At 72.8% G+C, this 115,343-nt stretch carries 95 protein-coding genes and 1 tRNA gene; 48 read left to right on the top strand and 48 right to left on the bottom strand.

Features of this window, described 5'->3' with window-relative positions; translation table 11 throughout:
• From ACQPZO_RS04780 to ACQPZO_RS04790, 3 genes are all read left to right on the top strand, one after another.
• Positions 1–1,170, top strand: coding sequence for a CU044_5270 family protein (locus tag ACQPZO_RS04780; protein WP_433347378.1), 1,170 nt, complete (start codon positions 1–3; stop codon positions 1,168–1,170).
• Between the two features lie 148 nt (positions 1,171–1,318).
• Positions 1,319–2,641, top strand: coding sequence for a hypothetical protein (locus tag ACQPZO_RS04785; RefSeq protein ID WP_433347380.1), 1,323 nt, complete (start codon positions 1,319–1,321; stop codon positions 2,639–2,641).
• An 8-nt stretch (positions 2,642–2,649) separates the two neighbouring features.
• On the top strand, positions 2,650–3,591 hold the full coding sequence (locus ACQPZO_RS04790) for an exopolyphosphatase (protein ID WP_433350800.1): 942 nt from the start codon (positions 2,650–2,652) through the stop codon (positions 3,589–3,591).
• A gap of 1,073 nt (positions 3,592–4,664) precedes the next feature.
• On the opposite strand, the gene ACQPZO_RS04795 is transcribed toward ACQPZO_RS04790, so the two are convergent.
• From ACQPZO_RS04795 to ACQPZO_RS04805, 3 genes are read right to left on the bottom strand one after another with little or no spacing between them, the layout of a single operon-like run.
• Positions 4,665–5,477 (bottom strand): ABC transporter permease, encoded by an 813-nt coding sequence (locus ACQPZO_RS04795; protein WP_433350802.1) that lies wholly within the window; start codon positions 5,475–5,477, stop codon positions 4,665–4,667.
• 47 nt (positions 5,478–5,524) lie between these two features.
• On the bottom strand, positions 5,525–6,514 hold the full coding sequence (locus ACQPZO_RS04800) for an ATP-binding cassette domain-containing protein (protein WP_433347382.1): 990 nt from the start codon (positions 6,512–6,514) through the stop codon (positions 5,525–5,527).
• A 30-nt stretch (positions 6,515–6,544) separates the two neighbouring features.
• Positions 6,545–9,670 carry a BTAD domain-containing putative transcriptional regulator gene (locus ACQPZO_RS04805; protein WP_433347384.1) on the bottom strand — a complete coding sequence of 1,042 codons (3,126 nt, stop codon included), beginning with the start codon at positions 9,668–9,670 and terminating at the stop codon, positions 6,545–6,547.
• A 147-nt stretch (positions 9,671–9,817) separates the two neighbouring features.
• Between ACQPZO_RS04805 and ACQPZO_RS04810 the strand changes: the two genes are divergently transcribed.
• The 12 genes from ACQPZO_RS04810 to ACQPZO_RS04865 all read left to right on the top strand — a co-directional run bounded on the left by ACQPZO_RS04810 (position 9,818) and on the right by ACQPZO_RS04865 (position 20,037).
• The gene (locus ACQPZO_RS04810) at positions 9,818–9,985 is read left to right on the top strand and encodes a hypothetical protein (RefSeq protein ID WP_433347385.1); all 168 of its coding nucleotides are present in this window, start codon (positions 9,818–9,820) and stop codon (positions 9,983–9,985) included.
• Between the two features lie 391 nt (positions 9,986–10,376).
• Entirely contained in the window at positions 10,377–10,709 is a 333-nt protein-coding gene (locus ACQPZO_RS04815) for a PadR family transcriptional regulator (protein WP_396669400.1), read from the top strand.
• Positions 10,706–11,746: an HAAS signaling domain-containing protein gene (locus ACQPZO_RS04820; protein WP_433347387.1), complete on the top strand. Its 1,041-nt coding sequence runs from the start codon at positions 10,706–10,708 to the stop codon at positions 11,744–11,746. Before ACQPZO_RS04815 ends, ACQPZO_RS04820 begins: the two co-directional genes overlap by 4 nt.
• 181 nt (positions 11,747–11,927) lie before the next feature.
• Complete coding sequence (locus ACQPZO_RS04825) at positions 11,928–12,584, top strand: LppU/SCO3897 family protein (RefSeq protein WP_433347389.1); 657 nt, start codon at positions 11,928–11,930, stop codon at positions 12,582–12,584.
• A gap of 268 nt (positions 12,585–12,852) precedes the next feature.
• Entirely contained in the window at positions 12,853–13,539 is a 687-nt protein-coding gene (locus tag ACQPZO_RS04830) for a dienelactone hydrolase family protein (protein WP_433347391.1), read from the top strand.
• Positions 13,540–13,558: 19 nt separating this feature from the next.
• Positions 13,559–14,272 (top strand): uracil-DNA glycosylase, encoded by a 714-nt coding sequence (locus ACQPZO_RS04835; protein WP_433350804.1) that lies wholly within the window; start codon positions 13,559–13,561, stop codon positions 14,270–14,272.
• Between the two features lie 18 nt (positions 14,273–14,290).
• A complete protein-coding gene (locus tag ACQPZO_RS04840; protein WP_433347393.1) occupies positions 14,291–15,049 on the top strand; it encodes a DUF4129 domain-containing protein in 759 nt (252 codons plus the stop codon).
• On the top strand, positions 15,046–15,627 hold the full coding sequence (locus tag ACQPZO_RS04845; protein ID WP_433347395.1) for a hypothetical protein: 582 nt from the start codon (positions 15,046–15,048) through the stop codon (positions 15,625–15,627). Before ACQPZO_RS04840 ends, ACQPZO_RS04845 begins: the two co-directional genes overlap by 4 nt.
• Positions 15,627–16,634 carry an AAA family ATPase gene (locus ACQPZO_RS04850; RefSeq protein WP_433347397.1) on the top strand — a complete coding sequence of 336 codons (1,008 nt, stop codon included), beginning with the start codon at positions 15,627–15,629 and terminating at the stop codon, positions 16,632–16,634. Before ACQPZO_RS04845 ends, ACQPZO_RS04850 begins: the two co-directional genes overlap by 1 nt.
• Positions 16,631–18,007 (top strand): DUF58 domain-containing protein, encoded by a 1,377-nt coding sequence (locus ACQPZO_RS04855; protein WP_433350805.1) that lies wholly within the window; start codon positions 16,631–16,633, stop codon positions 18,005–18,007. Before ACQPZO_RS04850 ends, ACQPZO_RS04855 begins: the two co-directional genes overlap by 4 nt.
• Positions 18,008–18,035: 28 nt before the next feature.
• Positions 18,036–18,605 (top strand): hypothetical protein, encoded by a 570-nt coding sequence (locus tag ACQPZO_RS04860; protein ID WP_433347399.1) that lies wholly within the window; start codon positions 18,036–18,038, stop codon positions 18,603–18,605.
• A 103-nt stretch (positions 18,606–18,708) separates the two neighbouring features.
• Positions 18,709–20,037, top strand: coding sequence for an NAD(P)/FAD-dependent oxidoreductase (locus ACQPZO_RS04865; protein ID WP_433347401.1), 1,329 nt, complete (start codon positions 18,709–18,711; stop codon positions 20,035–20,037).
• A gap of 56 nt (positions 20,038–20,093) precedes the next feature.
• Here ACQPZO_RS04865 and ACQPZO_RS04870 read toward each other — a convergent pair whose 3' ends face one another.
• On the bottom strand, positions 20,094–21,986 hold the full coding sequence (locus ACQPZO_RS04870; protein WP_433347403.1) for a hypothetical protein: 1,893 nt from the start codon (positions 21,984–21,986) through the stop codon (positions 20,094–20,096).
• A gap of 100 nt (positions 21,987–22,086) precedes the next feature.
• Here ACQPZO_RS04870 and ACQPZO_RS04875 point away from each other — a divergent pair.
• From ACQPZO_RS04875 to ACQPZO_RS04890, 4 genes are all read left to right on the top strand, one after another.
• Positions 22,087–22,167 (top strand) — tRNA-Leu (locus tag ACQPZO_RS04875).
• Between the two features lie 120 nt (positions 22,168–22,287).
• Positions 22,288–23,106, top strand: a complete 819-nt coding sequence (locus ACQPZO_RS04880) for a Bax inhibitor-1/YccA family protein (protein ID WP_433347405.1) — start codon at positions 22,288–22,290, stop codon at positions 23,104–23,106.
• A 160-nt stretch (positions 23,107–23,266) separates the two neighbouring features.
• On the top strand, positions 23,267–24,025 hold the full coding sequence (locus ACQPZO_RS04885; RefSeq protein WP_433347407.1) for a Bax inhibitor-1/YccA family protein: 759 nt from the start codon (positions 23,267–23,269) through the stop codon (positions 24,023–24,025).
• Positions 24,026–24,060: 35 nt separating this feature from the next.
• Positions 24,061–24,381: a hypothetical protein gene (locus ACQPZO_RS04890; RefSeq protein ID WP_433347409.1), complete on the top strand. Its 321-nt coding sequence runs from the start codon at positions 24,061–24,063 to the stop codon at positions 24,379–24,381.
• A gap of 66 nt (positions 24,382–24,447) precedes the next feature.
• Here the strand turns inward: ACQPZO_RS04890 and ACQPZO_RS04895 are convergent, their stop codons facing one another.
• From ACQPZO_RS04895 to ACQPZO_RS04905, 3 genes are all read right to left on the bottom strand, one after another.
• Entirely contained in the window at positions 24,448–25,710 is a 1,263-nt protein-coding gene (locus tag ACQPZO_RS04895; protein ID WP_433347410.1) for an acetyl-CoA C-acetyltransferase, read from the bottom strand.
• 110 nt (positions 25,711–25,820) lie between these two features.
• Positions 25,821–26,651 carry an SGNH/GDSL hydrolase family protein gene (locus tag ACQPZO_RS04900; RefSeq protein WP_433347412.1) on the bottom strand — a complete coding sequence of 277 codons (831 nt, stop codon included), beginning with the start codon at positions 26,649–26,651 and terminating at the stop codon, positions 25,821–25,823.
• A complete protein-coding gene (locus ACQPZO_RS04905) occupies positions 26,648–27,700 on the bottom strand; it encodes an SGNH/GDSL hydrolase family protein (RefSeq protein ID WP_433347414.1) in 1,053 nt (350 codons plus the stop codon). Before ACQPZO_RS04905 ends, ACQPZO_RS04900 begins: the two co-directional genes overlap by 4 nt.
• Before the next feature lie 130 nt (positions 27,701–27,830).
• On the opposite strand from ACQPZO_RS04905, the gene ACQPZO_RS04910 reads away from it, so the two are divergent.
• Positions 27,831–28,187 carry a YkvA family protein gene (locus tag ACQPZO_RS04910; protein WP_433347416.1) on the top strand — a complete coding sequence of 119 codons (357 nt, stop codon included), beginning with the start codon at positions 27,831–27,833 and terminating at the stop codon, positions 28,185–28,187.
• A 75-nt stretch (positions 28,188–28,262) separates the two neighbouring features.
• Positions 28,263–29,633 (top strand): cystathionine beta-synthase, encoded by a 1,371-nt coding sequence (locus tag ACQPZO_RS04915; protein ID WP_433347418.1) that lies wholly within the window; start codon positions 28,263–28,265, stop codon positions 29,631–29,633.
• Positions 29,634–30,327: 694 nt separating this feature from the next.
• On the opposite strand, the gene ACQPZO_RS04920 is transcribed toward ACQPZO_RS04915, so the two are convergent.
• The 6 genes from ACQPZO_RS04920 to ACQPZO_RS04945 all read right to left on the bottom strand — a co-directional run bounded on the left by ACQPZO_RS04920 (position 30,328) and on the right by ACQPZO_RS04945 (position 37,679).
• The gene (locus ACQPZO_RS04920) at positions 30,328–30,576 is read right to left on the bottom strand and encodes a hypothetical protein (RefSeq protein ID WP_433347419.1); all 249 of its coding nucleotides are present in this window, start codon (positions 30,574–30,576) and stop codon (positions 30,328–30,330) included.
• Positions 30,577–31,077: 501 nt separating this feature from the next.
• Complete coding sequence (locus ACQPZO_RS04925; protein ID WP_433347421.1) at positions 31,078–31,587, bottom strand: N-acetyltransferase family protein; 510 nt, start codon at positions 31,585–31,587, stop codon at positions 31,078–31,080.
• A complete protein-coding gene (locus ACQPZO_RS04930; RefSeq protein ID WP_433347423.1) occupies positions 31,584–32,513 on the bottom strand; it encodes a ribonuclease Z in 930 nt (309 codons plus the stop codon). The genes ACQPZO_RS04925 and ACQPZO_RS04930 overlap by 4 nt, the downstream gene beginning before the upstream one ends.
• Positions 32,514–32,872: 359 nt before the next feature.
• Positions 32,873–34,060 carry an osmoprotectant NAGGN system M42 family peptidase gene (locus tag ACQPZO_RS04935; protein WP_433347425.1) on the bottom strand — a complete coding sequence of 396 codons (1,188 nt, stop codon included), beginning with the start codon at positions 34,058–34,060 and terminating at the stop codon, positions 32,873–32,875.
• On the bottom strand, positions 34,057–35,892 hold the full coding sequence (gene ngg, locus ACQPZO_RS04940; RefSeq protein WP_433347427.1) for an N-acetylglutaminylglutamine synthetase: 1,836 nt from the start codon (positions 35,890–35,892) through the stop codon (positions 34,057–34,059). Before ngg ends, ACQPZO_RS04935 begins: the two co-directional genes overlap by 4 nt.
• Before the next feature lie 2 nt (positions 35,893–35,894).
• Positions 35,895–37,679: an N-acetylglutaminylglutamine amidotransferase gene (locus ACQPZO_RS04945; RefSeq protein ID WP_433347429.1), complete on the bottom strand. Its 1,785-nt coding sequence runs from the start codon at positions 37,677–37,679 to the stop codon at positions 35,895–35,897.
• A gap of 302 nt (positions 37,680–37,981) precedes the next feature.
• Between ACQPZO_RS04945 and ACQPZO_RS04950 the strand changes: the two genes are divergently transcribed.
• Positions 37,982–39,658, top strand: a complete 1,677-nt coding sequence (locus tag ACQPZO_RS04950) for a PKD domain-containing protein (RefSeq protein WP_433347431.1) — start codon at positions 37,982–37,984, stop codon at positions 39,656–39,658.
• 37 nt (positions 39,659–39,695) lie between these two features.
• On the opposite strand, the gene msrA is transcribed toward ACQPZO_RS04950, so the two are convergent.
• Positions 39,696–40,355, bottom strand: coding sequence for a peptide-methionine (S)-S-oxide reductase MsrA (msrA, locus tag ACQPZO_RS04955; RefSeq protein ID WP_433347433.1), 660 nt, complete (start codon positions 40,353–40,355; stop codon positions 39,696–39,698).
• Positions 40,356–40,833: 478 nt separating this feature from the next.
• Entirely contained in the window at positions 40,834–41,244 is a 411-nt protein-coding gene (locus ACQPZO_RS04960; RefSeq protein WP_433347435.1) for an HIT family protein, read from the bottom strand.
• Positions 41,245–41,369: 125 nt separating this feature from the next.
• On the opposite strand from ACQPZO_RS04960, the gene ACQPZO_RS04965 reads away from it, so the two are divergent.
• The 3 genes from ACQPZO_RS04965 (at position 41,370) to ilvA (ending at position 45,309) form a co-directional block, all read left to right on the top strand.
• Positions 41,370–42,512 carry a cystathionine gamma-synthase gene (locus tag ACQPZO_RS04965; RefSeq protein ID WP_433347437.1) on the top strand — a complete coding sequence of 381 codons (1,143 nt, stop codon included), beginning with the start codon at positions 41,370–41,372 and terminating at the stop codon, positions 42,510–42,512.
• 16 nt (positions 42,513–42,528) lie between these two features.
• Complete coding sequence (locus tag ACQPZO_RS04970) at positions 42,529–43,941, top strand: amidase (protein ID WP_405113626.1); 1,413 nt, start codon at positions 42,529–42,531, stop codon at positions 43,939–43,941.
• Between the two features lie 147 nt (positions 43,942–44,088).
• Complete coding sequence (gene ilvA, locus ACQPZO_RS04975) at positions 44,089–45,309, top strand: threonine ammonia-lyase (protein ID WP_433347440.1); 1,221 nt, start codon at positions 44,089–44,091, stop codon at positions 45,307–45,309.
• 53 nt (positions 45,310–45,362) lie between these two features.
• On the opposite strand, the gene greA is transcribed toward ilvA, so the two are convergent.
• Positions 45,363–45,863, bottom strand: a complete 501-nt coding sequence (greA, locus tag ACQPZO_RS04980) for a transcription elongation factor GreA (protein ID WP_433347442.1) — start codon at positions 45,861–45,863, stop codon at positions 45,363–45,365.
• A 140-nt stretch (positions 45,864–46,003) separates the two neighbouring features.
• The gene (locus tag ACQPZO_RS04985) at positions 46,004–46,438 is read right to left on the bottom strand and encodes a DUF4307 domain-containing protein (protein WP_433350807.1); all 435 of its coding nucleotides are present in this window, start codon (positions 46,436–46,438) and stop codon (positions 46,004–46,006) included.
• A gap of 214 nt (positions 46,439–46,652) precedes the next feature.
• Between ACQPZO_RS04985 and mca the strand changes: the two genes are divergently transcribed.
• From mca to ACQPZO_RS05005, 4 genes are all read left to right on the top strand, one after another.
• Positions 46,653–47,534 (top strand): mycothiol conjugate amidase Mca, encoded by an 882-nt coding sequence (gene mca / locus ACQPZO_RS04990; protein ID WP_433347444.1) that lies wholly within the window; start codon positions 46,653–46,655, stop codon positions 47,532–47,534.
• Between the two features lie 48 nt (positions 47,535–47,582).
• Positions 47,583–47,864, top strand: a complete 282-nt coding sequence (locus ACQPZO_RS04995; protein WP_433347446.1) for a hypothetical protein — start codon at positions 47,583–47,585, stop codon at positions 47,862–47,864.
• A gap of 229 nt (positions 47,865–48,093) precedes the next feature.
• On the top strand, positions 48,094–50,583 hold the full coding sequence (locus tag ACQPZO_RS05000; protein ID WP_433350809.1) for a putative bifunctional diguanylate cyclase/phosphodiesterase: 2,490 nt from the start codon (positions 48,094–48,096) through the stop codon (positions 50,581–50,583).
• 122 nt (positions 50,584–50,705) lie between these two features.
• Positions 50,706–52,037 (top strand): hypothetical protein, encoded by a 1,332-nt coding sequence (locus ACQPZO_RS05005; RefSeq protein ID WP_433347448.1) that lies wholly within the window; start codon positions 50,706–50,708, stop codon positions 52,035–52,037.
• Positions 52,038–52,079: 42 nt separating this feature from the next.
• Here the strand turns inward: ACQPZO_RS05005 and ACQPZO_RS05010 are convergent, their stop codons facing one another.
• Positions 52,080–53,111, bottom strand: coding sequence for a phosphatidylinositol-specific phospholipase C domain-containing protein (locus tag ACQPZO_RS05010; RefSeq protein ID WP_433347450.1), 1,032 nt, complete (start codon positions 53,109–53,111; stop codon positions 52,080–52,082).
• Between the two features lie 158 nt (positions 53,112–53,269).
• Here ACQPZO_RS05010 and ACQPZO_RS05015 point away from each other — a divergent pair, with 158 nt between their 5' ends.
• The 3 genes from ACQPZO_RS05015 to purE all read left to right on the top strand — a co-directional run bounded on the left by ACQPZO_RS05015 (position 53,270) and on the right by purE (position 57,071).
• Positions 53,270–55,309, top strand: a complete 2,040-nt coding sequence (locus ACQPZO_RS05015) for a thioredoxin domain-containing protein (RefSeq protein WP_433347452.1) — start codon at positions 53,270–53,272, stop codon at positions 55,307–55,309.
• Positions 55,310–55,378: 69 nt separating this feature from the next.
• Positions 55,379–56,539, top strand: coding sequence for a 5-(carboxyamino)imidazole ribonucleotide synthase (locus tag ACQPZO_RS05020; RefSeq protein WP_433347454.1), 1,161 nt, complete (start codon positions 55,379–55,381; stop codon positions 56,537–56,539).
• A 40-nt stretch (positions 56,540–56,579) separates the two neighbouring features.
• On the top strand, positions 56,580–57,071 hold the full coding sequence (gene purE / locus ACQPZO_RS05025; RefSeq protein WP_387019994.1) for a 5-(carboxyamino)imidazole ribonucleotide mutase: 492 nt from the start codon (positions 56,580–56,582) through the stop codon (positions 57,069–57,071).
• 64 nt (positions 57,072–57,135) lie between these two features.
• On the opposite strand, the gene ACQPZO_RS05030 is transcribed toward purE, so the two are convergent.
• From ACQPZO_RS05030 to ACQPZO_RS05045, 4 genes are all read right to left on the bottom strand, one after another.
• Positions 57,136–57,660, bottom strand: a complete 525-nt coding sequence (locus ACQPZO_RS05030) for an RICIN domain-containing protein (protein WP_433347455.1) — start codon at positions 57,658–57,660, stop codon at positions 57,136–57,138.
• 155 nt (positions 57,661–57,815) lie between these two features.
• Positions 57,816–58,313 carry an RICIN domain-containing protein gene (locus tag ACQPZO_RS05035; RefSeq protein WP_433347457.1) on the bottom strand — a complete coding sequence of 166 codons (498 nt, stop codon included), beginning with the start codon at positions 58,311–58,313 and terminating at the stop codon, positions 57,816–57,818.
• Between the two features lie 354 nt (positions 58,314–58,667).
• Positions 58,668–63,587, bottom strand: coding sequence for an SCO7613 C-terminal domain-containing membrane protein (locus tag ACQPZO_RS05040; protein ID WP_433347459.1), 4,920 nt, complete (start codon positions 63,585–63,587; stop codon positions 58,668–58,670).
• A gap of 162 nt (positions 63,588–63,749) precedes the next feature.
• Positions 63,750–65,174, bottom strand: coding sequence for a UDP-glucose dehydrogenase family protein (locus tag ACQPZO_RS05045; protein ID WP_433347461.1), 1,425 nt, complete (start codon positions 65,172–65,174; stop codon positions 63,750–63,752).
• 245 nt (positions 65,175–65,419) lie between these two features.
• On the opposite strand from ACQPZO_RS05045, the gene ACQPZO_RS05050 reads away from it, so the two are divergent.
• Entirely contained in the window at positions 65,420–66,589 is a 1,170-nt protein-coding gene (locus tag ACQPZO_RS05050) for an acyl-CoA dehydrogenase family protein (RefSeq protein WP_433347463.1), read from the top strand.
• 53 nt (positions 66,590–66,642) lie between these two features.
• On the opposite strand, the gene nshR is transcribed toward ACQPZO_RS05050, so the two are convergent.
• Positions 66,643–67,446, bottom strand: coding sequence for an NshR/TsnR family 23S rRNA methyltransferase (nshR, locus tag ACQPZO_RS05055; RefSeq protein ID WP_433350811.1), 804 nt, complete (start codon positions 67,444–67,446; stop codon positions 66,643–66,645).
• Positions 67,447–67,970: 524 nt separating this feature from the next.
• On the opposite strand from nshR, the gene ACQPZO_RS05060 reads away from it, so the two are divergent.
• Positions 67,971–68,774 (top strand): AfsR/SARP family transcriptional regulator, encoded by an 804-nt coding sequence (locus tag ACQPZO_RS05060; RefSeq protein ID WP_433347465.1) that lies wholly within the window; start codon positions 67,971–67,973, stop codon positions 68,772–68,774.
• Between the two features lie 15 nt (positions 68,775–68,789).
• Here ACQPZO_RS05060 and ACQPZO_RS05065 read toward each other — a convergent pair whose 3' ends face one another.
• Genes ACQPZO_RS05065 through nocL form a run of 12 tightly spaced genes read right to left on the bottom strand, consistent with a single transcriptional unit; the run spans position 68,790 to position 84,641 of the window.
• On the bottom strand, positions 68,790–70,013 hold the full coding sequence (locus tag ACQPZO_RS05065; RefSeq protein ID WP_433347467.1) for a cytochrome P450: 1,224 nt from the start codon (positions 70,011–70,013) through the stop codon (positions 68,790–68,792).
• Positions 70,003–71,172 (bottom strand): cytochrome P450, encoded by a 1,170-nt coding sequence (locus ACQPZO_RS05070; protein WP_433347469.1) that lies wholly within the window; start codon positions 71,170–71,172, stop codon positions 70,003–70,005. The genes ACQPZO_RS05065 and ACQPZO_RS05070 overlap by 11 nt, the downstream gene beginning before the upstream one ends.
• The gene (locus ACQPZO_RS05075) at positions 71,169–72,401 is read right to left on the bottom strand and encodes a cytochrome P450 family protein (protein WP_433347471.1); all 1,233 of its coding nucleotides are present in this window, start codon (positions 72,399–72,401) and stop codon (positions 71,169–71,171) included. The genes ACQPZO_RS05070 and ACQPZO_RS05075 overlap by 4 nt, the downstream gene beginning before the upstream one ends.
• Before the next feature lie 19 nt (positions 72,402–72,420).
• On the bottom strand, positions 72,421–73,431 hold the full coding sequence (locus tag ACQPZO_RS05080) for a lantibiotic dehydratase C-terminal domain-containing protein (RefSeq protein ID WP_433347473.1): 1,011 nt from the start codon (positions 73,429–73,431) through the stop codon (positions 72,421–72,423).
• Positions 73,421–76,033, bottom strand: coding sequence for a lantibiotic dehydratase (locus ACQPZO_RS05085; protein ID WP_433347475.1), 2,613 nt, complete (start codon positions 76,031–76,033; stop codon positions 73,421–73,423). Before ACQPZO_RS05085 ends, ACQPZO_RS05080 begins: the two co-directional genes overlap by 11 nt.
• Positions 76,030–77,508: a nitroreductase family protein gene (locus ACQPZO_RS05090; protein WP_433347477.1), complete on the bottom strand. Its 1,479-nt coding sequence runs from the start codon at positions 77,506–77,508 to the stop codon at positions 76,030–76,032. Before ACQPZO_RS05090 ends, ACQPZO_RS05085 begins: the two co-directional genes overlap by 4 nt.
• Complete coding sequence (locus tag ACQPZO_RS05095; protein WP_433347479.1) at positions 77,486–79,399, bottom strand: TOMM precursor leader peptide-binding protein; 1,914 nt, start codon at positions 79,397–79,399, stop codon at positions 77,486–77,488. Before ACQPZO_RS05095 ends, ACQPZO_RS05090 begins: the two co-directional genes overlap by 23 nt.
• Positions 79,396–81,303 carry a hypothetical protein gene (locus tag ACQPZO_RS05100; protein WP_433347481.1) on the bottom strand — a complete coding sequence of 636 codons (1,908 nt, stop codon included), beginning with the start codon at positions 81,301–81,303 and terminating at the stop codon, positions 79,396–79,398. The genes ACQPZO_RS05095 and ACQPZO_RS05100 overlap by 4 nt, the downstream gene beginning before the upstream one ends.
• Positions 81,300–82,583 carry an AMP-binding protein gene (locus tag ACQPZO_RS05105; RefSeq protein ID WP_433347483.1) on the bottom strand — a complete coding sequence of 428 codons (1,284 nt, stop codon included), beginning with the start codon at positions 82,581–82,583 and terminating at the stop codon, positions 81,300–81,302. The genes ACQPZO_RS05100 and ACQPZO_RS05105 overlap by 4 nt, the downstream gene beginning before the upstream one ends.
• Positions 82,553–82,747 carry a hypothetical protein gene (locus ACQPZO_RS05110; protein ID WP_396669456.1) on the bottom strand — a complete coding sequence of 65 codons (195 nt, stop codon included), beginning with the start codon at positions 82,745–82,747 and terminating at the stop codon, positions 82,553–82,555. The genes ACQPZO_RS05105 and ACQPZO_RS05110 overlap by 31 nt, the downstream gene beginning before the upstream one ends.
• Positions 82,744–83,454: an alpha/beta fold hydrolase gene (locus ACQPZO_RS05115; RefSeq protein WP_433347485.1), complete on the bottom strand. Its 711-nt coding sequence runs from the start codon at positions 83,452–83,454 to the stop codon at positions 82,744–82,746. Before ACQPZO_RS05115 ends, ACQPZO_RS05110 begins: the two co-directional genes overlap by 4 nt.
• Positions 83,451–84,641, bottom strand: a complete 1,191-nt coding sequence (nocL, locus tag ACQPZO_RS05120; RefSeq protein WP_433347487.1) for a 3-methyl-2-indolic acid synthase — start codon at positions 84,639–84,641, stop codon at positions 83,451–83,453. The genes ACQPZO_RS05115 and nocL overlap by 4 nt, the downstream gene beginning before the upstream one ends.
• 395 nt (positions 84,642–85,036) lie before the next feature.
• Between nocL and ACQPZO_RS05125 the strand changes: the two genes are divergently transcribed.
• The 3 genes from ACQPZO_RS05125 (at position 85,037) to ACQPZO_RS05135 (ending at position 87,693) form a co-directional block, all read left to right on the top strand.
• A complete protein-coding gene (locus tag ACQPZO_RS05125) occupies positions 85,037–85,186 on the top strand; it encodes a thiocillin/thiostrepton family thiazolyl peptide (RefSeq protein ID WP_117665676.1) in 150 nt (49 codons plus the stop codon).
• A gap of 162 nt (positions 85,187–85,348) precedes the next feature.
• Positions 85,349–86,587 carry a coproporphyrinogen-III oxidase family protein gene (locus tag ACQPZO_RS05130; protein WP_433347490.1) on the top strand — a complete coding sequence of 413 codons (1,239 nt, stop codon included), beginning with the start codon at positions 85,349–85,351 and terminating at the stop codon, positions 86,585–86,587.
• Positions 86,584–87,693, top strand: a complete 1,110-nt coding sequence (locus ACQPZO_RS05135; RefSeq protein ID WP_433347492.1) for a hypothetical protein — start codon at positions 86,584–86,586, stop codon at positions 87,691–87,693. Before ACQPZO_RS05130 ends, ACQPZO_RS05135 begins: the two co-directional genes overlap by 4 nt.
• 54 nt (positions 87,694–87,747) lie before the next feature.
• On the opposite strand, the gene ACQPZO_RS05140 is transcribed toward ACQPZO_RS05135, so the two are convergent.
• The gene (locus tag ACQPZO_RS05140; protein WP_433347494.1) at positions 87,748–88,191 is read right to left on the bottom strand and encodes a hypothetical protein; all 444 of its coding nucleotides are present in this window, start codon (positions 88,189–88,191) and stop codon (positions 87,748–87,750) included.
• Positions 88,192–88,832: 641 nt separating this feature from the next.
• On the opposite strand from ACQPZO_RS05140, the gene ACQPZO_RS05145 reads away from it, so the two are divergent.
• Complete coding sequence (locus tag ACQPZO_RS05145) at positions 88,833–89,999, top strand: cytochrome P450 (RefSeq protein WP_433347496.1); 1,167 nt, start codon at positions 88,833–88,835, stop codon at positions 89,997–89,999.
• Between the two features lie 85 nt (positions 90,000–90,084).
• Here the strand turns inward: ACQPZO_RS05145 and ACQPZO_RS05150 are convergent, their stop codons facing one another.
• From ACQPZO_RS05150 to ACQPZO_RS05170, 5 genes are all read right to left on the bottom strand, one after another.
• Entirely contained in the window at positions 90,085–90,921 is an 837-nt protein-coding gene (locus ACQPZO_RS05150; protein WP_433347498.1) for a TylF/MycF/NovP-related O-methyltransferase, read from the bottom strand.
• 37 nt (positions 90,922–90,958) lie between these two features.
• Positions 90,959–91,906 carry an NAD-dependent epimerase/dehydratase family protein gene (locus ACQPZO_RS05155; protein WP_433347500.1) on the bottom strand — a complete coding sequence of 316 codons (948 nt, stop codon included), beginning with the start codon at positions 91,904–91,906 and terminating at the stop codon, positions 90,959–90,961.
• Positions 91,903–93,153: a glycosyltransferase gene (locus ACQPZO_RS05160; RefSeq protein ID WP_433347502.1), complete on the bottom strand. Its 1,251-nt coding sequence runs from the start codon at positions 93,151–93,153 to the stop codon at positions 91,903–91,905. The genes ACQPZO_RS05155 and ACQPZO_RS05160 overlap by 4 nt, the downstream gene beginning before the upstream one ends.
• A 13-nt stretch (positions 93,154–93,166) precedes the next feature.
• A complete protein-coding gene (locus ACQPZO_RS05165) occupies positions 93,167–93,994 on the bottom strand; it encodes a class I SAM-dependent methyltransferase (RefSeq protein ID WP_433347504.1) in 828 nt (275 codons plus the stop codon).
• A 428-nt stretch (positions 93,995–94,422) separates the two neighbouring features.
• The gene (locus tag ACQPZO_RS05170; protein WP_433347506.1) at positions 94,423–95,082 is read right to left on the bottom strand and encodes a hypothetical protein; all 660 of its coding nucleotides are present in this window, start codon (positions 95,080–95,082) and stop codon (positions 94,423–94,425) included.
• 23 nt (positions 95,083–95,105) lie between these two features.
• On the opposite strand from ACQPZO_RS05170, the gene ACQPZO_RS05175 reads away from it, so the two are divergent.
• Together ACQPZO_RS05175 and ACQPZO_RS05180 are read left to right on the top strand one after the other, a co-directional pair.
• Positions 95,106–95,624 carry an acyl-CoA thioesterase gene (locus tag ACQPZO_RS05175; RefSeq protein WP_433347508.1) on the top strand — a complete coding sequence of 173 codons (519 nt, stop codon included), beginning with the start codon at positions 95,106–95,108 and terminating at the stop codon, positions 95,622–95,624.
• Positions 95,625–95,820: 196 nt separating this feature from the next.
• The gene (locus tag ACQPZO_RS05180; protein WP_433347510.1) at positions 95,821–97,866 is read left to right on the top strand and encodes an acetoacetate--CoA ligase; all 2,046 of its coding nucleotides are present in this window, start codon (positions 95,821–95,823) and stop codon (positions 97,864–97,866) included.
• Positions 97,867–97,919: 53 nt separating this feature from the next.
• On the opposite strand, the gene ACQPZO_RS05185 is transcribed toward ACQPZO_RS05180, so the two are convergent.
• Positions 97,920–98,609 (bottom strand): TIGR03089 family protein, encoded by a 690-nt coding sequence (locus ACQPZO_RS05185; protein WP_433347512.1) that lies wholly within the window; start codon positions 98,607–98,609, stop codon positions 97,920–97,922.
• Between the two features lie 151 nt (positions 98,610–98,760).
• Between ACQPZO_RS05185 and ACQPZO_RS05190 the strand changes: the two genes are divergently transcribed.
• Both ACQPZO_RS05190 and ACQPZO_RS05195 read left to right on the top strand, forming a co-directional pair.
• Entirely contained in the window at positions 98,761–99,906 is a 1,146-nt protein-coding gene (locus ACQPZO_RS05190) for a glycosyltransferase family 4 protein (RefSeq protein ID WP_433347514.1), read from the top strand.
• Between the two features lie 52 nt (positions 99,907–99,958).
• The gene (locus ACQPZO_RS05195) at positions 99,959–101,050 is read left to right on the top strand and encodes a mannose-1-phosphate guanylyltransferase (RefSeq protein WP_433347516.1); all 1,092 of its coding nucleotides are present in this window, start codon (positions 99,959–99,961) and stop codon (positions 101,048–101,050) included.
• Positions 101,051–101,106: 56 nt separating this feature from the next.
• Here the strand turns inward: ACQPZO_RS05195 and ACQPZO_RS05200 are convergent, their stop codons facing one another.
• Positions 101,107–101,694 carry an NUDIX hydrolase gene (locus ACQPZO_RS05200; RefSeq protein WP_433347518.1) on the bottom strand — a complete coding sequence of 196 codons (588 nt, stop codon included), beginning with the start codon at positions 101,692–101,694 and terminating at the stop codon, positions 101,107–101,109.
• 70 nt (positions 101,695–101,764) lie between these two features.
• Here ACQPZO_RS05200 and ACQPZO_RS05205 point away from each other — a divergent pair, with 70 nt between their 5' ends.
• On the top strand, positions 101,765–102,799 hold the full coding sequence (locus ACQPZO_RS05205) for a hypothetical protein (RefSeq protein WP_433347520.1): 1,035 nt from the start codon (positions 101,765–101,767) through the stop codon (positions 102,797–102,799).
• Positions 102,800–103,082: 283 nt separating this feature from the next.
• Positions 103,083–104,078 (top strand): helix-turn-helix domain-containing protein, encoded by a 996-nt coding sequence (locus ACQPZO_RS05210; RefSeq protein WP_433347522.1) that lies wholly within the window; start codon positions 103,083–103,085, stop codon positions 104,076–104,078.
• 59 nt (positions 104,079–104,137) lie between these two features.
• Here ACQPZO_RS05210 and ACQPZO_RS05215 read toward each other — a convergent pair whose 3' ends face one another.
• Together ACQPZO_RS05215 and cofD are read right to left on the bottom strand one after the other, a co-directional pair.
• Positions 104,138–105,223, bottom strand: a complete 1,086-nt coding sequence (locus tag ACQPZO_RS05215) for a coenzyme F420-0:L-glutamate ligase (RefSeq protein ID WP_433347524.1) — start codon at positions 105,221–105,223, stop codon at positions 104,138–104,140.
• Positions 105,220–106,170, bottom strand: coding sequence for a 2-phospho-L-lactate transferase (gene cofD / locus ACQPZO_RS05220; protein WP_433347526.1), 951 nt, complete (start codon positions 106,168–106,170; stop codon positions 105,220–105,222). Before cofD ends, ACQPZO_RS05215 begins: the two co-directional genes overlap by 4 nt.
• 100 nt (positions 106,171–106,270) lie before the next feature.
• Between cofD and ACQPZO_RS05225 the strand changes: the two genes are divergently transcribed.
• The 3 genes from ACQPZO_RS05225 to ACQPZO_RS05235 all read left to right on the top strand — a co-directional run bounded on the left by ACQPZO_RS05225 (position 106,271) and on the right by ACQPZO_RS05235 (position 111,016).
• Positions 106,271–107,320: a hypothetical protein gene (locus ACQPZO_RS05225; RefSeq protein ID WP_433347528.1), complete on the top strand. Its 1,050-nt coding sequence runs from the start codon at positions 106,271–106,273 to the stop codon at positions 107,318–107,320.
• Positions 107,321–107,508: 188 nt separating this feature from the next.
• On the top strand, positions 107,509–110,124 hold the full coding sequence (locus tag ACQPZO_RS05230) for a bifunctional FO biosynthesis protein CofGH (protein WP_433347530.1): 2,616 nt from the start codon (positions 107,509–107,511) through the stop codon (positions 110,122–110,124).
• 634 nt (positions 110,125–110,758) lie between these two features.
• Complete coding sequence (locus tag ACQPZO_RS05235; RefSeq protein WP_007074725.1) at positions 110,759–111,016, top strand: WhiB family transcriptional regulator; 258 nt, start codon at positions 110,759–110,761, stop codon at positions 111,014–111,016.
• Between the two features lie 100 nt (positions 111,017–111,116).
• Here ACQPZO_RS05235 and ACQPZO_RS05240 read toward each other — a convergent pair whose 3' ends face one another.
• Positions 111,117–111,566 (bottom strand): metallopeptidase family protein, encoded by a 450-nt coding sequence (locus ACQPZO_RS05240; protein WP_387020101.1) that lies wholly within the window; start codon positions 111,564–111,566, stop codon positions 111,117–111,119.
• 176 nt (positions 111,567–111,742) lie between these two features.
• On the opposite strand from ACQPZO_RS05240, the gene ACQPZO_RS05245 reads away from it, so the two are divergent.
• The gene (locus ACQPZO_RS05245) at positions 111,743–112,117 is read left to right on the top strand and encodes a DUF3499 domain-containing protein (protein WP_161687239.1); all 375 of its coding nucleotides are present in this window, start codon (positions 111,743–111,745) and stop codon (positions 112,115–112,117) included.
• An 11-nt stretch (positions 112,118–112,128) separates the two neighbouring features.
• On the opposite strand, the gene ACQPZO_RS05250 is transcribed toward ACQPZO_RS05245, so the two are convergent.
• Positions 112,129–113,505 carry an NAD(P)/FAD-dependent oxidoreductase gene (locus tag ACQPZO_RS05250; RefSeq protein ID WP_433347533.1) on the bottom strand — a complete coding sequence of 459 codons (1,377 nt, stop codon included), beginning with the start codon at positions 113,503–113,505 and terminating at the stop codon, positions 112,129–112,131.
• 13 nt (positions 113,506–113,518) lie between these two features.
• Entirely contained in the window at positions 113,519–114,865 is a 1,347-nt protein-coding gene (locus tag ACQPZO_RS05255) for an aspartate aminotransferase family protein (RefSeq protein WP_433347535.1), read from the bottom strand.
• Positions 114,866–115,343: the final 478 nt, after the last annotated feature.

Here is a 115,343-nt window from a genome sequence, read left to right on the forward strand (position 1 = left end):
ATGAACATCGATGACGTGGTGCGTCGCGGGCGGCCGGATTCGACCGGGTGGGCGCGCAGCGACGCGGGACGGCGGGCGTTGGACGGGATCGTCACGGGGGCCTCGACCGGGGACCCGGCGGGCCGTACCGTGGCCGGCCGGGCCAGGGCGTCGCGACCGGCGCTGCGCTGGTCCTTCCTCGGTACCGGGCTGGCCGGGGCCGCCGCGGCCGGGGTACTGGCGGTGTCGATCGTCGCGGCGCCGCAGGACGCGCCGAGGGACGTCCCGCCGCTGGCCGGCGGGCAGCCGGGAGCGGTGGACAGCACCAGCGGCGCGACGTCGTTGACGGCCCGGAACATCCTGTTGGCCGCGGCCAACAGGGCGGAGCAGGCACCCGCCGAGACCGGCAGGTACTGGCACGTCAAGACGATCGACGTGTCCGGGCCGGTGCCGGTGGGCACCGGTGCAGGCAGGTACTCGCTGCTCCGGAGCAGCATCAACGAGAGCTGGGACGCCGGTGACCCGCGGGGGGCCAGTTGGAGCGGCTACCGGGATCTCGGGGCACGGCCGCGCGGCGCGGACGACGAGCGGGCCTGGCGCGCGGCCGGTTCCCCGACCAAGTGGAAGGTCGACGTCGACGGCCCCACGAAGCTGGTCCTGTCGACCCGGCCGGGCAAGGGCAGCCTCGACCGGGATCGTGAGGCACCCCGCTACCTGGAGGACATCGGGGCGCTCACGCTGGAGCGGATCCGGCAACTGCCGGATGAGCCGGGCGCGCTGCGCGCGTGGGTGACCGACCGGATCCGGACGGCCGAGGACATGGGGTTCGCTGCCGGCAGCGCCGAAAGCAACAGCCTGCTCTTCGGATTCCTGAGCCGGCTGCTGCTCGACACGCCGGCCCCGCCGAAGGTACGAGCCGCGGCCTTCCGGATCCTCGCCGACATCTCCGGCGTGCGCAGCCTCGGCACCGTCCAGGACGAGCGAGGACGTTCCGGGCAGGGCGTGGAGTTCCGCAGCGGCTCCGTGATTGAGTGGCTGATCGTCGACACGTCGACCCACCGCCTACTCGCCAGCAAGATCGTCTCGCCTTCGAAGGGCGCGCCGTCCGGCGGCAAGGAGCACAGCACCCTGGTGCTGACCGCGCAGTGGTCCGACGCGGCGCCGCAGGCGCCGACCCTGCCGCAGGAGTAGCCACGTCTGACGCACGTCGACGGCCGGCTGCCCCAGGCGGCCGGCCGTCGCCGCTCAGCTCAGGCGGACCTGTGCCGGATCCGCTTCGTCGACCGCCTGCACCGGGTCCCGGATCGACGGGCTTGATCAGACCCGGCATGCTGCCCGGATGAGGATCCTGCGTCCGACGTTCCGAGTGCTCGCGGCGCTGCTGAGCGCCGCCGCCTTGCTCGGTGGGGTACGCCTGCTCGTGCCCGCGACCGCCGGCCCGGACGAGCAGCCACCGGGGGTGGCCCGGCAGTTGACGTTCCTCCGGTCGGCGCTGGACGACGGCGCGGGCGTCGACGCACAGAAGATGTTCCCGGAGGGCTGGTTCTTCGCCCATGTCCTGTACGGGCTCGCCCGGGTGGAGCAGGGCCTGCGGTCTCCGGAGGGGGAGCGGGCGACGGCGCTGCGCGAGTCCCGGTGGGCGCTGGCCCGACTGGAGTCCCCGTCCGGGCGGGAACCGTTCAGCCCCGATCTGACCCCGGCGTACGGGGTCTTCTACCAGGGCTGGACGAACTGGCTGCGCGGCGGCGTGCTCGCCCTGCAACCGGTGGACCGGCGGGATCCGGCCGAGGTGCGGCGGTTCGCCGACGCCGCCGCGGCCCTCGGTGCGGCCTTCGACGCGTCCGCCTCGCCCTACCTGGCGGCGTACCCGGGACAGGCATGGCCGGTGGACTCCACCGTCGCCGTGGCCTCGCTGCGGCTGCACGACACGCTGCTCCCGGCCCGCTTCGAGGGGACGGTGCGGCGGTGGTTGGACGGCGTACGGCAGCGGTTGGACCCCGAGACCGGCCTGCTGCCGCACCGGGTCGAGGTGGCCACGGGGGCCCCGGTGGAGGTGGCCCGGGGTACGTCGCAGAGCGTCGTCCAGCGCTTTCTGGGCGAGATCGATCCCGCCTTCGCCCGCGACCAGTACCTACGGTTCCGGGACCTCTTCGTGGTCTCGCCCCTCGGCCTGGGCCCGGCGGTGCGTGAGTACCCACGGGGGCTGCACGGGTCGGCCGACGTCGACTCCGGCCCGCTGCTGCTCGGCGTGAGCCTCTCCGCCACCGTGGTCACCCTGGGCGCGGCCCAGGTGCAGGGGGACGACGCGCTGGCCGGGGCTCTCGCGACCTACGGTGAGTTCGCCGGCCTGCCGCTGGACACCCCGCGGACCAAGCGGTACGCCCTCGGGGTGCTGCCGGTCGGGGACGCCTTCCTGGCCTGGTCGAAGACCGCCCGCCCGTGGGTGGCCGCCCCGTCCGAACCGCCCCCGGCCACGGTGCGCTGGTGGTGGCGGCTGCCGCTGCTGTCGACACTGCTGCTCGTCGCCCTGCTCGGCTGGCTCCCGGACGTGGTTCGCCGCGCGACCTCGACGCGACGCGTCGCCCGGGTGGGCGGTCCGGCGCCGGGGCGAGGTGGCTCGACCGGCCGGGCCGGTGCGACTGCCGTAGGGTTGCTGCCGTGACGACGCGTGTGGCGGCCATCGACTGCGGGACCAACTCGATCCGACTGCTGGTCGCCGACCTGCCCGAGCTGTCCGCCGGGCCGGAGGCGCCGCTGGTCGACCTCAGCCGCCGGATGGAGATCGTCCGGCTGGGCCAGGGCGTCGACAAGACCGGCCGGCTCGCGCCGGAGGCGATCGAGCGGACCCGGGTGGCCCTGGCCTCGTACGCCGCCGAGATCGAGAAGCTGGGCGCGGAGCGGGTCCGGATGTGCGCCACCTCGGCGTCCCGGGACGCCTCCAACGCCGGGGACTTCCGGGCCATGGTGGAGCAGACCCTCGGCGTCGCCCCCGAGGTGGTCACCGGCGACGAGGAGGCCCGGCTCTCGTTCACCGGGGCGGTGCGCGGCCTGCCCGCCGACGCCCGGCCGCCGTACCTGGTCGTCGACATCGGCGGCGGCTCCACCGAGTTCGTGGTCGGCACCCGTTCCGGCGGCGTCGAGGCGGCGATCTCGGTGGACATCGGCTGCGTCCGGATGACCGAGCGGCACCTGCCCGGCGACCCGCCCGGCGCGGACGAGGTCGCCGCCGCGCAGGCCGACATCACGGCCGCCGTGGATCGCGCGCTGGAGGCGGTGCCGGGGCGGCAGGCCGCCACCCTGGTCGGGCTCGCCGGCTCGGTCACCACCGTCGTGGCCCTCGCCCAGGGCCTGACCGAGTACGACCCGGAGCGCATCCACCACGCCCGGGTCTCGTACGACGCGGTGGCGCGGGTGACCGCCGACCTGCTCGGCAAGACCCGCGAGCAGCGGCTCGCCGACCCGGTGATGCACCCGGGGCGGGCCGACGTGATCGGCGCTGGCGCGCTGGTCCTCCAGGTGATCATGGAGCGCGCCGGGATGTCCTCGGTGGTCGCCTCCGAGCACGACATCCTCGATGGCATCGCCTGGAGCCTGCTGCCCACCGTCGGCTAGCCGATCCCTGGCATCGCCGCTTCTCCGGCCCGACGTCCGGCGGCTGTCGCCAGCGCGATCGGCCGGCTTGACGTCCGGCGGCTGTCGCCAGCGCGATCGGCCGGCCCGACGTCCGGCGGCTGTCGCCAGCGCGATCGGCCGGCTTGACGTCCGGCGGCTGTCGCCAGCGCGATCGGCCGGCCCGTCGCCCAAGATCGTGCTCGATCCGGGATTCAGCCCCCCGCGCGCGCCCGATGCGACGGAGCAACAAGGGCCCCGCCTGGCCCCGTGTCAGTCTGTCGCCAGGTCTGGCCGGTGCTCTTTGATCCACTTCTCGACGTCGGTCTTCTGCCAGACCAACTCCTGGTATGGGTCGGAAAATTTCTTGGAGTTGGTGACAACGCTGACGCGCTGCCGGGACACGTTGCCCTACATCACGCGGATCTCCGCAGCGCCCACCAAGTCGACCCGTTCCATGCCGTGACCGTAGGTCGGCCGCCACCGTTGCCCGTCACCGCATAATCGGCCACCGTGTCCCGCCGCCGCTCCCATCCCACGGAAGCCCCGTCCCGCCGTGCTGGCCCCGCCCCAACCCTGCGGATCCCACCCAACCTAACTCCACATCCCAGGAACTCTGTTCCGCATCTTAGGATGACCGGAGATCTTGGAAGGAAATGGCCCCTCCAGGGGCCATTTCCTTCCAAGATCTCCCGTGCGGTCAGTCGCGGCCCCGGCTTGGTGCCGAAAATGGCGCTCCTGTTCGTGGTGTTGGCATGCGGGATGGGCCTCGGTCTCGCCGGATCTCAGCTATCCCACAGCTCCCGCGAATGCCCCGAGAGTCGCCGCCACGCCGCCCATGCCCTCCCCCGCATCGGGTAGTCCGGCGAATGCTCGCCGGTTTGGTGGGGGACATGCCCGGCGGCCCCATAGGGGCCAAAGGAGGGTAGGCCGACCCGGCAGGGGTCGATGTTGTCATCCTCAGGGGCACGCAACGATCAACTATCTGTTGGCCCGGGGTCTGGCTGGGAGCCGCCGCCGCTCCTCGCACGCCGTGCTGGTCTCCGGTGACCGTCGAGGCCACCGGAGACCAGGAGTCAGCGACTCAGTCGTTGGTAGCGGCGCACCGCCAGCGGAGCGAACGTCGCGATCAGGAGCACCGGCCACGCCGCCGCCAGCAGCATCGCGTGCTCTGCCGGCCACGAGTCGCCACCCAGGCCGGGATTGCCGAACAGTTGGCGGATCGCGGCGACGGTTGCGGACAGCGGGTTCCACTCCGAGATCGCACCGATCCACTGCGGCATCAGCTCGGGCGACACGAAGACGTTGGAGAGCGCGGTGAGCGGAAACGCCGCTGGGAAGACGATCACCCCGACCGTGTCCGGGTTGCGGACCAGCAGCGCCAGGTAGATCCCGATCCAGGTGATCGCGACTCGCAGCAACAGGAGGAGCCCGACGGCGAGCAACGCTCTGCCCACGCCGTCCCGCCACTGCCAGCCGACGAGCATGCCACAGACCAGCAGGGTGGACATCTCCAGCAGGGCGCGCAGCAGATCCGCGGCACTGCGGCCGGTCATCAGGGCGGAACGCGCCATCGGCATCGACCTGAACCGGTCGACAACACCCCGGCTGAGGTCGAACGCCACGCCGGTCGCGGTGGCGCCAAGGCCGTACAGCATCGTCATCACGAAGACCCCGGGCAACAGGAACTCGCGATAGTTGCCGCCACCCGGCACCTGCATTCCGCTGCCGAACACGTATCCGAAGACCAGCACGAACATGATCGGCAGCGAGAAGTAGAGGATCAGCTCCTCCGGCGCGCGGATCACGTGGGTCATGTTCCGCCTGGTCATCGTCCAGCCGTCGGCAATTGCGGAGCGTACCCGCGCCAGCGGTGTCCGTGCGGACATCAGCGGGGCTGGGGCGGTCGTCGTCCCGGGGGATCGGGCTGCGGTCGTCATGCCGCGTCCGCCTTTCGTCCGGCGCCAACGGGCTCGCCGGCTTCTTCGGGTCGGCGTCCGGTCAAGTGCAGGAACGCCTCGTCCAGCGTCGCGCGGCGCAGGCCGATGTCCTCGACCGCGATTCCCGCGTCGTCCAGCGCCCGCACCACGCCGACCAACCCGGCGACCCGGTCGGCTACGGGAGCGCTGAGTCGCCGGGTCTCCGGATCACGCTCGGGTTCCGCGGCACAGATCCGCGCGACGATCCTGCCGGCCGGGCTCAGGTCGGCCGCGTCGCGCACGACCACCTCGATCCGGTCACCGCCGGTCATCGACTTCAGCTCGTCCGGCGTGCCCTCGGCCGCCACCCGCCCGGCGTCGATCACCGCGATCCGGTCGGCGAGCTGATCGGCCTCTTCCAGGTACTGCGTGGTGAGCAGCACCGTGGCCCCGTCCGCCACCAGGGCGCGGACGATGCCCCACACCTGGTTTCGGCTGCGCGGGTCCAGGCCGGTGGTCGGCTCGTCGAGGAAGAGCACGCGCGGCGGGCGGATCAGGCAGGCGGCGAGGTCCAGTCGGCGGCGCATCCCACCCGAATACTCACCGGCGGACCGGCTCGCCGCCTCCTCGAGCCCGAACCGTTCCAGCAGTTCGCCGGCGCGCTGGCGGGCCGCCCGGCGGCCGAGTTTGAACAGCCGGCCGAACAGTTCCAGGTTCTGCCGGCCGCTGAGGGTCTCGTCGACCGCGGCGTACTGCCCGGTCAGCCCGATCCGGGCACGCACCTCGTCCGGCTGACGCACCACGTCGAATCCGGCCACGGTGGCCCGACCGGCATCGAAGCGCAGCAGCGTGGCGAGGATCCGTACGGCGGTGGTCTTCCCGGCGCCGTTCGGTCCCAGCAGCCCGTACACCGTGCCGGTGGGCACGGTGAGGTCAAAATCGTCGAGCGCGCGGGTCGGGCCGTACCGCTTGCCCAGTCCCTCCGCGACCACCTCGAATGTCGTCATGCCCCCACGGTGCGCGTCGGCGCTGACGGCTCACGCACCGTCGGCTGACGGCGGCGTACCGCCCGGTGCGGCCCGGGCCGTGGGGTTCTCCGCCTCGGTGATCTCCTCGAGGACGAGGATGATCTCCGAACGCGTGGCCTCGCCGATGTACCAGCCGGTGAGCCCGCCGGCCAACGCCGCCTCGCACAGCCGCCTGGCCTCGGCGAGATCTCCGCGCAACCGCGCTACCTGGGCGAGGCCGAGGCGAGCGCCGGATATGAACTCCGGTGCGCCGCCGCGCTGCGCGAGGAGCAGTGCACGGGCGAAGTCGTCCTGCGCCGCGGCGAGGTCACCGGCGCGCAGCCTTATCTCGCCCCGGGTACGCAGCATGTCGGCCTCGTCGACGGCCGACCCGAGTTCTTCGGCCAACTCCATGGCCTGGTCCAGGAACGCGCTCGCCGCTCCCGGATCACCCTGCAAGGCGGCGAGTTCGCCGATCGCACCGAATGTGATCATCGACCCCCACCGGTCGCCGATGCTCTGGAAGCCGTCGAGCGCGGTGACCAGCGCGGTCCTCGCCCGGTCCCACTCACCACTCCACATCCGTGCCGAGCCGATTCCCATCGCGCCGAGCGCATTGATCCACGCGTCCGAGCCGACCGCCCGCTGCAGCTCCCGTGTCAATTCGTCGACGTCCTCCGCGACCTCGGTCGGCGGTCCGGTCGAGATCCCGGACAGATAGAGCAGGAAGGGCTGCCGAGGTGGCCGGTCGAGGCTGTGGATCAGGGAGCGCTGCGATCCGAAGGGCGGCGGCGGACGGCCGGAACCGCCGAGCGAGGCGTTGTAGACGCACAGGGCGAACTCCTCGCGCAGATTGGGTGGCGCCTCGGCGCCGAGCACGTCGAGGACTTCGCCGGCCAGTCTGGCCCCTTCGCCGCGCATGCCGCGCAGCCACCAGTAGAACGACAGGGCCGCGACCAGCCCGGCCGCGTCAGGCGCGTCACCGGAGCTGGCGGCGCGACGCAGCGCCGCATGCAGGTTGTCCCGCTCGGCGTCGAGCCGCCGTAGCCACTGCAACTGCTCCGCGCGGCGAAGGTGGCCGTCGGCGGTCCAGGCAAACTCCAAGAAGTACGCGGCGTGCGCGCGGCGCAGCTGGTCGGCCTCACCGGCTTCGGCGAGTCGCTCGGCGCAGAAGGTGCGTACCGTCTCGAGCATCCGGTAGCGGCCGGCACCCAACTCCACGAAGGACTTGTCGGCCAGGCCGGTCAGCGCGTCGACGAACTCGGCGGTAGGCAGGCCACAGACCCGTTCGGCCGTCTCCAACGTGGTACCACCGGCGAACACGGTCAGTCGTCGGGCCAGCTTCCGTTCGGCATCATTGAGCAGGTCCCAGCTCCACTCGACCACCGCGCGGAGCGTCCGGTGCCGCGGCGTCGCCGCCCGGCTGCCCATCGACAGCAGCCGGAACCGATCGTCGAGACGGGCGGCCACCTCGGCGACCGGCAGCGCCCGCAGCCGCGCGGCGGCCAGTTCGATCGCCAGCGGCAGGCCGTCGAGGGCACGGCAGATTCGCAGCACCATCTCGACGTTGGCCGACGTGACCGTGAAGTCGGGCGCGACGTCAGCGGCCCGCTGGGCGAACAGCCTGACCGCGGAGTATTCGTAGGCTTCCACCACCGAAGCGTCGGGCGGGGGCAGGGTGAGCCCGGACACCGGGCACAACGCCTCGCCGGCCAGTCCGAGCGGCTCGCGACTCGTGGTGAGGACGCGTAGCGCCGGACACGCGCTCAGCAACCGGGCGACCAACCGGGCCGTATCGGCGATGACGTGCTCACAGTTGTCGAGCACGAGCAGCAGCCGCCGCTCGGCCAGCGCCGCGACCAGCCGGTCGGTGGAGTCCCGGCCCGGCTCGGCCGGGGCGCGCAGGCCCGCATCGCGCAGGCCCGCATCGCGCAGGCCCGCATCGCGCAGGCCCGCATCGCGCAGGCCCGCATCGCGCAGGCCCGCATCGCGCAGGCCCGCATCGCGCAGGCCCGCATCGCGCAGGCCCGCATCGCGCAGGCCCGCATCGCGCAGGCCCGCATCGCGCAGGCCCGCATCGCGCAGGCCCGCATCGCGCAGGCCCGCATCGCGCAGGCCCGCATCGCGCAGGCCCGCATCGCGCAGGCCCGCATCGCGCAGGCCGAGCGCGCTCAGCACCGCCTGCGGTACGTCCGCACCGTGGGCCAGCGAGGCCAGCTCGACGAGGCGGACCTGGCTGTCTGGACGGCTCGCGGCCTCGATCGCCAACCGTGTCTTGCCCGCTCCCCCGGGGCCGACGAGAGTGATCAGCCTTCGCTCGCCGAGCAACTCGTCTACGCGCTTGAGCTCCTCCTCCCTACCGACGAACGTGGTGAGCTGGCTTGGCAGCCCGGGTTCGGGTTCCTCGTGTGCGGCCGGGCGTTCCTCGCCGCGCAGCACGGCCAGGTGGATCGCGGCCAGCGCGGCCGACGGGTCGACGCCGAGTTCCTCGGCCAGCGTGCGCCGGGCGTCCTCATACTCGGCGAGCGCCTCGGCCGGCCGGCCGGAGGCGGACAGGGCGCGGATGAGCTGGCCCCGCGGCCGATCCCGCAACGGATGTGCGGCGACCAGCTCCCGCAGCTCCGCTACCAGGGCGGCATGCCCGCCCAGCGCCAGCTCCGCCTCGATGCGATCCTCGATGGCGGCCAGCCGCACCTCGTCCAGCCGGGCCGCTTGCGCGGGTGCACCGGCCACGTCGATGACGTCGGCCAGGGCCGGACCGCGCCACAGGTCCAGCGCCTCGCGCAACACGACCGTGGCGCGCAGCCAGTCGCCGTCGGCGAGCGCGCGGCGTCCCGTCTCGGCGAGGCTCTGGAACCGGTACGCGTCGACGTCAGCGGGATCCACGGCGAGGCGATAACCGGCGGGGTGGAACTCGATCGTGTGCTCTGCGGGCAGGGCCTGCCGCAGCCGCGACACCTGGGACTGGAGCGCGTTGGACGCGCCGCGGGGCGGATGCTCGCCGTACAGGCCATCGATCAGACGATCGGCGGACACCACCCGGCCCGCGTCGAGCAGGAGCAGCGCGAGCAGGGCGCGAAGCCGCGGACCGCCCACGGGGATCTCGCGCCCGTCGGCCAGCAGCACCTGAGTCGGACCCAGGACGCAGAAACGCATGGCAGCGATTGTCGCCTACGGCCAGCCTGTTCCTTCCCTGTGATCGGGCCGGGCAACCTGCGGCCTCCGGTGTTTCGTCTGCCCGCCGCCGTCACACGCCGTGCCCGACGTGGAGCAGACGGCTGTTGATCGGGAAAATCCGGTGGCGTGTTCGGGACCGCCCGCCGCCTGCCTTCGATCCCTTCCTTCACCGGCAACGACGCGTTCGACACCCTCCTCGACGGCATCGCCTGGAGCCTGCTGCCACCGCCGGCTAGCCGATCCCCGGCATCGACGCTTCTCCGGCCCGGCCTCCGGCGGCTGTTGCCGGCGTGATCGACCGGCCCGTCGACCAAGATCGTGCTCGATCCGGGATTCAGTGGCCTCCAAGCGCGCCCGATGCCACTGAGTCCGTGTTCGAGCACGATCTTGATCCTGCTCAGGGTCCGGGGCCTCGGTTGGTTCCGGTGTGGTTCGGCTTGCTGGTGGCGTTTGTTGTGCGTACTGGACGAGGACGCCTGGCGGGTCTTCGACGAGGCCGGGTGAGGATGTCGCCGGCCTGCGGGATCTGTTGACCAGTCCGACGGTGCTTGACCCGCCAGCCAGCGGTGCGGCGCGGCGAGTTCACGCCTCTGCCCGGTCGAGCCGCTGTCCGCCGCGCATGTCCCGCCACGCGGGGTCGCCGAGATCGTTGCACTACTTCGCATTGCACAGTAGTGTGCGATGCGTGGATACCACACAGCTGTTGAAGGGCGTGCTGGATCTCGCGGTCCTGGCCGTGCTCCGGGAGGAGGACGGCTACGGTTACGACATCATGCGTCGCCTGCGGGAGGCCGGCCTGGACGAGGTCGGCGACGCGTCGGTCTACGGCACGCTGCGGCGGCTCTTCGCCGCCGGCCTGCTGACCACCTACGTCGTGCCGAGCGAGTCCGGCCCGCACCGCAAGTACTACTCGCTGAACGCGGCCGGCCGGGACCAGTTGACCCGCTCCGGCAAACTCTGGCGCTCGTTCGCCACCACCATGGACACACTGCTCGACGATCGGGGGGTGACGGCATGACCGTCATGGAGCAGGAGATCGCGGACTACGTGACGCGGGTCCGGGCGGCGCTGGCCGACCTGCCGCCGACGGTCCGGGACGAGTTGACCGAGGACCTGGCCGAGCACTTGGCCGAGGTGGCCGTCGAGGGCGACGAGTCGCTGGCCGCCCGGCTGGGCACGCCCGAGGCGTACGCGGCGGAGCTGCGGGCGGCGGCCGGCGCGGGGGGTCCGGCCGCCGCCCGCAACCTGGACCAGCGGGCCGCCGCCGTCACTTCCTGGCTCCGCGCCCGGCTGCGCGCGACCGACCTGCGGCTCGGCCCGATCCTCGGGTACGCCGCGGCGAGCGAGTACCTGCGGCTGCTCCGCCCCGCCTGGTGGGTCCTGCGGGGATACCTCGCGGCGATGCTGATCACCGTCATCACCACGGGTGCGCCGTTCGGGTTGCTGCCCAGGCTGGGCGGCAGCACGCTCGCCGCGCTGCTGCTGCTCGCCGTCTGCGTGGTGGCCTCGGTGTGGCTGGGAAGGCGCACCCCCACGTTGGGTCGTTGGCCCCGGATCGCGCTCCGCGCGGGCACGGCGGTCCTCGCTGTCTTCGCGTTCGCCGGGTTCGTGGACGCGGACGACCGGCTCGGCTGGAACGAGTCCGGCTACCAGCCCGCCGCGGAACAGGTGCCGTACGTCCGTGACGTCTTCGTCTACGACAGCGAGGGGCGGCTGGTGGAGAACGCCCGCCTGTTCGACCAGGACGGCAACCCGATCCGACTCGGGTACCGGGAGTGCGTGCGCGAGGGGCTGCCCGAGGGGACGATGACGTTGGTGCCCGCGTACCCGTACTGCCCAGAGCACGCGCCGTTCCGGACCGGGCCGGTCGGGCCGCGCCCGTCGTCCGTTCCGCCGACCGCCGTGCCGGTCCCGCCGACCGCCGTACCGACCGAGGGCCCGACGCCGTCCGTCGCGCCGACGACCGGGCCGACTCCGTCACCGGCGGCGACCAGCGGCCCGCTGCCCAGCACCGGCGGGCCGGTTCCGACCGCGTCGCCCGCGCCCACCTCCTGATTCGCACCCACCGGCCACGCGTCGGGGTGTCCGGGCCGCCGGGCGCCCCGACGCGTTCGTCCGTGACCCGGGGTGAAGCGGGGGGTGAAATTGGCTGAACGGACGAGCCGAACGGGACAGCGCCCCTCGATGTTGATCGCTACGGTGTCGTCTGCTCATCCACCCCTCGGAAGGAACCTCAGTGCCAGAGCAGGTCGCACCGCCCCCCAACCCGCCGTCCGAGGACGCGCCGCGACCCGCCGACCCGCCGGCTGCCGCCAAGGCTGACCCGTCGGCCGCCGCTGGGCAGGCCGTCGGGCCGCCGTCCGCTGCCGAGTCCGCCGCCGCTGGGCAGCCCGCCGCCGGGCTGCCGGTCGACTCCGCGTCGGCCCCGGCCGGGCTGCCGGTCGACGCCGCTCCGGCCGCCGAACTGCCGAAGCAGCCGGAGGGGGAGCCGGAGAAGAAGCGGTCCGTCGGCCGCAAGGTGCTCGGCGTGGTCGGCGTGCTGCTCGCCGTCGGCGTGGTCGCGGCGCTCAAGTTCGGCGTCGGCTCCGCCGTGGCCACCGCGTTCGACAAGGACGGCACCGCCGACGCGAAGACGGGCGACTGCCTCGCCGAACTGCCGGACGTGGCCGAGGGCGAGCGCAAGGACGCCAGCGGCGCCGAGGTGGTCGCCTGCACGTCCAGCCAGGCGGCGTACACGGTGGTGGGTCGGGTGAACGGCCAGACCGAGACCCAGGCGCGGACGGGGAAGGCCTGCGAGCCGTTCCTCCAGCCGGGCCAGGAGGGCTACTTCTTCTACAACATCAAGCCGGGCAGCACCGGCTACCTGCTCTGCCTGACGAGGAAGGCGGCCTGACCGGCCGGAACGACGTGCCGGTTCCGGACCCGAAACGGCCCCGGCCCCGGCGGCAGACGGCGGCGCGGGGGACCGCGCCGCCGTCGGTGTACGGGGAGGCAACGAGCGGGCGGGAGCCGTCGACATACCAGGTGTCACCGGCGGGGGGACAGGAGGTGAATGCCACTGTTCCGGCGTCTTCCCGACGGCGGTCGCGGCGTGGCAGGCTACCGGCACGTAGGAGACACCCTGCGACCAGCCAGCGTTGACTGACCGCTTGGAGGAGCCGATGGGCGAGATGGTGAGCTACGCCAGCCGCGGGGGGACTCGCGAGGGGTATCTCGCGATACCCTCCGCCGGTGCGGCCAGCCCGGCGGTCATCGTCATCCAGGACTGGTGGGGCCTCGTGCCCCACATCCGGTCGGTCGTGGACCGGTTCGCGGAGGCCGGCTTCGTCGCCCTCGCCCCGGACTTCCGGCACGGCCAGCCGGCCAGCCGGCCGAGTGAGCCCCGGCACATGCTGAACAGCGCGCAGATGGACGAGGCGGCGGGGGACATCGCCGTCGCGGCGGAGTACCTGGCCGGCCGGCCCGAGGTCGCCGGCAAGGCCGGTTGTGTGGGGTTCTGCGCCGGCGCCAGCCTGGCACTCTGGGCGGCCACCCGGTCCGAGCGGATCGTGGCCACCGCCGCCTTCTACCCGCGACTGCCCTGGGACGGGATGAGCCCACAGTGGAGCGGGTACGCGGGCAAGGATGCCGTCATCCACTGCTCGGAGGCGGACGGCACCTCCACCGCCGACGGCGTGCAGACCGCCCGCCGGGCCGTGGAGACGGCCGGAGGCACCTGCCAGACGTACGACTACCCGGGCACCGCGCACGCCTTCTTCAACGAGGACCGGCCGGAGAGCTTCGACCAGCGGGCCGCCGCCACCGCCTGGGCCCGCACCCTCGAACAGTTCCGGGCGAAGCTTGGCTGAGCCCCGTACCCCGGGCGAGGTGGTCGCGCGCGCCGCGCGGGCGGCCGACCTCGCCGACCTCGACGGCGAGGTCAGCGACTGTTTCGCCTGCCCGCGCCTGGTCGACTGGCGGGAGGAGGTCGCCCGGACGAGGCGGGCGGCGTTCCGCGACCAGCGGTACTGGGGGCGGCCCGTGCCCGGCTTCGGCGCGGCCGACGCCCGGCTCGCGATCCTCGGCCTGGCCCCCGCCGCGCATGGCGGCAACCGCACCGGGCGGATCTTCACCGGGGACCGCTCCGGCGACGTGCTCTTCGCCGCGCTGCACCGCGCGGGCCTGGCCAACCAGCCGACCAGCGTCGCCGCCGACGACGGCCTGGCCCTGCGTGACACCCGGATCTTTGCCGCCGTGCGCTGCGCGCCGCCGGACAACAAGCCCACCCCGGCGGAGCGGGACACCTGCGCGCCGTGGCTGCACCGCGAGGTCGCGCTGATCAGGCCCACCCTGCGCGTCGTGGTCGCGCTCGGCGCGTTCGCCTGGGCCGCGTGGTGGCCGGTGTTGCGCGAGGTGTACGGCGTCCGCCCGCCCAGCCCTCGACCGGCTTTCGGCCATGGGGCACACTGGTCCGGCACGACCGCACCGGCGCTGCTCGGTTGTTACCACGTCAGCCAGCAGAACACCTTCACCGGGCGGTTGACCCCGGGGATGCTGGACGACGTGTTCGCCCGGGCGAAGCAGTTGGCCGGGGTGGACTGACGGCGTGGGGCGGTGGCGATGGACCTCAGCGTGCTGCGCAGGTGGTGGCCGGTCGGCGCGGTGGCCGCCCTGCTCGCCGTCGCCGCGCTGTCCGCCGGCCACTCGTCGCTCGGCGCCAGCCGCATCCCGCCCGCCGCCGACAACATCCCGTACGTGCCGGACTACCCGTCGACGCAGCCGCCGCCCTCGATCCCGGCCGAGCCCCGCGACGCCGGGGAGGCCACCCGCGCGCACATCCCCGAGTGGCTCGTCACCGTCGCGATGGCGCTGCTCGGCCTGGCGATCGCCGTCGCCCTCGGCTACCTGATCTGGACCCTGGTCCGGGGGATGGCCCGCCGCACCACCCGGGCGCTGCCGTCGCGCCGGGCCCGGCGCACCGCCGAGGGAACCGCCCGCGAGGTGGTCGCCGCGCTCGACGCCGGTCTGGTCGAGCTGGACGACGCCGACGTCGACCCGCGCACCGCCGTGATCGCCTGCTGGGTACGCCTGGAGGAGGCCGCCGACGCGGCCGGGGTGGTCCGGCGGACCGGGGACACCTCCACCGACCTGGTGACCCGGCTGCTGCGCGGCGACCCCGAGGCGGGGATCCCGGCGATCGTCAGCGCCGACGTGCTGGCCGAGTTCGCCCACGTCTACCGCGAGGCGCGGTACGCCACCCGCCCCGTCGACGAGCGCACCCGCGACCAGGCCCGGGCCGCGCTGCGGCGGCTGCGCGGCGAGCTGACCGCCGTGGCCGCCGGCGAACCGGTCGCCGCCACCGGTCGGGTGGGGCCGTGAGCGCCAGCATCGACGACCTGCTCACCTTCGAGGAGGAGCCGCCGCCGCAGGCCCGGGTAACCCGGGGCGGCCGGGTCAGGGGCGTGCTGCGGACCCTCGCGGTCACCGGGGCGCTCACCGCGGTCGCGGTCGCCGGGCTGCGCACGGTCGGCCTCCAGGTCTCGCTCGCGGTTGTCGTCGCCGGGGTGGCCGCGCTGCTCGCCGTCCGCCGGGTCACCGCCGCGCTCGCCCCGCCGCCCCCGCCCCGGGTCGGGGCCCGCGCGCCCGCCGGCGAGGAGGACGGCAACTACCACTGGGCCGCCCGGGACGCGCTGCGCGCCGCGATCAACGGCTGGGAACGGCCGCTGGACTGGTCGTCGGGCCGGCCGGAGCGGTTCGCCGAGCGGCTCCTGCCCCGCCTCGGCGAGCTGGCCGACGAGCGGCTGCGCCAGCGGCACGGCGTCACCCGCGAGTCCGACCCGGCCCGCGCCCGCGCCCTGCTCGGGGACCGGCTCTCGATGTTCCTCGACACCCCACCCCGCCGCACCCCGTCGCCGCGCGACCTCGCGGCGATCGTCGCCGAACTGGAGAAGATCTGATGAACGACGTGGACCGCACCCTGCCCACCGTCGAGGTCGGCCGCCTGGCCAAGGCGGTGCTGGACGCGGTCGGCTCGGTCGTGGTCGGCAAGCGGGAAACCCTGGAGCTGGTCCTCGCCGGCATCCTGGCCGGCGGCCACGTGCTGCTGGAAGACCTGCCCGGGTTGGGCAAGACGCTGACCGCCCGCTGCTTCGCCCAGGCCCTCGGGCTGGACTTCCGTCGTCTCCAGTTCACCCCCGACCTGCTGCCCGCCGACGTCACCGGCTCGTTCCTGTACGACCAGCGCAGCGGCGACTTCTCCTTCCGGGCCGGCCCGGTCTTCACCAACCTGCTGCTCGCCGACGAGATCAACCGGACGCCGCCGAAGACCCAGTCGGCGCTGCTGGAGGCCATGCAGGAGAAGCAGGTCTCCGTGGAGGGCGTCACCTACCGGCTGGACGAGCCGTTCCACGTCCTGGCCACCGCCAACCCGATCGAGTACGAGGGGACGTACCCGCTACCGGAGGCGCAGCTCGACCGGTTCCTGCTGCGGGTGTCGTTCGGCTACCCGGACCGGGAGGAGGAGTGGGACGTGCTGCGCCGGCGGATCGCCCGCCGCCGCGAGGAGGCCGAGATCGAGCCGGTCGTCGACGCCGCCACCCTGCGGGCCATGCAGGCCGCGCTGGAGGACGTGGTGGTGGAGGACTCCATCGGCCGGTACATCGTGCAGTTGACCGCGGCCACCCGGGAGCACCCGTCGGTGCTGGTCGGGGCCTCTCCGCGTGGCTCGCTGGCGCTGCTGCTGCTGGCCCGGGCCAGGGCGGTCTTCGCCGGCCGGGACTACGTGGTGCCGGAGGACGTCAAGGAGGTGGCCGCGCCTGCCCTGGCGCACCGGATCACGCTGCGCCCGGAGATGTGGCTGCGCCGGGTCGACCCGTCCTTCGTGGTCGGTGAGGTGCTCGACCAGACCCCGGCCCCGGCCAGCGGCGCGCTTCCGAGCTACGCCGCCGGCCGGCCGGGCCGCTGACGGCCGTGCCCACCGACGAGGGGCAGCAGCCGGCGGCGGGCTGGGCGCCGACCCGGGCGCTCGGCCGGGCGGTGCTGATCACCGGCCTGCTGCTGATCGCCGGGGTGTTGCTCGGCCGGGTCGACCTGGTCGTGCTGGCCGCGCCGTTCGCGCTCGGCACCGCGTACGCGCTGCGCCGCCGGCCGAGCGCCGGGCCGCAGGTGTGGGTCGCCGCCGACGAGGGGCACCTGGTCGAGGGCGGCGAGTTCACCGGCACGGTCACCGTCGGCAACCCGGACACCGTGGGGTACGACGTCGCCGTGGTCCGCACCCGCGTCTCGCCCTGGCTGCTGGTCGAGCGCGCCCAGGTCGGCGGGGCCCGGGTCGACCTGTCCCGCAGCGGGGTGGACCGGCCCTTCGTCACCGTCGTGGACACCGGCACCGCCGTCGACTTGGAGCTGACCGGGAAGGCCCGGCGCTGGGGCCGGCACCCCGTCGGCCCGGCCGGCGCCCGGGTCGCCGCCGCGGGCGGGCTGCTGGTCTCCCGGGCGGCGGTCACCGAGCCGGTCCGGGTGCGGGTGTACCCGAGGACGGAGCCGTTCGAGGCGGTGGAGGCGATGCCCCGGGCCGCCGGCCTGGTCGGCGCGCACCACTCCCGCCGCCCAGGCGAGGGCGGTGAGCTGGCCGGCGTGCGGGTCTTCGGCCCCGGCGACCGGCTGCGCCGCATCGACTGGCGGGTCTCGCTGCGGGCCCGGCAGCTGCACGTGGCGGCCACCCTGTCGGACCGGGACGCCGAGGTGGTGATCCTGCTGGACGTGCTCGCCGAGGCGGGCCGCTCAGGTGGCGTCGGCGGGGCCGCCTCGGTGCTGGACACGACCGTCCGGGCCGCCGCCGCGATCGGCGAGCACTACCTGCACCGGGGCGACCGGGTGGCGATGCTGGAGTACGGGCCGGCTGCCCGCCGGCTGCGCGCCGCGTCCGGCCGGCGACAGTACCTGACGCTGCTGGAGTGGCTGCTCGACGTGCGCGCCGAGGCGTCCCCGCACGAGCCGTACGACCAGATCTTCGGGCCGCACCTGCTCTCCTCGGACGCGCTGGTGGTGGTGCTCACCCCGCTGCTGGACGAGCGGTCCGCCCAGATGTTGGCCCGGCTGGCCCGGTCCGGGCGGTTCGTGGTGGCCGTGGACACGCTCCCGGCCGACCTCGCACCGCCGGGTCGGCAGGGCTGGGCCGAGGTGGCCTTCCGGCTGTGGCGGCTGGACCGGGACACGATGATCGGCCAGCTCCGCGAGCACGGCGTGCCGGTGGTCCGCTGGGCCGGCGCGGGCAGCCTGGACCAGGTGTTGCGGGACGTGGCCCGGCTCGCCACCGCCCCTCGGGTGGGCGCCCGGTGACGGCCGCGAGGACGAGGGGACGGAACCGGTGAACCCGGTCGAGGTGGTGACGGAACGGGCCAGGGCGGCGCGCTCGACGGTGGACCGGGTGAGCCTGGCGCCGCTGCTGGTCCGCGCTGGAATCTTCGGCACGGTGCTGGCCGGCCTGCTGCTGGCGTACCCGGTGCAGGTCCTCACCGGGCGGCCGCTGGCCGCCCTCACGGTGGTGGCGCTGCTGCCGGCGGTCGGGCCGCGCCGCGTCTGGCCGACCTTCGCCGTCCTGGTCACGGTGGGCGGGTGGCTGCTGTCCACCGAGGGGTACGGCCGGCCGGTCGCGCTGTGGCGGCTGCTCGCCGTGGCGGTGGCGCTCTACCTGGCCCACTCGCTGTGCGCGCTGGCCGCCCTGCTGCCGTACGACGCGGTGGTGGACCCGGAACTGATCGTGCGTTGGCTCACCCGGGCCGGCGGGGTGCTGCTCGCCTCGGCGGTGCTCGGGGTGCTTCTGGTCGAGGTGTCGGGCGTCGGCGGGGACCGCGGCTTCCTCGCCGCGACCGTGGTGGGACTGCTGGTCGCGGTGGCGCTGAGCGTGCTGCTGAGGTGGCTGTTGCGTCGCAGATAGCGGGACGGCGGGGGGACGTCGCGCAGTTCACATGTGTTGTGCTCCGTCACAGAAGGGGGTCTCGGACGGGATTACCCGAGTCGCCCGGGGAAAGATGGATGACGTGAACCCGAAGCGGATCCTTGTTGTCGGTGCCGGGCACGTCGGTCTCTACGCCGCCCTGCGTCTGTCGAAGAAGCTCTCCTCAAGTGAGGCGGAGGTCGTCGTCGTCGACCCGCAGCCCCACATGACGTACCAGCCGTTCCTCCCGGAGGCGGCGGCGGGCAACATCTCCCCCCGGCACTCCGTGGTGCCGCTGCGGCGGGAGTTGCGCCGGTGCAAGGTGGTGGCGGGTACGGTCACCCGGATCGAGCACGACCGCAAGGTGGCCACGGTGCAGCCGATCAGCGGCCCGACCACGGAGATCGCCTACGACCACGTGATCGTGGCCCCCGGCGCGGTCTCCCGGACGCTGCCGATTCCCGGCCTGCACGAGCACGGCATCGGCTTCAAGACCATCGGCGAGGCCATCTACCTGCGCAACCACGTGCTGGACCGGCTCGACGTGGCCGCCGCCACGCCGGATCCGGACGTCCGGCGCAGCGCGCTGACGTTCACCTTCGTTGGCGGCGGGTACGCGGGCATCGAGGCGCTGGCCGAGATGGAGGACATGGCCCGGGACGCCCTGCGTTACTACCCGGAGCTGAAGCCGGAGGACATGCGCTGGGTGCTGGTCGAGGCGACCCAGCGGGTGCTGCCCGAGGTCGACCGGGACATGGGCGCCTACACGGTGCAGCAGCTGCTGAAGCGGAACATGGACATCCGGCTGGACACCCGCCTGGAGTCCTGCGTCGACGGGGTGGTGAAGCTCTCCGACGGCGACAGCTTCCGCTCCGACACGATCGTCTGGACGGCCGGCGTCAAGCCGTCGCCGATGCTCGACGCGACCGACTTCCCGCGCGACGAGCGCCGCCGGGTCACCTGCCTGCCGACCCTCCAGGTCGTCGACGGCGACCGGGTGGTCGAGGGCGCGTGGAGCGCCGGCGACTGCGCGGCGGTGCCGGACCTGACCAAGGAGCCGGGCAACTTCTGCTCGCCGAGCGCCCAGCACGCGGTGCGCCAGGCCGCCCGGATGGCCGACAACATCGCGAACGTGGTCCGCGGGCGCGAGCCGGTGGAATACAAGCACAAGCACGCGGGCAGCGTGGCGAGCCTCGGCCTGTACAAGGGCGTGGCCCAGGTGTACGGCATCAAGATGACCGGCCTGCCGGCGTGGTTCATGCACCGGACGTACCACATGAGCCGGATCCCGTCGTTCAACCGCAAGGTCCGGGTCGTGGTCGACTGGTCGCTGGCGTTCTTCCTCAAGCGCGAGGTGGTCGCCCTGGGCCAGTTGCACGACCCGCGCGAGGAGTTCGTCGAGGCGTCCCAGCCGGTCGCCCCCCGCGTCTGAGTCGCACGAAGAATGGGCCCCCTCGCCGACGAGGGGGCCCATTTTTCATGCGGGCCTCAGACCCGCCAGATCCAGGCGTCGGCAATCCGGGTGGACGGGCCGTAGAGCTGGTCCAGGACGGCCCGCAGCTCGTCGGCGCGCGGCGTGCCCTCGGCCAGCGCGAAGCAGGACGCGCCCCAGCGGTCGGCGTCCCGGGCGGCCTGTTGGCGCTCCGCGTCGCCGATCGCGGGCTGGCCACCCTGCTGCGCCACGTCCGTGAGCAGGGCCGACGTGGGTCGTTTCCAGGTGCCCATGGCGGCCGTGCCGCCCTGGCCGTACGGGCCGATGAAGAAGCCCTCCGGCATGCCGAAGGCCGCGTCGGCCGCGGTCGCCCAGCGCATCGGCCACGGCTCCTTCGGGGTGGGCAGCGGCACCGGCACCAGCACCCCGCCGGGCCGGACGCACTCCCGCCAGTGGCCGCCGGTGACGAACTCGGGCAGCGCCGGCCGCTCGGCGGTGGGCAGCGGCGCCGGCAGGACCGGCAGTAGCGCGATCCCGACCGCCGCCGGGACCAGCCGGCGGGTCGTTCCGCCGTCGCGCAGCGCCCGGTCCACGGCCAGCACCAGCAGCGTCGCGATCACCGGCAGCACCCCCAGGGCGAACCGCATCGGCAGCGCCCCGTCGACCACCGGCAGGCCGCCGAGCAGGGCGTAGGGGCCGGGGACGGTGGTCCGGTCGCCGCCGAGGACCACGTCCGGGCCGAGTGAGAGAGCGCCCATCGCCAGCGCCCCCGCCGCGCAGGCGATCACCAGCGGGCGGCGGCCCAGCCAGACCGCGCAGCCGACGGCGACCACCAGCAGCGGCCAGCCGAGGAAGGTGTTGTACTCCGCCGGCCCGGTGGTGAGCCGGGCCGCCTCGTCGCTGCCCATCACCGACAGCGGGGAGACGGTCCACCAGCTGCTCAGGTCGGCCGAGAAGTAGTGCGGGCTGAACATCCCGTCGGCGACGCCCAGCGGGCCGGCGAACTGGAACCACAGCGGGTACCCCAGCACGAGCAGGGCCAGCCCGGCGGCGAGCAGTATCCCGCCGGCGAAGCCGGGCAGCGCCCGGCGCAGCAGCGCCCGGTCGGCCAGGGCGTACGCGACGGCCATCACCAGCAGCGTCACCGCGCAGAGGAAGAGCACCTCCTCGCCGACGAAGACCTGGGCGCTGACCGCGGCGGCCAGGCCGACGGCGGAGGTGAGCATCCGGCGCCGGTCCGGGCCGACCCGGGCCGGTCCCGTCCCGCCCGCGTCGCGCACGTCGCCCGCCCGGCCCCGGGGGCGGCCCGCCCGGCCCAGCGGGTCGGCGGCGCGCAGCAGCCGGACCACCAGCCAGACGATCACCGGGACCAGCCACTGCGCGGTCATGTGCAGGTGGCTGTTGGTCTGCGAGACCATCCCCGGGCCGAAGCCGCACAGCCCGGCGCCGAGCGCGGCGGCCAACCGGCGGGCCCCCAGGACCCGGGTGAAGAGCAGGTGCCAGGCGAACGCGGTGCCGGCCAGGTTGAGCGCCGCGAGCAGGGCGAAGGTGACCGGCGCGCCGAACAGCAGGGTCACCGGTGCGAAGAGCACGCCGAGCACGATCACCGTGGTGTTGGCCATCAGGTTCACCCCGTCCGGGGCGTTGAGCCGGTCGGTGAGCAGACCGAAGTCGCCGAGCAGGGCGCGCGAGTCGACAGCCAGGAACCATTCGTACAGGGCCTGGTCCTCCGGGTTGAGCGCCAGCACCCGGCCGGCGGGGTCCGGCCACAGGCCGTGGGTGAGCCAGGCCGCGAGGGCCGCGAAGAGCAGCCCGACGAGCAGGTCGGCCCGGTTCCGGGCGGCGGCGGCCCGGAGCCTGGCCCACCGGGAGCCGGCCGGAGCAGGGGCATCGGGACGGAGTGCTTGTGCGGGGGCGGCGTCGGGGGCCGTGGGGGCTGCGCTGCTCACGCCTCGACCCTAGTGCGGCGGCGGTGACGGGGTACGCCGGGTCGTCGCGGACCCGCTACGGTGACACTGCACCGATGCGTCGGCGCGTCGGCGTGGCCCCGCCCGGGTGGTGGAAAGGCAGACACGGCCGCCTTAAAAGCGGCTGCCGCAAGGCGTGCGGGTTCGACCCCCGCCCCGGGCACCTCGCCTATCAGCTTCTTCACAGCTCCTGCCTCGCTCGGTGATCTCCACGGCGTCGATCGCGGCGTTTACCCTTGTAGGGCACGTTCACGTGCGACGACCCCCTGAGGGAGGCCAGACAGTGAAGACTTCGAACCCGGTGCTCGCCCGACTCGGCCAAGCGGCCGAGCGGGAGCGCGCCACCGGGTACGCCCCGACCGGGCCCTACGGGCAGCCCGGATACCCCCCACAGCAGTACCCGGGCGCGACCGGCTACCCGGCCGCGCCGCCCACCGTGACGCCGATGTCCATCGACGACGTGGTGGTCAAGACCGTCACGCTCCTCGGCATCCTCGGCGTGTCCGCCGCGGCGGCCTGGGTGCTCGTGCCTGACTCGCTGCTCGGCATCGCCTGGATCGGCGCCGCGGTGGTCGGCCTGGTGCTCGGCCTGATCATCTCGTTCTCCCGGATGGCGAACCCGGCGCTGGTCGTCGCGTACTCCGTCGTCGAGGGCGTCTTCGTCGGCATGGTGAGCAAGGCCTTCAACTCGCTCTACGACGGCATCGTGCTCCAGGCCGTGGTGGCCAGCTTCGGCGTGTTCTTCCTGATGGCCATGCTGTACAAGGCGCGGGTCATCCGGGCGACGCCCAAGTTCGTCCGCGGCATGGTCGCGGCGATGGTCGGCCTCTTCGCGGTGATGATGATCAACCTGGTGCTGTCGCTGTTCGGCGTCAACACGGGCCTGCGTGACGGCAGCCCGCTGGCGATCGGCTTCAGCCTGGTCTGCATCGTGGTCGCGTCGCTGAGCTTCGTGCTCAGCTTCGCGGAGGTGGAGGAGGGCGTCCGGATGGGGCTGCCCCAGCGCTACTCCTGGACGGCCGCGTTCGGCATCCTGGTCAGCCTGGTCTGGCTCTACATCGAGATCCTGCGCCTGCTGAGCTTCTTCCAGGGCGACGACTGACCCGTGTCGCCGACCGGCGCCCGCCCCCGCGACCCGCGGCGGCGGGCGCCGTCGTCTGCGGGCCGGCCGCCCGCCGGGAGCGGGCCACGGCGTTTGCCCGCCGCCGCCAACGCCGCCGGGGCAGAGTGACTGCGAGGGGTACGTCGGTCAGGAGGTGACGGTGCGCAGTTCCAACCCGGTGTTGGACCGGCTGGACGACACCCGCCGGCGGGAACGCGAGGTGCTCGGGCTCGGCGGCGCCGAGGCGATGACCGTCGACGACGTGGTGGTGCGCACCGTCGGGCTGCTGCTGCTCACCGTCGCCACGGCGGCGGTGGCCTGGTTCGTCGTCCCGCAGGCGGTGTGGATCTCCGCCGCGCTGGCCGGCTCCGCGCTGGCGACGATCGCGCTGGCGCTGGTCATCTCGCTGCGCGGCAGCACCAACCCGGCGCTGATCGCCGGGTACGCGGTGCTCCAGGGGCTGCTGCTCGGGGTGGCCAGCCGGGCGTTCGAGCTGGTCTACCCGGGGATCGTGGTGCAGGCCGTGGTGGGCACGTCCGGCGTCTTCCTCGGGATGGCGCTGCTGTGCCGGGCCCGGGTGGTCCGGGCCACCCCGCGGCTGGCCCGACTGGTGGCCGGCACCCTGCTCGGGATCGTGGCGATCGGCGTGGTCAACCTGGTCGCCTACCTGCTGACCGGCCGGCAGGGGGTGGAGGTGTACAGCCTGACCGCCGGGGTCGGCTGGCTGGCGTACCTGTTCTCGGTGGTGGCGATCATCGCCGGCGCGTTCAGCTTCATCCTCGACTTCGACCTGGTCGAACGGTCGGTCCGCGCGGGCCTGCCCCGCCGGTACGCGTGGTACTGCGCGTTCGGGCTGCTCTCCGGCCTGGTCTTCCTCTACTGGCAACTGCTGCGACTGCTCAGCTACCTCCGCCGCTGACCGGACGGCCGGCGGCCTTTCGTAGACTCGGTCTGGTGAGCACAGCGGAACTGGACCGGGCGGTGGGACTGCTGGTCCGTCAGGTCGGGCACTGGCAGCAACCGCGCTGGGCGGCGGTCGCCGAGAGCGGCAACGTGTCCCGGGCCGTCCTGGTGCACCGGCTGGTGCAGGAGCTCGCGAACCTCGCCGCCGACGCCGAGGGGCAGCCCCGCCGGGCGGTGCCCCGGCTCGGCAACGACCTCGCCCTGCCCGACCAGCTCAGGGTGGTCACCGCTGACCTGCTGGCCGCCGGACCGGCCACCGAGCTGCTGGCCCGGGCCGCCGCCGAGGTGACGGCGACCCGTACCGTGCTCTGACCGGATTTGACCGCGCTCTGACCCGCTCTGACCGCGCCGGGCCGGTACCCGCCCGGCCCGCCGGTGTCAGCCGAGGCGCTCGAGGACCATGGCCATGCCCTGGCCGCCGCCGACGCACATGGTCTCCAGGCCGACCGACCCGTCGTGCCAATCCAGGGCGTTGAGCAGGGTGCCGGTGATCCGGGCGCCGGTCATGCCGAACGGGTGGCCGACGGCGATCGCCCCGCCCATCACGTTCAGCTTCTCCTCGGGGATGCCGAGCTGCCGGTAGGAGGGGATCACCTGGGCGGCGAACGCCTCGTTGATCTCGACCAGGTCGACGTCGTCGATGGTCATGCCGGCCCGCGCGAGCGCCTGCCGCGACGCCTCGACCGGGCCGAGGCCCATGATCTCGGGGGACAGGGCGGTGACCCCGGTGGAGACGATCCGGGCCAGCGGGGTGATGCCCAGGTCCCGGGCCCGCTGGGCGCTCATGATCACCACGGCGGCGGCGCCGTCGTTGAGCGGGCAGCAGTTGCCGGCGGTGACCCGGCCGTCGGGGCGGAACACCGGCTTCAGCCCGGCGACCCCCTCCAGGGTGACCCCGGCCCGGGGCCCGTCGTCGCCGTCGACCACGGTGCCGTCGGCGGTGGTGACCGGGGTGATCTCGCGGGCCCAGAAGCCGTCGGCGATCGCCTTCTCGGCCAGGTTCTGGCTGCGCACGCCGAAGGCGTCCATGTCGGCGCGGGTCACGTCGTACACCTGGGCCAGGTTCTCGGCGGTCTGTCCCATGGCCAGGTAGATGTCGGGCAGTTCGCCGGACTCTCGCGGGTCCGTCCAGACCTCCGCGCCGCCCTGGGCGTGCTGCGTCGACCGTTCCCGCGCCGCCGCGAAGCGGGGGTTCTCCCAACCGCCACCCACCAGCGCCTGCGCCTCGGGCGGCAGCCCGTCGGAGTTGCCCCGGGCGTACCGGGAGACCATCTCGACCCCGGCGGAGACGAACACGTCACCCTCGCCGGCCCGGATCGCGTGCATCGCCATCCGGGTGGTCTGCAGCGAGGAGGCGCAGTACCGGGTCAGGGTGGCACCCGGCAGGCCGTCCAGGCCCATCAGGGTGGCGACCACCCGGGCCATGTTGAAGCCCTGCTCGCCACCGGGCAGGCCGCAGCCCAGGTAGAGGTCGTCGATCTCGGTGGGGTCGAGCTGGGGGACCTTGTCCAGGGCGGCCCGGACGATGGTGGCGGCAAGGTCGTCGGGGCGGACGTCGCGCAGGGATCCCTTGTGCGCCCGGCCGATGGGGGAGCGGGCGGTGGCGACGATGACGGCGTCGCGGGACGACTCGGTCGGCATGAGCCAACGTTAACTCGCCGGTAACATGCCGGGGAAGCGTCCCACCCGGCGGGAAATGTCACCCCCGCACCCCGGGGCCCGGCCGTGCCGCCGGGGCCCGGCGCCGGCGGTCAGTGGCGGGAGGTGACGTTCGCCGCGGCGGCGACCGCCGGGATCAGCGCGTGCGCCCAGACCCGGTATCCGTCGGCGGAGGGGTGGAACCCGTCGTGGCAGAAGGTGCCGGCGTCGGCCCGGAACACCGGGCCGGTCTCGGTGCCCAGGTCGACCACGGTGCCCCCGGCGTCGAGCACGGCGACGGTCTGTGCCCGGGCCACCCGCCGGCCGGCCCAGCCGACCACCTGCCGCAGCGGTGGGGCGATCGCGTGGACCGCCCCCAGGTCGGGGCAGGTGCCGACGACGACCTCGACGTGCGCCTCGCGCAGTCGCCGCACGGCCGCCCCCAGGTACGCCCCGGCCTCCGCCGGCCGGCGCAGCGCGGTGGCGTCGTTGGCGCCGATCAGGATCACCGCCACGTCGGGACGCGGGCCGAGCAGCGCCCGGGCCACCTGGGTGGCCAGGTCGGTGGAGCGGGAGCCGGACACCCCGACGCTGGACAGGTGCACCTGGCGGCCCGCCGGCCCCTCGGCGAGCAGGTGGGCGAGCTGCCCGCCGACGGTGTCGCCCAGCCGGCCCACGCCGACTCCGAGGGCGGACGAGTCGCCGAGCAGGACCAGCCGCAGCGGCGCCGCCCCCGGCCGCCCCACCGTCGCACGCAGGGCCAGCCCAAGCTCCGGCTGGGCATACCGGCGGTTGCGGGCGACGAACGCCTCGCCCGCGAGGACGGCCGCGCCGCCGATCGTCCCGGCGATCAGGGACAGGGCCGCAGCCCGGCCCAGCCGGAGGGCGAGTTCTGCGCCCAGACCCCGGTCTCCCGCGCCGTGGCTACCGCTGTGCTCGGTCATGGCAGTCCCTCCAGTGTGGGTGAGTCGGCGGCCGGGCCGGGTTGCGGCACCGCGCCGACGCCGAAGAAGGCCCGCCGGCGCAGCTGCGCCCATCGCCCGCCCGGCCCCCGGTCGCGCCCGTGGACCTGGGTGGCGCTGACCTCCGTGCCCGCGTGCCGAGCCGCCTCGTGGGCGGCCTCAGGCAGCGACCGTACGCCCTCCCCGCGCGCGAGGCCAGGGCGGCGCTCCTGCCCGGCACCGAGCGCCGAGAGCACGGTCGGCAGCAGCGCGGCGGCGGCCATCGCGTACCCCTCGGCGGAGGGATGGAACCGGTCCCAGGCGAACATCCGGGTCGGCTCGGCGACGAACCGGGGACCGAGCAGGTCGGCGAGGGAGACCGTCCAGCCGCCCGCCTCCACCACCGCCACCGTCTGGGCGGCGGCGAGCTGCCGGCTCCACCGCCGGGCCAGCCAGCGCAGCGGCGGCTGGATCGGCCGGATCGCCCCGAGGTCGGGGCAGGTGCCGACCACCACCTCGCACCCGCCCTCGCGCAGCGCGTGGACCGCGTCGAACAGGTAGCGCACGGCCAGGCTCGCCGGGGCACGGTTGGTGACGTCGTTGCCGCCGATCAGGATCACCGCGACGTCCGGCTGGTGCTCCAGCGCGGACTCCACCTGCGGCTTGAGCCCCGACGAGATGGCGCCCACCACGGCGAACCGGTGCAGCCGCACCGGGCGGTGCAGGCGGCGGGACAGGCCGGTGGCCAGCAGCGACCCGGGGGTCTCCCGGCGGCGGTGCACCCCGTACCCGGCGGCGGTGGAGTCGCCGAGGATCACCACGGTCAGCGGCGGGCCGGGGAGCTTCGCGCCGTAGACGCCGTCGCAGCGGGGCGGGGGCGCCTCGGCCATAGGTATGGTGCGCCGGGCCTGCCGGGCCTGGCCGATCAGCACACCGCCCGTGGCGACGGCGGCAGCGGCGGTGGCGCCCGTGCCGAGCGCCGCCAGGCGGGCGACCCGCCGGGCGCGGCGCCAGCGCGGACCAACCGGTACGGCGGAACCAGCGACCCCCATACCGCGACATTATCGCGCCGGCACGACATGCCGCTGTCGTCGTGCTGCCCTCTGCGATGCCTGGGATCCGACGGTTGCGGGTATTCCTTGCACCGACACCGCACGATGTCGGGCGGAGAGGGGTGTGGAGATGGGAAAGACACTGAAACGTGGCGCGGCGTTCACGGCGTTGGCCAGGGCGCTGTCCTCGGGGGCGAGGGGCGGCCCGTCGCTGGGCGCCCGGCTGGGGGCGCTGCCCCGGATGATCCGGGCCACCACCCGGGGCGAGTACGACGGCGGCCTCCGGCTGGCCCTGATGACCGCGGCGACGGCGTACATCGTCTCGCCGATCGACCTGCTCCCGGAGATCCCGCTGGCGATCTTCGGGCTGGCCGACGACGCGGTCATGGTCACCTGGCTGGCCGGCGCCGTGCTGGCGGAGACCGAGCGGTTCATCGAGTGGGAGACCCGCCGCAGCTCGGTCATCCCGGGGCATGTGACGCCCTGACGGCACGTACCCTGGGCGTCGAATCAACGTCTGCCCGGCCGCCGTCGCCGGCGCCGTAACGGAGGGCACAACGAGGTGCAGTACTACGACAACGTCGTCGAGATGATCGGCAACACCCCGCTGGTGCGACTGCGCAACGTCACCGAGGGCATCCGGGCGACCGTGCTCGCGAAGGTGGAGTACCTCAACCCGGGCGGTTCGGTGAAGGACCGGATCGCGCTACGGATGGTCGAGGACGCCGAGGCCGCCGGGATCCTGGGGCCGGGCGGCACCATCGTCGAGCCGACCAGCGGCAACACCGGTGTCGGCCTGGCCCTGGTGGCCCAGCTCAAGGGCTACCGGTGCGTGTTCGTCTGCCCGGACAAGGTCAGCCAGGACAAGCAGGACGTGCTGCGGGCGTACGGCGCGGAGGTGGTGGTCTGCCCGACCGCCGTCGCGCCGGAGGACCCGCGCTCCTACTACAACGTCTCCGACCGGCTGGCCCGGGAGATCCCCGGCGCGTGGAAGCCCGACCAGTACAGCAACCCGGCCAACCCGCGCTCGCACTACGAGACCACCGGGCCGGAGCTGTGGAAGCAGACCGGCGGCGGGCTGACCCACTTCGTGGCCGGGGTGGGCACCGGCGGCACCATCTCCGGCATCGGCCGGTACCTGAAGGAGGCCTCCGGCGGGCGGGTGAGGATCGTCGGTGCGGACCCGGAGGGCTCGGTCTACTCCGGCGGCACCGGCCGGCCGTACCTGGTCGAGGGGGTCGGCGAGGACTTCTGGCCCGAGACGTACGACCGGAGCATCACCGACGAGATCGTGGAGGTCTCCGACAAGGCGTCCTTCGAGATGACCCGGCGGCTGGCCCGCGAGGAGGGGCTGCTGGTCGGCGGCTCCTGCGGGATGGCCGTGGTCGCCGCCCTGGAGGTGGCCCGCGCCGCCGGCCCGGACGACGTGGTCGTGGTGCTGCTGCCGGACAGCGGCAAGGGTTACCTGTCGAAGATCTTCAACGACACCTGGATGGCCCGGTACGGCTTCCTGGACAACTCGGGCAGCGAGCCGACCGTCGCCGACGCCCTCGCCGGCAAGCCGGGCGGGCTGCCCGAGCTGGTGCACGTGCACCCCACCGAGACGGTCCGTGACGCCATCGACTACATGCGCGAGTACGGCGTCTCCCAGCTCCCGGTGCTCAAGGCCGAGCCGCCCGTGGTGACCGGCGAGGTGGCCGGCTCGATCGCCGAGCGGGACCTGCTCGACGCCCTGTTCACCGGTCAGGCGCACCTGCACGACACGATCGAGCGGCACATGGCCGACCCGCTGCCGATGATCGGCGGTGGCCAGCCGGTGAGCGAGGCGGTCGCGCTGCTGGAGAAGTCCGACGCGGCGCTGGTGCTGGTGGACGGCAAGCCCAAGGGCGTGCTGACCCGGCAGGACCTGCTCGCCCACCTCGGCGCACACTGACCCGACGACACGTCGCAGGGCCCCCTTCCCGGTCGCGGGAACGGGGCCCTGCGAGCTGACGGAAGCCTTTCTGGGGCGGCTCCGCAACGGCGGGTCATCAGCTGGGAACTGGACGTCCGTTGCGTCTACCTCAGAGGCAGCGCGGCTACGGTACGCCACTCGTACATCTGGCGATCGCGGTGCATCTCGATCAGATCAACGTGCTTGATAGCGACCGAAGGACTCGACCGCTCCGACCACCACGACCGTCGACGCCCAGGGCCGAAACGACTTCAACGAACTTGAGAAAACGACCGACGCCCGAGGGGAAGCCCTCTGGTACGGCTACGACGCCCTCGGCCGCAAGGCCGGACTCCGCGACGACTCCGCGACCGGAGCCCTGCGCGCGAAGTGGAAGTACGACCTGCTCTACACCGGCTCCACGGCAAAAGCGAAGAGTCAACTGACCGAGTCCTACCGGTACGACCCGCCGGGCTCGACGAACATCCACAAGTGGCAGGTCGGTGCCTTCAGCCCTCGCGGCCAGCCCAGCATCACGAACTACGTCATCCCCGCCGTCGAAGGAGCCGGCCTCTCCGGCACGTGGACCTACGAGCGCAGGAACCTACGTCACGTTGAGACCTACACCGAGTTCGGCGAACCCAACATCACCACTCGGCGAACCTCCGGGGGTCTCTACGTGCGGCGGTGGACATCAGGTGTAGAGGACCAGGTGCCAGTGCGGGTTGTGGCTGGCGGAATAGGTGCACGAATAGTCGGAGTAACGCGAGTCCGGCCGGTCGACTGCATTGCTGCCGGCCTGGTAGCAGGCGGTGCTGGAGGTGAACCACCCGCCGTTCACCGGAGCGGCGCTTGCGGGGGTCGCTGTCGTCAGCGACACGGTGCCAGCGACAATCGCACTGAGAATGCCCAGACGTGTGCCTGATTTCCCAATCTTGGTCACAACATTCCTTTCCTCCCTCGATTCCGAGACCGCGCCCGTGTGCCGAATGCTGCACGGTTCCGGAATCAATTCCGTTCCTCCTGTATACACGGGTGCATGGGAGTCCACAAGAGAAGCGGTGCGGCCGCAGGTGGAGTGAGGTGATCTCAACCGCCGTCCGGGCTCAGTTCGGGATGACACGGGCAACGCGTTCATAACGGATGGCGCAGAGACAGGGCGTGGGCCCCCGGCAGACAGGTTCTTGCGACGGAATCTGATCTGCCAGGAAGGACCCCACGCTATTGCCTATCGGGCCATCCTGGACGTCCCCAGGAAACTCGTACAGCACATGGCGCGGCTGCTACGCGCCGCGTCGCACGGTAGGAACCCGACCGGGTAACCGCGCCCTGACCTGCTTCTGCCAGGTCGTCCTGGCGTGGTTCCGTAAGGGCGGAGACAAGACCACTCTCGCGGCCGGGTAGGGACCCTTCTCTACCGTATGCGTTAGTAGGGTGCCCTTCCTTACAGCTTGCGGGCGTAACGGAGTTGGGGGGTGTAGGCGGTGCCGACGTGTTCCTCGCGGCGCTCGCCGGTGGGCAGCCAGCCGCCGCGCTCGTAGAACCGGCGGGCGTTGGCGTTGGGCTCCAGCACCCACAGCACCGCCCGGTGCCAGCCCCGGCCGCGCATCGTGGCCAGCGCGTCGGCCATCAGCGCCCGGCCGGTGCCCCGGCCCTGTTCGTCCGGGTCGAGGTGGATGGCGTTGAGCAGCCCGGTCGTCGGGTCGTCCTGGTCGTCGGGGCCGAGGTAGCTGAAGCCGACCAGCCGGCCGTCCCGCTCGGCCACGGTCATCAGGTGGTCGTCGCGCTCCCACGCCCACCGCTCGGCCCAGTACGCCCCCATCGCCTCCGGTGTCGGGTCGGCCAGCGCCTCCGCCGGCAGGAACGACGAGTACGCCGCCACCCGGGACCGCTGGTGCAGCGCCCCCACCGCGAGCAGGTCGTCGACGGTCGCGTGGCGCAGGGTGATCGTCACCCGCCCGAGGCTACCCGCCGGGGCGGCACCGGTACGGTCATCAAGTCCTCGGCGACCACCAGGTCACCGGCGAAGTGCTGCCGGGCCTCGTCGGCGAAGCGCCGGGCGTCGCCGTACCGCTGGGAGAAGTGGGTGAGCATCAGCGTGCGTACCCCCGACTCGGCCGCCACCCGGGCGGCCTGGCCGGCCGTGAGGTGCCCGACCTCGGCGGCGAGCGCGGCCTCGGACTCCAGGAACGTCGACTCGATGACCAGCAGGTCGGCGTGCTCGGCGAGGGCGTACACCCCGTCGCAGAGCCCGGTGTCCATCACGAAGGCGAACCGCTGCCCCGGCCGGGTCACGCTCACCTCGTCCCGGGTCACGCGGCGACCGCCGACGTCCAGGTGGCCGACGCGGAGCAGCTCCCCGACGGCCGGCCCGGCGATCCCGTACGCGGCCAGCCGCTCCGGCAGCATCCGGCAGCCGTCCGGCTCGACCAGCCGGTAGCCGTACGTCTCGATCGGGTGCCGCAGCCGACGGGCCTCCAGCGTGCCTGCGCGCAGGGCGAACCGCTGCCCGTCGGCGGTGATCGGCTCGACGGCCAGCTCGGCGGTCTCGTGGAAGCTCGACGCGTGCCGCAGCCGGTCGAAGTACTCGGCGCCGCCGGCCGGGAAGTGCACCGCCACCGGGCGGGGCACCCGGTCCAGGGAGAGCCGCTGGATGGTGCCGGGCAGGCCGAGGCAGTGGTCGCCGTGGAAGTGGGTGACGCAGATCCGGGTCAGGTCGGTGGCGGTGACGCCGGTGTGCAGGAGCTGCCGCTGGCTGCCCTCGCCCGGGTCGAAGAGGATCACCTCGTCGTCCCAGCGCAGCACGTACCCGTTGTGGTTGCGCGCCCGGGTCGGTGCCTGACTGGCCGTCCCGAGCACCACCAGCTCACGCATGGACAAGGATGCCTCCCCGGCTGGGCTGCCCGGCCCGGCTGGACATGGAGCGACCCCCGGGGTTTCCGTGCTCGCGCACGGGCCGGCTGGACTGGGCCGGCACCCCGGGGGTCGGGTGGCTGTCGTGAATTCGCCGCACCGCTGCCACACGGTCTCGACGATGGTGCATGCCCGCCTCGCGGCGGACAGGGTTCTCACTGTCGAGGACAGCGGCTAGCGGACAGCCACCTCACGAGTCCGATTGCTATACAACTTTGGACCACCTCCCTTCACGTGTACGGCCACGGTACCCACCCCCCGGGGGCGGCGGCAACGGATTTGATTCACATGCCGAGCGGGAAGGGGCGGGGCGCCTGCCTGCCGGTTCAGTCGGTGATCCCGATCGGGCCCTCGCGCGGGCCCTCCTCGCTGGCCGGCTGCACCGCCAGCGACGGGAAGTCGGCCAGGTCGCCCTCCGGCTCGGCGTCCCACTCGGGGAAGACCAGGTCGCTCTGGAGGTAGAGGCAGAGGAGCTGGGTCAGGTGGCTCAGCCCGTCGAGGTGGGTGCGCTCGTGGCCGTGGGTGGCGTCCACCCCGAAGCCGAGCAGCGCCACCCGGGCGTGCGCGCCCGCCTCGACCGCCGCCGCCACGTCCGAGCGGTAGTACTCGAAGACGTCCCGGACCAGGTCCACCTCGTGCTCGCGGGCGATCGCCGCCAGGTTGCGGGTGAGGTGGTAGTCGAACGGGCCGACGCCGTCGCCCATCGCCAGGGTGGCCGCGTTCTCCCGGGACTGCTGCCCGGGGGCGACCACCGCGGCGTCCACGGAGACGATCTCCGCGACGTCCGGGTCCAGGCCGTGGCTGGCCCCGTGCCCGATCTCCTCGGTGACCGTGACCAGCAGGTGCGCGGTCACCGCCGGGGTCACCCCCGCGTCGATCATCGCCTTGAACGCGGTCAGCACGGCCGCCACCCCGGCCTTGTCGTCCAGGTGCCGGGACTTGACGTACCCGCTCGGGGTGACCGTCGGGTTGGGCAGGAACGCCACGAAGTCCCCGGCGTCGATGCCGAGGGCACGCAACCCAGCCTCGTCGTCCACCGGCTCGTCGACCCGGACCTCGACCTGCTCCCAGCCGACCCCCTGGAGGTCGACGGCCTCGTTGTAACGGTGCCCGCTGGCCTTGAGCGGCAGCACCTGGCCGGTGACCACCCGGTCCAGGTCGTCGGTGAAGATCCGCACGTGCGCGCCCTCGGCGAACCGGGCGCTGTGCGTGCCGATCTGCATCAGCTCCAGCCGGCCGTTCTCCTTGAGCCGCTTCACCATGCCGCCGATGGTGTCGGTGTGCACCACGATCGCCCGGTCCGCGCCGGTCTGTCGGGGCCCCGGCAGGCAGGCGCTCAGCGCGCCGCGTCGGGTCAGTGTGGAGGAGATCCCGAACGCGGAGAGGCGCTCGCCGACGTACTGCTGCACGTGGTCGGTGCGCCCGGACGGGCTCGGGATCTCCAGCAGCTCCAGCAGCACCTGGCGGAGGTAGTCCAGGTCGATCTTCAGCGGGACGGGCTTGCGTGCGGTCATGCCTGAGAGCTTGCCGCACCCGCCGGTGACCAGAGGCGTTGCGGTGCCCGCGTGCCGGGGAAGAGCAGGTCGACGAAGCGCTCGGCGGTCGGTTGCGGCTCGTGGTTGGCCAGGCCGGGCCGCTCGTTCGCCTCGATGAACACGTGCTCCGGCCGGTCGGGGGCGGGAACCAGCAGGTCAACCCCCGTGACCGGGATGTCCAGCGCCCGACTGGCCGCCACGCACGCCTCGGCGATTTCCGGGTGCAGCTCGCTGGTGACGTCGTGGATCGTGCCACCGGTGTGCAGGTTCGCGGTCCGGCGGACGGTCAGCACCGTGCCCTCGGGCAGCACGTCGCGCAGCTCGTACCCGGCCTCGGCGACCACGTCCCGGGTCATGTCGTCCACCGGGATGCGGGACTCACCCCCGGTGGCGGCGGCCCGGCGGCGGCTCTGCCGCTCGATCAACTCGGCGATGTCGTGCACCCCGTCGCCGGTCACCTGCGCGGGCCGGCGGACGGCCGCGGCGACCACCTCGTGGTCGATGACGATCACCCGCAGGTCCTCGCCGTCGCGCATCTCCTCGATGAGCACGTCCGGGCAGAAGCCCCGGGCCAGCGCGACGGCGGCGGCCAGCGCCTCCGGGGTGCACACCCCGACGGTGATGCCGTTGCCCTGCTCCCCGCGCGCCGGCTTCACCACCACCCGGCCCACCTCGGCCAGGAACGCGGCGTCGGCGTCGTCCCCGGTCGCGGTCCGGCCGCGCGGCACCGACAGGCCCGCCTCGGTGAGGATCCGCCGGGTGACCCGCTTGTCGTCGCACCGGCTCATCGCCACCGCCGAGGTCAGCTCCGACAGCGACTCGCGGGTGACGACCGTCCGGCCGCCGTTGCTCAGCCGCAGCTCGCCCCACTCGGGGTCGGTGACCTCCACCCGGATGCCCCGGCGCATCGCCTCGTCCGCGACGATCCTCGCGTACGGGTTGAGCAGGTCGTACCCCTGCGGGGTCGAGGGCAGGAAGAGCCGCTCGTTGATCGGGTTCTTCCGCTTCACGCAGAGCGTGGCGGTGCGGTAGAAGCCGAGCCGCTCGTACAGCCGGATCGCCCCGGTGTTCTCGGCCAGCACCGACAGGTCGACGAACGACCGGCCGCGCTCGGTGAGCCGGGCGGCCAGCTCGGTGAGCAGGGCCTGGCCGGTGCCGGGCGGAGCGGTGTTGAAGTCCACGGTGAGGCACCACAGGCTGGCGCCGTTGTCCGGGTCGGCGAAGACCGCGGCGTGGTCCACGCCGGTGATCGTGCCGACCACGTCCCCGGTGGCGTCCTCGGCCACCAGGTGCAGGAACCGGTCGGTGCGGGCGTTGTCGACCAGCACGTCAACCGGTGCGGTGACCATGCCGTTGCGGGCGTAGATCCGGTTCACCGCGTCCGCGTCGTCGGCGTCGCGCAGCGTCCGGATCCGCAGCCCGGGCAGGGCGTCCTCCTCGCCGGTGTCCGGGCTGCCGGCCGGTCCCACGGGCAACCGCAGCCGGTACGTCAGAGACGGGTCGATGAACAGCTCGTCGGGCAGCCGGGACACCAGTACGTGCGGGTCGCGCAGGTAGATGCAGATGTCCCGGGCGCCGGCGGCCTCCGAGCGCAGCACCGCGGCCACGGCGGCCTGGTCGGCGAAGGTCTGGCCGAAGACCAGCCGGCCCCAGCCGCAGTCGAGCACCACGCCGTCGCCCCCGGTGGGTCGTTCCGCCTCGGCCGGGGCGGGAGCCACGGGGTCCCCGCCCGGCCCGACCCGCTCGCGTCGCCGGCCGAGCACCCGTTCCCGGTCGGTGGATGCCGTTCCGGTCGCCCGTGTGTCGCTCACCTTCAGTCGATTCCGTGGCTCTGGAGCCACATTTCCAGGAGTCCCAGCTGCCACAGCTTGTTTCCGTTCAACGGGGTCAGTTCGGCGTTCGGGTCGGACAACAGCGCGTCGACGTACTCGGCGCGGAACAGGTTGCGGCGGCGGGCCTGCGGCGCGTGCAGCGCGTCGCGTACCCGGTCGAGGAGCTTGCCCTCCAGGTGGGTGAGGCCCGGCACGGGGAAGTAGCCCTTCGGCCGGTCGATGACCTCGTGCGGCAGGACCCGGCGGCCGATCTCCTTCAGCACGCCCTTGCCGCCCTGGGCCAGCTTGAGCTCCGGCGGGCAGCTCGCGGCCAGCTCCACGAACTCGTGGTCGAGGAACGGCACCCGGGCCTCCAGCCCGTGCGCCATGGTCATGTTGTCGACCCGCTTCACCGGGTCGTCGGTCAGCATGATCTGGGTGTCGATCCGCAGGCCGGCGTCGACCGCCGTCTGCGCGCCCACCCGGGCCAGGTGGGCGGCCACGAACTCCCGCGCCGGGTCGCCGTCGGCCAGCCACGCCGGGTCGAGGACCCGGGCCAGTCCGGCCGCGTCCCGGTCGAAGAACGCCTTCGCGTACGTCTCGACGGCCCGCTCCCGGTCGACCCCGGCCAGCGGCGGGTACCAGTGGTAGCCGCCGAGGATCTCGTCCGCGCCCTGGCCGGACTGGACCACCTTGACGTGCTTCGACACCTCCTGGCTGAGCAGGTAGAACGCCACGCAGTCGTGGCTGACCATCGGCTCGCTCATGGCCGCCACGGCCGCCTCCAGGGGCGGCAGCAGGTCGCGGGCGGCCACCCGGATCTGGTGGTGGTCGGTGCCGAACGTCTTCGCCACCAGGTCGGAGAAGACGAACTCGTCGCCGGACCGCCCGCCGACGGCGTCGAAGCCGATGGAGAACGTGGACAGGCCGCGCTGGCCCTCGCCGGCCAGCAGGGCCACCACCAGGCTGGAGTCCAGCCCGCCGGAGAGCAGCACGCCGACCGGGACGTCGGCGACCATCCGGCGGCGCACCGCTGTGGTCAGCGACTCCAGCAGGGCGTCCTCCCAGTCGCGGGCGGACCATCCGGCCCGCTCCTCGTGCCGGGTGAAGGACGGGTCCCAGTAGACCCGCTCGCGGCTGGTGCCGTCCGACTCGTACACCCGGACGGTGGCCGGGGGCAGCTTGGTCACCCCGCGCAGGATCGTGCGCGGCGGCGGCACGATGCTGTGGAAGCTCAGGTAGTGGGCGAGCGCCACCGGGTCGATCGTGGTGTCCACGCCGCCAGCGGCCATCAGGGCCGGCAGGGTGCTGGCGAAGCGCACCACGCCCGGGGCCTCGGCCAGGTAGAGCGGCTTGATGCCGAGCCGGTCCCGGGCCAGCACCAGCCGGCCGCTGTCCCGCTCGCTGATCGCTACGGCGAACATGCCGACCAGGTGGTCGACGAAGTCCAGCCCCCACTCGGCGTACGCCTTGACGACCACCTCGCTGTCGCCGGAGGAGAAGAACCGGTGGCCCTTGGCCTGGAGCTCCTCGCGCAGTTCGCGGTAGTTGTATATGCAGCCGTTGAAGACCCCGGTCAGCCCGGACGCCGGGTCGACCAGCGGCTGCCCGCTGGCGGCCGACAGGTCGATGATCTTCAGGCGGCGGTGGCCGAGGGCGGTCGGCCCCTGGGACCACACCCCGCTGTCGTCGGGGCCCCGGTCGCTCATCGTGGCCGCCATGCGCTCCACCGCCGCGACATCGGCCCGCGAGCCGTCACGCCGAAATTCCCCAGCCAGTCCGCACATGGCAGACAATGCTGCCAGAGGTGAGCGCAGTTCGCCTGTTGAGATGATGTCGTCGTCGTTACGTGCTTGCTAAAATGCGCGCCGCCGCATCCGGGACGGCTCCCGCGCGGGCATTCGGGCCCGGCCCGGCCGCCTGCCCGGTTCGCCCGGCCGACCGGGTGTGACAAACGCCGCACCGGCGGCACGCCACCCTCCGCCCGTCGCCCGTACCCGCCGATCGGCCCCGCCCCCGCAGCACCGGGTGCCGGGTTTCCACCCCGACGGGGCATGGAGTCGAGTTCGTTGCCGTGCCACGCTCGCCGGTGAGCCACGAGGAGGCGATGCTGATGCGCGCGACGACGCGACGACGGGTTGTCCGGACGGTCGGCCGGCTCGCCGTGGCCACCACGCTGGCCGCCGCCGGGGTGCTGGTCGGGGCGTCCCCGGCGCAGGCGGTCGCCACCCGGACGGTGGCCTTCTGGAGCATGGACGAGCCGGCGGGCGCCACGGTCCTCGCCGACAGCAGCGGCAACGGCCGGCACGGGACCGTCGGGACCGAGGTGGCCGCCGGGGAGCGCTACGCGGGCGCGACCGCCCACCGGTTCGCGTACCACAACCCCGTCGACCACGAGTACGTGCCGGGACACGTCGACCTGGTGCCGGCGAGCAACGAGTTCAACCCAGAGGCCGGGGACTTCTCGTTCACCATCCGGTACCGCACCACGCGCTCCTTCGGCAACATCCTGCAGAAGGGGCAGGGCAACACGGCCGGCGGCTACTGGAAGTTCGAGGCGCCCGCCGGCAAGCCCCGGTGCATGTTCCGCGGTGGCGACGGCGCGACCCGCACCGGCTACACGGGCACGCCCATCGCCGACGGGCAGTGGCACACGGTGACCTGCAACCGCACCTCGACGTACGTCGAGATGTACGTCGACGGCGTGCGCACCAGCCGGCTCACCGGCCCCACCGGGACGATCGCCAACAATTGGCAGCTCTCCGTCGGCGGCAAGAGTTCCTGCGACGGGGTGGACGTCACCTGCGACTACTTCGCCGGCGACATCGACTGGATCAGGCTGCTCAAGGGCTCCGGCGGCGCGGCCAACACCCCGCCCACGGCCCACCTCGCGCCGTCCTGCGCCGGGCTGACGTGCACGTTCTCGGCGGCCGGCTCCACCGATGCCGACGGGGCGGTCCAGGACCACGCCTGGGCCTTCGGCGACGGTTCGACCGCCGACACGGACAGCGTTCCGAGCACCACCCACACGTACGCCGAGGCGGGCACCTACCCGGTCACGCTCACCGTCACCGACGACCGGGGAGCCACCGGCACCGCCACGCTGGACGTCACGGTCGCGCCGCTGCCGGAGCTGATCTCGTACGTCGGGCAGGCCACCGCCAACGCGAACGTCACGACCCACTCCGTCGCGGTGCCCCCGGGTGTCCAGGCGGGCGACGCACTACTGCTGTTCCTGAGCCAGAACACCCACGCCACCACCGGCGAACCCGCCGGGGTCACCGGCTGGACCCGGCTCGACCGCCTCGACGGCGGCTACGCCACCACCACGGCCTGGTGGAAGGTCGCCGGCGCCGGCGACGCGGGGTCGACCGTACGGGTCACCCTCGGCTCGCAGTCGAAGGGCAACCTGGTGCTCGCCGCGTACCGGGGGACCGACCCGGCCGGCCCGGTCGCCGGGCACGCCCGGGCCACCGACCCGGCCAGCTCCGCCGTCCGGATCACCCCGACCGCCCCGGTCACCGCCGAGCGGGGCTGGGCCGTGTCGTACTGGCTGCACGGCGACTCCACGTCCACGGCGCTGACCGCCCCGCCCGGCGTCCAGGTGCGCGGCAACAGCTCGCAGACCGGCGGCGGCCGGGTCACCGGGCTGCTCGCCGACTCCGGGGCCTCGGTGCCGACCGGCGCGTACGGCGGCCTGAGCGCGACGGGCGCGGCGGCCAGCACCACGACGACCACCTGGACCGTCGTCCTCCGGGCGGGCTGACGCCGGCCGTAACCGCCGGCCGGCGTCAAGCCGCCGGTCAGGCGGTGCGGGCCACGCCGACCGGGCAGCTCAGCCCGTTCGGCCCGTGGTTGCAGTACCCGTTCGGGTTCTTCGTCGGGGCGAGGTACTGCTGGTGATGGTCCTCGGCGAAGTAGTAGTCGCCGAGTCGGTCGATCTCCGTGGTGATCTCGCCCTTGCCGGCCCGCGCCACGATCGGCGCGAACGCGTCGCGGGACGCCTGGGCGGTGGCGAGCTGGTCGTCGCCGGTGACGTAGATCGCCGACCGGTACTGGGTGCCCACGTCGTTGCCCTGGCGCATGCCCTGGGTCGGGTCGTGGTTCTCCCAGAAGACCTTGAGCAGGTCCTCGTAGCTGATCACGGTGGGGTCGTAGACCACCTGAACCACCTCGGCGTGCCCGGTCCGGCCCGAACACACCTCCTCGTACGTCGGGTTCTGCGTGACGCCGCCCGCGTAGCCGACGGAGGTGGTGAGCACGCCCGGCAGGACCCAGAACAGGCGCTCGGCGCCCCAGAAACAGCCCATGCCGAAGACGGCGACCCGCGCGCCCTCCGGGAACGGCCCCTTCAGCGACGACCCGAGGACCTCGTGCCGGTCGCCGATCGGCATCGCGATCGGGCGGCCGGGCAGGGCCTGGTCGGGGGTGGGCAGTTCGGCCTTCATGCGGCGAAGGAACACGATGGAACTCCTCTCGTACTTCTCCCCGCGTGCAACACCGCCGGGTCCGCCTTCCTTACCCACTTCACCCGCACCCAGGCGGATCCCGCGTCGGATCGGAGGCGAGGTCGGGCTGCGGCCCTTGGCGTCGCTACATTCGGCCACCGCGCCTGCCGGCGAGGGCATGCCCTCTCGCCGCTTTGCTCTGCTTCCTCATCCGCAACAGCTACCGTCGGTGACGAATTGCTCTGGCGAGGCCAGGTGGCCGCCCCGCGTTCGCAATGGTCAGCGCGGTGTTGCGGATGAGGAAGCAGAGCAAAGCGAGGGCGGGTGTCGACGCCGCCAGCCGTGGACGTCACGTAGCGTTGCGACGCGCTGTCACTACCTTGCGTTATCTGCGTCGGCGTTGCGGCGTCGGCGTGGGGCGGGCTTCGGGCCTGGGGGCGGGTACCGGGCGTCGAGGGCTGGGAGGTTTCGTAGGGCGGGCCGAGGGATCGAGTCAGAGGGCTGCCGTGATGCGGGCGGCGTAGGACTCGGCTTCGGTGTCGTCGGCGTAACGGGTGCGGGGCCAGAAGAAGCCGCGCAGGCCGTCGCCCTTCGTCCTCGGCACGACGTGGGTGTGCAGGTGCGGCACGGACTGGGACACCCGGTTGTTCATCGCCACGAACGTGCCGCCGGCCCCCAGACCGGACTCCACCGCCACGGCGAGCCGCTGGACCAGCCCGAAGTAGCCGGGCAGTGCGTCCGCCGGCAGATCGGCCAGGGTGACCAGGTGGGTGCGCGGCACCACCAGCACGTGCCCCCGGAACACCGGCCGGGTGTCGAGGAACGCGACCCCGTCCGGGGCGTCGACCACCCGGAACGCCGGCACGTCGCCCGCCACGATCCCGCAGAACACGCACTCGCCCATCCGGCCAGGCTAACCCCACTGGAACAGGCCGACGCCGCGCCGGTCGTGCGGTGGGGGAAGGAAGCGCTTCCCTACCGGAGGCGTTGACCGGGGTCCCTTCCGTCCCACCGACTAACGTCTCGGGCATGAGTCACGGCTTCGACACGCTCGCCATCCATGCCGGACAGGACCCCGAGGCCCGCACCGGCGCGGTGATCCCACCGATCTACCAGACCAGCACCTACGCCCAGGACGCCGTCGGCGCGCCCCGGCAGGGCTACGAGTACAGCCGCTCCGGCAACCCCACCAGGGATGCGCTCCAGGAGTGCCTCGCCGCGCTGGAGGGCGGCCCCGTCGGGCTCGCCTTCGCCAGCGGCCTGGCCGCCGAGGACACCCTGCTGCGCGCCGCCTGCAAGCCGGGCGACCACGTGGTGATCCCGGACGACGCGTACGGCGGCACGTACCGACTGTTCGCGAAGGTGGCCGAGCGGTGGGGGCTGGCGTACACCCCGGCTAAGGTCTCCGACGTCGATGCCGTGCGGGCCGCGATCCGGCCCGGCGTGACGCGGATCGTCTGGGTGGAGACGCCGACCAACCCGCTGCTCGGCATCGCCGACATCGCCGCGCTGGCCGCCGTCGCCCACGACGCCGGGGCGCTGCTGGTGGTGGACAACACCTTCGCGTCGCCGTACCTGCAGCAGCCGCTCGCGCTCGGTGCGGACGTGGTGGTGCACTCCACCACCAAGTACGTGGGCGGGCACTCGGACGTCGTCGGCGGTGCGCTGGTGGCGGCCGACCGCGGGCTGGGCGAGGAACTGCGCTTCCACCAGAACGCGATGGGCGCGGTCAACGGCCCGTTCGACGCCTGGCTGACCCTGCGCGGCATCAAGACCCTGGGCGTCCGGATGGACCGGCACTGCGACAACGCCGAGCGGATCGCCGCGTACCTGGACGGACACGCCAAGGTCGGTCAGGTCATCTACCCGGGCCTGCCGTCGCACCCCGGGCACGAGGTGGCCGCCAAGCAGATGCGCCGGTTCGGCGGCATGATCTCCTTCCGGGCCGCAGGCGGCGAGGAGCACGCCGTGGAGATCTGCAACCAGGCAAAGTTGTTCGTGCTCGCCGAGTCTCTCGGCGGGGTGGAATCCCTGATCGAGCACCCGGGTCGGATGACACACGCAAGTGTTGCCGGCTCGCCGCTTGAAGTTCCCGGCGATCTCGTGCGACTGTCTGTCGGCATCGAGACGGTCGACGACCTGCTCGCCGACTTGGAGCAGGCGCTGGGCTGACCGCTGGCTGGGGAGGGTGGCCGTGCAGGACATCATGCCGACCTGGGTGGGTGCGACCGCGAAGCAGATCGCCCGCGGCGTACGGCGGGGTGACGTCTCCGCCACCCAGGTCGTGGCCGACCACCTCGACCACATCGCCCGGGTCGACGCCGACCTCGCCGCGTTCCGCACGGTACGCGGCGGGGAGGCGATCACCGAGGCGGAGAAGGTCGACGAGCAGGAGGAACTGGCGAACCTGCCGCTGGCCGGGGTGCCGGTCGCGGTCAAGGAGAACACCCCGGTCGCGGGCCTGCCCACCTGGAACGGCTCGGCCGCCGTGCGCAGCGCGGTGGCGGAGGCCGACCACGAGGTGGTCCGGCGGTTGCGCGGCGCGGGCGCGGTGATCCTCGGGGTGACCCGGATGCCGGAGCTCGGCCTCTGGGCGCTCACCGACGACGGCAGCGCGGTGACCCGCAACCCGTGGGACTCCGGGCGCACCCCGGGTGGCTCCTCCGGCGGGGCCGCCGCCGCGGTCGCCGCCGGGCTGGTGCCCATGGCGCACGGCAACGACGGCCTCGGCTCGATCCGCATCCCGGCGGCCTGCTGCGGTTTGGTCGGGTTGAAGCCCGGCCGGGGCGTGGTGCCCTGCCAGCTCGGCGCCGACGACTGGTTCGGCCTGACCGAGCACGGCATGCTGACCTCCACGGTCGCCGACGCGGCCGTCGGCTTCCAGGTGCTCGCCGGCCGGCCGCAGGAGAAGCTGGTCCCGCCGCATCGGCTGCGGGTCGGCGTCTCGCTGCGGTCCCCGGTGCGCGGCATCTCGCCGGACGCACCCAACCGGGACGCGGTGGCCGCCGCCGGCCGGCTGCTCGCCGCCGCTGGCCACGACACCGTTCCCGCCGACCCGGTCTACCCGACCCGGCTCGGTCTCCAGGGCATCGCCACCTGGTTCGCGGCGGCCGCCGCCGACGTGCGGGCCGCCGGCCTCGACCGGCGCGACCTCCAGCGGCGCAACCGCCGGCATGTCGCGCTGGGGGAGTGGGCGCACCGCCGGGGGTACGTCCGGGAGGCCGACCGGATCGCCTGGCGCGAGCGCTCGATCGGCTTCTTCGCCGACCACTCAGTCGACCTGCTGCTCACCCCGGCGCTGGCCGGCCCGCCGCCGGAGGCCACCGGCTGGTCCGGCCGGTCCTGGAGCGCGAACATGAAGGCCAGCATCCGGTACGCCCCGTACGCCGCCCCGTGGAACATCGCCGGGCTCCCCGCGATCGTGGTGCCGGTGGGCCGCCGCCCCGACGGGTTGCCGGTGGCGGTGCAGCTCGTTGGCCCGCCCGGCTCGGAGCTGCTGCTGCTCGGCGTCGCCGGCCAGTTCGAGCTCCAGGCGCCCTGGACCCGACACGCCCCCGGCTACCCCCGGGTCGTCGGGACGGGGTCACGGGCCACCGCTTGATCGTCTAGCGTGTGCGCTCCTGTTCTACGAGGACGCGCTGGTCCGCAACCTCGTTCCGCCTGTCACGGACCCGTCGCCGCAGGTAGCGGGCGCGCGGGGCGCGGTGTCGCCGCCGGCCGCCGGGGCGGCGGGTGGCACGATCGGGGCATGACGGAACTGGTCGGTCTCGCCGACGTGCGTGCCGCGCGGGAGCTGCTCGCGGGCATCACCCGCACCACCCCGCTGGAGCCCTCCCGCCCGCTGAGCGCGGCGCTCGGCGGGCCGGTCTGGCTCAAGTGTGAGAACGTGCAGCGCGCCGGGTCGTACAAGGTGCGGGGGGCGTACGTGCGGATCTCCCGGCTGTCCGCGGCGGAGCGCGACCGGGGCGTGGTGGCCGCCAGCGCCGGCAACCACGCGCAGGGGGTGGCGCTGGCCGCCGGGCTGGTCGGCACGCACGCCACCGTCTTCATGCCGGTGAACGCGCCGCTGCCGAAGGTCGCTGCCACCAAGGGGTACGGCGCCCAGATCGAGTTGGCCGGGCACACGGTCGACGAGTCGCTGGTCGCGGCGCAGGCCTTCGCCGAGCGGACCGGGGCGGTCCTCATCCACCCGTTCGACCACCGGGACGTGATCGCCGGGCAGGGCACCGTGGCGCTGGAGATCCTCGAACAGTGCCCGGACGTGAAGACGATGATCACCGGGGTCGGTGGGGGCGGCCTGATCTCCGGGATGGCGGTCGCTGCCAAGGCGCTGCGGCCAGACGTGCGGCTGATCGGTGTGCAGGCGGCCGGGGCGGCGGCGTACCCGCCCTCGCTGGTCGCCGGCGAGCCGGTCCGCCTGCCCGCGTTCAGCACGATCGCCGACGGCATCGCGGTGGGCCGGCCGGGGGAGATCACCTTCAGCCACGTCCGTGAGCTCGTCGACGAGATCGTCACCGTCTCCGAGGAGGACATCTCCCGGGCGCTGCTGATGCTGCTGGAGCGGGGCAAGCAGGTGGTGGAGCCGGCCGGCGCGGTGGGCGTGGCCGCCCTGCTGGCCGGCGTGGTGCAGGTCGAGACGCCGGTGGTGGCGGTGCTCTCCGGCGGCAACATCGACCCGCTGCTGCTGCTGCGGGTGATCGAGCACGGACTGGCGGCGGCCGGCCGGTACCTGCGTGTCACCGTCCGCTGCTCGGACCGGCCGGGGCAGCTCGCCTCGCTGCTCAGCGAGATCGCCGAGCACCGGGCGAACGTCGTCGACGTGGAGCACCAGCGGGCCAATCCGCACCTGGGGCTCGGCGAGGTGGAGGTGGCGCTGTCGGTGGAGACCCGGGGCGTCGAGCACTCCGACACGCTGATCAGCGCCCTGCGGGCCAGCGGCTACCAGGTGGTCTTCGCCGCGGAGTCCTGACCGATGATCCCCGGGGCCGGCCTGCCGGCCCCGGGGATCATCGTCGGGGTGGCTCAGCCCGCAAACGGCTCGAACTTGACGATGGTCACCTTGATGTCCGCGCCGCTGGGGGCGGTGTAGGTGACGGTCTGCCCGGGCCGCGTGCGGAGGATCGACTTGCCCAGCGCCGACTCCGGGCTGTAGACGGTCAGCTCGGTCGTCGCCGCGATCTCCCGCGATCCGAGCAGGAACGTCTCGGTGTCGTCGGTGTCGTCGTCGAAGTAGATCGTGACGACCATGCCGGGGGCCACCGAGTCGGCGGTCGGCGCCTCGCCCACCTTGGCGGTGCGCAGCAGCTCCTTCAGGTAGAGGATCCGCCCCTCCGCCTTGCCCTGCTCCTCGCGGGCGGCGTGGTAGCCGCCGTTCTCCCGCAGGTCGCCCTCCTCGCGCCGGGCGTTGATCTCGGCGGCGATGACCGTCCGGTTGGCGATCAGCTCGTCGAGCTCGCCCTGGAGGCGGTCGTGCGCGTCCTGGGACAGCCAGGTGGCGGGCGCCTCGTTGTCAGTGTTGGACACAGGCGGTCTCCTCGGTTGTGCGGGCTGGCTGACAGGTGAGCTACCAAGTTACCAGTGCGCCGCCCGTCGGGGTGCCGACGATCACCGCGGGTGCCGACGACGGGACCCGCAGTATGCATGGCGCGAGGCGTTCCGGCAGTTCAGCCGGCCGGGCGGCAGCGCACCACCTCGCCGATGAAGGGCCGGGCGCTGGTGGTGAGCCGGTGCCGGGTGGTCACCTGCGACTCGCCTGCGGGGGCGGTCACCGTCACCTCCTCACGGGCCACCTCGGCGCCGTCGTGCGAGCGGGCCCGCAGCGCGCAGGTCGCCGAGCCGCCCGCCGGGACGGTCACCCGGAAGTCGACCACCACCTGGGAGTCGGTGATGTCGGTGTAGGTGATCACCTGGGCGTCGTAGTCGGGGTCGCCGTACTTGCCGTACTCGCTGAACGCGGCCACGCCGAGCACCGCCGCCAGGGCGACGACGAGCAGGGCGACCAGCGCCGGGCGGCGGCGGGCGGGCTCGCGGCGGCGGCCGTAGCGGCCCGGTGGGAACACCGGCGCGCCGGAGGTGATTGTGGCGTGCGTCTCGGTCACCGGCGGGTATCTCCTGGCGTTGTTGTCGGCGGCATCGGCAAGAATGGCAGAGTCCATCTTCCCAACCCGGCGCTGACTCGCCGGACGAGCGCTGCGTCACCGGACGAGCGCTGCGTCACCGATGACGAGTCAAGCGATGATGAGTCAAGGATGACAGGTCGGCCGGCATCGTCGACAGGTCAGCGCCGGTGGGCACGAACGAGGAGCGCCGCAAGTGGCAGAGCAGCTGCGTCTCATGGCCGTCCATGCGCACCCCGACGACGAGTCGAGCAAGGGTGCCGCGACCATGGCGAAGTACGTGGCCGAGGGGGTGGACGTCCTGGTCGTGACGTGCACCGGCGGCGAGCGCGGCAGCGTGCTCAACCCGAAAATGGACCGGCCGGACGTCTGGGCCAACATCGGCGAGATCCGCCGCGCCGAGATGGACGCGGCCCGCGCGGTCCTCGGCGTCGAGCAGGCGTGGCTCGGCTTCGTCGACTCGGGGCTGCCCGAGGGCGACCCGCTGCCGCCGCTGCCCGAGGGGTGTTTCGCCCTCCAGGACGTCGAGGTCGCCGCCGGCCCGCTGGTGCGGCTGATGCGCCAGTTCCGCCCGCACGTGGTCACCACGTACGACGAGGAGGGTGGCTACCCGCACCCCGACCACGTCATGACCCACAAGGTGACCGTCGCCGCCTTCGAGGCCGCCGGCGACCCGGCACGCCACCCGGAGCTCGGTGAGCCCTGGCAGCCGCTGAAGCTCTACTACGACGTGGGGTTCTCCAAGGGCAAGATCCTGGCGCTGCACGAGGGCATCCTCGCCGCAGGGATCCCCTCGCCGTACGAGGAGTGGCTCAAGCGGTGGGACGACCGCCCCGACAAGGGCCCTCGGATCACCACCCGGGTCGAGTGCGCGGAGTACTTCACGGTCCGCGACGACGCGTTGCGCGCCCACGCCACCCAGATCGACCCGGACGGCTTCTGGTTCCAGGTGCCGATGGAGCTCCAGCAGCGCGCCTGGCCGACGGAGGACTTCGAGCTCGCCCGCTCGGTGGTCGACAGCCCGCTGCCCGAGTCCGACCTCTTCGCCGGGGTGCGCGAGACGGCCCATGCCCGCTGATCCGGCGGCGGGTTACCCTGGTCACCAGCCGCCCAACGGAGGAACGCCATGCTGACCGCTGCCCAGGTGCTCGCGGAGAACAACTTCGGTGACACCCGCACGGGTGGCCTCGCCGGTCCGATGGGCCTCTTCCTCATCCTGGTGCTGGCCGCCGCCACCGTGCTGCTGATCCGCAACATGAACGCCCGGCTGCGCCGGCTGCCCGACCGGTTCCCGGGGCCGGACGGCGTCGACGCGGGCCGGGCCGAAGCGGGAGTCGTCGATCCGACAGACGGGACTGTGGGGCAGGAGTCACGCCCGAACGCTCCCAAGCGGCCCCAGCAGGGCTGAAACGTATGATCCGCTCGTGATTCACGCCGAACCCGGCTGTCGCCCCCTGTTGCGGCCACCGGCTTTGGCTTAGCCTTCCGCCGGGGGACCAAAAGTCCCCGAACCGCGCGCGGGAGGGGGCACCGATGACCGGGTCAGCGACGGCTGCCCGCCGTGCCGTGCGACGACCTGCGGACGGGAGAGATCGGTGACCTCCGGCAGGGCCGGCGGTCAACTCGACCGGCTCGGCCTGCGCGGCACCCCGGGCCGGGTCCTGCTGCTGACGGCCGCCGTTGCCCTGACAGCACTGGCGGCAGCGGTGGTCGGCCTCACCCTTCCGACGGGCCTGCCGGCCGACGACCCGCTCCCGGGGCCCGCCCGGTTCGGCATCGGCGTCGCGGCGTTCGCCGTGGCCCAGCTCGCCCGCCTGCGGTTCCGCGCCGGTTCCGGGATGGTCAGCATCACCTGGGGCGAGGCCGCGCTCATCGTCTGCCTCTACCTGGTGCCCGCCGGTTGGCTCCCGGCCGCCACGCTGCTCGGCGCGGGGGCGGCCTGGACGGGGCTGTCCCTGGCCGTCGACCGCCGGCCGCCGCTGGAGACCGTCCGCATCGCGACCTCGCTGACCGCCGCGACCGCCCTCGCCGTCACCGTCGCCACCGCCCTCGGCACGCCCCTGCTGGCGGCCCCCACACCGGAGCTGGCACCGGCCCTGGTGGCCGGCTCGATGACGTACCTGCTCGTCAGCGCCTGGCTGGGCGGGGTCACCGTGGCGCTGCGGCACGGCGTGCCGCTGGGCCCGCCGTTGCTCGCCGCGCTGCGCGGCAAGCTGCTGATGTTCGTCGGGAACGTGGCCGTCGGCCTGGGCGTGGTGGCACTGCTGGAGATCGACGCCCGCTGGCTGTTGCTGCTCGCGCCCGTGCTCTGGCTGCTCCAGCAGACCTACCGGCACCGGCTCGGCGCCGACCAGGAGCGGCGCAGCTGGCGGGCCTTCGCCGAGGCCACCGCCGCGCTCAACCAGCTCGACGAGCGGGGCGTCGCCACCGCTGCCGTGACCGGCGCGTTGACCCTCTTCGGTGCCGAGCTGGTCGACGTGGACGTGGCCCGCGGCGACGGCCGGTGGCGGCGCTACCGGGGCGAGACCGGCGGCCAGGTGGTCGACCGGGAGATCGGCCCGCCCGCCCGATCCGGCCCCGACGCGCACGAGCTGGTCCGGGCGCTGACCGTCGGTGCCACCCGGGTCGGCGAGCTGCGGGTCCGCTTCCCCCGTACCGCCCCGCCCATCGCCCGCGAGCAGGACGCCGTCGCCGCGTTCTCCGACGCACTCGCCGCCGCCCTGCACGACGCCGCGACCCACCGGGAGCTGCGGCTGGTCACCGCCCGATCGTCGTACGAGGCGGTGCACGACCCGCTCACCGGGCTGCTCAACCGGGCCGCCATGCTCGGCAAGGGCGACCAGGCGCTGCGGCAGCGCGCCCATGACCACCCGGTGGCGTTGCTGCTGCTCGACATCGACCAGTTCAAAGAGGTCAACGACACCCTCGGGCACGCCGCCGGCGACCAGCTGCTGCGGCTGAGCGCCAACCGGCTCGGCGCGCTGACCCGCTCGGGCGACCTGCTGGGCCGGCTCGGCGGCGACGAGTTCGCCATGCTGCTGACCAACGTCCCGGTGCTCGGCGGCCGGACCGCCCCGATGGCGTACGCGCTGCGCCAGGCCCGGGAGATCGCGGAGCGGCTGGCCGCCCCCACCGAGGTGGCCGGGGTGCGGATGTCCGTCGAGGTCTCCGTCGGGGTGGTGGTCGCCGACGCCGGCACCGCCGACATGACCGAGCTGCTGCGCCGGGCCGACATCGCGATGTACCAGGCCAAGGAGGGCGGCGGCAGCGTCGCCGCGTACGACAGTTCCCGGGACGCCGCGAGCACCGACCAGCTCGCGCTGCTCGCGGAGCTGCGGGAGGCACTGGCCACCGACGACCAGCTCGTGCTGGCCCTCCAGCCGGCGGTGGACCTGGCCACCGGCGCGCCGACCGGGGTGGAGGCGCTGATCCGCTGGCGGCACCCCCGCCGGGGGTGGCTCGGCCCGACCGACTTCATCCGCCCGGTGGAGAACAGCGAGCAGCTCGGCACGTTCACCCGGTACGTGCTGGACAAGGCGCTCGGGGTGGCCGCCGACTGGGCCCGCGCGGGCTTGGACGTGCCGATCTCGGTGAACCTGTCGGCCCGCAGCCTGCTCGACCCCCGGCTGCCGGCCGAGATCGGCGAGGCGCTGCGCCGACACCAGGTCCCGCCGCGCCGACTGGTGCTGGAGATCACCGAGACCGTGGTGATGAGCGAGCTGGAGATCATCGACGAGGTGCTCGCCACGCTCCGGTCGATGGGCGTGCAGCTCGCGGTGGACGACTTCGGCACCGGGTTCTCGTCGCTGGCGTTCGTGACCCGGATCGCCGTGGACGAGCTGAAGGTCGACCGGTCGTTCGTGATCCGGATGGCGGACTCGCCGGAGGCGGCGGCGATCGTCCGGGCGACCGTCGGGCTCGCCCACGAGCTGGGCCTGCGGGTGGTCGCCGAGGGTGTGGAGACCGCCGAGCAGCGGCTGGCGCTGGCCGAGCTGGGCTGCACGGCCGCGCAGGGGTACCACTTCTTCAAGCCGATGCCGGCCGACAAGATCGGCGCGGTGCTCGGGACGCTGCTGAACACCGCCCGGCCGAAGGTCTTCCCGCTGCGCGCCGACGGCGCCTCCTGACCCGGAGAATTCGCACCGAACGGCGGATTGCAGCGCTACTTAACTATCGCGGAATTCCGGTGTTACCTCTCTGCCAGCGTTAGGCTGATTCGGCCGGGTCGGCAGAGCAAAGGAGCCGCCGCATGTTCCCGTTCCCCGACGAGGCGACCAGGAAAGCGCTCGATCTCGGCCGGCGCGAGGTGTTCCAGACCTACCGGGTGCTGATGGCCTACGAACTGCAACGGTTGCGCCCCAAGGTCGAGGCGCTGCCGGCCGGACTGCGCCGCGACCAGTTGGCCGCCCGGTTGGAGACGGTCGCGGCCTTGGCCGAGGGGGCCTGGATGCTGCAGATCACGGTGCGCGGCGCGACGGTCGAGCAGGTGGCCACCCTGTTCAAGGAGGTGCAGGACTCTCTTGACGGCGTCGTGCCACCCGCAACGGGAAATCCCTACCTCACCGCCGCCGTGAATGAGCTGAAAAGCAAGATCGTCGACGTCATGAACGACGCCAGCAAGCCCACCCACGCCGCCGTCAACAACGCGTTCGCGCGTCTCTTCGGGTCCACCTCGACGCCGGCGAAGAAGCGTTTCGCGGAGACGGTCACGGTGCTGCAGGACCTACTCAAGCGCACCGATGGCAAACAGTCGGGATTCGTGTACAACGCGTTGTTGCCCGACGGAATGGCTGCCCTCGGCGGCGGCCAGGGTGACACCGCGGTCGTCCAGGTGGCCCGCGAGGCGCTCGACGGCACAATGCACCTGTGGGAGCTCGCCGCCACGCTTGCCCACGAGGGAACGCACACCCTCACGGACAAACCGACGGCCGACATCGTCTACCGTCACCGCAACGCCGCCTACTACCTGCAGGGCGCGGTTGGCCTGCAGAACGCCGCCAACTACGAACAGGCCGTCTACGAGGCGCTGGGCCAGGGCGGCCCGTTCCCCACCGACCTCGAGGTGGCCGCCATGCGGGGGCGCACCGCGCCCCGGATGGACTCGCTGCACACCGTGCTCGCGTCCCGGATCACCCGAGCCTGGGTGCGTACCTACCACTTCACCCGCCTCGACTACACCCGGACCGATCTGCCCGAGCCGGTCGCCCTCGTGCTCACCGACCTGCCGAAGGAGCGGGCGTACGCGCCGCTGCTCGACGCGTACATGGAGGCACTGCACGCCGCGATGCTGGCGCTGATGCGGGCGGAGGGGCGGCTGGTGGTGCGGACCGAGTCGAACATGCTGAATTACTCGACGGTCATCAACAAGGACGGCACCATCCGGTTCATCATCAATTCCGGCCTCGCGGCCCAGGCGCCCGTGTCTCAGGTTCTGCGGTGGATGCTGGACGAACTCGTCGCCGAGGCGAAGTGTCAGGTTCCCAAGGACAACGCGCAACTGCTGAAGCTCATCCTTGAGATCGAGAGGTTCGACGAGGACAACACGGACACGCTCAGCGAGTTCTACAGCTCATTTCACTGAGAACCAAGAGATCGGGGCGGAATGCCGCCCCGAAATCCGAGGTCAGCCGCGCGGCAGCACGTCGTCCACCACGGCCGGCAGGGCCGCCCAGTCGGCCGAGGCGACGCTCGCGTGCTTGCGGGCCAGCTCCGCCAGCCGGGCCGCCGCCGCGTCCGGGTCGGTGTTCCCCACCGCCGGGGGCACGTTCTGCGCGTCGGTCATCACCAGCAGGTAGTGGTTGGCGTCGTACCAGGCGGTGTCGATGCCGCCGGTGACGTACGCGGAGGCGTCGCCGTCGAAGACCACGAACCAGGGCCGCAGGGCGGTGTCGGCGTACCGGGTGCGGGGGTCGCCGGCCTGGGCCCGGTGTACGGCCGGGAACGCCTGCGCCGAGCCCAGCGTCCCGGCGGCGGCGAGCGCGGCGAGGTGGCGGGCGTACTCGACGTCGGTCCAGAGGGTGTCGGTGGGGTTGCCCTCCTCGACGGTGCCGGGGATCAGGTGCACGATCACCCGGCCGGCGAGTTGCTGCCGGGTCGGCCAGTTGTCGGCGCGGGCGGCGGCGTCCAGGGTGGCGTACCCGCCCCTCAGGTCGGCGGGCCGGAACACCGCCGCGCCGAGCCGGGCGGCGAGCAGCGCGTCGAGCTGTGCCGGCCCCTGCCCGGTGCGGCTGCTGAAGCCGGTCTTCAGCTCCAGTTTGAGGTGCAGCGGGCCGGCGTCGGGGTGGGCGGCGAGCCAGAGCCGGATGTCGTCGAGGCAGTGTTCGAGGTTCCTGTTGCGGGTGCCGGTGTAGAGCTGGGCGGCGCTGGTCGCGGCGACGCAGTTGTTGGCGTTGCCGAGCGGGTTGGAGTGGCTGACCCGCCACTGCCGGGTGATGATGTCGGGCCACACGTCCAGCTCGATCATCCCCGGCCGGGCGTCGAGCGCCTGGGCCAGGTAGGCGTACGTGCCCTGATCGTACGCGTTGTGGGTGCCCACGGTGGTGGTCGCCGAGACCCGGGCGACCGGGTCGACGGCCGCCTCCGCCGGGCCTGCGGCGAGCACGGCCGCGACCAGCGCGACCGACGCGAACGCTGAAAGGGGACGGGATCCGCGCATGCGTGCCTCCTCGGAGGTGCCGGCGGGGGTCGCCGGGCATGCACTGATATAAATCGATGAACTTGAAGGGGGGAAGGCCTGGGGCGAAGGTTCCGGGATCGGTGGCGTCGGTTCCGGGGCAGCGGACGGGACGGCACCGGGCTGGATATGGTCGTCCGGTGAACCGACTCGCCAGCGCCACCAGTCCCTACCTCCTCCAGCACGCCGACAACCCGGTGGACTGGTGGCCGTGGTGCGACGAGGCGTTCGCCGAGGCGAAACGGCGCGACGTGCCGGTGCTGATCTCGGTCGGCTACTCGGCCTGCCACTGGTGCCACGTGATGGCCCACGAGTCGTTCGAGGACGCCGCCGTCGGGAAGCTGCTCAACGACGGCTTCGTGGCGATCAAGGTGGACCGCGAGGAGCGGCCGGACGTGGACGCCGTCTACATGACCGCGACCCAGGCGATGACCGGGCAGGGCGGCTGGCCGATGACGGTCTTCGCCACCGGAGACGGCACCCCGTTCTTCTGCGGCACGTACTTCCCGAAGCCGAACTTCGTCCGGCTGCTGGAGTCGGTCGGCACCGCCTGGCGGGAGCAGCGCGAGGCCGTGCTCCGGCAGGGCTCCGCCGTGGTCGAGGCGATCGGCGGGGCGCAGGCCGTCGGCGGGCCGACCGCCCCGCTCACCGCGGAACTGCTCGACGCCGCCGCCGCCCAGCTCGCGAGGGAGTACGACCAGAGCAACGGTGGTTTCGGCGGCGCACCGAAGTTCCCGCCGCACATGAATCTGCTCTTCCTGCTGCGTCACCACCAGCGCACCGGCTCCGCCGAGAGCCTGGAGATCGCCCGGCACACCGCCGAGGCGATGGCCCGGGGCGGCATCAACGACCAGCTCGCCGGTGGCTTCGCCCGGTACTCGGTCGACGAGCACTGGACCGTGCCGCACTTCGAGAAGATGCTCTACGACAACGCCCTGCTGCTGCGGGTCTACACCCAGCTCTGGCGGCTCACCGGCGATCCGCTGGCCGCCCGGGTGGCCCGGGACGTCGCCCGGTTCCTCGCCGACGAGCTGCACCGCCCCGGCGAGGGCTTCGCCTCCGCGCTCGACGCCGACACCGAGGGCGTCGAGGGGCTCACCTACGCCTGGACCCCGGCCCAGCTCGTCGAGGTGCTCGGGGCCGAGGACGGCCGCTGGGCCGCCGACCTCTTCGGGGTCACCGAGTCCGGCACCTTTGAACACGGGATGAGCGTGCTGCGGCTGGCCCGGGACGTCGACGACGCCGACCCGGCGGTGCGTGGCCGGTGGCAGGACGTCGTCCGGCGGCTGCTGGCCGCCCGGGACAACCGCCCCCAGCCCGCCCGCGACGACAAGGTGGTGGCCGCCTGGAACGGCCTGGCGATCACCGCGATCGCCGAGTTCGTCCGCCTCGTCGAGGCGCAGGGGGCGGCCGGCGGGGACGAGGCCGTTGACAACCTGCTGGAAGGCGTCACCATCGTCGCCGACGGCGCGATGCGGGACGCCGCGGAGCACCTGGCCACCGTGCACCTGGTCGACGGCAGGCTGCGCCGGGTCTCCCGGGACGGGGTGGTCGGCGGGCCGGCCGGGGTGCTGGAGGACTACGGCTGCGTGGCCGAGGCGTTCTGCGCGATGCACCAGGTCACCGGCGAGGGGCGTTGGCTGGAACTGGCCGGCGGGCTCCTGGACACCGCGCTGGCCCGGTTCGTCGCCCCGGGCGGCGGGTTCTACGACACCGCCGACGACGCCGAGCAGCTCGTCACCCGGCCGGCCGACCCGACCGACAACGCCACCCCGTCCGGCCGGTCGGCGATCGTCGCCGCCCTGGTGGCGTACGCGGCGCTGACCGGGGAGAACCGGTACCGGGAGGCCGCCGAGGCAGCCCTCGCCACGGTCGCCCCGATCGTCGCCCGGCACGCCCGGTTCACCGGGTACGCGGCCACCGTCGGGGAGGCGCTGCTCTCCGGCCCGTACGAGATCGCCGTGGTGACCGACGACCCGGCCGGCGATCCTCTCGTGGCCGCCGCGTACCGGCACGCCCCGCCCGGCGCGGTGGTCGTCGCGGGCCGCCCGGACCAGCCCGGGGTGCCGCTGCTGGCCGACCGGCCGCTGGTCGACGGCCGACCCGCCGCGTACGTCTGTCGGGGTTTCGTCTGCCAGCGCCCGGTCACCACCGTCGAGGACCTCCGCGCCCAGTTGTGACGGGCCGCCGTGACCGCCCCGGACCTCGGCCCGGGGCGGTCGGGGCACGCCGCTAGGCTGGCGGGCGAGATGGATACCCGAACCGGTCTGCCTGTTGTCGGCATGGTGGGGGGCGGCCAGCTGGCCCGGATGACCCACCAGGCCTCGATCGCCCTCGGTCAGTCGCTGCGCGTGCTCGCGCAGGCCCCGGACGACGGCGCGGCCCTGGTCGCCGCCGACGTCCAATACGGCGACCACACCGACCTCGCCGCCCTGCGTGCCTTCGCCGAGGGCTGCGACGTGGTCACCTTCGACCACGAGCACGTGCCGACGGAGCACATCCGCGCCCTCGCGGCCGAGGGGGTGAGCCTCTTCCCGCCGGCCGACGCGCTGCTGCACGCGCAGGACAAGCGGGTCATGCGGGAGCGGCTCGCCGCGCTGGGCGCACCGAACCCGGTGTGGCGACCGGTCGCCGAGCCCGCCGACCTGGTCGCCTTCGGCGAGACCCAGGGCTGGCCGGTGGTGCTGAAGGCCGCTCGGGGCGGGTACGACGGCCGGGGCGTCTGGCTGGTCGACGACGCCGAGCAGGCTGCCGAGATGGCCGCCACCCTGCTCGCCGGGGGGACCAGCCTGATCGTCGAGGAGCGGGTGGCGCTGCGCCGGGAGCTGGCCGTGCAGGTGGCCCGCTCGCCGTTCGGGCAGGTCGCCGCGTACCCGGTGGTGGAGACGGTGCAGGTCGACGGGATCTGCGTCGAGGTGCTGGCCCCGGCGCCGGGCCTGGACGAGGAGCGGGCCGTCGCCGCCCAGCAGCTCGCCATCGACCTGGCCACCGCGCTCGGCGTGGTCGGCCTGCTCGCCGTGGAGCTGTTCGAGACGCCGGCCGGGCTGGTGGTCAACGAGCTGGCCATGCGCCCGCACAACTCGGGCCACTGGACGATCGAGGGGGCCCGGACCTCGCAGTTCGAGCAGCACCTGCGGGCCGTGCTGGACTACCCGATGGGGGACACCGCGCTGACCGCCCCGGCGGTGGCGATGGCGAACGTGCTCGGCGGCGAGCCGGGCGGGATGTCGATCGACGAGCGGCTGCACCACCTCTTCGCCGCCGAGCCGGGCGCGAAGGTGCACCTGTACGGCAAGCAGGTGCGCCCCGGCCGCAAGATCGGCCACGTCACGGTGCTCGGTGCCGACCTGGACGACGTACGGGCGCGGGCCGCCCGGGCCGCCCGCTGGCTCCGCGAGGGCCACCAGTGAGCCTGCGACCCCCGCAGTCGTCAACGAGAGGCAGACCAGCATGAGCACCGTCGGGTTGATCATGGGCAGCGACTCGGACTGGCCGACCATGAAGGCCGCCGCCGAGACCCTGGCCGAGTTCGGGGTCGGCTACGAGGTCGGCGTGGTCTCCGCCCACCGCACCCCCGGCAAGATGATCGAGTACGGCCGCACCGCCGCCGACCGGGGGCTCAAGGTGATCATCGCGGGGGCCGGTGGGGCCGCCCACCTGCCCGGCATGGTCGCCTCGGTCACCCCGCTGCCGGTGATCGGCGTGCCGGTGCCGCTGAAGTACCTCGACGGGATGGACTCGCTGCTGTCCATCGTCCAGATGCCGGCCGGCGTGCCGGTGGCCGCCGTGTCGATCGGCAACGCCCGCAATGCCGGGCTGCTCGCCGTCCGCATCCTGGCCGCCGCCGACGAGGAACTGCGGGCGCGCATGGTCGCCTACCAGGAGAGCCTGGAGGAGTTGGTCGCCGAGAAGGAGGCCGCCCTGCACGCCTCGCTGGGCTGACCGCCACCCGGCTCGCGACACTCAGCCCGGCGCGTGGTCGCGGCCGGGCTGAGCGCACGTTTCGCTAGATGCTGGCGTTCCAGGTGGTGAAGACCAGTTGGCTGCCGCCACCGCAGACCGCCTGGTAGACCTTCTCCTTGTTCACCAGGCTGTACACGCCCGCGCACATCCCGCTGTGCAGGGCCATCAGGTATCCGGTGCCCGACGAGTACGACCACTGCTGGTTCGGCACGTCCATGCAGATGTACTGCTGGACGACCGCGCCGATCGAGGTGCTGGTGGCGCGGACATCGAGGCATTTCTGGCTGGCCACGTTCCGCAGTTGGCCGAAACCGGCGTACGCGCCGGGCAGGTACTCCCACTGCTGGTTGACGCCACCGTTGCAGTTGTACTGCTGGACCTGCAGCTTGTTCTCGGTGGAACCGCCGGGCACATCCAGGCACATTCCGCTCGCGCGGTTGACGATGCTCACGCCGGCCAACGAGGCCGACTCCTTCGCGGACGCCGGTGCCGAGCCGCCAATTGCGCCGAGGGCGGTGATGAGGATGGCCACGACGGCGGCGGGTAGGCTACGTCTGAATTTGGACATGGTGCTCCTCTGCAAGCTATTCGGGGTTTTCGCTGGAGCCACTCCTGGACGGAAGCGTCTGCTTACCGAGTCGGTCGCCGGTGCGGCCTGCGTTCGGATGCGGATAACGGTGGGGTGGCGTCGAAGTGCATTTCCTGCGAGTGAATCGGCCTGGGTCAGAGATACGCGTCCCAGAACACGTATCCCCAGGTGCAGACGCCCTGTTCGATCCCCGTCTTGTACGCCAGGCTCACCGCGCGGGCGCAGCCACCGCTGTGCAGGACCTGCAGGTTTCCGGTGCCGGTGAAGGTCCACTGCTGATTGGTGCCGCTGAGGCAGGTGTACTGCTGGATGACGGCACCGGGGGAGAGGGACTCGTCACGGACGTCGAGGCATTTCTGGCTGGCGATGTTGCGTAGCTGCCCGTAGCCGGCGTACGGGCCCGGGATGTACTCCCACTGCTGGTTGGCACCGCCGTTGCAGTGATACTGCTGGACAGCCTTCTTGTTGTCGGTGGTGCCGCCCGGCACGTCCAGGCACATTCCGCTCACCCGGTTGACGATGGCGGTGTAGACCGGTGCGGCCGAAGCGGGAGAGGTGTTGACGAGGATGGCTGCCGTGGCGGTGGCGAGAGCAAGGCTGGCCGCCAGAAAAGTCCGTTTGATTCGGCTCACGGGGCTCCTTCCGCAGGCGCGGTTGCAAGGTGGCCTGCATATTGATATGCGCCAACTCTTGGCGGATAGAAAATTAGCATGGTCGCAACACTCACCGCAAGTAGTTGCAATATCTACTGCGTGTCAGGTTGACTGCTTATGGGTGGTCTGTCGGTGAACTCCCCGATACGGCGTCGTCTTCGGCCGAATTCTCGCCGCCCGTGCATTGCGTCGATTTCTATCAAGAATTGCACTCGTCCTGGTGCGCAGCTTTCCTGACAAAGGGCGGTGCTCTGTGGCCGTTTCGGGCCAGTTGTTCCAGCGTCGACGGGGCCGGCAACGGGCGGGCGTCTGTTCGGGGGCCTCTCCCGCGCCTCAGCGCATGCCGCGCAGCGCCGTCTGGAGCCGCTCCTGGGCGCGGCGTCGACGCTCGTTGCTCGCGCCGAGGACCAGCAGGACCAGCCCGGCCGGAATCAGCACCAGCCACGGGCCGAGGCTGAACAGCGCGTGTATCGCCGCGATCGCGGTGACGGCCGCCCCGACGATCACCGGGGCCTGCTGCTGGCTGGTGGTGCCGAAGATCAGCACCGCCACCGCGCCGAGCAGCAGCAGCACCTGGCGCAGCATGCTGGATTCGGTGGCCAGCACGATCGCCAGAGTCGGCACGAACGCGGCGACCAGCGCCGGCCCGTACGCCACCCAGCTCGACAGGTCCGGCCGGTGCCGCAGCTCCAGCACCCCGACCAGCAGAGCCAGCGCCGCGAACGGCAGCGTGTACGCCTCCGGCAGTGCCACGTCGGCGACCCGCATCAGGATCCACCAGGCGACGATCTCGCAGAACACCACCGCCCAGAACAGGATCTGCCGCTCCACCGGCCGACGGCCCGGCCGGGCGGCGGCCACCCCGAGCACGGCGCCCCAGGCGGCAAGCAACGCGGCGATGTGCCGGGGCGAGTCGAAGGCCAGCGCCAGGGCGATCAGCGCGGCGGCGTACCCGCTCCACTCCACCGTGGCCGCCTCGCGCTGCGCCTCGGGGCGGCGCAGCCGGGGCAGGGTCGCGGCGAATACCTGTAGGGCCGCCCCGACCGCCAGCACCCCGAACGCGGACCAGACCGCGGCCAGCCCGGCCACCAGGCCGGCGACGAGGACGAACAACTGCGCCATCAGCGAAGCGAACAACCAGCCCAGGATGCGGGCCCGCTGGGTGGTGCCGTACAGGGCGGCGACGATGCCGACGCCCATCGCCCCGCCCAGGGTGAACAGGGTCAGCTCCCGGGTGGCCAGGCTGCCGAGCAGCCCAGCCCCGCCGCCGGCCAGCCCGATGACGAAGACCAGCACCCGGGCGATGCGCAGCGACCGGGCCCGCTCCGCCAGCGGCGGAGGCGGGGTGAGCGCCAGCCCCAGCATCGAGATGGTGAACACCGACAGCGCCGCAAGCGTGCTCACCGGCCAGCCATGCCCCAGGGCGATCGGTGTGATCAGCAGGGTCATCGCCGCGCCGGGCAGCACCACCGGCACGGCCCGGGACCGTCGCCCGCCGCTGAACCCGACGGCGGCCAGCGCCGCGGTCACGGTGAGCAACAGCGCCGTCAGCACGTGTGCCGGGTCGACCGCGTTGGCGGGCGGGATGATCAGCTCCGGCGGCGGCCCCTGCCACACCCGGCCCAGCGACCGGTACGGCTCGACCAGCGCCACCATCAGCGTGGGGGCGAGCGAGGCCACGGCCAGCGCGGTCGGCAGCGCGGCGGCGGCCAGCGCCCCGGCCGCCGGGCTGACCCGCCAGCGCGGCACCGCCGGATCGTCGTCGGGCGCCCGGCGCAGGGCACCGTCGAGCAGCACCGACCAGCGCCGGACCGGCTGGGCCGAGCCGGCCGGCGGGACGGTGGCGGCGCGGACCAGCTCGGCGAGCACCCCGAGCAGCGCGCCCGCCGCCGCGTACACGCCGGCGGGCAGGCCGGTCACGATCGCGGCGACCGCGCTGACCGTCGCGCCGCCCACCACGGCCGCACTGGCGTACGGGAGATACTGCGGCACCTGCCGGCGGACCGCGGCGATCGCGGCCAGACCCAGGCTGGACGCGGCCAGCGCGGCGGTCAGCACCACCTCGGGCGACCGGCCGAACTCGGCGGCCAGGGCGGCCACCGCGCCGGGCAACGCGAGCAGCGCGGCCCCGGCGGCGGCCCCACCGACCTGCACCAGGTGCGGCGGCATCCCCTCGGTGTCGACGTCCTCGACCAGCGGGGCGGCGAACACCCGAGCCAGGGTGGCCACGACGACGCCGATCAGCGCGATGCCGCCCAGCGCCAGCGCGGTCGTCCACGGCCGGACCAGCCCGGCACCGGCCGCGTGCAGGGCGACGGCCCCGGCCACGGTGGCCCGGGACAGCCCGGCGCGCGGGTCGATCGAGGCCGCCGCGGCCGTGCCGAAGGCCGTGGCGACGGCCAGGCCGACCAGCACCGGCGACCACCAGGGCAGGTCGAAGGCGGCCGGCGCCCCGATGGTGGCCAGGACGGCGGCGACGCCCGAGACGTCGTACTTCCAGGGGGCCGGCAGCAGCACCCCGGCCGCGACGCCGAGCAGCGCCAGCGCGACAGGCGCCTGCCAGGTGGACCCGCCGACCGGCGCGGCCGGCCAGCCGGACAGGTCGCCGGCCCAGATCGGGCCCGGGGTGGCCAGCACGCCCCACCCGCCGCGCAGCGCGCTCCAGCCGGCGAGCAGCCCGATCAGGGTGCCGCCGACGGCGAGCCCGAGGATCGGCCCGCGCCGCCACTGTTCGGGCATCGCCCGGGCCGCGACGGCGACCACCGCCACCAGCGCGGCGGCGACCACGAGCTGCCCGCCGGGGGTGAGCACCGCCCCGATCCGGACCAGGGTGGCGATCAGCGCCGCGGTGACCGCGGCGGCGGCCAGGTCGGAGCCGTCCATGGCCAGGTCGGAGCGGCGGCCCGCGTCGATCGACGGGGCCAGGAAGACCAGCACCCCGGCCACGAACAGCAGCCCGCCCACCCAGGCGTCCGCGACGGTGGCCCCGGGCGCGCCGAACGCGGCGGCGGTCACCGCCAGCGCCCCGAGGCCGGTGCCCATGGCCAGCGGCGCCGGGATGTGCCGCTCGGACACCTGCACCATGGCGGCGTAACCGAGGGTGACGCAGACCGCCAGGAAGCTCGCCGCCAGCACCGGCACGGTGGCCTCGCGCAGGCTCGCCGGGGTCGGCGTCGGATCGGTCGGCATGGTCGCGGCGACGAACGCGGCGACCGCCCCGGGCAGGGCGAACGCAGCGCCGCCGGCAGCCCAGGCGGAGACGACGCCTGCCGTGGCGGGGGTGATCCGAATCCGGGGCGCCACCGCGATCAGCGCGCCGGCCAGGAAGAGGGCGAGCAGCACGGCGGCGGTCAGCGCCGGCCGGGCCAGCCCGGCGCCCGCGCCGAGCAGGCCCACCACGGCTGCGGAGACCGCGTGCACCGTGGCGGCCCGCGTCGTGCTGGCGGTGAGCCCGGCCGCGCCGATGCCGATCGCGACCAGCACCATCGGCCACGGCGCGGCCACCCAGCCCAGGCCGAACGACGCCGGCACGGCGAGCGCCGTCAGCGCCGCCCCGACCACCGCGAACTCGCGGCGGATCTCCGGCGGCAGGGCCAGCACCGCGGCGACGGTGAGCAGGAAGGCGCTGGCGGCGAGCTGCCAGGCCGCAGGCCCGACCGAGGCGGCCAGCTCGGCCGGGTAACGGGCGAGGTCCGCCGCCCAGGCCGGGAGGGCGGCCCGCGCCGGGGCCAGCCCGGCGCGCAGCGCGCCGCCGGCCACCACCAGGCCGCTGACCGTGAGCGCCGCGGCCGAGGCGAGCTGCGGCCCACGCCGGGCGGCTTCGGGTACGGCCCGCACGGCCAGCCCGGTGAGGGTGATGACGGCGGCGATCAGCAGCAGGGCCCGGCCGGGGAAGGCCACCGAGGCGACCCGGCCCAGCGCGCCGATCACCGCGAGGGTGAGGATGCCGGCGGCCACGTCGGGCAGTGGCGGGCGGCGCAGCACCAGCGCCCCGCCCAGCCCCACCAGCGCGGCCAGCAGCAGCACCGCGCCCGCCCCGGCCGCTGCCGGCACCGTTGCGGCGCGCAGCAGCGCGGTCACCGCGTACGCGAGGGCCAGCGCCACCGCCACGGCGTGCAACAGCCAGGTCAGCGCGCCCAGCGCCGGGACCGGGCGGGCCGGCGCGGCGGCGACGGGCGCGCCACCGGTGCCGTCGAGCACCTCGCCGGACTCCTCCGGGGCGCCCTCCGGACGGCCGTCCTCGGTGGGGCGGCGGGGCGGTGGGGCGGCGGAGGCGGCCGGCGCGGCCGGGGGCGTCGGCAGGTCCTCGCGCACCGGCCGCTCGACGGTGACCGGGGAGCGGGCCAGCACCAGGTCCACGACGGCGACCACGGTCAGCACCAGCGCCCAGCCGGCCGGCCCGGTGACCCACTCGTAGGCCAGCAGCGGCAGCACCGGCTGCGCGGCCAGCACGGCGGCGAAGCGGGGGGCGCGCAGCCCCGTCCAGAGCGCGTAGCCGAACCCGACGGCGGCCGTGACGGCGAAGATCACCCCGGCGAAGACCGCCCCGGACGCGCCCCCGCCGCCGATCCGGTCCACCGCCCACAGCGCGTAACCGGCCAGCGGCACCAGCAGCAGACCGACGGCGGCGATCGTCTCGGCGGTCGAGGTGAGCCCGCGCCGGGCCAGCGCCGGCGGGGCCAGCAGCAGCAGCACCGTCGCGACGAGCAGGATGCCCAGCCGGGACAGGGCGTCCATCGAGCTGGTGGCCACCGCGGCGAAGACCACCGCGGCCACGGCGAGCAGCAGCGCGCCCAGCCCGAGGGGGATGTTCTGCACCTCCCGCGAGGACGCCTCCGGCGGGTGCTCAGGGTCGTCGGCGTCCAGCCAGCGGGCCGCCGACGGTGGGGGCGGGTCCTCCGGCCGGGGCGGTGCGGCGCCCTGCCGGGGCACCCGGGGCGGCGCGCCGGCGGCGGCGGTGGGCGGGCGGCGACCCGGCCGGCGGCGCAGCACCCGCCGGGGGCGGGCGGTCTGCTTGGTCCGCTCCTCACCGGCGTGCGCGAGGATGTCCCGCTGGAAGAGCGCGGCCTGCATCTTCGCGGCGATCTGCCGCTGCTCGGCGGCGATGGCGGCCTCGCGGGCCTTCATCTCCGCGATCGAGCGTTCGACGTCCGCCAGGTGCCCGGCCCACTGGGGCTGGTGCGCGCCGCAGTGCGGGCACTTGGCGGCCGGCTTGATCTCCCGGCCGCACGAGGAGCACTGAAAGGTCTGCACGACACCCCTCCACCCGCTGGCCCGCACTGTGGACTCCCACTGTCGCAGCATGCCCTGAGCCGGCGCGGATTTCGACACCTGTCGGCGGGTTGACGGTGACGAACAGCCGACGGCCGGCCGCGGCGGGGTGCCGCGGCCGGCCGTCGTCGGTGTCGAGGTGGATCAGGGGCGGCCCATGCCCCGGTACTCCCAGCCGGCCTGCGTCCACAGTGTCGAGTCGAGGCAGTTGCGGCCGTCGACCACCCGACGGCCGGCGACCAGCTCGCCGAGGGCCACCGGGTCGGCGTTGCGGAAGTCGGCCCACTCGGTGAGCACGCAGACCAGGTCCGCCCCGGTCACCGCGTCGGCCATGCTGGTCTCGTACGTCAGCTCGGGGGCCACCCGGCGGGCGTTCTCGGCGCCCTGCGGGTCGTAGACGTGCACGTCCGCCCCGGCCTTGCCGAGCAGCCCGGCGACGGCGAGCGCCGGGGCGTCGCGTACGTCGTCGGTGTTGGGCTTGAAGGTCGCGCCGAGCACGGCGACCCGGGTGCCGGACAGGTCCGGGCCGGCCGGCCCGGAGCGGCGGCCGAGCAGCTCGGCGGCGAGCCCGACGACCCGGGTACGGCGACGCAGGTTGATCAGGTCGACCTCGTGCAGGAAGCGCAGGGCCTCGCCGGCGCCCAGCTCCTGGGCGCGGGCCTGGAAGGCGCGGATGTCCTTGGGCAGGCAGGCCCCGCCGAAGCCGAGGCCGGCCTGGAGGAACCGGTTGCCGATCCGGGGGTCGTACCCGATGGCGCGGGCGAGCTGGGTGACGTCGCCGCCGGAGGCCTCGCAGACCTCGGCCATCGCGTTGATGAACGAGATCTTGGTGGCCAGGAAGGCGTTCGCGGCGACCTTGACCAACTCGGCGGTGGCGAAGTCGGTGGCCACCAGCGGGACCTCCCGGTCCTCCGTGGCGGCCAGGTCGAAGACGCCCTTGTGGGCGGCGTAGAGCATGCCGTTGGCCCACTCGCTCTTGACGCCCACCACGATCCGGTTGGGGCGTAGTACGTCGTCGACGGCGAAGCCCTCCTGGAGGAACTCCGGGCTCCACGCCACCTCGACCCCGAGGTCGGCCGGGGTGTGCTTGCCGACGAGCTGCTCCACCCACTCGGCGGTGCCCACCGGGACGGTGGACTTGCCGACGATCAGCGCCTTGCGGGTGAGGTGCTGGGCCAGGCTGGTCACCGACGCCTCGACGTACGACAGGTCCGCGCCCATCCCGTCGGCCCGCTGCGGGGTCCCGACGCAGATGAAGTGCACGTCGCCGAACTCGGCGGTCTCGGCGATGTCGGTGCTGAACCGCAGCCGGCCGGCGGCCAGGTTGCGCCGCAGCAGTTCGTCGAGGCCGGGCTCGTGGATCGGCACCTCGCCGGCGTTCAGCTTGGTGATCTTCTCCACGTCGACGTCGAAGCCGAGCACCTCGTAGCCGAGCTCGGCATAACAGATGGCGTACGTCGCACCGAGGTACCCGGTGCCGAGGAAGGTGACCCGGGGACGGGCCGCGCCCGACGGCGGCGTCACCGCAGCGATGGCCGGCATCGGTTGGTTCGGGTACGGGATCGTCACGCCTGTCTTCTCCGCTCGCGCTGGCGGCGCTTTCTCGCGTCGCGTTCGGCTGTGGCGCCTTGCCGGGCACCGAAGGGAATTGTGTTGTTTTGTGCGCGTCGTGCCGTATCGACGCCTCCGTCAGGCCCGAGCCTACGCGGCGGTAAGGATCACCTGAGCGCTGGTGGCTATCCTTCAGTCTGCGCGGTCGGCGGTTCCGAAACGCTACAGACTGCGCATGATAGCGGTGAAGGGGAGGGGCCGACATGGCCGCAGAGCAGTCGTTCGACGTCTACCGGTTGCCCGAGGAACACGGGGCGATCCGCGAGGCGGTGCGTGAGGTCTGTGCCGCGAAGGTGGCGCCGCACGCCGCCGAGGCGGACGAGACGGGCGAGTTCCCGAAGGCGTCCTACGACGCGCTCCGCTCGGCCGACTTCCACGCCCCGCACATCCCCGTCGAGTACGGCGGGGCCGGCGCGGACGCCCTGGCCACGGCCATCGTGATCGAGGAGGTGGCCCGGGCCTGTGCCTCGTCCTCGCTGATCCCGGCGGTGAACAAGCTGGGCACCCTGCCGCTGATCCTGGCCGGCTCCGAGGAGCTCAAGCGCAGGTACCTCACCCCGGTCGCCGCCGGTGACGCGATGTTCTCGTACTGCCTCTCCGAGCCGGAGGCCGGCAGCGACGCGGCCTCGATGACCACCAGGGCGGTCCGCGACGGCGACCACTGGGTGCTCAACGGCGTGAAGCGGTGGATCACCAACGCGGGCGTCTCGGAGTACTACACGGTTTTCGCCGTGACGGATCCCACAGCCCGGTCGAGGGGCATCTCGGCGTTCGTCGTCGAGAAGTCCGACCCGGGGGTCAGCTTCGGCGCCCCGGAGAAGAAGCTCGGCATCAAGGGCTCGCCGACCCGCGAGGTCTACTTCGACAACGTCCGCATCCCGGCCGACCGGATGATCGGCGCCGAGGGCACCGGCTTCGGCACCGCGATGAGGACCCTGGACCACACCCGGGTCACCATCGCCGCGCAGGCCGTCGGCATCGCCCAGGGGGCGCTCGACTACGCCAAGGGGTACGTGCTCGAGCGCAAGCAGTTCGGCAAGCCGGTCGCCGAGTTCCAGGGCATCCAGTTCATGCTCGCCGACATGGGCATGAAACTGGAGGCGGCCCGGCAGCTCACGTACACGGCCGCCGGCAAGTCCGAGCGGGGCGACGCCGACCTGACCTACTTCGGCGCTGCGGCCAAGTGCTTCGCCTCGGACGCGGCCATGGAGATCACCACCGACGCGGTACAGCTGCTCGGTGGCTACGGCTACACCCGGGACTACCCGGTCGAGCGGATGATGCGGGACGCCAAGATCACCCAGATCTACGAGGGCACGAACCAGGTGCAACGGATCGTGATGGCCCGTCAACTCCTCAAGGGCCTCGCGTAGCGACCGGAGGAGCGCCGGTGTCGTCGCGGTAGCGCGGTCGGCTACCGCTCGGCTCAACGGGGGAGGTTGCGGGCGACCCTCTCGTACAGCGCGATACCGGCGGAGACGGAGACGTTGAGCGACTCGGCGGCGGGATTGATGGGAATCGAGACCGAGCCGGCCGAGATTTCCTCGAAGTCGCTCGACGTGCCGGTCTTCTCGCTGCCGAACAGGAGTGCCAACCGCTCGTCGACGTTGCGGAGATCGCTGACGGCAAACTTCCCGTCAGCGTCGAAGGCCATCAGTCGCATGTCCTTGCCCCGGAAGTAGTCGACTGCCTCCGTCCGCGACGCGAGAATGACGGGCAGTGAGAAGACGTATCCCCGGCTCGCCCTCACCAGGCGGCGATCCGCGATGCTGACAAGATCACTGTCCACGAGCACGATGCCCGCGGAGCCAAGCGCGAACGACGTCCGCACGATGGCCCCGATGTTGCCGACGATCTTCACGCCATCGAGGACGATGACATCGCCGGTCGAGCTGGCCAGATCGTTCAAGCCCCACGGCCTCGGCACCCGGGCGATTCCGAATGTCTTGGGTATCTTGTCGGTCTTGAAAATCTGCTTCACGATCGACGATTCGATCAGCCGGATCGGAATTTTTCGCTGCCGACAGGCGGTGAGAAGCGCATCCGGCACGGGATTGGTGTCGATCCCGTAGACCTCGACAAACTCCACGCCCGCGCGAATGCACTGCACGAGAGGCTCCGCGTCCTCAATCAGCGCCGTCCGAATAATGGACCTCGAGTGCTTCGTGACGTCGATGATTCGCTGAACGGCAGGATCGGACCTCGTGGTGATTATGTCGAGCACGCGCAGACTTTAGCACGGGGGAACAACGGCTCAGCGGAGTCGAAGGGGCGGGGGCCTCCGTGTCGGCGCCCGGTGCCCGACCGCCGACGGGCGCGCCGCGACGGGCGTCCCCGCAGTTGCTCTCCGCTGCCATCCGAGCACACTCGGCCATGGTCGCGTCGGCCGGGAGGAGTACGAAAGAGTCAATTGCCGGACACCTCAATGCGGCGGCTCCTCGTCCTGTCAACGGGGGCAGGGCTTCCGCGATGGCCAGCCAGGGGGCGGGGGCGGGTCGCCGACATGCGCCCGGACCTCGCGGACATTGCGGACGGTGACGGCTGCCGTCAATCTTCGAGGCATGCGGAGCGTCAAGATCCGTTATGCTCTGGGTTGGTCGGGCTGCGGGCTGCGAGTCTCAGTGCCGTGCAGAACGTGCTGATCGGCCGTGCAATTAATAGAGGGGACGAACGTTGCGTATCGCCATCCTTGGCCCGCTCGCCGCCACTCATCACAATCGACCCATCGCTCCGACAGCGGCCAAACCCCGCACAGTGCTCGCCGTATTGGCCGCGCACACCAATGATGTGGTCCCCATAAATGTGCTCATCTCCGAGTTATGGCAGGAGTCACCGCCCCGCAACGCCCGCACCACGACCCAGACCTACATCCTCAGCCTTCGCAAGCTGATCGACGCCGCCGCGCGGCAGACGGGTGTGGCGGACGACGCCAAGAAGGTCCTCGTGACCACGTCCGCCGGCTACCAACTGCGGGTGCCGGCCGACTCCGTCGACGCCAGCCACTTCGAGCGACTCGCCAACGTGGGACACCGTGCCCGGGAGCGGCAAGACTACGCCGCGGCGGCCCGCGCGTTCGCCGAGGCGCTGAGCTGGTGGCGGGGACCGGCCCTGGTGGACGTCCAGGCGGGCCGACGACTGCGGATATACGCCCAGCGCCTCGGCGAGGTCCGGCTCAACGCCCTCGACTGTCGGATCGAGGCCGACCTGCGCCTCGGTCGCCACCACGAGCTGCTCGGTGAGCTCTCCGCCGTGACCGCGCAGCACCCTACCCACGAGGGCCTGGTGGCTCATCTCATGCTCGCGCTCTATCGGTCGGGACGACGGTGCGAGGCACTGGAGGCGTACCAACGGCTCCGGACGGGACTCACCGAGAAGCGCGGTCTCGAACCGGCGCCGGCCCTACGTCGCCTGCACCGCTCCATGCTCAGCTCCGACGAGGCGACGACGGACCTGACCGAGACGTGGCAGGCGACGCACGCGGTGCGGCGGGCAGTGCCGCAGCCGAGGATTCCCGCTGACGTGGCGGCGATGCCGTGGTCGGCGTCGCTACCGACCTAGCCGCCCGCTGCCCACTCAGCGGGCGGCCGGGCCGGTGACGTCCACCCGGTAGGGCAGGGCGTGCACCGTACGGGCGAAGCCGTCGTCGGTCACCCGGAAGCCGGAGACGTCCGGGTGCACGTCCCAGCGGCCGACCAGCCCGGCCAGGCCAGCCACGACCTGCATGCGTGCGCTGGCGGCGCCGAGACAGTAGTGCGCGCCCTTGCCGAAGGTGATGTTGACGCTACGGCTGCGACCGGGGCAGAAGCTGGTCGGCTCCGGCACCCGATCGGGGTCGAGATTGACCGCGGCTATGTCGACGACGACCGCGTCGCGTGGTCGCAGCCGTACGCCCAGGCAGTCGCAGTCCGTCGTCACCCAGCCATAGACACCGAGGAACGGCGGCGACAACCGCATGGCCTCCTCGGCGACATCCGTCAGCTCGACCCCGCCTGCCCTGGCCGAGGCCAGCAGCGCCCGGTCGCCGTAGAGCGCGTGACAGGCCACGCCGATTCCGGTGGAGACCTGGGGGACTCCGGCCGCCAGCAGTTGGGCGACCGTCGCCACGTCCGCCCACGGGTCCGGGCCCTCCGCCTCGGCGTACGCCCGCAGGCAGGCCGCCAGCGGGGTGGCAGCCGGCGCGGCAGTCAACGCCTCCACGGCCTGCCGCAGGTAGCGCATCGCGGCGGCGAACGCCGCTGTGGACCGCTCTGGCAGGTCGAGCACGCCGCGGAAGCGGGCGCGGATGACGTACATGACGATCTTGTAGATCTTGGCCAGCGCCGGCCATCGGGATGGCGGGAAGCCCATCAGTCGGAACGTGCCGTCCAGGCAGAACGGCTCGATGAACTCCGCTACCAGGTCACCCGCCGGCGGCAGGGCCGCCGCTCGGGCGGTGGCCAGGTCGGCGAACGCGTCGACGAACTCGCCTACCGAGGATGGTGCATACGCTCGACGCAGCGCCCGACTGAACGTCGGGTGGTTGGCGCCGCGGTGGTACCACAGCTCGAAGAACTGGGCCACGGACGGGACGTCGGCCACCCCGGGCAGCGGGATCCCGGCCCGATCGGGTTCCAGCGCCGTGCCGATGTGCGGGTCGCGCAGGACGGCGTCGGCGAGGTCATGGCTGCGCACCACCCACTGGCGGGTGTCGGGGCGCCAGTGCAGACCCGGCGGGAGCGGCTCGCCGGTCGGCCCCCGTCCGGCGGTCACCAGCGGTTCGCCGGGAAGGGCGGTGACCGCGCCCGGCTCAGTCGACATCCTCGTCCCCGATCCGGTACGGGATACTGCGTACCTCTTTGAGGTTGTTGTGGGTGTCGATCCGTGTGCCGGCGACGTCGATCCGCAGCTCGGGTCGGCCGTGGACCAGCTGGCGTACCGCCGCCGCGATCTGGATCCGCGCGCTGTGCGCACCCAGGCAGTAGTGCGTGCCCCTGCCGAAGGTGAGCACCTCGCTCGGGCGGACCGGGCAGCCGTGGGCCGGGTCGGCGGCGGCGGTCCGCTGCAGGTTCACCGTGGCCACGTCGATCGCCACGATCGTGCCGGCGGGCAGCGGCAGCCCCAGGCAGTCGCACGGTTCGCTGACGAAGCGGAAGATGTTGCCGAACGGCGGGTTCTGGCGCAGCACCTCCTCGGCCAGGTCGGTCACGTCGACGGTCTCGCGCAGGATCGCGTCGCGCAGGTGCGGCGCGGACCAGATGTCCCGGCAGGCGATGCTCGACCCGACGATCATCGGTTCGATGCCGGCCATGAGCAGTTGCCCGATCAGGGCGGCGATCGGCCAGGTGCTGGGGTCGATCCGCGCCAGTTGACGGGCGGCCAGCAGGAACGGCTCCTCGCCCGGACCGGCGAGCAGCTGGTCGGTCAGTTGCTTCAGGTAGCGCATCGACGTCGCGAAGGCGGCCGCCTCCCGCGGGCCGTACTCGGTGACCCCCAGCAGCTGCTGCTTGAACAGGTGGATGACCAACCGGGCGACCTTGGTCAGCCGGGGCCACTCCGCCTCGGGCACTCCGATGACGAGGAAGGTGCTGTTCATGAAGTACGGCGAGAGGTAGTCGCGGGCCAGGTCGCCCCGGGGCGGCATGGCCGTCACACACCGCTCGGCCTGATCGAGGAAGGTCGCTTCGAAGCCGCCCACCGTCCGGGCCGTGAACGCCCGGCGCAGCTCGGTGTTGAAGACGTGGTAATGCTCGCCGACGGTGTACCAGAGCTCGAAGAACTGGGTGATCGTGGGCGCCTGACCGGGCGGCGGCAGGGCACCCGGCCGGTCCGACTTGCCGTGGTCGACCCCGGTGATGATGTGCGGGTCGCGCAGGACGATTTCCGCCAGGCGCGGGTCGCGGACCTTCAACCGGCTGCGGTCGGCGTCCCACCGCAGCCCGGTGGGAAGGTCTGCGGTGGCGAGCGGCGACGTGGTCATCGCGCCCTCTCGGCGGTCGTGACCGGCAGCTCGCGTGGGTAGTACGTGAACAGGTTGCTCGCCAGGACCACGTCGGACAGCTCGCCGTCGGGGCGCAGGTCGGGGAAGCGGGCCAGGATACGGGAGATCGCCTCCTGCATCTCGGCCCGCGCCAGCGCCGCGCCCAGGCAGTAGTGTGGCCCGTAGCTGAACGCGATCTGGCTGGTGGCCGACGGGCGGGTCAGGTCAAGTACATCGGCGTCCACCCCGAAGACGGACGTGTCCCGGTTGCCCGAGCCGAGCGAGATGAACACCGTCGCGCCGGCGGGAATCATGACGCCGCCCAGCTCGATGTCGGCGGTGGCGGACTTCGCGACGGCGAAGCCAGTGCCCATCTGCCCCCAGCGCATCAGCTCCTCCACCGCGTTGCCGATCAGCTCGGGGCGCTCACGCAGCACGGTCAGTTGCGACGGGTTGAGGAACAGGGCGAAGAACGCGTTGCCCAGCTGGACGGCGGTGCTCTCGTAGCCGGCCATGAGCAGGAGGATCACGGTCGAGACGAGTTCCTCGTTGGAGAGCTGCGACTCGTCTTCGTCCTTCAACGCGATCAGCTTGCTGAGCAGGTCGTCGCCGAGGGCACGCCGCTTGCGGGCGATCAGCATGGCGGCGTACCGGCCGATGCCGCCGAGCGCCTCGCCGAACTCGGCGAACGACGACTGCATGTCCCGGCGGGTGAGCTTGGCGGCCAGCTCGGTGAACTCGGGGCGGCTCTCGATCTCGATACCGAGCAGGTCGCAGATCACTCGGATCGGCAGCTGGTAGGCGAAGTCGGCCATCAGGTCGAAGCGATCGCCCCTCGCCGTGATCTCGTCGAGGATGTCTTCGGTGTGTGCGGCGATCCGTGGCCGCATCACGTCCGCCTGGCGCTGCGTGAACGCCTTGGCGACGATGCGGCGCCAGCGGGTGTGGCCGGGCGGTTCGGAGATGGAACCACCGAAGTTGAAGACGGGGCTCGACTTGTCCGCCTGGTATCCGGTGGAGACCCGCGCGGCGCCGTCCCGGTTGATGGTGCGGCTGAAGCTCTGTTCCGTCATCGCGGCGCGGACGTCCTCGTAGCGGGTGACCACCCAGGCCGGGTCGCCGCTGGCCAGCTTGACCGTGGAGACGGGGGCGTGCTCGCGCAGCCAGGACCACTCCGGCGGCTCCTCGAACGGCCGGTTGCGGGTGAAAGGATAGGTTCGAGCGGTCACATCCATTTGTGTCCTCCGGTTACGGTGCGGTCGTGGTCAGGGTGCCGAGACGGTGCGCCCGGTAGGCGCGGACGCGGTCGATCAGGTCGGGGTCCGGGGCCACGTCGGCGCACCCGCTGAGCACGTGGTGGCCGAGGAAGCCCAGGAACGCCTCCCGCTCGGGGGTCAGCCCGAGCCGGTTGTTGTGGGTGTGCAGATAGCCGACCAGCAGCACCCGCCGGCGACGCGTGTCGTCCGCGTCCGCCCCGGCCAACGCCACCGCGGGCAGCACCGTCGGATCGGCGTGCTCTGCGGCGACGGCCGCCCGTACCGCGGTGCTGTAGCCGTCGGCCAGTGGGAGCGCGGCGAGCGTCCGCCGGGCCTGCCCGGTCACCGGGCCGTCGCAGTCCGCCAGCAGCGTCGGCCAGGTCTCCAGGAACTCGTCGAACACCCACGGCGACCACAGCAGGCAGTAGTCGCGGAAGAAGACCGCCACCTCGGCCGGGGAGAGCCCGGCCGCGCAGAGCCCGCGCAGCATCATCGTGAAGCCCAGCCCGAGCCGGCGATCCGGCTGTGCGGCCAGCCGTGGCAGGGCCGCCAGCACGAGCCTGGAGCTGCGGTCGAAGAAATCCTCGGCGATGGCCACCCCGCCCGGGCCGCCGTACTTGTCGTACTCGGGGGTGTAGGTCGCCACCCGGACGGTGTCCGGTGGGTACATCCGCCCGGGTGGCACGGCCTCCAGAGCGGCCATCGTGGGCTGCGCTTCCCGCATGAACTCGTCCTGGTCGAACTCGACGTCGTCCGGGTTCTCGCGCAGGTACCGGGTCACCGCCTCGGTCAGCTGCGCCACGACGACGTCCGCGGCGGCCGGGTCGGTGCGCACCCGCACCCGGATGTGGTGTCCACCCTCCCAGTAGCGCAGGAAGAACGAGCGCCGCACCGCGCCCTCGGCGCGTAGCCGGGCCAGCACAGGTGCCAGCACATCGACGAGGAACGCGTCCTGACGGCCGAAACGGTGCACGTGCAGACTGCGCCAGACGTCATCCGACATCGGTCACCGCCCGGTTGAACTCCACGAAGAACTCCTCGGCCGCAGCGGGCTCGTTCTGGCGCTCGGGTATCGGCAGGCACTCGTGGAGCAGCACCGATCCACCCGTCATCGCCCGCGCCTGCTTGGCGAAGACGTGACACAGGAAGGGGTTGCGTACGTCCAGGTAGTGCGGTTTGTGCAGCCGGGCGCTGCGCGCCTCCAGCGCCCACTGGCGGGTCTCGGCCAGCAGGTCCCGCTTGCCGGTGGGCACCACCGGCGGCGCCATCATCCGGAAGAACAGCTCCCGTGGGAGGCCGACGGAGCGACGCCAGCTGTCGAACGCGGCCAACCCGTTGACCTCGTAGCGCTCCAGCTCGGCCAACCCGGGGAGCTGGTCGACGCCGAAGCGCCAGGACCGCCGATCCAGCACCAGGTCGCCGAGGACCAGCCGGGGACGGGGGCCGGTTCGCGGGCCGTCGGCGCGGTCCAGCTGGTCCCACAGCCCACCCCGATAGGTGCGGGTGGGCGCGAACACGCACAGGAACCGGTACAACATGGGCGCCGCCGCGGGATAGAGGAAGTTCAGCGGCACCAGGTCGATGGGCTCGCCGTCGCGGCCGGAGACCAGCACGAGCCGGTGCCGCTCCGGATCGGCCCGCACCGTGAGGTCGGCGAGCGTCATCGCCGCCCGGCCGCCGGGCGCGGCCACCGAGCCCGGGTACACCAGCTCCAGCGGGCTCAGCCGGGGATGCAGGTTGAAATTCAGCCCCAGCACCAGCGTGAGGTCGGTCTGCCGGGGACCGGTGCGGGCGACGTGCCGACGCAGTGCCGTGGCGAGGTCCCAGCCGTCACCGTCCTCCGGCTCCAGCAGATCGCAGAACCGGGAGAAGAACACCCCGTGTCCGGTGGTCATGCCGTTGATCACCGCTCTGCTGCCCGCCTGGTCGAACTGCACCCGGTACGCCGCCGACCGCCACGGCTGCACCGACGCGGGGAGCCGGTCGGTGACGGCACGTAGGTCGCCGGGGTCCAGCGTGAGCTGCTCCGCCTCCGGGGCGGCACCCAGACGCGCCCGTAGCAGGTCGAAGAACTCGCCACGCATCGCCCGGACGCCCTCGCTGGCCGGATCGTCCACGCCACACATCACCGCGCTCGCCTCCGCCGGCGGCAGCTCGGAGAACTGCCGGTACAGCTCCACGAGCGGCACCTCGGCGGTCGCGCCGAAGCGTCGGGTGAAGAAGCGGTACAGCCCCAGCTTCTCGATGGTGGCGTCGTCGAGTACCGGTACCAGCCGCTGCAACAGGTCGAAGGACTCGCGGTTCGCGGTCAGCAGCTCCGGCCGCCACGAGCTCGGCCGGGCGTTGGTGCCGACGTCCTCGTACATGGCCGCGCGCATCGCCTCCCGCGCCGGGGGCGGCCCGCCGCACACCTCGGCGAACTGGTGCACCAGCTTCCGCAACTCGGCGAGCAGACCGGTGCGCCGTCGGGCGCTGGCGACCCCGTAGGAGCGTTCGATGACGCTGAGCCGTTCGAAGATCTCCGCGCAGCTCGCCGCCGCCGGGGTGTCGACATTCCGCAGCAGCGCCGCGGTCTGCCTGGCCAGGTCGGTGGTCTGGTCCGGTAGGCCGATACCCCGGTGGCACAGGCCGACCTTGACCAGCTTGTCGATGGTCTCCCTGACCGCGGTGGGCGCCAACCCCGCCGCCACGAGCCGCTCGCGGAGCTGTCGTACCGTCAGGTCGCCCTCGCCCAGCGCGGTCGTCAGGATGCGGACCAGGTCGGTGTGGCGCGCGACGACGACCCGGTCCGGATCGAACCCGTCGTCGGCGCCCTCGATGGGGCGGCGGACGAAGACCGCGCGACCGTCCCGCACCGCGAGCGAGTTGTTCAGTCGGATCCGCAGCAGGTCGTCGGCGCCGTCGATGCGGTGGAGCTGGTGCACCATCCACATGAGCAGGCCGACGCTGAGCCGGACCTGGGTGCGACGGGTTCCCGGCGTCCCCCGCCACTCCCACGGCCCGGCACCGATCTCGGTGAAGGCGCCGAACGGGGAGGGCTTGAGCGCCACCCGGTAGGCGAAGCTCGTGATCGTGCTCTCGGCCCGCCGGGCCCGGCTCGGTTTGCGGCCCTGGTCGAACGGGTCCGCCGCGTACGCCATCACCTCGCGGTAGACGTCCTCGCCGGAGAGCTGCACCCCACGCTGGAACTCCTCACCCTGGGCCACGGCCGCCAGCGTCCGACGCCCGGCGGTCAACTCCGCGGACAGCACCTCCCGGACCCGCGCGGCCAGGGCGTCGGCCGCATCGCGTTCCCGGCACCACTCGTCCAGCAGGTGCCGCACCGGCTCGGGCAGCAGGTCCCGCCGGTCCGGCGATCGGGCCACCCGGTCGTTGTGCACGACGCGGCGGAGCGCCAACAGGTCGCGACGGTCCTCGGGCGACGCCTGCGGCACCAGGGCGTGCAGCGCGTCACCCAGCTTCTCCGCCAGGGGCTGCCGTCGCCGAGCCGAGGCGTCGACCTCGTCCAGCAACGCCCAGAACCGCCGGGGGACCAGGTCGTCCAGGGCGGCCAGGCCGATCGTGCCGCGCCGGAAGAGCGCGTACGGACTGAATTCTCCGGTCATCGGGGCCTCACCGTCACCTCCCACTCGGAGCCGGCGCGCACGACACCGACACAGATCTGCGCTTGCGCGCCGGAGCCCTGGCCGTCCAGGCCGTACGCGGCGTCGACGGCCGGCGCGTCGAAACCGAGGAACGGGTGGTTGCCCAGCCCGACCGCCGTCGCCGCCAGGACCACCGCCTCCATCGCCACGCCCACGGCCAGTTGCTGCGTGCGGTAGTCGCGGGCCGACCGACCCGCCTGCCGGGGCGAGGCGACGGCGTGCACGGTGAAGGCGGCCAGCTCGGCGTTGACCGAACTGCCGAAGAGCGCGCCCTGTAGGTACGGGCCGAGGTCGGGGTCCGGGCCGCGACCGACCGGGATGAGCCGGCCGTCGTGGTAGGCGTACCAGCCCGCCGGGACGCCCGGCACCCGGTGCACGGCCGTGCAGAAGGTGATCTCCGGCAGCGTCGGGCCACCGCGGCGACGCAGGGTGGTGATCGCTGTGGTCGCCTGCCGCAGCACGGTGGCCAGCTGTGCCGGGCTCGCCGGCCGGCCCGTGAACTGTCGACCCCCGGACCGCCGGCGGACGATCACGTCCTCGTCGGTGAGATCGACCGCGAGGGGCGAAGGCAACTCCACCGTCCCCGCCCGGACGGCACCGGACGCCGCGACCGGTGCGGCGGGGGGTGCCCCGGCGGCCACCGCCCGAGCTGACGGGGCCGAGCGGGCCGACGCGTGCACCATGTCGAAGACCGGCGATCGCTTGACCCGGCGTGACCGCTCCACCAGGCGGGGCGCCGCGACGGGCGGCGAGGCGGGTCGGCCGGTCACGTCCGCACCGCCGGTCGCCACGTCCGGGCCGCAGCCGACGACGGCGTACACGCTCTCGTCGCGGCCGTCCACGCCCAGGCAGTCGTTCAACGCGTCGTCGGCGAAGTCGGTCCGCACCCACGTGTCGCCGAACTCGCTCCCGGCCAGGCGCAGCAGCCGCCCGAGCACGACTCCGGCATCGACCGCCCCCAGGCGGTAGGAGAAGTCGCCGTACTTGTAGAAGTTCTTCCAGAACCGGCTGGTCAGCAGGAGCACGACGGCCGGGAGCGGCGCATCCGCGGCCAGACACAGGCCCTCCCGCAAGCGCCGGGTCGGGCTGTCACCGGGCAGCGCCAGCAACTCCAACCGGTACGGGTCGACGTGGCAGAGCCGATCGCTTCCGGTGAGCACGACGTACGCCTCGGTGGGATGCATCGCGCCCCCCGACGGAACGGCCCGCCGCAGCGTCGCGGTCGGCCCGCGGACCGCGGTCACCGCCACCGTGCCCCGCAGCACCCGGGCCAGCGCACCGGTCGCCGGTGCCCGCTCACCGCCCCGGTGCACCTTCACCGGCCAGGGGCCGTCGCTGAAATCAGCCCGCCAGCCGGGCGGGTTCGCCGACTGCGGATCCTCGCGGAGCAGTCGCAGGTGCTCGGTGACCCGATCAGGGGAAGGGGTGCGGGACACTGCCCACCTCCTCGCCGGGGAGCAGTTGGCTGCCGTACGGGACCCCGGTTCCGTCCGTGAGTCGCGGCAGCCCCTCGGTACGCCGGTTGACATGCCCGAACGTCATCGGCACCAGGCCGGGCACGATGACCCGGACGCAGTGCAGCCCGTTGCGGGTCAGCTCCGGCATGCTCTGGTCCACGACCAGTACGTCGAGGCCGGCGGCGAGCAGATCGCCGACCGCCCGGCGCAGATCGGCGCGGATGTCCAGGTCGTGCTCGACGACCGTCCCCGGGATCTCGGCCAGCGGGACGGTCGGACGCCGCCCGTCGAGGAGGAAGGAGTAGCGGTCCCAGGCCTCGGGTAGGGCGCCGACCAGTGAGTGATCCTCCATCCGCCGGATGAGGGTCGGATCGGCGAGCATCCGCAGCCCGTCGGCTCGACGGCTCGGATAGCTGTGCCGGGTGGCCAGGATGCTGCCGATCAGCTCGTGCAGTCCGCCGAGGACCGCCTGCCCCGGGTCGGGGTGCGCGCCGGACCCGGCGAAGACCGCCGGAGCGTCGACCGCCCGCCCCCGCCCGCCCCCGCTCTCCGCGACGAGCCAGAACGTCGGCAGGTGGTACTCCATGGTGGACTGGAAGCACCGGAAGTCGAATCCGGTGAACAGGCGTGCCTTCCGTAGCAGGGTGCCGAGCTCGCCGTCGTCGGGCAGCTCCACCTCCGGCAGGGCCAGGCGGCGATACCAGGTGAGCAGAAACGAGTCCCGCTCGGCCACCTCGCGCAGGCCGTGCAGGATCGCCTCTTCCACCGAGTTGCCGAGGGCGCATCCGTTCGAGGTGTCGTAGCAGAACGACACCTCGCCGTCGTGCCGAGGGCCCCAGAACGCGGCCCGCTCGGGGATCAGCACCCGCTCACCGTCGCGGAACGAGTACCCCCACACCCAGTCGACGACGGTCTCGGGGTCGAAGGCCCGGTAACGGAAGCCGTCCATGGCGTACGAGCTGGTCGGGTGCGTACCCAGCCGGGGCGGGTACAGGGCATGGTCGGCGATATCGGCGTACGCGGCCCGGACCGGTGCCCGCCGACCGCCCCGGTGCATGCCGGCGTAGCGTTCCAGGCCCTCCAGGACCGCGATGGTGCGGCTGTCGGCGTAGCTGCGCGCCCGACCGATGGCCGGCTCCCGTCGGCCCCACCGGGTGGAGAGCTCCACCGAGCAGGCGCCGTAGGGGTTCTGCAGGTCCTGCTTGAGCTCCTTGAACAGGCCCAACCCGGGGAACAGGTAGTCGGCGGTGACGGTCCTGGCGTCCAACTGTGCGGTGCGCAGCGTCGCCGGGGCCAGCTTCTGCAGGGCGACGTCCACGGGAGTGAACGTCGGCACGGTATCGGCGCCCGGCCGGCCGCAGCCGACGCAGGTGGAGTCCGGCAGCAGGACCTGCGGCTCAGCCGTACCGGCTTCCGCGTCCACGACCAGGACCGAGCCGGGCGGCACCAGGGCCCCGGCGAGGGATGCCTGCGTGTACCGCTGCACCATGGCCAGCGCGGCCGGGCGCAGAGTCCATACGTCGACGTCGCGGGGCGAGGAGTCCGGTGCCGCATCGCCGTCGAGATCGGGACCGAACGGTGTGTTCGCGACCCGGGTTACCAGGCAGCGGACGCACCCGGCCCGGCCGGGCGCCCACACCGGGCCGATGTACACCAGGCCCCGCCACGTGCCGACGAAGAGCAGCGAACGCCCGAGCCCGACGCACTCCACCATGGTGTCGTGGTAGGCGTCCACCTCGGTGAGCTCGGCGACCAGGACGCAGACGCCTCCGGGGTCGCTCCCGGCGGGCCGTACCAGCCGCGCGGCGAGCTGCCTCGCCAGGAAACCCACTCCGATCACGTCCACCGCCGACGTGAGCGCCGCGGTCACGGAAGCTCCCCCGGCGTGGCGACCACGTAGGCCTCGCCGTCGAGGAAGCCGAGCAGGTGGCCGAGGTCCCGGCCGGGGTCCCGTCGGGCCTGCCCGCCGAGCCGGGCGAGGGCGTCGGACCAGGTCCGAACCGGCGGCGCCAGGTGCCCGAGCACGTACCGGTCGGCGGTCTTTCCGGCCTCGTCGGCCAGACCGTCCGCGACGGCGCGGAGCAGGGCGTTGTCGCGGGCGTGCGCGGTGTCCACGCCGAAGCCGGCGACGGTGCCGCCGCCGGTGCTCAGCAGGACGCGGACGAACCCGGTGGGCATCGTCTGCACACTGTCGAGTCGCCACTCTCGACCGCCGGCGGCGAGCTCGTCGACGAGGAACATGCCGATCGGACTCGTCACCGCGTCCGTAGCGGAATCGGTCTCCGCACCGGCGGGCGCCGCGGCGTCGGACGCTACGGCGGCGGAGGCCGCCAGGCGGGCCCGGTAGCCGGCCTCCGCGCGGGACCAGCCGGCGCCGACGAACCAGCCGGGTGGGAGCACCCCGGCAGCGACGGCCAGCTGCCGGGCCAGGTGCTCCAGCGTCACCAGGACCACCTGGTTGCGGGCCTCACGCGGCGACACCGAGCGGCAGGCGATTCTGGTGGTCAGCTGTGCGGCGGCGGTGCTGTCGGGCTCGGCGACCCGGCAGATGCTCACCGCCAGCGGAAGCTGGTCGGCGTCGCCCTCAGCCAGGTGGTGGATCGGCCCGACGAGGTGGTCGGTCCAGCCCGAGGTCACGGTGACGATGCGGTCCGCGACAGCGACCAGGGCCGCGCTGTCCTCGGCCGCGGGGATGTCCGGACGGACCAGGTCGTCCTCGTGGCTCGGCGTGGCCGGTGAGGATCCGCGCGGAGTCGGCGGCGAGCTCGACTCGTGCAGTGGGCAGCTCGGGTGGCGGCGTGGCTTGTGGGTGCGCACGATCGGAGCGATCGGTTCCACGGTGGCGAGGCGCTCGAAGCCGGCGCGCGGCACACCGGCCAGGGTGGTGAAGGCGTGTTGGGCCAGGTGCAGGGCGGCGACTGCGGCCGGAGCCGCCGCCAGCGGCAGCGGCTGGCCGGTGACCGCGACGGCGTGGGCCGCCAGCCATCGGTGGACGCAACCCCAGCAGCTGTCGGGCCCGCCCGGCAGGGCCACGGTGAAGTCGCCGCACCGGCCGAGGACCCCCAGTCCGCGACCGGAGTCGCGGAGCCGGCGCTGGGCCGCGCCGACGCGGGCCACCGCGTCCGGGTCGTCGCCGAGTGCCTCGTCGGCGATCAGCACCATCGGGGCGTCCAGTTGGCCCGCCCGGTCGACCAGATCCGTCGGGTGGATCTCGTCGACGTGGTGGACCTCGTAACGCAGCTGGCTGTCTCGTCGGACGGCTGCGGCGAGTACCGCGGTCACCTGCTCGTCGGCTGCCTTTGTGGTCAAGACGTGGAGGCGGGCCAGTCCGAAGTCGGTCAGCGCGCCGAGCAACGCGGTCAGCGCGACACCACCGCCGGCGACCAGCAGGGGCGCCGACCGGGCCCGGTGGAACCGCGTGACGGGTCGGTCGGCGTGCAGATCGAGGAAGTCGAGCTGGGCCGGGTAGAGCTGCCGCAGCCAGTCCGGCACCGGCTCAGCCGGGTGCCGTGCCTCGGCGACCAGACCGTTGCGGGCCAGCGTGGCGATGAGCTCCAGTACCGAGCGCCGGGCCGTCTCGGACAGCCCCGACACCAGGTCGTCAAGGGTGCGCTCGCCGTCCAGGTTGCCGAAGACGGCGGCGACCAGTTGGTACGCGCCGGCGCCCCGGATCGTGAACGAACCGGCGTTGTTGCTGAGCCGTACGCCGTCGGCACGCCGGACGTAGAACGCGTCCGGCCGGACCGTGAACCGTCTGGTGTCGGGCATGGTCATCGCAGCTTTCCGTTGGCGTTGTAGACGGCACCGGCAGCCAGCTCGGAGACGACGTCGACGACCCCGGGCCGTTCGTTCTCCGCCAGGTCCTGGCAGTGCTCGCGGACGGCGGCCGGGTCGACCTCGCCGACGATCCGGGCGACGAGGCGCTCCAACCCGGAGTCGGTGCGCTCGATGAGGACCCGCGCGTCCGCCACGCCGGGCAGGAGCAGCAGGTGCCGTTCGATCGCCCGGGGGTAGACGAGGACGCCGCGCAGCTTCTCGCCGCCGTCCACCCGGCCCTCCAGGCACAGGTTCCCGGCCGCGTCGAATCGCCCGTAGTCGGTGCTGGCGACGTGGTCACCCGTCGGGAGGGGCGGCTCGCCGGGGCGCCACAGGTGGTGACAGCAGTCCACCCCCGAGACCGCGACCCGGCCGATACCCCGGGCGTCCGGGTTCTGGATCCACACGGCCTTGCCCGGGATCGGCGCTCCGACGTGCTGGTTGTGGCCCGGGTCGGGGTCCACGGCGATGGCCCCGGTCTCGGCGGTGCCATACAGGTTGGCCGGTGACACACCTCGGAACCGGTCCCGGATCAGGTCGACCCGCGTCTTGGTGACGTGCCCGCCGCCGAGGAACAGGGCGACGTGCCCCATCTCCAGCGGCGTCGGGGTGCCGACGCAGGCGGCGGCGGCGACTGCCGGGACGCTGAGCACGAACGTGTCTCCGCGCGCCTGCGACACCGCCGACCAGTCGTGTGGCGGGAAGACCACCAGATCCCGTTGGAGGAAGAGGCTGGGCAGCACGGTCATGAAGAACGCGGCCGAGAACTGCAGCGGCAGACAGGTGGCGAGTGTCGTCGGGGTGCGCCCGGAGAACGCCGGTTGCAGCATCGCCTGTTCGTAGTGCAGGGCGACCAGTTCCCAGGAGTCCGCGTGGCCGATGGCGAGCTTCGCCAAACCGGTGCTGCCGGAGGTGGCCACCCCCCACAGCGGCCGGTCGGTGGTGCCGACGAGGGGCGGGTCGATCTCGTGCAGACCCGGCATGAGTTCGCGGCGGCCACCAGCGACGGCGTCGACGGTGGCCCACAGCAACGTGGTGTCCGGCACGCTGGCCACCGCGAACAGCGCGGCGAGGGAGGCCAGCCCGCAGGTCGGGTCGACCACGTACGCGCCGCCGGGGCGCACCTGGTCACAGCGGGAGGCGGACAGCTCGGCCCAGGTGGCGTACTGCCCGCCCCAGCGAGCTCCGGTAGTGGTCGCCGGTGTGGTCAGGAAGCGCTGGAATGCTGGCCGACCCATGCCACCCACCCCTCGATCGTCCGGGGCCCGTCCTCGGCGGGCGCGCCGTAGCCCTGGTTGGTGAGGTACGCCCGCACGACCACCGCCTCCAGCGAGTCGAGCGTGCGGTGCGGGTCTTCCTCCTGGACCAGGTGGGAAAGCTGCGCCCGCAGGTCACTGCTCACCGTGCTGTCTCCTTTCGCCAGAAGGCCTCGACGGCCTCGTTGAACTGTTCCGGAGCGTCGTGGCTGGCGATGTGCCCCGCGCCGTCGAGGACGTGTCCCCACACACGGGGGCCGTACCGGCGCGCGTCGGTTGCGGCGGCCCGCTCGACCGACTTGAGCGTGCCGTTGACCAGCAGCGTGTCGACGTCGAGCGCGGCCAGGTCCTGCGGTCGCACCAGCGCCGTCGTCTCGAACGCACGCTCGACGTGCTGGGTGAAGGCGGCCAGGGTGGCGCGCCATCGCGCGCCGTGCAGCCGGTCGTACTCCGCCATCAGGGCGGCGTCCGCGTCGACGAGCGTGCCGAAGCCGGCCAGCAGGGTGAGGAAGACGTCCCGGTCCAGTCCCGGCGCGAAGCCGGTGAGGACCAGCGATCGCACCAGGTCGGGTCGGGCGGCGGCGGTGCGGGTGGCGAGCGGACCACCCAGGTAGGAGGCGGCGACGAGCCGTCCGGGCCCGAAGCGTTCAACGAGCGCGACCACGTAGCGCAGCGCGGTGTCGAGGTAGTCGGGCCCCGCGTCGAGGCGGCAGCGGCCGTGCCCGGGCAGGTCGATGGGGATGACCTGGTATCGGCCGTTCCAGGTGCGGATCTGGCCGCTGAAGTGTCCGTACGCGGTACCCAGCAGCCCGTGCAACAGGTACACGGGCTGCTGGTCGTCCTGCCTGCTCAACCGATCGCGACGGTCGCCACGCCGGCGGGGTCGACGAAGTGGTCGACCTGTAGTCCGCTGGCTTCCAGCCGGCTCAGGATGTGACGGGGCCGGCGCAGGTCGGCAACGAGGAACTGGGAGGTGTTCTCGTCGTTCTGCGCCTGCCGGTCCGACCGGTAGGGGGCCACGTCCGGGCTGCCGGGGCTGAACACGCCGGCTAGGCCGACCGCCCGGTCCTGGAACTCCTGCGGTTCGCGGGTGGTGAGTACGAGCCGCTGCTCGGGGCAGGCGAACGCGATCGCCGCCATCATCCGCAGGTAGTCGTCGTCGTTGATGCGGGTGGTGTCACGGGAGGCGTTGGCCGGGCGCATCCGGGGCAGCGACAGGTCCACGATCGCCCCGCGGTCGCGCAGGTGAGTGCCGTGGGCGACCAGGTCGACGAGTTCTGCGGAGACGTCGTCGTGCAGGCCCACGAGGACGCCCGGGTTGACATACCGGAATCCGGCGTCGAGCCAACGGTCGAAGGAGACGACGCGGCGGTCGAAGTTGGCCTTGGGCACGTCCAGCGGCGTCTTACCCATGAAGCGCCGGTAGGTCTCCCGGTCGTAGGACTCCTGGAACACGCACATGGTCACCGGGTCGGTGGGCTGGATCCATTCGGCGAGGACGTCGATCTCGTCCGGCTCCATGCTGCCGATGTTGAAGTAGATCCGTTCGAAGCCCATGTCCAAGGCGGCGCGCATGGCCCAGCCGATGCGGAAAGCCGTGCTCAACCTCGTGTACTTGTCCTGGTACTCGCCCGTCAGGAAGCCGACGCCCCGGACGCCTTCGTGAGTGAAGAGGATGTTGAGCTGCTCAAGGAGCTCGTTCCGGCCGGAGAACTTGCGTTCCATGCGGCTGTTGCCCTTGCGCATCGAGCACATCTTGCACTCGGAGTCGCAGTGGTTGGTGGTGTAGAGCGGCACGAACGTGTGCAGGCGGGGCTGCCGGACCGCGCAGCGCGCCTCGGCCGCGGCGATCAGCTCCGCCGTCGAGACGGTCCTGTCCTGCCACAGCGCGAGCGCGACTGCGGGCCGACTGGCGGTCGGCTCCTGGTCGACGGGCAGCGTCAGGACCGCCCTCGTGTCGACCGTTTCGGCCTCCTTCTGAACGGTTGCGAAGTCCGGCTTGACGAAATCTGTCGAAGCGGTGATGGCCTCTTCCCCCACGACATTCCCTTCCAGCAGTTGGGCGATTGAATCGCCGTTAACACTTGCTGTCAGGAGTGCGATCACGGTCGCACCCCCGTCGTGCCTGCAGCGACGCTATCGCACTTCGATCAATGCCGACAGGTGCCCTTGACAGCTGAAAATTGCGATGCTAGAAGCCGCAGGCGACTCTGCGGTCGCCCCCGCCGAGCTGGAAGAATGTGCCTTATCCGTGCCGTCCCTGCAGTGCGGCAATTTCCTTTCTATGATCAGAGAATAGCTCGCCTGTAGGGGTTTTATAGCGAGCATTTATTCCATCGAGGATTGCTCGGATAGCCTTGACAACACCACTGGGTGCTCCATAACTTCTTTGGTGTCGGGGGCCACGAGGTACCGAATCAGAAAGAGGTGGCGATATGGAGAACGAGCTGCTTACGCTCGACATCGACGACCTGGAGATCTCGGAGTTCCTGGACGAGAGCCGGCTCGAGGACAGCGACGTCGTCGCGAAGGTCATGTCGGCGTCCTGCACCACGTGCGAGTGCAGCTGCAGCTGCTCCTCCTGACGACGCTGGCGCTCGATCCCGCGGGTCCGCTCGGCGACCGCCGATAGCCCGACATCGAGATAGCCCATCACGCCGGAACGTGCCCCGCGGCCAAGGGCCCCCGCCGCCGCGGGGCACGTTCCGGATGTGCAGCAACGCGGCGGCGCCCGAAAGGAACGGCTCATGACTACCGCACCCATCGCCGACACCGAGCTCCACCTGCCGAGCAGCAGCGCGGAACAACGCGTCCTCATGCTGTACGTGCATGTGCCTTTCTGTCACTCCCGCTGCACCTTCTGCGACTGGGTCCAGGCGATTCCCAACAGGGACCTGTTGCGCAAGCCCGGCGATTCGGTCCGAATGAACTACATCCGGGCGTTGTGCCAGGAGATCGAGCACCGCGGCGCCGAGCTGGCCGGTCTCGACACCCTGCCGTACGTCGTCTACTGGGGCGGCGGCACGGCGAGCAGCCTCGACAACGACGAGGCCACACAGGTCATGGCCGCCCTGCGGAACTCGTTCGACCTGAGCACCGTCGCCGAGGCCACCATCGAGTGCAGCCCGGACACCGTGGACGAGGAGAAGCTCGCCTTCTTCCGTGACCTCGGCTTCAACCGGGTCTCCAGCGGCGTCCAGTCCTTCGACGACGAGCGGCTCAAGCGGCTCGGTCGTCGGCACAGCGCCACCCAGGCCAGCCGGCTCACCCACGCGGCCCGCGCCGTGGGGTTCGAGGACGTGTCGATCGACATCATGTCCGGCTTCCCGGACCAGAGCCTGGACGAGCTACGGCACACGGTGGACAGTGCGTTGGAGCTGCCGATCAACCACCTGTCGCTCTACTCGTTCCGGCCCACGCCCGGCACGTTCATGCGCCGCAAGATGGATCCCGACGAGAAGCGCGGCTACGTACGCACCCAGAAACACCTGTTCACCGAAGCGCGCCGGCTGATCAACGCGGCCGGAATGAGCGAGTACGCCTCCGGCTACTTCGGCAAGGTCTCGCCGTTCGCCGCCATGTACTTCCAGTTGCGCGCCGACACCGTCGGCTTCGGCTCCGGGGCGATCTCGCTGGTGAACCAGCAGTTCCAGTCCCACCGCAAGGGTCTGCTGCACAGCTACGTCCAGGCGCCCACCAGCTTCGACATCGCCGTACCCGCCAGCCAGGACCGGGTGCTGGTCTCGTTCCTCCAGGCCGGTCTCGCGATGTTCGACGGAGTCCTGCGCGACGAGTGGCGCATCGCCACCGGCACCGATCTCGACGAGGTGCTCACCCGTCCGACCATCGCGCCGCTGGCCGAGTTTCTGCGGGGACGAGGGCTCGTCTCCGACGAGCGGGGCATCCGACTGCCGGTGCGCAACGTCGGGGTGACCCTCATCGAGTTGGCGTTCGAGATGGCGATGTCCCAGCCGGAGCTTGAATGACTGATACCACTCGCCACTGGTGGGAGCTGGAGATCGTCGTACCCGCCGATCGGTGGTGCGCCTTCGTCGCCGACGTGGCCGGGCCGTTGCTGGACACGTGCGCGAGCACCGGTTCCGGGATCGGTGGCGCGCTGCTGGTCCGCGACGTCACCGCTCGGGGGGTGCCGGCGATCTACGTGCAGGCGCTGGCGGCGAGCGGTTCGGAGCTGGCGGACGCCTACCGGACGGTGCTGCCGGCGTCGCCCGAGCCGGCGGTCGCCGGGGCCGTCACGGTCGATTCCCGGCTCCCGGGCGGGCCCACCGGCCCGCCCGACTCCCCGGTGGCGTCCCTCGACACCGCCGTGGTGCGGCCCGCCCGACTGGTCCCGCTCGCCGGGCCGGTCTTCGGTGGTGCCGCCCTGCCCGCGCTCACCCGCACCTTCCTGCACCGGGTCGGCCCGGCGCTGGTGCAGCTGGCTCAGGAGGGCCGGGGCCAGCGCCGGTCGATGCTGCAGGCCGCTCTGCCCGTGATGGCGGCGCAGCTCAAGGCGCAGGGTCCATCGGCCGCTCCAGGTGCCGAGAATCTCACCCTCAACGGCGTGCCGCTGGGTTTCTTGAGCTTCCGGTCCCACGCCGAGGCGTTCTTCGCGACCTGCCGGGACCCGGCGGCCGCACGCGCGGCGATGGACGGCCGATACCACGGCGCTCGGGCCGGTATCGACCGGACGGTCGCCGCAGTCTTCGAGGCGGCCGAGACCGGTTCGCTGCGAGACGGCCCCGCCGGGCTCTGGTACGCGACAGCCTGTGCGGCGAAGGCGGAGTTCATGTCCGCGTTCCGGGCGGCGGAGTTGACGGTCTCGGCGCCGCCGGACCCGACCCGGCACGGCAACGACCTGGCCCACAGCCGGTTCCATCGCAAGGCGGGCGCGTCGACGACGCTGCAGACGTACATCCAGGGTGATCCGGCGTTCCTCGCCGTACGCCTCTGCACCAGCCTGCTCTACCTCGGCCTGCACACCGCCGGTCTGACGCTGGCCGAGCGGTACTTCCTCTGCCACGTCATCGGTCGAGCCTGCGAATCGTTGAGCGGCACCGATGCCCTGTCGATCCTCGACGACCTCTCCTGACGCGACCGACCCGCGGCTCGCCGCGGGTCGGTCGCGTGCCGTGGGCTCGGTGCCTCAGCCGCGCCGGGCGTGGACGGGGATGATCGAAGCGGCACCCCGGTTGTGCTCCACGGGGCGGACGAAGGGCTCCGCCTCGGGCGCCTCGTAGGCCATCCCCACGCCGGCCACGAGCTTGCCGACGTCGCTGAGCCCCTCGGCAGCGGCCTCCACCCCGAAATACTGTCGGCTGGTGGGGAGATAGCCGATCAGCTCACCCACCCGGGAGGCGACCGGCGGAGCGCCGTAGGCGGCTTCCTTGTTGTCCCACAGGTATACCGCCCCCCAGGTCTCGCCGTCCGGTCCGGTCGACGAGATCCAGACCTTCTGCCGCAGCCCGGGCACTTGTGAATAGGCGTCGACGGCGTAGTCGCGCAGGTAAGCCCGCAGCGAGGCCACCGTCTGCTCGGAGTGGGACAGGTCCCACATGATTATGGAGCAGTAAAGGCCGTTGTCCTGCACGACTTCCTCCAATATGAGGCCGGTAATCTGCCGGCGAGTCTATCGGGAGACGATCGAGTCCGAAATGGTTTCGGGACGCGCCGCGCCGGGCGGGTGGTCGTTGACGGGACGACGGCCCGGTCACTGCCGGATTGGAGGCGAGTGTGGTCGCTCAAGAGACGGACAAGGATGGCTAAAGAACGGCATTATCCGTATCGACCTGTTACCACACCAGGGGCTCAGCGTCAGCGAGATCGTTGACAAGTCCGCAGGTGGAACGCCGTGCCGGCGCATATCGTGACCGCCTATCACTGGAATTCAGCTACGTCAACTTCTCTTGTCTGCTTCTGGTCGTTTGGGATATTTTCCGAGCCGGGCCGCGAATTCTTCACGCAGGAATCCGTAGCCTCTTCGTCGTCGAATACCGCTAGGCGCCGAGCCGGTGGCCGGCGACATGACCCACCGTCGTTCACCACGTAGACAGGGGACCGTGCATGACATCGCCGAACCATCCCGGTCACGAGGTCGCCGCCGAGAGCGTAAGCCCCGTTGACGGCCCGGACGCAGCGTCGGCCGGATCCACCGCCGCCCCCGCGCGGGCGGTTGGCGCGGCACCGGTATACCCGTTTCCCCCGGAGTGCCCCTTCCGGCTTCCTCCGGAGATGGCGCGCCTGCGCCGTACTGAACCGGTCGCCCGGGTCCAGCTCGCCAGCGGCGCACCCGCGTACCTGGTCACCAGCTATCGGCACGTCCGGATGGTGCTGAGCGACGAGCGATTCAGTCGGCGTCCGGTGCGGGCTCGGGCGGTCGCCCCAGCCGGCGGTCGTCCGACGGGCGGGAGCACCAACGGGGCGCCCCCCTCCGCGCCGGCTCCGGCGTTCGACTTCGGACTGTTCATCGCCGACCAGGCGGCCCACGCCCGCTGGCGTAGCCGCACCAACCAGGCGTTCAACGTCCGGCAGGCCGAGGCCATGCGGATCCGGGTCGGCGAGCTCGTCGAGGAGCTGCTCGACGGGTGCGAGGCGGCACCCCATCCGGTCGACCTGATGGACCGGTTCGCCTTCCGGCTGCCGCTGCGGGTGCTCTTCGCGCTCTTCGACGTGCCGGACCAGCTTCGCCCGGCGTTCGAGGCGTGGGCTCTGGCGATGCGGGCCGGTGGAGCGTCCATGGCCGCCTTCGGCGCGGCGATGGCCGGTCTGCACGGGGCCGCGGTCGAGTTGGTCCGCCGCAGGCGTGGCCAGCTGGGCGAGGACCCGCTGTCCCAGCTGATCGGGCAGTCCGGTGACCTGTCCGACGAGGAACTGGTCTCGACGGTGATGCTGCTGACCGTCGCCGGCTACGAGACCGTGGCGACGCAGCTCGGCAACGGGCTACTGGCCCTGTTCCAGCACCCCACTGAGCTCGACCGGCTGCGCTCGGGCGGCGTCGCCGTCGACCTCGCCGTCGAGGAGATCCTCCGGTACGCCCAGGCCGGCACCGGGTTCGCCGGTCTCCTCTACTCCACGTGCGAGGTGGCGCTCGATGACGTCGTGGTCCCCGCCGGCGCGGCGGTGTTCATCTCGGCCGACGCGGCCGGCCGGGACGAGCTGCGTCTGCCCGACCCGGAGCGGTTCGACCTGTCCCGGGGCGCGGCGAGCCACCACCTCGCGTTCGGCGTGGGGGCGCACTTCTGTCTCGGTGCACCGCTGGCCCGCGTCGAGCTGCAGGAGGCTCTCGCCCGGCTGATGGCCCGGTTCCCGGGCCTGAGGCTGGTCCCGGCCGCGGCGGACGTCCCCATCGTCAGCAACCGGTTCAACCGGCTGCCCGCCGAGCTTCTGGTGACCTGGTGATCTGGACCGACCGGGGCCACGGTCGGTGGCCCCGGTCGGTCCAGGGAGACCGGGTGGCCTGGGTGCCGCGGTACGGCGACCGGGGTCAGGAGCCCTTGCGCCAGTACACCCCGCACCGGTCGATGGTGACCAGGTCCGGGGTCTGCTCACCGGCGGCCTTCAGGTAGTCGTGCACGGCCAGCCGGCACTCCTCAAGGAAGTGGTAGTCGTCCACGATCACGTAACCGCCGGGCGAGACCCGGGGGTACAGGTGCTCCAGGGTCGCGTACGTGGACGCGTAGAGGTCGTTGTCGACCCGCAGGACCGCCAGCCGTTGCACCGGCGCGGTGGGCAGGGTCTCGGCGAGCCAGCCGGGCAGTAACCGCACCTGCTCGTCGAGGAGTCCGTAGCGGCGGAAGTTCTCCCGTACCTCCTCCTCGGAGCCACCCTTGAGGAACCGCGCCTTCATCTCCTCCGCCGCCTGCCGCTGCTCCTCGCGCTGCTCGCCGGCCAACTCCGGATAGACGTCACTCATCTGGTACCGCGCCTCGGCGGGAGGTTGCGGGAATCCCTGGAACGAGTCAGCCAGCCACACCGAGCGGTCGGTGACCCCGTACGCCTTGAGCACGCCCCGCAGGAAGATCATCGCGCCACCGCGACCCACCCCGGCCTCCAGGAAGTCGCCGGGGACCTGGTCGCGGAGCACCGTTTCGGTCAGCTCCCGGAGGTTGTCCAGTCGCGCGAACCCGACCATGGTGTGGGCCTCGCTGGGGCAGTCGAGACCGGCGGCCCGGGCCTCGGGGTCGAACTCGGCCTGCGGTACCCACGGTGGTGAGATCGGCGGGTCCTGGTAGATCGTGTTGGTCACACAACGCTTGAGCAGGTCCAGGTACAACTGTTCGGCGCTGCCGTCCTGCCCGTCTGGTGCTCTCAGTCCTGTCACGGTCGTTGTGCCTTTCCTGGTGGCCCGGATCGGTTTGTCAGACGCCTCGACGCAGACCGTTCGGCGCGGTCCAGTGCTCGCCCTCGGCCTTGATGAACCAGTCGACGGTCTCGGCGAGGCCGTCGGCCAGCCCACGCAGGGAGGCGGGCTCGATGCCTATGGAGCGCAGGGTCCCCGCGTCGGCCCGGACCGGCGTCGCCGGGTCCTCGCCGGGCCGCATGGGCAGGTCGACGATGGGCACCCGGCCGAAGCCCCGTTCGGCCACGAGGTCGATGACTGTCTCCGCCGCGTGCCGGATGTTGTTCGACTCCGTGGGGCCCACCTCGAGCACGTCGACGATCCGGCCGGCCGCGGCGGCTTCCAGGGCCGAGACCAGGCTCCGTGCCACGTCCCCGACCCAGACCATGTCCGAGACCTGGTATCCGCCGCCGTACAGCTCCACCGGCATGCCCGACAACGCCCGGCACACCGCCGCCGGCGTGATCTTGCGGACCTTGCTCGGCCCGAACGGCGCCGCGGCGAGCTGGCGCGGACCGTAGGCGTTGACCACCCGCACGCAGTTGACCCGCGTACCGCGCTCGGAGTTGTACATCCGCACGAACCGCTCGACCGTGGTCTTGGTGATCGAGTAGCAGTTGTTCATCGTGTGGTTGCCCACGCAGATATAGACGCCAGGCAGGTTGTACTGCGCGATCGCCTCGAGAAAGTTCAGCCCGCCGAACGTGTTGGTCTCCGCCGCCGGCCTCGGATTGTGGATCGTCTCCTGGGTGCCGAGGACGGCCGCCAGGTGGATGACGGCGTCGCAGTGCGCGGCGAGCTCGACCATCGCGGTCGCGTCGCGGACGTCACCGAGCATCACCTCCCACGGGGGTGCCTGTGCCCGCCGCTGACGGTCGAAGGTGACCGGCTCGTGTCCCCGCTGTGCCAGTTCCTCGCACACGTAGGTGCCGATGAAGCCGCTTCCTCCGGTTACGCCGACCTTCATGAAAGTCCCTCCCGCACTCGACGGCTGACGATGCTCGGTCCGACTCTGGCTGCGCGGCCAGGGCTGGTGACGAAGGCCAGCAGGTCGTCCGCCATCCGGTCCAGGGGCGGCAGGGCGTCCATGCGGCATCGCATGTCCTGGGCGCGACTGCGGTAGCCGGGGTCGCTCAGGACGGTGGAGACGGCCGTCCGCACCGCCGCCGCGGTGACCGAGGCGACGTCCAGCTCGACCGCGACCCCCAGGCGCGCGAGGCGGGCGGCGCTGGCCGGGTGATCCCCGAACAGGGGCAGGGCGATCATGGGCACACCCTCGCTGAACGCCTCCCGCACCCCGTTGAACCCGGCATGGGTGATGAACACGTCGCAGAGACGCAGCAGGGCCCGTTGCGGTACGAACGACCGCAGGTGGACGTTGGCCGCCCGCGCTCCTTCCCACTGGTCCGGGTCGTAGTCCGACCCGATCGCCACCACACCCGTCACCGGCAGTTCACCCAGGGCTTCGATGACCGCGTTCAACACGGTGGTGGCCCGGGGGTCGAAGCGTGGCGCGTTCATCCCCAGACTCGCCAGGACGAGGGGGCGGTCGCCCGCGTGCTCGGAGAGGCCGGCGGCGAGCTCGCGGTCCGCGCTTACGTCCAGCGAGGACGGGCGATAGTGGTGCGCGTCGCTCCACCGCAGTTCCTCAGGGTAGAAGATCTCGGGGATCAGGCCGATCCGGAAGGGGCGTACGGCGTGCCAGGGATCGTCCACCGCCGGCAGGTTGAACTCGGCCCGCAGCCGGTTGAGTTCCTGCAGCGCTCCGGGCTGGGCGCACGGTGACAACGGGGCGATGTCGACGGTTCCGCAGGGCACGTCGACGACTTCGGCCGCCACGTATCCGCCGAGTTCGGTGGAGTCCCGCAGTACGCAGTCGGGTCCCCACGCCCGGAGGACGTCCACGATGTCCGCCGCCTGCCGGCCCGTTCCGGGGGTGATGAAGGGATGCGCCCGTGGCGCCGGTGGCCCGCCGGACCGCCGGGGCCCCGGGCGTACGGTCGTCGCGACCGTACCGACCGCGGCCGCTCGGGCGGCCACCATCTCTTCCATGGACATCAGGCTGGCCACGGGCAGGGCAGCGAAACCCGCCTGCTCGATGTGGTCGACCACGCTGGGGCCCGACACCACGGCGACCTCGTGACCGGCGAGTCGGGCGACGCGCGCCGCCGACAGGACGCCCACCAGGTGACTGGGGTTCGGGTGACTCGTCATCGCGACGCGCACGTCAGAAGCCCACCATCGGCGCCGCGCCGGCACCGCCGCCGGAGTAGAGCTTCGAGTACACCGCCCGCAGGCTGGCGGAGTATCTCTGCCAGGCATCCGCGGTCATCGTGACGCTGCTGGCCGCTCGTTGGCCGAGCAGGACGGAGCCCTTGACGTCGAGGTCGGGGCGGTCGGCGACCGCAGCCGTGACCTCCTCGCCGGTCAGGCCCGAGGGATCCCAGGTGGCATAGAACTTGCCCTTGCTGAAGGCCAGGGGGATCAGATCGCCGGCCAGGTACTGCTCCCAGAGCGCCATGGCGACACCCGGGATGTGGGCGCTCGACCAGTCGTCCACCACCACGACGCCGCCGGGGCCGAGTAGTCGCCTCGCGGTCTCGATGTCGGCGCGCGTGGCCTCGTAGGTGTGCGCCCCGTCGATGTGCACGAGGCGGCATGACCCGGCCGGCACGACATCGCTCAGGTCGGCCGAGGGCCGGGCGTGCACGGTCGGCAGCCGATCATGGAAACGCAGGTAGTTCTTTTCGAAGTCGCCCCGCTGCAGGCCGGGATAGAATGCGGCGTTCTCGCGGTGGTTCTCCTCGCTGACCGAGGCGCCGGAATCAAACAGGTCGCACACGATCAGCGTCTCTCCGGGGCGCGGGAAGAATCCCAGCAGAATTGCGCTCTTCCCTTTATAGACGCCTATCTCGAGAATGTCGCCACCGTGACCCCGGCTCGCCTGGACGTCGTTGATCACGCAGAGGAGTTGGGCGTCCGTCGGATACAGCCAGCCCTGCACGTCATCGTTGGCCGGATCGCCGATGAACTCCAGATATTCAGTCACGCTCATGTCAGGCACCGATTCCCGTCGCGACGACATTCCATGTGAACTGACGCGGTACACCCGGTCGTTCATCGCAGGACCGGGGAGCAGAAAGAACCGGAATTGCCTTCCGCATGAGGGCGAAGTCTAAAAACGGGCATGTCGCCTGTCAACCGCTGCCTGTCAATATGCGATTCGTTCTGAAGCTCATTTAGAGCGGCGTTTTACCGGTGCTGTGTTCACTTCGTGTCGCCCCCGTCGCCGTGAGCCCGTGCTCGCAGGTCAGCGCCCTGCCGGGCAGGTTCGGCAGCCCCGCCCAGCCCCGGGCGTCGTCCTCGCCCGGGCCACCGCCCTTCGTCCCTCTACTGTCGGCGGGCGGGCCGGTAGTCCGGCCCGCCCGCATCGTCACCCGATCCCGTCGTCGGCCGCCGCGCGGCGCGCGTACGGCCGGATCGTCACCGGATCTCGGTCGTGTCCTCCTCGGACCGGGTGGTGCCGCGCGGCGGCGCCGACCAGGGTGACTCCCCGCCGGTGCGGCGCGGCAGCGGCTCGGTCGGCGTCGGGTCCGGGTAGCCGAGGCTCGGTGGGGTCGTGTCCCGGTCGGCCGCGCCGGTCGGCGGCCAGTCGGTCAGCGTGAATTCGTTGCGGTCCGGCCCCTCGGCGGGCGTCGGCGTCGGCTCGGCCACCGGTCGGGGCCACCGCCGCCAGCGCTGCCCGCTGAAGGTGGACACGACCAGCAGCAGGCCGATCAGGAAGAGCGTGCCGTTCTCCACCGGAACGTGCAGCGGCAGGGGGTCGCCGAAGACCTTCCAGCCGTCCGGGATGCGGTCGCGCACCTGGAAGGGCGCGGCGAACATCCCCACGTACGGGGCGGCCAGCAGCAGTCCGGCCACGAGCGGGCCGAGCGGTGAGGTGCGCAGCGTGCCGAGCAGGCCGAGCAGGACCCCGCCGACGGCGAGGTATGCGGCGGGCTCGATGAGATTGGCCGAGTTGGAGGTGCCGATCTCGACCCAACGGTCGACGGTGCCCGCCGACCCGTCCTGCCCGAGGGTGACCAGCACCCACGTGACGGGCGCCACCACCAACCCCGCGAGGAAGCTCCAGAGATGTCGCATCCGCGCACCGTACCGTTTTCGACATGACCGAGCACCTCTCCACCGCGCCGGCCGGCAAGCCGACCTCGTACTCCCGGGTCACCCTGAGCCGGATCATGACCGCCGTCGACGTCAACCTCTACGGCACGGTGCACGGCGGAGTGCTGATGAAGTTCATCGACGACGTTGCGGGGGCCGCCGCGGCCCGGCACAGCGGCGGTACGGCGGTCACCGCGGCCATCGACGAGATCGTCTTCACCGAGGCGGTCCGGGTCGGGGACCTGCTGCACGCGCACGCCCAGGTGAACTGGACCGGGCAGACCTCGATGGAGGTCGGGGTGCGGGTGGTGGCCGAGCGGTGGGACTCGGCCGAGAACGAGCCGGTCCGGGTAGCCACCGCATACCTCGTCTTCGTGGGCGTCGACCTCGGCGGCGTGCCACGGACGGTCCGGCCGGTGCTGCCGGAGAGCCCGGAGGACGAACGCCGGTTCCGGGAGGCGGAGATCCGCCGCGCCCACCGGCTCGCCCGCCGCCGCGCCATCCAGGCCCACCGAGCCGGCTGACAGGTGTGCGGAGTGCCCCTTCCCGTGCCGCGAAGGCCAGGTAAGGGGTGACTGGCCGACCCCTGGTGGGGGTGGGGCAGGTGGGTTGGCACGTGCGCCGACGGGGGTCGGGTGCGGAGAATGGCGTTCTGAGGTAGGGCAAGATGGCGTACGGCCCACTTCACAGTGTCGTGCGGGGCCAGGGGAGAGTGGAACAGTGGGTGACGTGCTGTGGACGCCGCCGGCGGACGTACGCGAGCGGTCCCGGATCGGGAGCTACCTGCGCTGGCTGCGTGAGCACCGGGGGCTGGACTTCGCCGACTACGACGAGCTGTGGCGCTGGTCGGTCACGGACCTGGACGCGTTCTGGCGGTCGGTCTGGGACCACTTCGAGGTCGTCGCGCACACCCCGCCGACCGCGACCCTGGCCGACCGGGGCATGCCCGGCGCGCAGTGGTTCCCCGGCGCCACGCTCAACTACGCCGAGAACGTGCTGCGGATGCCGGGCCGGGCCGACGACGACGCCGTGGTGATCGCGCACGGCCAGACCCGGGCACCGGTGACCCTGACCGCCGCCGAGCTGCGCGAGCAGGTTCGCCGGGTGGCCGGCGGGCTGCGCAGGCTGGGCGTCACCGCCGGTGACCGGGTCGCCGCCTACGCGCCCAACATCCCCGAGACGTACGTGCTGTTGCTCGCCACCGCCAGCCTCGGCGCGGTCTTCTCGTCCTGCGCCCCCGAGTTCGGCACCCGCAGCGTCACCGACCGGTGGCGGCAGATCGAGCCGAAGGTCCTCGTCGCCGTCGACGGCTACCGGTACGGCGACAAACCCGTCGACCGGCGTGCCGAGGTGGCCGCGATCCGGGCTGCCCTGCCGTCGCTCCGGCACACCGTCGGCATCGCATACCTCGACCCGGCCGGGGCCGGCGGTCATGATGCGGCCTCCGCGCCTCCAAGCGGCGCTCCGGACCGGATGCAGGCTGCGCCCGAGGGCGCGGTCACCTGGGCCGAGCTGGCCGCGCCGACCGACGAGCCGCTGGCCTTCGTCCCGGTGCCGTTCGACCACCCGCTGTACGTGCTCTACTCCTCCGGCACCACCGGGCTGCCCAAGCCGATCGTGCACGGCCACGGCGGCATCCTGCTGGAGCACCTGAAGATGCTGGCCCTGCACCACGACCTGGGCCCGTCGGACCGGTTCCTCTGGTTCACCACCACCGGCTGGATGATGTGGAACTTCCTGGTCTCCGGGCCGGCGGTGGGCGCGGCGATCGTGCTGTTCGACGGCAACCCGGGCCACCCCGACCTGGGCGGGCTGTGGCGACTGGCCGAGGAGACCGGCACCACGTACTTCGGCACCTCCGCGCCGTACCTGCTGGCCTGCCGCAAGGCCGGGCTGGTGCCGAGGGAGATCGCCGACCTCTCCGCGCTGCGGGGGGTCGGCTCGACCGGCGCGCCGCTGCCCGCCGAGGGCTTCACCTGGGTGTACGCCAACGTCGGCGACGCCCTCCAGCTCCAGTCCCTCTCCGGCGGCACGGACGTGTGCACCGGCTTCGTCGGCGGGGTGCCGCTGCTGCCGGTGTACGCCGGGGAGATCACCTGCCGGGCCCTCGGGGCAAAGGTGGAGGCCCGCTCCGCCGACGGCACCCCGGTCGTCGGCGAGCTGGGCGAGCTGGTGATCACCGCGCCGATGCCGAGCATGCCGGTCGGGTTCTGGAACGACCCGGACGGCACCCGCTACCGGGAGGCGTACTTCGACGTCTACCCGGGGGTGTGGCGGCACGGCGACTGGATCACCATCAACGACCGGGGCGGCTGCGTGATCACCGGCCGCTCCGACGCCACCCTCAACCGGGGCGGCGTCCGGCTCGGCACCGCCGAGTTCTACTCCGTCGTCGAGGGCCTGGACGAGGTCGTCGACTCGGTGGTGGTGCACCTGGAGGACGACGAGGGCGGCGCGGGGGAGCTGCTGCTGTTCGTGGTGCTCGCCGATGGCCTGGAGTTGGACGACGACCTGCGCAAGAAGATCTGCCGCGAGCTGCGCACCGCGCTCTCGCCACGGCACGTCCCCGACGAGATCCACCAGGTGCGGGCCGTCCCGCGCACCCTGTCGGCGAAGAAGCTGGAGGTCCCGGTGAAGAAGATCCTCACCGGCACCCCGGTCGACAACGCGGCGGCCAGGGGCGCCCTGGCCAACCCGGAGTCCCTGACGGCCTTCGCCGCCTTCGCCCAGCGCCGCTCGGAGTCGGGCTCCCCGACCCCCGCCTGACCCCGTAGATCATTCCAGGCCCCGCGAAACCGGCGCACGCCACGGAGATCGGCTCAGGTCAGGGTCAGGGTGACCCTCTCCGCGTCCGTGCGGGAGTGGACGCGGGTCGGGTCGAGGTTGGCGCAGAGGACGACGGTGGCGCCGGCCAGCAGCGGGGCCAGCAGCCAATCGACCGGGCTGGGGTGGGCGGCGGCGTCCAGCAGGACCCGGTCGCCCCGGGCGATGCCCAGCTCCGCCGCACGGGTGGCCGCGCGGGCCAGCAGCTCCGCGTCCTGCGGCCCGCCCTTCGGGTACGGGGTGAAGTGGTCGCCGTGCGCCCGGACGGCGAGCACGTAGTCGGCGAAGCCGGCGGGCACCTCGCGCAGCGGCTGGGCGAACGGGGCGAGCGCGAGCACGTACCGCTCGCCGGCCGGCCAGGCATCCGCCTCGGCGACCCGGTCGACGGCGGCGAAGAGCACCTCGGCCGGGCCGGGGCCGCCGGCCACGGTCAGCCCCACCGACCAGCAGCCGAGCAGCACGGCGGCGGTCTGCCAGTGCGGGGGCAGCAGCACCGCGGCGGACTCGCCCGGCCCGGTGCCGATTTCATCGACGAGCAGGTTGGCCGTCTTGGCCACCCAGTTGGCCAGCGTCGCGCCGGACAGTTCGGCGCGCTCGCCGGTGGCGTCGTCGTACCAGGTCAGCAGGGGACGGGTGGGATCGGGCGCGATCGCGTCGGTGAACACCAGGGCAATGTTGTCGGCCATCGGCGCGAACGATACGCCCCCCGCGCCCGTGCTCGTTGACATGGACAAGTCGGCGTAGCGTCGGGTCGCAGTCAGCGCCCGGACCTGGCTCCGGCGTAGGCTTGCCCGGAGTGTTGTTCCCCACAGATTCGCCACTGCAAGGAGTCGCATCGTGACCGCCGGTCGCCCGCCCCGCGTACTCATCGACGCCACGAGTGTCCCCGTCGACCGTGGTGGCGTCGGTCGATACGTCGACGGCCTGCTCGGTGCCCTCGGCAAGGTGTGCGGCCAGGGGGTCGACCTGGCCGTGGTCAGCCTCCGCACCGACCTGGAGCGGTACAGCCGGATGCTGCCCGGCGCGGAGATCGTCGCCGCCCCGGCCGCGGTGGCGCACCGGCCGGCCCGGCTCGCCTGGGAGCAGACCGGCCTGCCCCTGCTGGCCCAGCAGGTCGGCGCGCAGGTGCTGCACTCGCCGTTCTACACGTGCCCACTGCGGGCGGGTTGCCCGGTGACGGTGACCGTGCACGACGCGACGTTCTTCACCGAGCCGGAGCACTACGACAAGTCCCGCCGGACGTTCTTCCGCAGCGCGATCAAGACCTCGCTGCGCCGGGCCAGCCGGGTGATCGTGCCGAGCAAGGCCACCCGGGACGAGCTGATCCGCCTGCTCGACGCCGACCCGACCCGGATCGACGTCGCCTACCACGGGGTCGACCACGCCGCCTTCCACGCCCCGGGCGAGGAGGAGAAGGCCCGGGTCCGGGCCCGGCTGGGGCTCGGCGACAGCAGCTACATCGCCTTCCTCGGGGCGAAGGAGCCGCGCAAGAACGTCCCCAACCTGATCCGCGGCTGGGTCCGGGCGGTATCCGACCGGGCCGACCCGCCGGCGCTGGTGGTCGCGGGCGGCCAGGGGCACGACGACGACATCGACCGGGCGGTCGCCGAGGTGCCGTCGCACCTGCGGCTGCTCCGCCCGGGTTACCTGCGCTACGGCGACCTGCCGGGCTTCCTCGGCGGGGCGCTGGTCGCCGCCTACCCGTCGTACGGTGAGGGCTTCGGCCTGCCGATCCTGGAGGCGATGGCCTGCGCCGCCCCGGTGCTGACCACCCCGCGGCTGTCGCTGCCGGAGGTCGGCGGCGACGCCGTCGCCTACACCAGCGAGGACCCGGCCCAGATCGCCACCGACCTGGCCGCCCTGCTGGACGACGAGCAACGTCGATTGTCGCTGGCCAAGGCCGGTTTCGACCGGGCCAAGGAGTTCACCTGGGAGTCCAGCGCCGAGGTGCACATCGCGGCGTGGAGCCGGGCCCGCGCCTGAGGCTTCGACCGACGGTGCGTCCGTAGCGTGGCGGTTCGGGCATGATGTGCTGATGCTCTACGCCGTCATCCCGGCGGGCGGCAGCGGCACGAGGTTGTGGCCGTTGTCCCGTGCGGGCCATCCCAAGTTCCTCCACCCGCTCACCGGCACCCCCGCCTCCCTGCTCCAGGCGACCGTGGACCGGTTGGCCCCGCTGACCCCCCCGGAACGCACCCTGGTGGTCACCGGAGCCGCGCACGTCGCGGCGGTGGCGCGGCAGCTTGCCGGCCTACCCGAGGAGAACATCCTCGTCGAGCCCTCGCCCCGGGACTCCTGTGCGGCGATCGCCCTCGCCGCAGCGGTGATCGCGCTGCGCGAGCCGGACGCGGTGATGGGCTCCTTCGCCGCCGACCACCTGATCCGGGACGCCGACGCATGGGTGGCCACGGTCCGCGAGGCGGTACGTGGTGCCGAGCAGGGCCTGCTGATGACGGTGGGGATCACCCCCACCCGGGCCGAGACCGGGTACGGCTACCTGCACACCGGGGACCCGGTCGGGGACGGGCCGCTGCGGCCGGTGCGGGAGTTCAAGGAGAAGCCGGCCGCCGAGGTGGCGGAGGCGTACCTGCGCTCGGGGCACCACCTGTGGAACGCCAGCATGTTCGTCTGGCGGGTCGACGTGTTCCTGGCCGAGTTGGCCCGGCAGCAGCCGGCGCTGCACGCCGGGATCACCGCGATCGCCACCGCCTGGGGCACCCCGGAGCAGGACGACGTCCTCGGCACGGTCTGGCCGACCCTGCCGAAGATCTCCGTCGACTACGCGGTGATGGAGGGCGCGGCGACCGCCGGCCGGGTGGCGACGGTCCCCGGCGACTTCGGCTGGAACGACGTCGGCGACTTCCACACCCTCGGCGACGTGCTCCCGGCCGACCCGGCCGGCAACGTGGTGCTCGGCGCGGACGCCGAACCGGGTGTGCTGCTGCGCGACAGCACCGGCCTGGTCGTGGTCCCGCAGTCCGGTCGGCTGGTGGCCGTGATCGGCGTGCACGACCTGATCGTGGTCGACACCCCGGACGCGGTGCTGGTCTGCCCCCGCGACCGCGCCCAGGACGTGAAGGCTCTCGTCGACGAGCTGAAGGACCGGGGCGAGGAGAGCTACATCTGACCTATCCGACCCGGGCGGCGACCGGGCCGCCGCCCGGACCCGGGGCCAGCCCCGGGTCAGTTGGTTCGGCGGCGCAGTGCGGCGAGGGCGGGGGCGACGAGCTTGGCGGTGCCGCCGGCCAGCGGCTCGGGCAGCCGGTCCGGGGGGAACCAGCCGAGCGCCTCGGACTCGTCGCTGACGCGCTCCGTCGCGCCCGGCGGGGCGAAGACCGCGAACCGCACGTCGTGATGGAACGAAGCGCCCTGGCAGGCCACGGGGTGGATGTCCACGTCGATCGGGACCGGGTCGACGACCAGGCCAGGAATGCCGGACTCCTCGCCCGCCTCGCGCAGCGCGGCCCCGGCCAGCGTCCGGTCACCGGGTTCGCAGTGCCCGCCGAGCTGCACCCACCGGTGGAACTTGCCGTGCAGGCAGAGCAGGATCCGCTCGCCGGTGGCGTCGAGGACCAGCGCGCTCGCGGTGACGTGACCGGCCCGGTGCTGCCGGCCCAGCGCCGCCGGCCCGCCGGCCAGCAGGTCGAGGGTGCGGTCCCGGGCCAGCCCGGCCGCCGCGCCGGTCGGCGTCCACCCGGCGAGCAGGGCCGCCGCGTCGGCGTGCAGGGCCGCGTACGCCCCGGCGGCCGGGGCGCTGTCACGAGGGGTCACCAGGGGACCCTTCCTCAGGTCTGACACGGTCACACTCTAGGCGCGTGCGTCCGCTGCCTACCCTTGCCCCGTGACCCTGCGCCTCGTCGAGTTCGTCGTCGCCGGCAACGAGGCCAGCGACCTGCTGCCGGTGCGTTCCCCGGCCCTGCTCGCCGCCCACCGCGCCCGGCGCGGCTTCTGGACCGTCCTCGACGAGGGGCCGGTCGAGCGCTGCCTGGCCCTGCTGCTCGAACACGAGGACGGCGGGTGGTCCGCCCGGCACGTGGACGCCGACGCCGGCCCGGAGAACGGCCGCACCGAGGACGGTGAGGCGCTGGCCCACCACGACGGCTGGGTGTACGTCTTCGGCTCCCACTTCGGGTCGAAGGGCGGCCCGCTGCGCCCGCGCCGGGCGTTCGTGGCCCGGTTCCGCGAGGACGACGCCGCCGGCGGCCGGCTGCCGGTCCGGGTGGTGCGAAACCGGTTCCGGCTGCACCGCGCGGTCAACGACGCGCTGGCCGGGGCCGAGTTGGCCACCCTGCAGCCGGGGGATCGGGTGCGGGACCGGTTCATCGTCGAGACCGTTGCCCGGGGCACCGCCCGGGCCAAGGGCTGGGTGACCCGGCTCGCCGAGGGGGACCTGCCGCTCAACGTGGAGGCCGCCGCGTTCACCCCGGACGGCACCGCGCTGCTCGGACTGCGCTTCCCGGTCACCGTCGACGGTGACCCGATCCTGGTCGAGGTGGCGGGGGTGCCCGAGATGTTCGAGGCGGGCGCCTGGCCGCGCGCCCTCGGGGCGTACGCGCTGACCGGGGTGACCCCGCCGGGGGCGTTGACCGGCTTCCGGGCGGTGACCCCGCTGCCCGACGGCGGCTACGCCGCGATCGTCGGCTCGATCGACGCGCTGGGCAAGGGCTCGGTGCTGCTGGACGACCACCCGCAGGGCGGGCACGTCACCTCGCGGCACGTCCGGTTCCGCCTGGAGAAGGCCGCGGGGCATCTGCTCCCGGCCGAACTGGTGGCCGACCTGGCCCCGTTCCACCACGTGGAGGGGCTGGCCGAGGAGCACGGCCACTGCTGGTACGTCACGGACGAGAACCACCGGATCGCGCTCTGGATCGGCTGACCGTCCTCGCCCGGGTGAGCGGCCGGGTGGCACCCCCCTGCGGAACAACGGCCGCAGACCCTCGTGGTGCCGCCCGGCCGCCGGATCCTCCCCGGCCCCGGTGCCCCGGGCCGACGTCGAACGACGGACCGGCCCGTTGCGGGGCAAGCAGAGCATGCCGAAGTCGGGCCCGGGCCGTCGAGGTTTTTCAGTCCACGCTTAAAAATGGAGATAAGTGCCGTCCGGGTACAGTGCGAACGGTCAGCGGGCCCGCCCGCTGTCCACAGGCACGGGGAGCGCTCCAATGCTGAAGATCCACTTTTCCGCCGAGGACATCCTCCGTACCCGGGTCGCCCCGGGTGCAGACCCGCTCTGGGAACTGATTCTCAGCATGCACGTGCTCCAGGTGGGCCGCCAGGACCCGCTGACCTCAGGCTGGCGTCGCGGCGTCTCCCGGGAGCTGCGCCGGCACGTCGGCAAGGAGCACCTCCGGCTGCTGTTCGCGCTGAACCCGGGCTGGGGCTACTTCCCCGACTTCCTCACCCCGCACGACAGCGTCCAGGGCCTGGAGGCGGGGCTGGACGCGGTGCGGAGCACGCCCGCCCCGGTGTTGCACCGGGACCTCACCAGGGTGGTCGCGGAGAATCCCCTGCCCCCCTCGGCGGCGGCGCTGGCCCGGGGCGAGCCCGAGATGCTGCGCCACCTCACCGAGTCGATGGAGCAGTACCGGGCGCTGGCGCTCAGCCCGTACTGGCCCCGTATCCAGGCCGCGGTGGAGGCGGACCGGACGCGGCGGGCCCGGTCCCTGCTGGACCGGGGCATCGAGGGCCTGCTGGCCAGCCTCCGCCCGATGGCCCGGTGGGAGTCGGGGGTGCTGGAGATCCACGGCTACCCGAACAGCCGGGAGCTGCACCTGGACGGCCGGGGCCTGCTGCTGGTGCCGTCGTTCTTCTGCGCCGGTGTTCCGGTGGCGCTGCTCGACCCGGCACTGCCGCCGGTGCTGGTCTATCCGGTGGACCGGCTGGGCGGGCTCGCCCCCGCTCCCGGCGAGGGCGGCGCGACCGGCAGCGGCCGGGAGGCGCTGGCCGCCCTGCTCGGCCGGACCCGGGCGGCGGTGCTGGAGGCCACCGGCGAGGGGCGCACCACCGGCGAGGTGGCCCGCAGGCTGCACATCTCCCCGGCTGCGGCGAGCCAGCACGCCACCGTGCTGCGCAACGCCGGCCTGCTGGTCAGCCACCGGGACCGCAACACGGTGCTGCACACCCTCACCCCGCTGGGCCGCGCCATCCTCGACGCCTGAGCGGAACCGCCGCCCGCCAGCGTCCAAGGACCACGCGTCAACGCGGGGCTGGCCGTGCGTCAGAGGGCGAGCGCGGCGCTGGCCGTGCTGCCGGTCGGCGGCGGCAGCAGCGCCGACGGGACCCCCTCGGCGGCCAGCGCGGTGCGCAGGCGTTGCAGGTCCGTGCCGAAGCGCACCAGGTCTGCGGGGTCGACCGGGGCCGGCAGCTCGCCGAGCACCAGGTCGGTGGCCCGCTCCGGCCAGCGGGGCACGGCGGCGACCAGCATGGCGCGTACCTCGTCGTCGGTGACGTGGGTGAACACCGCGCCGGGGGCGACCACGCCGGCCACCGCGGCGATCGCCCGCCGCACGGCGGCCGGGTCGGCCCTGGCCTCGCCCGGGCCGTCCGGCAGCACCGCGGCGGCGGCCAGCCCGGCCGCCATCGCCTCAGTGGTGCCGAGCGAGAAGAGGTCCAGCTCGGCGTCGCGGACCAGCTCCCGTGCGCCGACGCCGTCGTCCCGGGTGGCCGTGAGGTAGCCGCGGACCACCGCAACCGGCACCTGGTCGCATTTGCCCTTGATCAGCTCCCCGGCGCCGGCCAGCTCGTCCACCACGGCCATCTCGGTGAGCTCGAGCTCGTTGCCGTACGGGTCGACCTCGCCCCGGTGGTCGCGGATCGCCGGCATGCCGGCCACCCCGAGCGCCACGTCGGTGAGCCCGTTGCGCCAGGGCCGGCCCATCGTGTCGCTGACGATCACCGCGACGTCCAAGTCGTAGCGCTCGCGCAGGGCCGCCCGCAGGGCCCGCGCCGAGGCGTCCGGGTCCTCGGGGAGCAGCACCAGCCGGGTCTTGTCGACGTTCGAGGCGTCGATCCCGGCGGAGGCCATCACGAAGCCGTGGTGGGTCTGCACGATCCGGGTCGCCCCCCGGGCGGCCACCACCCGAACGGTCTCCGCCGCCAGCACCTCGTCCCGGGCGGCCAACCGCTCCGGCCCGTCGGCCGGCACGTCCACCAGCCTTCCCTCGGCCTTGGAGACGATCTTGCTGGTGACCACCAGCACGTCGCCGTCGTGCAGCCAGGGCGCGGCGGTCGCGATCAGCGCCGCCAGGTCGTCGCCCTCGGTCACGTCGCCGATGCCCAGCACCGGCAGAATCTCCAGCCTCACGCCAGCTCCAATGCGGCCCGGACCATCGCCGCCGTCGCCGCCTCGTCCGTCATGAGCAACGGCACCGCCCGGACCGTCACGTCCGGCACCACGGCATCGGCGTCCTCGGGTGCCACGAGCCAGCCGTCCAGCAGGCCACCGGTGGACCGGCTCCCGTACAGCCCGCCCACCCCGGCGGCACTGCACTCGACGCCGACCACGGCCAGGCAACGGTCGGCCATCCCGCGCACCGCCGCGCCGCCGATGATCGGGGAGACGCCGACCACCGGGGCCGGCCCGTCCGTGACCGCCTCCCGCAGCCCCGGCACGGCCAGCACCGGGGCGACGCTCACCACCGGGTTGCTCGGCGCGACCAGCACCACGTCGGCCGAGGCGATCGCGTCCACCACGCCGGGCGCGGGCTTCGCGGTCTCCGCGCCGACGAAGACGAACCGGTGGGTCGGAACGTCCGCCCGGTGCCGTACCCACCACTCCTGGAAGTGGATCGCCCGCTGGCCGCCGGCGGGATCGTCCACCACGACGTGCGTCTCCAGCCGGTCGTCCGTCGCCGGCAGCAGGCGTACGCCGGGCTGCCAGCGGGTGGCCAGCGCCTCGGTGACCGCCGACAGCGGGTACCCGCCGGTCAGCATGGTGGTGCGGACGAGGTGGGTGGCGATGTCCTTGTCGCCCAGCCCGAACCAGCTCGGCTCGGCCCCGTACGCGGCCAGCTCCGACTTCACCGTCCAGGTCTCGCCGACCCGTCCCCAGCCCCGCTCGGGATCGGCGCCGCCGCCGAGCGTGTACATGACGCTGTCCAGGTCGGGGCAGAGCTTCAGCCCGTGCAGGTAGAGGTCGTCGCCGACGTTGACCACGGCGGTCACCTCGGCTCCCACCTCGCGGGCGTAGGCCCGGGCACCGAGCAGGAACCGGGCGCCCCCGATACCACCGGCGAGAACGACGATGCGCATGGCGTCCATCCTTCCGCACGCCCCGCCCCGAGGGCACCGGTGCCCGGGGAGACTAGGCTCACGTCGGCAACTGTCCGTTACCGCCTCCTAGGGGGAGTTCGTGACCAGCCCCGCCGAGCCCGCGTCCGGTGACGCGGCGCCCGCGCCACACCCCGCCACCCCGGCCCGCCAACTCACCAATCCGCTACGCGAGCTGATCGCGTTCGTCCTGCTCGGCGCGAACGCCGTGCTGCTCTTCGTCGGCCTCATCCGGCTGCTCGCCCCGACCGACTACAGCACCTTCTACAGCCGGGCGGGCAGCAGCTTCTTCTCGTTCGCCGGGCTGGAGGCGACCGTGCTGCCGGTGCTGGCCGTGCTGCTCGCCACGCACATCGCCCCGGTGGTGCCCCGAGCCAAGCTCATCACCCAGGTGGCGTTGGGCCAGTACGCCTTCGGCGCCGTGCTCGGCGCGCTCACCCTGCTGATCTGGACGGTGGACCGGCTGGCCAAGGCGGAGGTGCTCGACGCGTTCCTCGGCCTGCTCACCCGGATCGCCTGGCTGGCGATCTTCGCGACCGTCGCGTTCGTCGTGGTCCGGGTCTGGCGCGCTCTCTACTTCAGCCCGAAGCCCAAGCCGGCCCCGGGCATGTACGGGCAGCCGCAGCCCGGCTGGCCGCAGCAGCCGGGTCAGCCCGGCCCGCAGGGCGGCTGGGCCCCCCAGGGGCAGCAGGGCGGTTGGCCGGACCCAGGCCACCAGGCCGGCTACCCGGCCCCCAACCAGTCCAACCAGCCCAACCAGCCCGGCGGACAGTTCGGCCAGTACGGTCAGCCGGGCCAGCCCGGTCCGGCCGCCGGCCAGTTTGGTCAGCCCGGCCAGCAGACCCCGCCGTTCGCCCCGGCCCCGCAGTCGGCGCCGCCGTTCACGCCGCCGTACTCGGCGCCGCCGCAGTCGGCGCCGCCGTTCACCCCGCCGCAGTCGGCGCCGCCGTACTCGGCGCCGCCGTTCACCCCGCCGCAGTCGGCGCCGCCGTTCCCCCCGCCGCCGTTCGGCCAGCCGCCGTCGGCCGACCCGACCCAGGCCATCCCGCGTCAGCCCACCGAGGCGGGTGCGCCCGACGGGCAGCAGGACTCCGACAGCGACCGCACCCAGCGCTTCCACCGCGAGGACTGAACCGCCGCCGCCCTTCGGGTGCATCTGTTGTGTTGGAGTGGCAACAGATGCACCCGAAAGGCCCGGGTGGCCCCGCCCCCAGGACCCGGGCTGCGAGGATCTCCCGTGCCGCCGGGCCCGGTTTCTCCACGCGAAGCTAGGCACACGCGCGATAGCGGCGTATGTGAACCAGCGCATAGGCTGGATGGATGGTTGATCGCACGGAGTCGGGGCCCACCGCGGTGAGCATCCAACGGGCGTTGCGCCGGGCCGGGTCCGGGCGGGCGCTGGACGTCGACGAGGCCACCGCACTGCTCGCCGCCCGGGGCCCGGCCCTGGACGAACTGCTCCGCGTCGCCGGTGACATCCGCGACGCCGGCCTGCGTGAGGCTGGCCGCCCCGGCGTGGTCACCTTCTCCAAGAAGGTCTTCATCCCGTTGACCCGGCTGTGCCGGGACCGCTGCCACTACTGCACCTTCGCCACCGTCCCGCACCGGCTCCCGGCCGCGTTCCTCGACCGGGACGAGGTGCTGGCCATCGCCCGCGAGGGTGCCGCCCAGGGCTGCAAGGAGGCGCTGTTCACCCTGGGCGACCGGCCCGAGGAGCGCTGGCCGGCGGCCCGGGAGTGGCTGGACGAGCGGGGCTACGACTCCACTCTCGACTACCTGCGCGCCTGCGCGGTGGCGGTGCTGGAGGAGACCGGGCTGCTGCCGCACCTCAACCCGGGCGTGCTCTCCTGGTCGGAGTTGCAGCGGCTCAAGCCGGTCGCGCCGAGCATGGGGATGATGCTGGAGACCACGGCCACCCGGCTCTGGTCGGAGCCGGGCGGTCCGCACTACGGCTCGCCCGACAAGGAGCCGGCGGTCCGGCTGCGGGTGCTCGACGACGCCGGCCGGGTCGGCGTGCCGTTCACCACCGGCATCCTGATCGGCATCGGCGAGACCCCGGCGGAGCGGGTGGACGCGATCTTCGCGATCCGCCGCGGGCAGCGCGGGTACGGCCACCTCCAGGAGGTGATCGTGCAGAACTTCCGGGCCAAGCCGGACACGGCGATGCGCGGCATGCCCGACGCCGAGCTGCACGACCTGGCTGCCACGGTCGCGGTGGCCCGGGTGCTGCTCGGGCCGAAGGCCCGCATCCAGGCCCCGCCGAATCTCATCGCGGGCGAGTACGACCTGCTGCTGCGCGCCGGCATCGACGACTGGGGCGGGGTCTCGCCGGTCACCCCGGACCACGTCAACCCGGAGCGCCCCTGGCCGCAGCTCGACGAGCTGGCCCGGCGCACCGCGGAGGCCGGCTTCACGCTGCGCGAGCGGCTGACGATCTACCCCGAGTACGTCCGGGCCGGCGACCCGTGGCTGGACCCGCGCCTGTTGCCGCACGTGTCGGCGCTGGCTGATCCGGCCACCGGGCTCGCGGTCGAGGATGCCCGCCCGGTGGGCCGTCCCTGGCAGGAGCCGGAGGAGGTCTTCGGCGGCGGCCGGACCGACCTGCACGCCACCATCGACACCACCGGCCGTGCCGACGACCGGCGCGGCGACTTCGACAGCGTCTACGGCGACTGGTCGGAGGTGGCCCTCCAGGCCGACGCCAGCCTCGCGGGGGCGCCCCGGCCCCGGCCCGCCCCCGCCGGGGCGGCCCAGGCCGACGCGGGCCCCGGTGCCCCGGGCCCGGCCGGGGGCGGCGCTGCCGTGGGGGCGACCGCCGGCTCGGGCGACGCCGACCTGCGTACCGGGCTGCGGCTGGCCGCCGACGACCCGGCGGCGCTGCTCGACCCCCGGCACACCGACGCGGCCCTGGCGCTGTTCGCCGCCGACGGCCCGGCGCTGGACCGGGTCTGCCGGCTCGCCGACGACGTGCGCCGGGACACCGTCGGCGACGACGTCACCTACGTCGTGAACCGCAACATCAACTTCAGCAACGTCTGCTACGTGGGCTGCCGGTTCTGCGCCTTCGCCCAGCGCGAACGCGACGCCGACGCGTACCGGCTCTCCGTCGACCAGGTCGCCGACCGGGCCGAGGAGGCGTGGGCCGTCGGGGCCACCGAGGTCTGCCTCCAGGGCGGCATCGACCCCAAGCTGCCGGTCACCGGGTACGCGGACCTGATCCGGGGGATCAAGGCCCGGGTGCCGGGGATGCACGTGCACGCCTTCTCCCCGATGGAGATCGTCACGGCGGCGGCGAAGGCCGGCGTGCCGGTACGGGAGTGGCTCACCGGGCTGCGCGAGGCCGGCCTGGACACCATCCCGGGCACCGCTGCCGAGATCCTCGACGACGAGGTGCGCTGGGTGCTCACCAAGGGCAAGTTGCCGGCCGCCGCCTGGGTCGACGTGGTCAGCACGGCCCACGAGCTGGGCATCCGGTCCAGTTCCACGATGATGTACGGCCACGTCGACCACCCCGGGCAGTGGCTGGCCCACTTCCGGGTGCTGGCCGGGGTGCAGGACCGCACCGGCGGTTTCACCGAGTTCGTCGCGCTGCCGTTCATCCACACCAACGCCCCGATCTACCTTGCCGGGATCGCTCGTCCCGGCCCGACCTGGCGGGAGAACCGGGTGGTGCACGCGATGTCCAGGCTGCTGCTGCACGGCCGGATCGCCAACATCCAGTGCTCCTGGGTGAAGCTCGGCGACGAGGGCACGGTGGCGATGCTCGACGGGGGCTGCAACGACCTGGGCGGCACCCTGATGGAGGAGACGATCTCCCGGATGGCCGGTTCGGGCAACGGCTCCGCACGTAGCGAGGAGCAGTTGCGGGGCATTGCCGCGGCGGCCGGGCGACCGGCCCGCAAGCGGACGACCGCGTACGGCCGCCCCCGGCCGTAGCGGCGAGGGACGACGCCCTCCACAGTGCCGTTCACCACGTCCTGCCAGTGGGCGTCCATACCGTCTGATGGGACATGGGCACACCCATCGGCACGGTGGCCTTCGTCGGTGGATCGGTGGCTGATCCGCCGAAACGAGCAGGGAATCATGGGCCCTGCACTGATCCTCCGATCAGGTTCGACCGCCGTCTTCCGTCCACGATGTGGACGGGGTGCGGCCGGCGGTCCCGGCTCGACGGGCGATCGCGGCCGAGGCGCGTTAACCTGTCCCCCACCAAGATCAGCATCGTGGTGGGGCACCCCGTCGGGGCCGCCGCCGGCGCATCCGGTGGCGTCGGTCGGTGGACCGCCACGGCAGAAAACTCGGGCAACTCGCCGAGGAGGGCGTTACTCGTCCGGGGTCTGAATCGATAGGGCAGGTTGCGAGGTCGGGCGGCCGGAGTGGTCGCCCGGGGCGTGTCGGGAGGGCGACTCCATTATCAAGTCCGGCTTGACGGCGCACGTATTACACACGTGTAATTTGAATGGGGTTGTTCGCGCGGAACGCAACAAATCGGAACCGTACGGACAAGCACGCCTTTGCGTGGGGGGTTGCAGCGGCGACGACGCCGGTGCGCGACAAGGAGGCATCTTAGATGGACGGCCAGCTCGAGGTGGCCGACCTGCTCGGGAACGCACCGGAGTGGCAGGAGCAGGCACTCTGCTCCCAGACCGATCCGGAGGCGTTCTTCCCCGAGAAGGGCGGCTCGACCCGCGAGGCGAAGCGGATCTGCTCGCGGTGCGAGGTCAAGACCGAATGCCTGGAATACGCTCTTGGCCACGACGAGAGGTTCGGAATCTGGGGTGGGCTCTCGGAACGAGAGCGGCGCAAGCTCAAGCGGCGAGCCGCCTGAGCGTTGCCGGGCCGGGGCGGTGGGGGCCGCCCGGCTCAGGCAGTCGGCCCGGGACGGCGGGGGTTGCCCCGCGAGGCCCGCGGCCCGGCGACGGGTGGGCTCAGGCCAGCTCGTCCGGGTCGACCCCGAGCAGGTTCGCCACCTGCTCGATGATCACGTCGTGCACCAGGTCGGCCAGGTCCTCCCGGTCCATGGCCCGGAACTCCAGCGGACGGCGGTAGAGCACGATCCGCGGCGGCACCTCCTGCTGGCCGGGGCGGCCGGGCAGCAGCCGGGCGAGCGGCACCTCGCCGTCCTCCAGCACGTCGGAGTCGTACACGTTGAGGTCCGGCGGCACGTCCTCCACCGCGAACTCGACGCCGGCCAGCTCCTTCGCGAACCGTCGTTCCAGGGTCTCCACGGTATCCAGCACGAGATCGTCGAAGACCTCGGCCTTGGTCCGGGCCAGCGGCACCGTCGCCGGCACCAGCCGCCCACGCAGGCCCCGCCCGTGCCGGTCACGGTGGGCGCGCCGGCCGGAGCCGGGGCGGCGGTGTTCCGGACTGGTCATGCGCTACAGGGTAGCCCGGCGCGCGGCCCGGCCCCCGGCTGTGTCGCTCCTGCGGCGCGCCGTCCCCGCCCGGTCACTGTCCTGCTCGTCGGATGTTGCGAATTGTGATCTCGATGACGGGCGTGTCGCAACGCGAACCAGTGCGTCGGACCCGGTAATGGAGATACCCTCCCGCCGTGAGGTCACCACGGCGCTGCTCCCGAAACGCCTGCCCCCGGCAAGCGGTCGCCACATTGACCTATGTCTACAACGAGTCGACGGCCGTGGTCGGGCCCCTCGCGGCCTTCGCCGAACCGCACACGTACGACCTCTGTGAGCAGCACGCCCGCAGCCTGACCGCCCCCCGGGGCTGGAACGTGGTCCGCCACGAGGGCGAGTTCGAGCCCCCGCCGCCCAGCGCCGACGACCTGGTCGCCCTCGCCGAGGCGGTCCGCGAGGCGGCCAGGCCCGCGCCGCCCCGCCCTCCGGACGAGCAGCACCACCAGCAGTACCCCCAGCACCCGCAGACCGGCCGCCGTGGCCACCTCCGGGTGATCCCGCCCAACCACTGACCGCGCCGGGGTCAGTGGCCCAGGAAACGGTTGAACAGGGCCGCCCGGCGGGACGGCCGGCCCGTCCGCAGCTCCGCCCGGTCGGCGGAGAACATCACCTTCAGGCCCGCGTTGACGGCCAGCCAGCGCACCGGCTCCGGCTCCCAGCGCGGCGAGCGGTGACCCACCCACGGCAGGTCGGTCAGGTCGCTCTCCGCGCCCCGGACCAGGTCGGCGAGGGTACGCCCGGCGAGGTTCGTGGTGCCGACCCCGTCGCCGACGTACCCGCCCGCCCAGGCCAGCCCCGTCGAGGCGTCCAACCCGACGGAGGCCGACCAGTCCCGGGCGACCCCGAGCGGCCCGCCCCAGGCGTGACTGACCGGCACCTCCGGCCCGAGCACCGGGAACAGTTCGCCCAGCACCCGACGCAGCGCGGCGAAGACTTTGGGCTCCCGGTCGTAGCCGGGGGAGACCCGGGACCCGAAGTGGTACGGGGCACCCCGCCCGCCGAACGCCAGCCGTCCGTCGGCGGTGCGCTGGCCGTAGATGACGACGTGCCGGTGGTCGGAGAACGTCTCCCGCTGCGCCAGCCCGATCCGCGCCCAGGTCTGCTCGGGCAGCGGCTCGGTGGCCACCATCAGCGAGTAGACCGGCGCCACCACCCGCCGGTGCCCGGGCAGCCCTGGCGTGTAGCCCTCCGTCGCCCGCACCACCACCGGCGCCCGGACCGTCCCGGCCGGGGTCACCGCCGCCCCGGCCCGGATCGCGGTCACCGGCGTCCGCTCGTGGATCCTCACCCCGCGTCGTTCGACCGCCCGGGCCAGCCCGCGGACCAGCCGGGCCGGGTGCACCACCGCGCAGTGCGGGGTGTACGTCCCGCCGCGTACCCCCTCGGCGGCGCACCTGGCGGCGGCCTCGGCGGCGTCGAGGAGCACCAGGTCTTCGGGGTCGAGGCCGTGCGCGCGGGCCTCGGCCACCTCGGCCCGGGCCCGGCCGAGCTGGGCCTCGCTGCGGGCCAGCAGCACCGTCCCGCCGAGCTGCCAGTCGCAGTCGATCCCCTCGGCGGCGACCACCCGACCCACCTCGCGGACGGTCTCCTGCATGGCCCGCTGCATCCGTAGCGCCGCGTCCCGGCCGTGGCGGCGGGCCAGCGCCGGCAGCGAGGTGGGGAACAGCGCCGAGCACCACCCCCCGTTGCGCCCGGATGCGCCGAACCCGGCGATCTCCCGTTCCAGCACCGTGATTCGCAGCGCCGGGTCGGCGACCGCGAGGTAGTACGCCGTCCACAGCCCGGTGTACCCGGCCCCGACGATCACCACGTCCGCGTCGGCGTCCCCGCCCAGCGGTGGGCGGGGCGTCAGCGGCTCATCCATCGTGGACAGCCAGTACGACAGATCCTGATAACGCATCGCCGGCCGACCGCTACAGCCGTGCCCACGCCTCGGTCAGCACCGCGCGCAGGATCTGCTCCATCTCGTCGAACTGCTGCTGCTCGGCGATCAGCGGCGGAGCGAGCTGCACCACGGGGTCGCCCCGGTCGTCGGCCCGGCAGTACAGCCCGGCCTGGAACAGTGCGGTGGACAGGAAGCCGCGCAGCAGCCGCTCCGACTCGGCCTCGTCGAACGTCTCCCGGGTCGTCTTGTCCTTGACCAGCTCGATGCCGTAGAAGTACCCGTCCCCCCGCACGTCGCCGACAATCGGCAGGTCGTGCAGCTTCTCCAGGGTGGCCCGGAAGGCGTCCTCGTTGGCCCGGACGTGCCCGAGCAGGTCCTCCCGGGCGAACACCTCCAGGTTGGCCAGGGCCACGGCGCAGGAGACCGGGTGTCCCCCGAAGGTCACCCCGTGGGCGAACATGCCGGTCTCGGTGAGGAACGGCTCCATCAGCCGGTCGCTGGCGATCATCGCGCCGAGGGGGGCGTACCCGGAGGTGATGCCCTTGGCGGTGGTGATGATGTCCGGCTGGAAGCCGTAGCGGACGGCGCCGAAGTACTCGCCGAGTCGGCCCCACGAGCAGATCACCTCGTCGGAGACGAGCAGCACGTCGTACTCGTCGCAGATCTGACGGACCCGCTCGAAGTACCCGGGCGGTGGCGGGAAACAGCCGCCGGAGTTCTGCACCGGCTCCAGGAAGACCGCCGCGACCGTGTCCGGCCCCTCCCGCTCGATCGCCCGGCGGATTTCCTCGGCGGCCCAGCGGCCGAACGCCTCCGGCGAGTCGCCGTGCTCCGGCGCCCGGTAGAAGTTGGTGTTCGGCACCTTGATCCCGCCGGGCACCAGTGGCTCGAAGTCGCTCTTGATGCCGGGCAGGCCGGTGATCGACAGCGCGCCCATCGACGTGCCGTGGTACGCGATGTACCGGCTGACCACCTTGTGCTTGTTCGGCTTGCCGGTGCGCTTGAAGTACGCCCGGGCCAGCTTCCACGCCGCCTCGACGGCCTCGGAGCCGCCGGTGGTGAAGAAGACCCGGTTCAGGTCGCCGGGGGTCAGCGAGGCGATCTTCTCGGCCAGCTCGACGGCCCTCGGGTGGGCGTACGACCAGAGCGGGAAGTACGCCAGCTCGCCGGCCTGTTTGGCGGCGGCCTCGGCCAGCTCGGTGCGGCCGTGCCCGGCCTGGACGACGAAGAGCCCGGCGAGCCCGTCGAGGTAGCGGCGGCCCTGGGAGTCCCACACGTACGCGCCCTCGCCGCGAACGATCGTCGGCACCTCGCCGGCGGAGTAGCTGGCCATCCGGGTGAAGTGCATCCAGAGGTGGTCGGTCGCGTTGGCCATGTCAGCCCCATCAGGTCTCGGGGCCGGTCAGGGGTGGCACCGGCCGCTCTGCCCACGGTTATCCCACAGCCCTGACCGGTAAAGCAAGTGGGATCGGTGGCACTAAAGGCCTACAGCAACGGAATCAGCGAGTGGTTACGCCATGTGCAACGGAATCCGCATCATGAACTGGCGCTCGGATTCCCACCGGCCACCCCGGCCCCTGGTGCCAACGCTCCCGTCGTCGGTTCCGTCGGTTCCGTCGGTTCCGCGGGTTCCGTCGGCTTGATCGGGGATAGCGGGGAATCGCGCGGCCCCTCGGGAGCCGTCCGCGACGCCACGCTGCGCCTGCCTCGAATGGGCGGGACCCTTGCGGGGTCGGCGCGGTCGTCGCTGCCCTGCGGCATTGCCTCGTTGGCGCTGCTGCTCTTGGCTGGCGCTGCCGCTTCTGACCGACGGTGGTCCCTGGCGCGGTGCACGAGGTCGCCAGTGCCCTATG

The sequence above is a fragment of the Micromonospora sp. CA-111912 genome (assembly GCF_050948415.1).
Lineage (GTDB): Bacteria > Actinomycetota > Actinomycetes > Mycobacteriales > Micromonosporaceae > Micromonospora.

Excerpts from the sequence above, each read along its gene's own strand:
- ACQPZO_RS04780 (WP_433347378.1), top strand. The coding sequence starts at position 1 with ATGAACATCGATGACGTGGTGCGTCGCGGGCGGCCGGATTCGACCGGG.
- ACQPZO_RS04785 (WP_433347380.1), top strand. The coding sequence starts at position 1,319 with ATGAGGATCCTGCGTCCGACGTTCCGAGTGCTCGCGGCGCTGCTGAGC.
- ACQPZO_RS04795 (WP_433350802.1), bottom strand. The coding sequence starts at position 5,477 with ATGTCCGCACGGACACCGCTGGCGCGGGTACGCTCCGCAATTGCCGAC.
- ACQPZO_RS04800 (WP_433347382.1), bottom strand. The coding sequence starts at position 6,514 with ATGACGACATTCGAGGTGGTCGCGGAGGGACTGGGCAAGCGGTACGGC.
- ACQPZO_RS04805 (WP_433347384.1), bottom strand. The coding sequence starts at position 9,670 with ATGCGTTTCTGCGTCCTGGGTCCGACTCAGGTGCTGCTGGCCGACGGG.
- ACQPZO_RS04820 (WP_433347387.1), top strand. The coding sequence starts at position 10,706 with ATGACCGTCATGGAGCAGGAGATCGCGGACTACGTGACGCGGGTCCGG.
- ACQPZO_RS04830 (WP_433347391.1), top strand. The coding sequence starts at position 12,853 with ATGGGCGAGATGGTGAGCTACGCCAGCCGCGGGGGGACTCGCGAGGGG.
- ACQPZO_RS04840 (WP_433347393.1), top strand. The coding sequence starts at position 14,291 with ATGGACCTCAGCGTGCTGCGCAGGTGGTGGCCGGTCGGCGCGGTGGCC.
- ACQPZO_RS04850 (WP_433347397.1), top strand. The coding sequence starts at position 15,627 with ATGAACGACGTGGACCGCACCCTGCCCACCGTCGAGGTCGGCCGCCTG.
- ACQPZO_RS04895 (WP_433347410.1), bottom strand. The coding sequence starts at position 25,710 with ATGCCGACCGAGTCGTCCCGCGACGCCGTCATCGTCGCCACCGCCCGC.
- ACQPZO_RS04900 (WP_433347412.1), bottom strand. The coding sequence starts at position 26,651 with ATGACCGAGCACAGCGGTAGCCACGGCGCGGGAGACCGGGGTCTGGGC.
- ACQPZO_RS04905 (WP_433347414.1), bottom strand. The coding sequence starts at position 27,700 with ATGGGGGTCGCTGGTTCCGCCGTACCGGTTGGTCCGCGCTGGCGCCGC.
- ACQPZO_RS04910 (WP_433347416.1), top strand. The coding sequence starts at position 27,831 with ATGGGAAAGACACTGAAACGTGGCGCGGCGTTCACGGCGTTGGCCAGG.
- ACQPZO_RS04935 (WP_433347425.1), bottom strand. The coding sequence starts at position 34,060 with ATGACCGCACGCAAGCCCGTCCCGCTGAAGATCGACCTGGACTACCTC.
- ACQPZO_RS04945 (WP_433347429.1), bottom strand. The coding sequence starts at position 37,679 with ATGTGCGGACTGGCTGGGGAATTTCGGCGTGACGGCTCGCGGGCCGAT.
- ACQPZO_RS04960 (WP_433347435.1), bottom strand. The coding sequence starts at position 41,244 with ATGGGCGAGTGCGTGTTCTGCGGGATCGTGGCGGGCGACGTGCCGGCG.
- ACQPZO_RS04965 (WP_433347437.1), top strand. The coding sequence starts at position 41,370 with ATGAGTCACGGCTTCGACACGCTCGCCATCCATGCCGGACAGGACCCC.
- ilvA (WP_433347440.1), top strand. The coding sequence starts at position 44,089 with ATGACGGAACTGGTCGGTCTCGCCGACGTGCGTGCCGCGCGGGAGCTG.
- ACQPZO_RS04995 (WP_433347446.1), top strand. The coding sequence starts at position 47,583 with ATGCTGACCGCTGCCCAGGTGCTCGCGGAGAACAACTTCGGTGACACC.
- ACQPZO_RS05005 (WP_433347448.1), top strand. The coding sequence starts at position 50,706 with ATGTTCCCGTTCCCCGACGAGGCGACCAGGAAAGCGCTCGATCTCGGC.
- ACQPZO_RS05010 (WP_433347450.1), bottom strand. The coding sequence starts at position 53,111 with ATGCGCGGATCCCGTCCCCTTTCAGCGTTCGCGTCGGTCGCGCTGGTC.
- ACQPZO_RS05020 (WP_433347454.1), top strand. The coding sequence starts at position 55,379 with ATGGATACCCGAACCGGTCTGCCTGTTGTCGGCATGGTGGGGGGCGGC.
- purE (WP_387019994.1), top strand. The coding sequence starts at position 56,580 with ATGAGCACCGTCGGGTTGATCATGGGCAGCGACTCGGACTGGCCGACC.
- ACQPZO_RS05030 (WP_433347455.1), bottom strand. The coding sequence starts at position 57,660 with ATGTCCAAATTCAGACGTAGCCTACCCGCCGCCGTCGTGGCCATCCTC.
- ACQPZO_RS05050 (WP_433347463.1), top strand. The coding sequence starts at position 65,420 with ATGGCCGCAGAGCAGTCGTTCGACGTCTACCGGTTGCCCGAGGAACAC.
- ACQPZO_RS05065 (WP_433347467.1), bottom strand. The coding sequence starts at position 70,013 with ATGTCGACTGAGCCGGGCGCGGTCACCGCCCTTCCCGGCGAACCGCTG.
- ACQPZO_RS05070 (WP_433347469.1), bottom strand. The coding sequence starts at position 71,172 with ATGACCACGTCGCCGCTCGCCACCGCAGACCTTCCCACCGGGCTGCGG.
- ACQPZO_RS05080 (WP_433347473.1), bottom strand. The coding sequence starts at position 73,431 with ATGTCGGATGACGTCTGGCGCAGTCTGCACGTGCACCGTTTCGGCCGT.
- ACQPZO_RS05085 (WP_433347475.1), bottom strand. The coding sequence starts at position 76,033 with ATGACCGGAGAATTCAGTCCGTACGCGCTCTTCCGGCGCGGCACGATC.
- ACQPZO_RS05100 (WP_433347481.1), bottom strand. The coding sequence starts at position 81,303 with ATGACCATGCCCGACACCAGACGGTTCACGGTCCGGCCGGACGCGTTC.
- ACQPZO_RS05105 (WP_433347483.1), bottom strand. The coding sequence starts at position 82,583 with ATGGGTCGGCCAGCATTCCAGCGCTTCCTGACCACACCGGCGACCACT.
- ACQPZO_RS05125 (WP_117665676.1), top strand. The coding sequence starts at position 85,037 with ATGGAGAACGAGCTGCTTACGCTCGACATCGACGACCTGGAGATCTCG.
- ACQPZO_RS05130 (WP_433347490.1), top strand. The coding sequence starts at position 85,349 with ATGACTACCGCACCCATCGCCGACACCGAGCTCCACCTGCCGAGCAGC.
- ACQPZO_RS05135 (WP_433347492.1), top strand. The coding sequence starts at position 86,584 with ATGACTGATACCACTCGCCACTGGTGGGAGCTGGAGATCGTCGTACCC.
- ACQPZO_RS05145 (WP_433347496.1), top strand. The coding sequence starts at position 88,833 with ATGGCGCGCCTGCGCCGTACTGAACCGGTCGCCCGGGTCCAGCTCGCC.
- ACQPZO_RS05155 (WP_433347500.1), bottom strand. The coding sequence starts at position 91,906 with ATGAAGGTCGGCGTAACCGGAGGAAGCGGCTTCATCGGCACCTACGTG.
- ACQPZO_RS05160 (WP_433347502.1), bottom strand. The coding sequence starts at position 93,153 with ATGACGAGTCACCCGAACCCCAGTCACCTGGTGGGCGTCCTGTCGGCG.
- ACQPZO_RS05165 (WP_433347504.1), bottom strand. The coding sequence starts at position 93,994 with ATGAGCGTGACTGAATATCTGGAGTTCATCGGCGATCCGGCCAACGAT.
- ACQPZO_RS05170 (WP_433347506.1), bottom strand. The coding sequence starts at position 95,082 with ATGCGACATCTCTGGAGCTTCCTCGCGGGGTTGGTGGTGGCGCCCGTC.
- ACQPZO_RS05175 (WP_433347508.1), top strand. The coding sequence starts at position 95,106 with ATGACCGAGCACCTCTCCACCGCGCCGGCCGGCAAGCCGACCTCGTAC.
- ACQPZO_RS05185 (WP_433347512.1), bottom strand. The coding sequence starts at position 98,609 with ATGGCCGACAACATTGCCCTGGTGTTCACCGACGCGATCGCGCCCGAT.
- ACQPZO_RS05195 (WP_433347516.1), top strand. The coding sequence starts at position 99,959 with ATGCTCTACGCCGTCATCCCGGCGGGCGGCAGCGGCACGAGGTTGTGG.
- ACQPZO_RS05210 (WP_433347522.1), top strand. The coding sequence starts at position 103,083 with ATGCTGAAGATCCACTTTTCCGCCGAGGACATCCTCCGTACCCGGGTC.
- cofD (WP_433347526.1), bottom strand. The coding sequence starts at position 106,170 with ATGCGCATCGTCGTTCTCGCCGGTGGTATCGGGGGCGCCCGGTTCCTG.
- ACQPZO_RS05230 (WP_433347530.1), top strand. The coding sequence starts at position 107,509 with ATGGTTGATCGCACGGAGTCGGGGCCCACCGCGGTGAGCATCCAACGG.
- ACQPZO_RS05235 (WP_007074725.1), top strand. The coding sequence starts at position 110,759 with ATGGACGGCCAGCTCGAGGTGGCCGACCTGCTCGGGAACGCACCGGAG.
- ACQPZO_RS05240 (WP_387020101.1), bottom strand. The coding sequence starts at position 111,566 with ATGACCAGTCCGGAACACCGCCGCCCCGGCTCCGGCCGGCGCGCCCAC.
- ACQPZO_RS05250 (WP_433347533.1), bottom strand. The coding sequence starts at position 113,505 with ATGCGTTATCAGGATCTGTCGTACTGGCTGTCCACGATGGATGAGCCG.
- ACQPZO_RS05255 (WP_433347535.1), bottom strand. The coding sequence starts at position 114,865 with ATGGCCAACGCGACCGACCACCTCTGGATGCACTTCACCCGGATGGCC.